113 protein-coding genes (2 of these 113 only partly in view) are annotated in these 114,117 nt (G+C 59.6%); 52 read left to right on the top strand and 61 right to left on the bottom strand.

The window, feature by feature from the left end:
* A protein-coding gene (locus AN476_RS05345) for a DUF6505 family protein (protein WP_054459945.1) crosses the window boundary here: on the top strand, window positions 1–358 show its 3' portion. Its footprint begins 122 nt before the window's first position; only the last 358 of its 480 coding nucleotides appear in the window; the start codon falls outside the window, past its left edge; its stop codon occupies window positions 356–358.
* A 361-nt stretch (window positions 359–719) separates the two neighbouring features.
* Here AN476_RS05345 and AN476_RS05340 read toward each other — a convergent pair whose 3' ends face one another.
* The 5 genes from AN476_RS05340 to phnC all read right to left on the bottom strand — a co-directional run bounded on the left by AN476_RS05340 (window position 720) and on the right by phnC (window position 5,584).
* Window positions 720–1,358 (bottom strand): chloramphenicol acetyltransferase, encoded by a 639-nt coding sequence (locus tag AN476_RS05340; protein ID WP_054459944.1) that lies wholly within the window; start codon window positions 1,356–1,358, stop codon window positions 720–722.
* Window positions 1,359–1,437: 79 nt separating this feature from the next.
* A complete protein-coding gene (gene phnE / locus AN476_RS05335) occupies window positions 1,438–2,817 on the bottom strand; it encodes a phosphonate ABC transporter, permease protein PhnE (protein WP_054459943.1) in 1,380 nt (459 codons plus the stop codon).
* On the bottom strand, window positions 2,814–3,683 hold the full coding sequence (gene phnE / locus AN476_RS05330) for a phosphonate ABC transporter, permease protein PhnE (protein WP_054459942.1): 870 nt from the start codon (window positions 3,681–3,683) through the stop codon (window positions 2,814–2,816). Before phnE (AN476_RS05330) ends, phnE (AN476_RS05335) begins: the two co-directional genes overlap by 4 nt.
* A gap of 115 nt (window positions 3,684–3,798) precedes the next feature.
* Entirely contained in the window at window positions 3,799–4,701 is a 903-nt protein-coding gene (phnD, locus tag AN476_RS05325; RefSeq protein WP_054459941.1) for a phosphonate ABC transporter substrate-binding protein, read from the bottom strand.
* A gap of 70 nt (window positions 4,702–4,771) precedes the next feature.
* Window positions 4,772–5,584, bottom strand: coding sequence for a phosphonate ABC transporter ATP-binding protein (gene phnC / locus AN476_RS05320; protein ID WP_054459940.1), 813 nt, complete (start codon window positions 5,582–5,584; stop codon window positions 4,772–4,774).
* 182 nt (window positions 5,585–5,766) lie between these two features.
* Here phnC and rpe point away from each other — a divergent pair, with 182 nt between their 5' ends.
* Together rpe and AN476_RS05310 are read left to right on the top strand one after the other, a co-directional pair.
* Window positions 5,767–6,456 (top strand): ribulose-phosphate 3-epimerase, encoded by a 690-nt coding sequence (rpe, locus tag AN476_RS05315; RefSeq protein ID WP_054459939.1) that lies wholly within the window; start codon window positions 5,767–5,769, stop codon window positions 6,454–6,456.
* 303 nt (window positions 6,457–6,759) lie between these two features.
* Window positions 6,760–8,700: a methyl-accepting chemotaxis protein gene (locus AN476_RS05310; protein WP_253279834.1), complete on the top strand. Its 1,941-nt coding sequence runs from the start codon at window positions 6,760–6,762 to the stop codon at window positions 8,698–8,700.
* Window positions 8,701–8,811: 111 nt separating this feature from the next.
* On the opposite strand, the gene AN476_RS05305 is transcribed toward AN476_RS05310, so the two are convergent.
* The 12 genes from AN476_RS05305 to AN476_RS05255 all read right to left on the bottom strand — a co-directional run bounded on the left by AN476_RS05305 (window position 8,812) and on the right by AN476_RS05255 (window position 23,614).
* Window positions 8,812–10,305, bottom strand: a complete 1,494-nt coding sequence (locus tag AN476_RS05305; protein ID WP_054459937.1) for a class I adenylate-forming enzyme family protein — start codon at window positions 10,303–10,305, stop codon at window positions 8,812–8,814.
* Between the two features lie 53 nt (window positions 10,306–10,358).
* Window positions 10,359–11,141 carry an oxepin-CoA hydrolase, alternative type gene (locus AN476_RS05300; RefSeq protein WP_054459936.1) on the bottom strand — a complete coding sequence of 261 codons (783 nt, stop codon included), beginning with the start codon at window positions 11,139–11,141 and terminating at the stop codon, window positions 10,359–10,361.
* Window positions 11,138–11,605: a PaaI family thioesterase gene (locus tag AN476_RS05295; RefSeq protein ID WP_083464246.1), complete on the bottom strand. Its 468-nt coding sequence runs from the start codon at window positions 11,603–11,605 to the stop codon at window positions 11,138–11,140. Before AN476_RS05295 ends, AN476_RS05300 begins: the two co-directional genes overlap by 4 nt.
* A complete protein-coding gene (locus AN476_RS05290) occupies window positions 11,586–12,728 on the bottom strand; it encodes an acyl-CoA dehydrogenase family protein (protein ID WP_054459935.1) in 1,143 nt (380 codons plus the stop codon). The genes AN476_RS05295 and AN476_RS05290 overlap by 20 nt, the downstream gene beginning before the upstream one ends.
* On the bottom strand, window positions 12,725–13,924 hold the full coding sequence (locus AN476_RS05285) for an acyl-CoA dehydrogenase family protein (protein WP_054459934.1): 1,200 nt from the start codon (window positions 13,922–13,924) through the stop codon (window positions 12,725–12,727). The genes AN476_RS05290 and AN476_RS05285 overlap by 4 nt, the downstream gene beginning before the upstream one ends.
* Window positions 13,925–14,030: 106 nt before the next feature.
* Window positions 14,031–15,206 carry an acetyl-CoA C-acyltransferase gene (locus tag AN476_RS05280; RefSeq protein WP_054459933.1) on the bottom strand — a complete coding sequence of 392 codons (1,176 nt, stop codon included), beginning with the start codon at window positions 15,204–15,206 and terminating at the stop codon, window positions 14,031–14,033.
* The gene (locus AN476_RS05275) at window positions 15,206–17,299 is read right to left on the bottom strand and encodes a 3-hydroxyacyl-CoA dehydrogenase NAD-binding domain-containing protein (RefSeq protein WP_054459932.1); all 2,094 of its coding nucleotides are present in this window, start codon (window positions 17,297–17,299) and stop codon (window positions 15,206–15,208) included. Before AN476_RS05275 ends, AN476_RS05280 begins: the two co-directional genes overlap by 1 nt.
* Window positions 17,300–17,752: 453 nt before the next feature.
* The gene (locus AN476_RS05270; protein WP_054459983.1) at window positions 17,753–18,988 is read right to left on the bottom strand and encodes a Tm-1-like ATP-binding domain-containing protein; all 1,236 of its coding nucleotides are present in this window, start codon (window positions 18,986–18,988) and stop codon (window positions 17,753–17,755) included.
* Between the two features lie 97 nt (window positions 18,989–19,085).
* A complete protein-coding gene (locus AN476_RS22345) occupies window positions 19,086–20,453 on the bottom strand; it encodes an aldehyde dehydrogenase family protein (RefSeq protein WP_083464249.1) in 1,368 nt (455 codons plus the stop codon).
* Entirely contained in the window at window positions 20,435–22,054 is a 1,620-nt protein-coding gene (locus AN476_RS05265; RefSeq protein WP_054459931.1) for a tripartite tricarboxylate transporter permease, read from the bottom strand. Before AN476_RS05265 ends, AN476_RS22345 begins: the two co-directional genes overlap by 19 nt.
* Window positions 22,055–22,069: 15 nt before the next feature.
* The gene (locus AN476_RS05260; protein WP_054459930.1) at window positions 22,070–22,600 is read right to left on the bottom strand and encodes a tripartite tricarboxylate transporter TctB family protein; all 531 of its coding nucleotides are present in this window, start codon (window positions 22,598–22,600) and stop codon (window positions 22,070–22,072) included.
* A 69-nt stretch (window positions 22,601–22,669) separates the two neighbouring features.
* A complete protein-coding gene (locus tag AN476_RS05255) occupies window positions 22,670–23,614 on the bottom strand; it encodes a tripartite tricarboxylate transporter substrate-binding protein (protein ID WP_054459929.1) in 945 nt (314 codons plus the stop codon).
* Between the two features lie 171 nt (window positions 23,615–23,785).
* On the opposite strand from AN476_RS05255, the gene AN476_RS05250 reads away from it, so the two are divergent.
* Window positions 23,786–24,565: an IclR family transcriptional regulator gene (locus AN476_RS05250; protein WP_054459928.1), complete on the top strand. Its 780-nt coding sequence runs from the start codon at window positions 23,786–23,788 to the stop codon at window positions 24,563–24,565.
* A 61-nt stretch (window positions 24,566–24,626) separates the two neighbouring features.
* On the top strand, window positions 24,627–25,982 hold the full coding sequence (locus AN476_RS05245) for an aspartate aminotransferase family protein (RefSeq protein ID WP_054459927.1): 1,356 nt from the start codon (window positions 24,627–24,629) through the stop codon (window positions 25,980–25,982).
* Between the two features lie 198 nt (window positions 25,983–26,180).
* Here the strand turns inward: AN476_RS05245 and AN476_RS05240 are convergent, their stop codons facing one another.
* Both AN476_RS05240 and AN476_RS05235 read right to left on the bottom strand, forming a co-directional pair.
* Window positions 26,181–27,470 (bottom strand): glutamine synthetase family protein, encoded by a 1,290-nt coding sequence (locus AN476_RS05240; RefSeq protein WP_054459926.1) that lies wholly within the window; start codon window positions 27,468–27,470, stop codon window positions 26,181–26,183.
* A gap of 137 nt (window positions 27,471–27,607) precedes the next feature.
* Window positions 27,608–28,867 (bottom strand): cytochrome P450, encoded by a 1,260-nt coding sequence (locus tag AN476_RS05235; RefSeq protein ID WP_054459925.1) that lies wholly within the window; start codon window positions 28,865–28,867, stop codon window positions 27,608–27,610.
* 79 nt (window positions 28,868–28,946) lie between these two features.
* On the opposite strand from AN476_RS05235, the gene AN476_RS05230 reads away from it, so the two are divergent.
* Complete coding sequence (locus tag AN476_RS05230; RefSeq protein WP_054459924.1) at window positions 28,947–29,663, top strand: type 1 glutamine amidotransferase; 717 nt, start codon at window positions 28,947–28,949, stop codon at window positions 29,661–29,663.
* A gap of 57 nt (window positions 29,664–29,720) precedes the next feature.
* Here AN476_RS05230 and AN476_RS05225 read toward each other — a convergent pair whose 3' ends face one another.
* From AN476_RS05225 to AN476_RS05205, 5 genes are all read right to left on the bottom strand, one after another.
* Entirely contained in the window at window positions 29,721–30,371 is a 651-nt protein-coding gene (locus AN476_RS05225) for a GntR family transcriptional regulator (protein WP_054459923.1), read from the bottom strand.
* A gap of 80 nt (window positions 30,372–30,451) precedes the next feature.
* Complete coding sequence (locus AN476_RS05220; protein WP_054459922.1) at window positions 30,452–31,588, bottom strand: nitronate monooxygenase; 1,137 nt, start codon at window positions 31,586–31,588, stop codon at window positions 30,452–30,454.
* On the bottom strand, window positions 31,585–33,567 hold the full coding sequence (locus AN476_RS05215; protein ID WP_054459982.1) for an acetyl-CoA carboxylase biotin carboxylase subunit: 1,983 nt from the start codon (window positions 33,565–33,567) through the stop codon (window positions 31,585–31,587). The genes AN476_RS05220 and AN476_RS05215 overlap by 4 nt, the downstream gene beginning before the upstream one ends.
* Before the next feature lie 17 nt (window positions 33,568–33,584).
* Complete coding sequence (locus AN476_RS05210; RefSeq protein ID WP_172684793.1) at window positions 33,585–35,201, bottom strand: acyl-CoA carboxylase subunit beta; 1,617 nt, start codon at window positions 35,199–35,201, stop codon at window positions 33,585–33,587.
* A gap of 97 nt (window positions 35,202–35,298) precedes the next feature.
* Complete coding sequence (locus AN476_RS05205; RefSeq protein ID WP_054459920.1) at window positions 35,299–37,095, bottom strand: acyclic terpene utilization AtuA family protein; 1,797 nt, start codon at window positions 37,093–37,095, stop codon at window positions 35,299–35,301.
* 280 nt (window positions 37,096–37,375) lie between these two features.
* Between AN476_RS05205 and pcaF the strand changes: the two genes are divergently transcribed.
* The 20 genes from pcaF (at window position 37,376) to AN476_RS05105 (ending at window position 54,470) form a co-directional block, all read left to right on the top strand.
* Window positions 37,376–38,578 (top strand): 3-oxoadipyl-CoA thiolase, encoded by a 1,203-nt coding sequence (gene pcaF / locus AN476_RS05200; protein WP_054459919.1) that lies wholly within the window; start codon window positions 37,376–37,378, stop codon window positions 38,576–38,578.
* 30 nt (window positions 38,579–38,608) lie between these two features.
* The gene (gene paaA, locus AN476_RS05195; RefSeq protein ID WP_054459918.1) at window positions 38,609–39,586 is read left to right on the top strand and encodes a 1,2-phenylacetyl-CoA epoxidase subunit PaaA; all 978 of its coding nucleotides are present in this window, start codon (window positions 38,609–38,611) and stop codon (window positions 39,584–39,586) included.
* A gap of 72 nt (window positions 39,587–39,658) precedes the next feature.
* Window positions 39,659–39,943, top strand: a complete 285-nt coding sequence (gene paaB / locus AN476_RS05190; RefSeq protein WP_054459917.1) for a 1,2-phenylacetyl-CoA epoxidase subunit PaaB — start codon at window positions 39,659–39,661, stop codon at window positions 39,941–39,943.
* Window positions 39,943–40,716: a 1,2-phenylacetyl-CoA epoxidase subunit PaaC gene (paaC, locus tag AN476_RS05185; RefSeq protein WP_054459916.1), complete on the top strand. Its 774-nt coding sequence runs from the start codon at window positions 39,943–39,945 to the stop codon at window positions 40,714–40,716. Before paaB ends, paaC begins: the two co-directional genes overlap by 1 nt.
* Before the next feature lie 130 nt (window positions 40,717–40,846).
* Window positions 40,847–41,320 carry a 1,2-phenylacetyl-CoA epoxidase subunit PaaD gene (gene paaD / locus AN476_RS05180; protein WP_054459915.1) on the top strand — a complete coding sequence of 158 codons (474 nt, stop codon included), beginning with the start codon at window positions 40,847–40,849 and terminating at the stop codon, window positions 41,318–41,320.
* Window positions 41,321–41,330: 10 nt separating this feature from the next.
* Entirely contained in the window at window positions 41,331–42,404 is a 1,074-nt protein-coding gene (locus tag AN476_RS05175) for a 2Fe-2S iron-sulfur cluster-binding protein (protein WP_054459914.1), read from the top strand.
* Between the two features lie 24 nt (window positions 42,405–42,428).
* Window positions 42,429–43,190 (top strand): Phenylacetic acid catabolic protein, encoded by a 762-nt coding sequence (locus AN476_RS05170; protein ID WP_054459913.1) that lies wholly within the window; start codon window positions 42,429–42,431, stop codon window positions 43,188–43,190.
* Window positions 43,191–43,420: 230 nt separating this feature from the next.
* Entirely contained in the window at window positions 43,421–44,281 is an 861-nt protein-coding gene (locus tag AN476_RS05165) for a branched-chain amino acid aminotransferase (protein ID WP_054459981.1), read from the top strand.
* Between the two features lie 451 nt (window positions 44,282–44,732).
* Window positions 44,733–45,188: a universal stress protein gene (locus AN476_RS05160; RefSeq protein WP_054459912.1), complete on the top strand. Its 456-nt coding sequence runs from the start codon at window positions 44,733–44,735 to the stop codon at window positions 45,186–45,188.
* Between the two features lie 200 nt (window positions 45,189–45,388).
* Window positions 45,389–45,952: a NifU family protein gene (locus AN476_RS05155; RefSeq protein ID WP_054459911.1), complete on the top strand. Its 564-nt coding sequence runs from the start codon at window positions 45,389–45,391 to the stop codon at window positions 45,950–45,952.
* Window positions 45,942–46,388 (top strand): GFA family protein, encoded by a 447-nt coding sequence (locus AN476_RS05150; protein WP_054459910.1) that lies wholly within the window; start codon window positions 45,942–45,944, stop codon window positions 46,386–46,388. Before AN476_RS05155 ends, AN476_RS05150 begins: the two co-directional genes overlap by 11 nt.
* A gap of 1 nt (window position 46,389) precedes the next feature.
* Entirely contained in the window at window positions 46,390–46,995 is a 606-nt protein-coding gene (tsaB, locus tag AN476_RS05145; RefSeq protein ID WP_054459909.1) for a tRNA (adenosine(37)-N6)-threonylcarbamoyltransferase complex dimerization subunit type 1 TsaB, read from the top strand.
* Window positions 46,988–47,413 (top strand): ribosomal protein S18-alanine N-acetyltransferase, encoded by a 426-nt coding sequence (rimI, locus tag AN476_RS05140; RefSeq protein WP_253279833.1) that lies wholly within the window; start codon window positions 46,988–46,990, stop codon window positions 47,411–47,413. The genes tsaB and rimI overlap by 8 nt, the downstream gene beginning before the upstream one ends.
* A gap of 168 nt (window positions 47,414–47,581) precedes the next feature.
* Window positions 47,582–48,580, top strand: coding sequence for a BMP family protein (locus AN476_RS05135; RefSeq protein ID WP_054459908.1), 999 nt, complete (start codon window positions 47,582–47,584; stop codon window positions 48,578–48,580).
* A gap of 17 nt (window positions 48,581–48,597) precedes the next feature.
* Window positions 48,598–48,951, top strand: a complete 354-nt coding sequence (locus tag AN476_RS05130) for a nuclear transport factor 2 family protein (RefSeq protein WP_054459907.1) — start codon at window positions 48,598–48,600, stop codon at window positions 48,949–48,951.
* Complete coding sequence (locus tag AN476_RS05125; protein ID WP_054459906.1) at window positions 48,948–50,477, top strand: ABC transporter ATP-binding protein; 1,530 nt, start codon at window positions 48,948–48,950, stop codon at window positions 50,475–50,477. The genes AN476_RS05130 and AN476_RS05125 overlap by 4 nt, the downstream gene beginning before the upstream one ends.
* Window positions 50,478–51,572 carry an ABC transporter permease gene (locus tag AN476_RS05120; protein WP_054459905.1) on the top strand — a complete coding sequence of 365 codons (1,095 nt, stop codon included), beginning with the start codon at window positions 50,478–50,480 and terminating at the stop codon, window positions 51,570–51,572.
* Complete coding sequence (locus tag AN476_RS05115) at window positions 51,572–52,579, top strand: ABC transporter permease (RefSeq protein WP_054459904.1); 1,008 nt, start codon at window positions 51,572–51,574, stop codon at window positions 52,577–52,579. Before AN476_RS05120 ends, AN476_RS05115 begins: the two co-directional genes overlap by 1 nt.
* 179 nt (window positions 52,580–52,758) lie before the next feature.
* Complete coding sequence (locus AN476_RS05110; protein WP_054459903.1) at window positions 52,759–53,679, top strand: sulfite exporter TauE/SafE family protein; 921 nt, start codon at window positions 52,759–52,761, stop codon at window positions 53,677–53,679.
* Window positions 53,680–53,681: 2 nt separating this feature from the next.
* A complete protein-coding gene (locus AN476_RS05105) occupies window positions 53,682–54,470 on the top strand; it encodes a TIGR02186 family protein (protein ID WP_054459902.1) in 789 nt (262 codons plus the stop codon).
* Window positions 54,471–54,726: 256 nt separating this feature from the next.
* On the opposite strand, the gene AN476_RS05100 is transcribed toward AN476_RS05105, so the two are convergent.
* From AN476_RS05100 to AN476_RS05075, 6 genes are all read right to left on the bottom strand, one after another.
* Window positions 54,727–55,479 (bottom strand): SDR family oxidoreductase, encoded by a 753-nt coding sequence (locus AN476_RS05100; protein WP_054459901.1) that lies wholly within the window; start codon window positions 55,477–55,479, stop codon window positions 54,727–54,729.
* The gene (locus AN476_RS05095) at window positions 55,476–57,014 is read right to left on the bottom strand and encodes an ATP-dependent RecD-like DNA helicase (protein ID WP_054459900.1); all 1,539 of its coding nucleotides are present in this window, start codon (window positions 57,012–57,014) and stop codon (window positions 55,476–55,478) included. Before AN476_RS05095 ends, AN476_RS05100 begins: the two co-directional genes overlap by 4 nt.
* An 84-nt stretch (window positions 57,015–57,098) precedes the next feature.
* The gene (locus AN476_RS05090; protein WP_054459899.1) at window positions 57,099–57,740 is read right to left on the bottom strand and encodes an acyl-homoserine-lactone synthase; all 642 of its coding nucleotides are present in this window, start codon (window positions 57,738–57,740) and stop codon (window positions 57,099–57,101) included.
* A 128-nt stretch (window positions 57,741–57,868) separates the two neighbouring features.
* Window positions 57,869–58,588: a LuxR family transcriptional regulator gene (locus AN476_RS05085; protein WP_054459898.1), complete on the bottom strand. Its 720-nt coding sequence runs from the start codon at window positions 58,586–58,588 to the stop codon at window positions 57,869–57,871.
* A gap of 327 nt (window positions 58,589–58,915) precedes the next feature.
* Entirely contained in the window at window positions 58,916–60,202 is a 1,287-nt protein-coding gene (gene ccrA, locus AN476_RS05080) for a crotonyl-CoA carboxylase/reductase (protein WP_054459897.1), read from the bottom strand.
* Window positions 60,203–60,314: 112 nt separating this feature from the next.
* Complete coding sequence (locus AN476_RS05075; RefSeq protein ID WP_054459979.1) at window positions 60,315–61,811, bottom strand: 1-acyl-sn-glycerol-3-phosphate acyltransferase; 1,497 nt, start codon at window positions 61,809–61,811, stop codon at window positions 60,315–60,317.
* 182 nt (window positions 61,812–61,993) lie between these two features.
* On the opposite strand from AN476_RS05075, the gene AN476_RS05070 reads away from it, so the two are divergent.
* The 4 genes from AN476_RS05070 to deoD all read left to right on the top strand — a co-directional run bounded on the left by AN476_RS05070 (window position 61,994) and on the right by deoD (window position 65,675).
* The gene (locus tag AN476_RS05070; protein ID WP_054459896.1) at window positions 61,994–62,326 is read left to right on the top strand and encodes a hypothetical protein; all 333 of its coding nucleotides are present in this window, start codon (window positions 61,994–61,996) and stop codon (window positions 62,324–62,326) included.
* Window positions 62,327–62,536: 210 nt separating this feature from the next.
* Window positions 62,537–64,501, top strand: coding sequence for a protein meaA (locus AN476_RS05065; RefSeq protein ID WP_054459895.1), 1,965 nt, complete (start codon window positions 62,537–62,539; stop codon window positions 64,499–64,501).
* 132 nt (window positions 64,502–64,633) lie between these two features.
* A complete protein-coding gene (locus AN476_RS05060) occupies window positions 64,634–64,951 on the top strand; it encodes an H-NS family nucleoid-associated regulatory protein (protein WP_054459894.1) in 318 nt (105 codons plus the stop codon).
* Between the two features lie 19 nt (window positions 64,952–64,970).
* Window positions 64,971–65,675 (top strand): purine-nucleoside phosphorylase, encoded by a 705-nt coding sequence (gene deoD, locus AN476_RS05055; protein WP_054459893.1) that lies wholly within the window; start codon window positions 64,971–64,973, stop codon window positions 65,673–65,675.
* Between the two features lie 208 nt (window positions 65,676–65,883).
* On the opposite strand, the gene AN476_RS05050 is transcribed toward deoD, so the two are convergent.
* The 14 genes from AN476_RS05050 to AN476_RS04990 form a co-directional block, all read right to left on the bottom strand.
* On the bottom strand, window positions 65,884–66,741 hold the full coding sequence (locus tag AN476_RS05050) for a DUF1989 domain-containing protein (protein ID WP_054459892.1): 858 nt from the start codon (window positions 66,739–66,741) through the stop codon (window positions 65,884–65,886).
* Window positions 66,742–66,887: 146 nt separating this feature from the next.
* Window positions 66,888–67,076 (bottom strand): hypothetical protein, encoded by a 189-nt coding sequence (locus tag AN476_RS23050; RefSeq protein WP_054459891.1) that lies wholly within the window; start codon window positions 67,074–67,076, stop codon window positions 66,888–66,890.
* A 90-nt stretch (window positions 67,077–67,166) separates the two neighbouring features.
* The gene (locus tag AN476_RS22810) at window positions 67,167–67,331 is read right to left on the bottom strand and encodes a hypothetical protein (protein ID WP_157063679.1); all 165 of its coding nucleotides are present in this window, start codon (window positions 67,329–67,331) and stop codon (window positions 67,167–67,169) included.
* A gap of 210 nt (window positions 67,332–67,541) precedes the next feature.
* Window positions 67,542–68,321: a succinate dehydrogenase iron-sulfur subunit gene (locus AN476_RS05040; protein ID WP_054459890.1), complete on the bottom strand. Its 780-nt coding sequence runs from the start codon at window positions 68,319–68,321 to the stop codon at window positions 67,542–67,544.
* Between the two features lie 153 nt (window positions 68,322–68,474).
* Entirely contained in the window at window positions 68,475–69,362 is an 888-nt protein-coding gene (locus AN476_RS05035) for a hypothetical protein (RefSeq protein WP_054459889.1), read from the bottom strand.
* Between the two features lie 124 nt (window positions 69,363–69,486).
* Complete coding sequence (locus AN476_RS05030; protein ID WP_054459888.1) at window positions 69,487–69,813, bottom strand: hypothetical protein; 327 nt, start codon at window positions 69,811–69,813, stop codon at window positions 69,487–69,489.
* Window positions 69,813–71,624: a succinate dehydrogenase flavoprotein subunit gene (gene sdhA / locus AN476_RS05025; protein WP_054459887.1), complete on the bottom strand. Its 1,812-nt coding sequence runs from the start codon at window positions 71,622–71,624 to the stop codon at window positions 69,813–69,815. The genes AN476_RS05030 and sdhA overlap by 1 nt, the downstream gene beginning before the upstream one ends.
* 12 nt (window positions 71,625–71,636) lie before the next feature.
* Window positions 71,637–72,008: a succinate dehydrogenase, hydrophobic membrane anchor protein gene (gene sdhD / locus AN476_RS05020; protein WP_054459886.1), complete on the bottom strand. Its 372-nt coding sequence runs from the start codon at window positions 72,006–72,008 to the stop codon at window positions 71,637–71,639.
* A 10-nt stretch (window positions 72,009–72,018) separates the two neighbouring features.
* Complete coding sequence (gene sdhC, locus AN476_RS05015; RefSeq protein WP_054459885.1) at window positions 72,019–72,402, bottom strand: succinate dehydrogenase, cytochrome b556 subunit; 384 nt, start codon at window positions 72,400–72,402, stop codon at window positions 72,019–72,021.
* 153 nt (window positions 72,403–72,555) lie between these two features.
* Window positions 72,556–73,299, bottom strand: coding sequence for a DUF1194 domain-containing protein (locus AN476_RS05010; RefSeq protein WP_054459884.1), 744 nt, complete (start codon window positions 73,297–73,299; stop codon window positions 72,556–72,558).
* A gap of 142 nt (window positions 73,300–73,441) precedes the next feature.
* Complete coding sequence (locus AN476_RS05005) at window positions 73,442–74,488, bottom strand: MaoC family dehydratase (protein ID WP_054459883.1); 1,047 nt, start codon at window positions 74,486–74,488, stop codon at window positions 73,442–73,444.
* On the bottom strand, window positions 74,488–74,691 hold the full coding sequence (locus AN476_RS05000; protein ID WP_054459882.1) for a DUF1737 domain-containing protein: 204 nt from the start codon (window positions 74,689–74,691) through the stop codon (window positions 74,488–74,490). Before AN476_RS05000 ends, AN476_RS05005 begins: the two co-directional genes overlap by 1 nt.
* 3 nt (window positions 74,692–74,694) lie before the next feature.
* Window positions 74,695–75,246 carry an NnrU family protein gene (locus tag AN476_RS04995; RefSeq protein WP_054459881.1) on the bottom strand — a complete coding sequence of 184 codons (552 nt, stop codon included), beginning with the start codon at window positions 75,244–75,246 and terminating at the stop codon, window positions 74,695–74,697.
* Window positions 75,247–75,280: 34 nt separating this feature from the next.
* Window positions 75,281–76,135 (bottom strand): CoA ester lyase, encoded by an 855-nt coding sequence (locus tag AN476_RS04990; RefSeq protein WP_054459880.1) that lies wholly within the window; start codon window positions 76,133–76,135, stop codon window positions 75,281–75,283.
* Window positions 76,136–76,599: 464 nt separating this feature from the next.
* Between AN476_RS04990 and AN476_RS04985 the strand changes: the two genes are divergently transcribed.
* Window positions 76,600–76,917 carry a hypothetical protein gene (locus AN476_RS04985; protein ID WP_054459879.1) on the top strand — a complete coding sequence of 106 codons (318 nt, stop codon included), beginning with the start codon at window positions 76,600–76,602 and terminating at the stop codon, window positions 76,915–76,917.
* A gap of 571 nt (window positions 76,918–77,488) precedes the next feature.
* Window positions 77,489–78,451 (top strand): malate dehydrogenase, encoded by a 963-nt coding sequence (gene mdh, locus AN476_RS04980; RefSeq protein WP_054459878.1) that lies wholly within the window; start codon window positions 77,489–77,491, stop codon window positions 78,449–78,451.
* Between the two features lie 159 nt (window positions 78,452–78,610).
* On the opposite strand, the gene AN476_RS04975 is transcribed toward mdh, so the two are convergent.
* Window positions 78,611–79,645 (bottom strand): glycosyltransferase family 2 protein, encoded by a 1,035-nt coding sequence (locus AN476_RS04975; RefSeq protein WP_054459877.1) that lies wholly within the window; start codon window positions 79,643–79,645, stop codon window positions 78,611–78,613.
* A gap of 219 nt (window positions 79,646–79,864) precedes the next feature.
* Here AN476_RS04975 and sucC point away from each other — a divergent pair, with 219 nt between their 5' ends.
* From sucC to AN476_RS04930, 9 genes are all read left to right on the top strand, one after another.
* Window positions 79,865–81,058, top strand: a complete 1,194-nt coding sequence (gene sucC / locus AN476_RS04970) for an ADP-forming succinate--CoA ligase subunit beta (protein WP_054459876.1) — start codon at window positions 79,865–79,867, stop codon at window positions 81,056–81,058.
* Between the two features lie 61 nt (window positions 81,059–81,119).
* Window positions 81,120–82,004 carry a succinate--CoA ligase subunit alpha gene (gene sucD / locus AN476_RS04965; RefSeq protein ID WP_054459875.1) on the top strand — a complete coding sequence of 295 codons (885 nt, stop codon included), beginning with the start codon at window positions 81,120–81,122 and terminating at the stop codon, window positions 82,002–82,004.
* A gap of 274 nt (window positions 82,005–82,278) precedes the next feature.
* Window positions 82,279–85,230: a 2-oxoglutarate dehydrogenase E1 component gene (locus tag AN476_RS04960; RefSeq protein WP_054459874.1), complete on the top strand. Its 2,952-nt coding sequence runs from the start codon at window positions 82,279–82,281 to the stop codon at window positions 85,228–85,230.
* A gap of 11 nt (window positions 85,231–85,241) precedes the next feature.
* The gene (odhB, locus tag AN476_RS04955) at window positions 85,242–86,735 is read left to right on the top strand and encodes a 2-oxoglutarate dehydrogenase complex dihydrolipoyllysine-residue succinyltransferase (protein ID WP_054459873.1); all 1,494 of its coding nucleotides are present in this window, start codon (window positions 85,242–85,244) and stop codon (window positions 86,733–86,735) included.
* A gap of 157 nt (window positions 86,736–86,892) precedes the next feature.
* The gene (locus tag AN476_RS04950) at window positions 86,893–87,192 is read left to right on the top strand and encodes a hypothetical protein (protein WP_054459872.1); all 300 of its coding nucleotides are present in this window, start codon (window positions 86,893–86,895) and stop codon (window positions 87,190–87,192) included.
* A 103-nt stretch (window positions 87,193–87,295) separates the two neighbouring features.
* Window positions 87,296–87,685, top strand: coding sequence for an MAPEG family protein (locus AN476_RS04945; protein ID WP_054459871.1), 390 nt, complete (start codon window positions 87,296–87,298; stop codon window positions 87,683–87,685).
* Between the two features lie 90 nt (window positions 87,686–87,775).
* Entirely contained in the window at window positions 87,776–89,170 is a 1,395-nt protein-coding gene (gene lpdA / locus AN476_RS04940; protein ID WP_054459870.1) for a dihydrolipoyl dehydrogenase, read from the top strand.
* Window positions 89,171–89,325: 155 nt separating this feature from the next.
* A complete protein-coding gene (locus AN476_RS04935; protein ID WP_253279832.1) occupies window positions 89,326–89,769 on the top strand; it encodes a hypothetical protein in 444 nt (147 codons plus the stop codon).
* A 20-nt stretch (window positions 89,770–89,789) separates the two neighbouring features.
* Window positions 89,790–90,104, top strand: a complete 315-nt coding sequence (locus AN476_RS04930) for an EthD family reductase (RefSeq protein WP_054459868.1) — start codon at window positions 89,790–89,792, stop codon at window positions 90,102–90,104.
* 67 nt (window positions 90,105–90,171) lie between these two features.
* Here the strand turns inward: AN476_RS04930 and AN476_RS04925 are convergent, their stop codons facing one another.
* Genes AN476_RS04925 through AN476_RS04905 form a run of 5 tightly spaced genes read right to left on the bottom strand, consistent with a single transcriptional unit; the run spans window position 90,172 to window position 93,308 of the window.
* Window positions 90,172–90,402 carry a hypothetical protein gene (locus AN476_RS04925; RefSeq protein ID WP_054459867.1) on the bottom strand — a complete coding sequence of 77 codons (231 nt, stop codon included), beginning with the start codon at window positions 90,400–90,402 and terminating at the stop codon, window positions 90,172–90,174.
* A gap of 3 nt (window positions 90,403–90,405) precedes the next feature.
* Entirely contained in the window at window positions 90,406–91,011 is a 606-nt protein-coding gene (locus tag AN476_RS04920) for a pyridoxamine 5'-phosphate oxidase family protein (protein WP_054459978.1), read from the bottom strand.
* Window positions 90,998–91,738 carry a 1-acyl-sn-glycerol-3-phosphate acyltransferase gene (locus tag AN476_RS04915; protein ID WP_054459866.1) on the bottom strand — a complete coding sequence of 247 codons (741 nt, stop codon included), beginning with the start codon at window positions 91,736–91,738 and terminating at the stop codon, window positions 90,998–91,000. The genes AN476_RS04920 and AN476_RS04915 overlap by 14 nt, the downstream gene beginning before the upstream one ends.
* A complete protein-coding gene (locus AN476_RS04910; RefSeq protein WP_054459865.1) occupies window positions 91,735–92,634 on the bottom strand; it encodes an ABC transporter permease in 900 nt (299 codons plus the stop codon). The genes AN476_RS04915 and AN476_RS04910 overlap by 4 nt, the downstream gene beginning before the upstream one ends.
* A complete protein-coding gene (locus AN476_RS04905; protein WP_054459977.1) occupies window positions 92,631–93,308 on the bottom strand; it encodes a cell division ATP-binding protein FtsE in 678 nt (225 codons plus the stop codon). Before AN476_RS04905 ends, AN476_RS04910 begins: the two co-directional genes overlap by 4 nt.
* A 203-nt stretch (window positions 93,309–93,511) precedes the next feature.
* On the opposite strand from AN476_RS04905, the gene AN476_RS04900 reads away from it, so the two are divergent.
* Window positions 93,512–94,495 carry a zinc-ribbon domain-containing protein gene (locus AN476_RS04900; protein ID WP_054459976.1) on the top strand — a complete coding sequence of 328 codons (984 nt, stop codon included), beginning with the start codon at window positions 93,512–93,514 and terminating at the stop codon, window positions 94,493–94,495.
* A 106-nt stretch (window positions 94,496–94,601) separates the two neighbouring features.
* Here the strand turns inward: AN476_RS04900 and AN476_RS04895 are convergent, their stop codons facing one another.
* The 5 genes from AN476_RS04895 to argH all read right to left on the bottom strand — a co-directional run bounded on the left by AN476_RS04895 (window position 94,602) and on the right by argH (window position 100,592).
* On the bottom strand, window positions 94,602–97,235 hold the full coding sequence (locus tag AN476_RS04895) for a DUF4175 domain-containing protein (RefSeq protein ID WP_054459864.1): 2,634 nt from the start codon (window positions 97,233–97,235) through the stop codon (window positions 94,602–94,604).
* A gap of 63 nt (window positions 97,236–97,298) precedes the next feature.
* The gene (gene lysA, locus AN476_RS04890; protein ID WP_054459863.1) at window positions 97,299–98,564 is read right to left on the bottom strand and encodes a diaminopimelate decarboxylase; all 1,266 of its coding nucleotides are present in this window, start codon (window positions 98,562–98,564) and stop codon (window positions 97,299–97,301) included.
* Window positions 98,565–98,660: 96 nt separating this feature from the next.
* Complete coding sequence (locus tag AN476_RS22805) at window positions 98,661–98,822, bottom strand: hypothetical protein (protein WP_253279831.1); 162 nt, start codon at window positions 98,820–98,822, stop codon at window positions 98,661–98,663.
* 80 nt (window positions 98,823–98,902) lie between these two features.
* The gene (locus AN476_RS04885; protein ID WP_054459862.1) at window positions 98,903–99,091 is read right to left on the bottom strand and encodes a hypothetical protein; all 189 of its coding nucleotides are present in this window, start codon (window positions 99,089–99,091) and stop codon (window positions 98,903–98,905) included.
* Between the two features lie 106 nt (window positions 99,092–99,197).
* The gene (argH, locus tag AN476_RS04880; RefSeq protein ID WP_054459861.1) at window positions 99,198–100,592 is read right to left on the bottom strand and encodes an argininosuccinate lyase; all 1,395 of its coding nucleotides are present in this window, start codon (window positions 100,590–100,592) and stop codon (window positions 99,198–99,200) included.
* Between the two features lie 20 nt (window positions 100,593–100,612).
* Between argH and AN476_RS04875 the strand changes: the two genes are divergently transcribed.
* The 6 genes from AN476_RS04875 to phbB all read left to right on the top strand — a co-directional run bounded on the left by AN476_RS04875 (window position 100,613) and on the right by phbB (window position 106,220).
* The gene (locus AN476_RS04875) at window positions 100,613–101,176 is read left to right on the top strand and encodes a TlpA disulfide reductase family protein (RefSeq protein WP_054459860.1); all 564 of its coding nucleotides are present in this window, start codon (window positions 100,613–100,615) and stop codon (window positions 101,174–101,176) included.
* Window positions 101,177–101,460: 284 nt separating this feature from the next.
* Complete coding sequence (locus AN476_RS04870; protein ID WP_054459859.1) at window positions 101,461–101,904, top strand: hypothetical protein; 444 nt, start codon at window positions 101,461–101,463, stop codon at window positions 101,902–101,904.
* 3 nt (window positions 101,905–101,907) lie between these two features.
* Window positions 101,908–102,831, top strand: a complete 924-nt coding sequence (locus AN476_RS04865) for a sterol desaturase family protein (RefSeq protein ID WP_054459858.1) — start codon at window positions 101,908–101,910, stop codon at window positions 102,829–102,831.
* Between the two features lie 182 nt (window positions 102,832–103,013).
* Window positions 103,014–103,823, top strand: coding sequence for an EAL domain-containing protein (locus AN476_RS04860; protein WP_054459857.1), 810 nt, complete (start codon window positions 103,014–103,016; stop codon window positions 103,821–103,823).
* A gap of 309 nt (window positions 103,824–104,132) precedes the next feature.
* Window positions 104,133–105,308 carry an acetyl-CoA C-acetyltransferase gene (locus tag AN476_RS04855; RefSeq protein WP_054459856.1) on the top strand — a complete coding sequence of 392 codons (1,176 nt, stop codon included), beginning with the start codon at window positions 104,133–104,135 and terminating at the stop codon, window positions 105,306–105,308.
* Window positions 105,309–105,497: 189 nt separating this feature from the next.
* Window positions 105,498–106,220: an acetoacetyl-CoA reductase gene (gene phbB / locus AN476_RS04850; RefSeq protein WP_054459855.1), complete on the top strand. Its 723-nt coding sequence runs from the start codon at window positions 105,498–105,500 to the stop codon at window positions 106,218–106,220.
* A gap of 74 nt (window positions 106,221–106,294) precedes the next feature.
* On the opposite strand, the gene AN476_RS23045 is transcribed toward phbB, so the two are convergent.
* Window positions 106,295–106,450, bottom strand: a complete 156-nt coding sequence (locus tag AN476_RS23045) for a hypothetical protein (RefSeq protein ID WP_172684792.1) — start codon at window positions 106,448–106,450, stop codon at window positions 106,295–106,297.
* Window positions 106,451–106,563: 113 nt separating this feature from the next.
* Here AN476_RS23045 and AN476_RS04845 point away from each other — a divergent pair, with 113 nt between their 5' ends.
* Both AN476_RS04845 and AN476_RS04840 read left to right on the top strand, forming a co-directional pair.
* A complete protein-coding gene (locus AN476_RS04845; RefSeq protein ID WP_054459854.1) occupies window positions 106,564–107,511 on the top strand; it encodes a transcriptional regulator GcvA in 948 nt (315 codons plus the stop codon).
* Window positions 107,508–108,362 carry a DMT family transporter gene (locus tag AN476_RS04840; RefSeq protein ID WP_054459853.1) on the top strand — a complete coding sequence of 285 codons (855 nt, stop codon included), beginning with the start codon at window positions 107,508–107,510 and terminating at the stop codon, window positions 108,360–108,362. Before AN476_RS04845 ends, AN476_RS04840 begins: the two co-directional genes overlap by 4 nt.
* A 98-nt stretch (window positions 108,363–108,460) precedes the next feature.
* Here the strand turns inward: AN476_RS04840 and AN476_RS04835 are convergent, their stop codons facing one another.
* The 3 genes from AN476_RS04835 to AN476_RS04825 form a co-directional block, all read right to left on the bottom strand.
* The gene (locus AN476_RS04835; RefSeq protein ID WP_054459852.1) at window positions 108,461–108,640 is read right to left on the bottom strand and encodes a YdcH family protein; all 180 of its coding nucleotides are present in this window, start codon (window positions 108,638–108,640) and stop codon (window positions 108,461–108,463) included.
* A gap of 219 nt (window positions 108,641–108,859) precedes the next feature.
* On the bottom strand, window positions 108,860–109,666 hold the full coding sequence (locus AN476_RS04830; protein ID WP_054459851.1) for a tRNA1(Val) (adenine(37)-N6)-methyltransferase: 807 nt from the start codon (window positions 109,664–109,666) through the stop codon (window positions 108,860–108,862).
* On the bottom strand, window positions 109,663–109,884 hold the full coding sequence (locus AN476_RS04825; RefSeq protein WP_054459850.1) for a DUF2007 domain-containing protein: 222 nt from the start codon (window positions 109,882–109,884) through the stop codon (window positions 109,663–109,665). Before AN476_RS04825 ends, AN476_RS04830 begins: the two co-directional genes overlap by 4 nt.
* Before the next feature lie 57 nt (window positions 109,885–109,941).
* Between AN476_RS04825 and AN476_RS04820 the strand changes: the two genes are divergently transcribed.
* Window positions 109,942–110,940, top strand: coding sequence for a polyprenyl synthetase family protein (locus AN476_RS04820; protein ID WP_054459849.1), 999 nt, complete (start codon window positions 109,942–109,944; stop codon window positions 110,938–110,940).
* A 116-nt stretch (window positions 110,941–111,056) separates the two neighbouring features.
* The gene (locus tag AN476_RS04815) at window positions 111,057–111,803 is read left to right on the top strand and encodes a hypothetical protein (protein WP_054459848.1); all 747 of its coding nucleotides are present in this window, start codon (window positions 111,057–111,059) and stop codon (window positions 111,801–111,803) included.
* Here AN476_RS04815 and AN476_RS04810 read toward each other — a convergent pair.
* Window positions 111,800–112,621, bottom strand: a complete 822-nt coding sequence (locus AN476_RS04810; protein ID WP_054459847.1) for a 4-(cytidine 5'-diphospho)-2-C-methyl-D-erythritol kinase — start codon at window positions 112,619–112,621, stop codon at window positions 111,800–111,802. The genes AN476_RS04815 and AN476_RS04810 overlap by 4 nt on opposite strands.
* Window positions 112,611–114,117, bottom strand: the 3' portion of a protein-coding gene (locus tag AN476_RS04805; RefSeq protein WP_054459846.1) for a tetratricopeptide repeat protein. It continues 236 nt past the right edge of the window; only the last 1,507 of its 1,743 coding nucleotides appear in the window; its start codon lies off the right edge, out of view; its stop codon occupies window positions 112,611–112,613. Before AN476_RS04805 ends, AN476_RS04810 begins: the two co-directional genes overlap by 11 nt.

Here is a 114,117-nt window from a genome sequence, read left to right as displayed (position 1 = left end):
CCTCACCGGCAAACAACGTCAGGCTTTTGCCAATGGCTGGTTGGGGTTAGAGACATCAGGCCGGGTAACCTTTGTTGCCGTCACGCAGATTGAGCAGGGAGAGTTGGACCAACTGGGGGAGCTATTGGCGCAGCATTTTGTCGATTATTACGGGGCTCCAGATCTCGCCAGTGCCCGACCCGTGGCCCTAGGAGAGTTGCAACAAATGCAGGATCTCTGCGCTGAGAACCCAACGAACACCCTGCTCACCGTATCACGTGAGCTGAGCGACGCCGGGGTAAAGGAAAGCTACCGCAGCATTGAGCCGCAATCTGCCGGGCTCGAACAGTTTGCTCTCCACGCCACCCCGGAAGACTGACCTTTACCGGCAAGGGGGCTCTCCCGCCCGTCGATAGATCCCTCCAGGATCTTCTCCCGTTGGGCCCGGCGCCGCTCACGCGGCGCGGGGCTTTTTTCAGAAGAGACAGGTCAAGGGCCGCAACGCGGCCCTGCCGGTAGGCAGGGTTTACCCTTGAGGTGTCTCTGACCAAATAAAATGGATAGGGTCCTTGTGGGGCAAACCTGCCCCTCAAGGACCTCTCAGCAGACCCTTTTGCGCCGCGCAGCGGCGCCGGGCCCAAGGCCGCCAAGGTGCAGCTGGCAAAGCCAGATGCACCTGCGGGGGCGGGAGCCCCCCCTTGGGGTCTATCACCGGGCCGTTGCTGCGCGAAACAGTGGTGCTACAAAGTACCTCGGCGCGGTCCTGAGGCATATTTCTCCAGAAAAGCTTCGGCGGTGAGCTTGCGGAAGTCTGGCAGGCAGCTGCGCAGCCGGGCGTGGTCCCAGTCCCACCAGGCCAGCTCCATCATTTGCTCAGCCACCAGGGCGGTATAGCGACGCCGGATCAGCTGCGCCGTGTTGCCACCAACAATTGTATAGGGCGCCACATCCTTGGTCACCACCGAGCCCGAAGCAACAACGGACCCATGGCCTATGGTCACTTCGGGCTTGATCAGGGCGCCATGGCCAATCCAGGTATCATGCCCAATATGGGCCCGCCGGCTGGCGCGGTGCGCGAACCAATCCGCATCATCCGGAACATCATCCCAATAGAGCGCTGAACGATAGTGGAAGTGATGCAGAGAGGCCTTTTCCATCGGGTGATCCGTCGCCCCGATGCGCGTGGCACTGGCAATGTTGGAGAACTTGCCAATTTGCGCATTGGCAATGTCGCAGTTGCGGTCACAATAAGAGTAGTCGCCAAAATGGCTGTTCGCCACGCGACTGCCTGCACCAATTTCAACATAGGCACCAAAGCTGCTGTCGCTAACCTGGCAATCGGGATGAAAAAACGGGGTCTCTGGGGAGAGTTTCGCCAAGGGGAGAGTTCCAATATCTGCCCTAGCCACTCAGTTGGAGCCGCTAGGGGGTTGCTGTATCAACTTAGGGTCTCGGGCGTCAGGGCAATAGAAAGGCCTTGCCATCGGCGCGGGCCTTGCGCTTGGATTTGCCGGTTTCACCTTTGATCAGGCGACGTCGCAGCCAGCCAGAGAGCCAATCCATCATCATCACCATCAGGATGATCAGCACGATGTAATAGGCCACTTCTTCCCAGTCCTTTTGTGTGATGATCGCCTGGGTCAACAGCAAGCCAATACCGCCGCCAGTGATTGCGCCAATGATGGTGGCCGAACGGGTGTTGGATTCCAGGAAATAGAGCAGCTGGCTCAGCAACACCGGTGTGATCTGCGGGATCACCCCAAAACGATAGCGCTGCGCCGGTTTGGCCCCCGTCGAAGACACCCCTTCGATCTGCTTCTCATCCACATTTTCCAAAGCTTCCGAGAAGATTTTGCCGAAGGTCCCGGTATCGGTCACCAGAATGGCCAGGGCTCCTGTCAAAGGACCAGGGCCAAAGGCCCGCGCCAGCACCACGGTCCAGATCAGCGAGTCCACACCACGCAGGAAGTCAAAGAAACGGCGGACCACAAACCGCAGGGGCCCAAAGGGAGAGAAGTTTCGCGCAGCGATAAAGGCCAGTGGCAGGGCAAAGATACCCGCACCAATGGTGCCGAGGAAGGCCATCAAAAGGGTTTCCGCAATCGCCCAGGCCACATCCTGATGCCGCCACATTTTGTTGTTCCAGAAGTCATGGAAAATTGCCCCCGCCTCGCCAGTTGCAGCGCGGGTCATCACTTCGCCGAGCCCCATCCCGTGATAGGGGCTGTCCAGGGTAAAGAAGAACAGCTCCCAACCGGTAAAGTAGCGGAAGACCTCGGCGCGGTTGCGGGTCACCGTCAGACGACCGGCATCGGTGGTAATGGCCAGACGGTTCTTGGAGACGCTGATCCACTCTGGCACATCGCCTGCGGGCAGCTCTGCCTGAACGCCTTTGGCGCGCGTTGGGGTGGCCCGGACCAACCCATAACCCGGAATGTCATATTCGATGCTGTCCGAGCCAAAGCGCACCAGATGACCATTCTCGAGATCGATCACGGTCTCGCCTTCGGCACCGGCAGCCAGCGTCACCCAGTCAGGGCTTTGTCCCTCAGGATAGGCGCCCTTGCGTTCGCCCTCAATGGCAACCGAAACCGAGGCATCGCGATTGTCGCGGGTCACATGGGTCTTGTAGCTATAGGTGTCGCTCACCAGGGTCTGGGCGTTTTGCCAGCTGACCCGCTGCCACAACCCGGGCATGTCAAAGGCAAAGAAGACATAGGTCATATAGGCCAGGATCAGAGCCGGCAGGGCAAAGCCCATCAGCTTCTTTTTCAAAAACAGGCGTTCCATATCCTGCTTGAGGCTGGCGGGGGTCAATTCGGCCTCGAGAATGGTCATGCTTTGGCTCCATTGATCAAACGGTCACGCATTCCGCTCGAGATCTGATCGACCACGACGATGGTGATAAATAGCAAAAGGAAGATGGCGGCGGCTTCATCATAACGCCCCTGCCCCCAGGACATGGCGTTTTTCAGCTCGTAGCCAATGCCGCCTGCGCCCACAAAGCCAAGGATGGCGGAGGCACGAATGTTGATTTCAAACCGCAACAGGGCGTAGCTCACATAGTTGGGGCCGACCTGAGGGATCACCCCCAGCCACATGCGCTGTCCCCAGCTACCGCCAACGGATTCGAGCCCCTCAACGGGTTTCAGCGAGGCATTTTCATTCACTTCAGAAAACAGTTTGCCCAGCGCGCCTGCCGTGTGGATGGCAATGGCGATCATCGCTGGAACCGGCCCGCCGCCCAGCAGAAAGATCAGCACCAGGGCGATAACGATTTCAGGGATCGCCCGGCTGATGTCCATGATCCGGCGAAACAACGGGATGAGACGCGGCCAGGGGGCCATGCCCCGGGTTGAAAGCAGCGACAACAGAGTGCCAAAAACCACCCCGACCAGTGTCGAGGCCGCAGCGATGTTCAGTGTTTCAATCAAAGCCGGGAAGAAATTGACCAGATGTCCAGGCAGCTCGGCTGCTTTCTCGCTGGCCTCGGCCAGAACCTCGCTTGGGTAGTCAAAGACATGGGTAATGCCATCATAAAAAGAGCCGGCATTGCGGCCGTCGGCGGTCCGAAAGCCCGCCATCATCAAGGCGACAAACACCACCAAAATTATGCCGCCATAAAGACGCTTGCGTCGGGTCATCTCGCTGTATTGCGCGCGAATATCCGCCGTCGTGAGGGGCGCTGCGGTCAGATCTGCCATCTTTGCCGTCCTGAATTGGGTATCTGTGATCGCGCGCCTCAGGGCGCGTTGATCTTTGGAAAACGGGGCCCGGACACTGCTGCCCGGACCCCGAAGAAAGAGCCGTATAGAGGTCTTAGTTAGACTTCAGCTTGCGGGCTTCGATGATCGCCTCATAGGCATCGTGACCGATTGGCATAACGCCTTTGGCCTCACCGGAGAGCACACCATAGGCGCATTCTGGGTCCATCGCAGGCAGCGAAGCCATCAGAGCGGTGAACTTGACCTTGACGTCTTCTGGCAGGTCTTTGCGCAGAACGATGGGACCTTCTGGGATCGGGTTGGACTGCCAGATCTGAACCAGGTCGTTCATGTCAACCAGGCCGGCATCCACAGCGCGACGCAGGGCGCCGGAGTTATAGCCGTCTTCCCAGTTGCCCAGACCGTCGGCCCAGGTCACACCGCCGTCGAAGTCACCGTTGTTGACGCCAACGATGGTCTGCTCGTGACCGCCGGAGAATTTGACTTCGCCAAAGTAGTCACCCGAGGTCATGGTGGCGCCGGTGATTTCGGGGATCTCGATCGAAGGGATCAGGAAGCCGGAAGTCGAGTTAGGATCGCCAAAGCCAAAGACTTTGCCCTGCATCTCTTCGAGCGAGGTGATGCCGCTGTCGGCACGGGCAAACCCAACCGAATAGTAGCCGTAGCCGCCGTCAACGTTTACTTTAACCAGGATAGGCTCAACCGCTTCGGGGTCGGACAGGTAGGTTTTTGCGTAACCGGAGGCACCCAACCATGCCATGTCCAGCGTGCCGCCCAGCAGACCCTGGATAACGCCGTTGTAGTCGGCAGGGGCAAACAGCTTGGTTTCAACACCCAGCAGCTCTTCGGTTTTGGCGCGCAGGCATTCGTTGTTGTTCAGACGGTCCTGAGCGTTTTCACCGCCCAAGAGGCCGATGCGGAACTGGGTGATTTCTTCGGCCATGACGGGTGTTGTCAGAGCGGTCGAGGCCAGAGCGGCCAGCAGCAGTTTTTTCATCTTATTTCTCCGGTTAAGTTTTCCCGCCCCCCCATCGGGTACGGGTGATGAAATTGGATTGTTCAGGTGGTCAGGCTTCTGCCATCTCGGCCCGGATGGTGGCATCCAGGGTTTCGATCTCGGTGGATGTTGCCGCTTCCGAGAAGCTGGCATCGGCGCCGTAGATCTCGCGGGCGACGCCGGTGGTCAGCTGCTCGGGCAGCCCATCAAAGACGATGCGCCCATCACGCATGCCCACCACCCGGTCGCAATAGCGCCGCGCAGTATCCAGCGTGTGCAGGTTGGCAATGACGGTGCGCCCGTCTTCTTCATAGATGCGGCGCAGGGCCTCCATCACGGTCTGAGCGTTCATCGGATCCAGCGAAGCAATCGGCTCATCCGCCAGAATGATCTTGGGATCCTGCATCAGGGCGCGGGCAATGGCGACACGCTGCTGCTGGCCACCCGACAGGGCCTCGGCCCGTTTGGCGGCATGTTCGGCAATACCAAGGCGATCCAGAATATCGATAGCCTTGTGGATGTCATCCATCGGGAACAGGTTGAACATGGTGGCAAAGGTCGAGCGCCGATTCAACGTGCCGTGCAGTACATTTGAGACCACATCCATACGTGGCACCAGGTTGAACTGCTGAAAGATCATCGCGCATTCGGACTGCCAGGCCCGTTTGTCACCGCCGCGCAGGCCGGTGATTTCGCGGTCTTCAAACAGGATACGGCCTTCGCTGGCGTCGGACAGGCGGTTGATCATCCGCAACAGAGTCGATTTGCCTGCACCCGACCGACCGATCACCCCGATCATGCAGGGTTTGTCGATCTCCAATGTCGCGGTATCTACCGCAATCTTGTCGCCAAAGCGTTTAGTCAATTTATCGATGCGCAGCACAGTCGGTCCCTTTCGTTTCGGGCACTGACTAAGGCGGACAGTCAAACGATTTGTGTCGATGAAATGAAGCTTTTGTAAATGTCGATATTTTGACGGGGCAATCTGCCCCTGTGCAGATTGCCCCCAAACGTCTATATGGCGGCTGAACACTCCTCTTTTGTCCTCCTAAAGGAAACCGCCCGATGTCCTTAGACCGTAAGATCAAGATCGCCCCGTCGATCCTCTCCGCTGATTTTGCCAATTTTGGCCAGGAAATTCAGGCCATCGAGGCCCAGGGCGCGGACTGGGTGCATGTAGATGTGATGGACGGCCATTTTGTGCCCAACCTCACCTTTGGCCCCCAGGCCGTCAAAGCCTTTCGCCCGCATGTCAAAACGGTCATGGACGTGCATCTGATGATCTCGCCTGTCGACAGCTATATCGACGCTTACGGTGATGCCGGCGCAGATGTGCTGACGGCGCATATCGAAGCAGGTCCTCATATCCACCGCACCCTGCAGGCCATCCGCGCCGCGGGTATGAAAGCTGGCGTGGCACTGAACCCCGGCACCCCAGCCGAATCCGTGGCGCATCTCCTGGATCTGACCGACCTGATCTGCGTGATGACCGTGAACCCCGGCTTTGGGGGGCAGAAATTCATCGACATGACGGGAAAGGTCCGCCAGCTGCGCCAGATGATCGGCGACCGCCCCGTACATATCGAGATCGACGGCGGCGTAGACCCCAAAACAGCCCCCCTAGTCGCGGAAGCTGGCGCTGACGTTCTGGTTGCAGGCTCTGCCGTGTTCAAAGGCGGCTCAGTCACCACCCCAGAGGTCTATGGAGAAAACATCCGCCTGATCCGCGATGCCGCCCAGGGGCACTGGGCCTGAAACCACTGATCTGACGGGAAAACAGCCCCAGTCTTTGGCGGCGACCTGACCCGCTGCGCCCAGATCCCTAACTCTCAATCAGAGCGGTCCCCCGGGGCCGCTCTTTTTTGTTTTGTAAAGAGTTGCACCCGCCCTCCCTGCTGTCGCTCAGGTGAATGCGAGCCAGTTTTCAGAAAAATTAACCGAATCGCGCGAGTTTGAACCTGTCCCGTTTTGGTTTGGCAGTGTTTGGCCGTCTAGTTTGCAAGCGCCGCCTTCAAGTTACCCACTAGCAACGCCCTAGAGAATAGAAGGTTCGTTTAGGTGAATAAAGACTCACTCCTGCTCAAACTGGCTGTGCCAATCCCGCTTTGCCTTTGCTTGGGCCTCCTTGTCGCAGGGCTGTTCCTGCCCTCTACCATGCAAAACAATGCCATTTCGGCAGCCACAGATAGCGCGCGACAAACCGCGAACCAGATCAAGGCTATCCGAAGCTATTACACCAAATATGTGATTGGTGACGCCAAGGCCTCTGGAACGCTGTCCCCTGGCATTGACCATAAAGGCGACCCAGCAACCATCCCGCTCCCTGCAACATTGGTGCATGATGTCAGCAATCTGGTTGCACAGGAGCAGGTCAGTTTCTCCCTCTATAGCCCCTACCCCTTTGAAAATCGCGCCGACCGTCCAACGGATAACTTCATGGAGCTGGCCTGGGAGACTCTGAGTGAGAACCCAGAGGCGAGTTTTCAACAAACCGAAACAATCAATGGCAGCACTTTCCTGCGCGTGGCGGTCGCGGATCAGATGAGTTCAGAGGTCTGTGTCGCTTGTCACAATACCGTTGCGGGCTCTCCCAAGACCGATTGGCAGCTGGGAGATCTGCGTGGCGTGATCGAAGTGCGCCGCAATCTTGATACCGTCTTGGGCACGACACAGGCGCTTTCGCGCAATCTGCTCATCGGCTTTGCCGTGATGGGAGCTTTTCTAATTGCCGTTTGCATTATGGTGGCCCGTTCGGTGATCCGCCCGATCGAGCGCGTTTGTACCGACATCGCAGCGGTTTCCTCCGGCAACCTGGAGACCGAGGTGACTTCGGCCAGCCGCAAGGACGAGATTGGCAAAATCGGCAAAGCGCTGGTGGAGTTGCAAACGGATCTGCAAAACGCCCGCATTGGCGAAGACCGTCGTGCAGCCCTGCAACAAGAACAGCATGATGTGGTCCAGCATCTCAGCTCAGGACTGGTCCGGCTGTCGCGCGGCGATTTCTCACAGCCTATCGATGTCGAATTCTCCGGTGCCCATGAAAAGCTGCGCCTGAACTTCAATCAGACCATTGATACGCTCTCTGGCACGGTCGCTCAGGTGGTCGAAGCCTCGCAGTCGATCGGCAATGGCGCCACCGAAATCAGCCAGGCGTCGGATGATCTGTCTCACCGCACTGAAAGCCAGGCTGCCACCCTAGAGCAGACCGCCGCCGCGCTGGATCAAATGACCGCTTCGGTCAAGGCCGCCGCCGAAGGTGCCCGCAGCGTCGAAGCGACGATGGAAGAGGCCCAGCAAGAGGCCAAGAGCAGTGGCGAAGTGGTTGCAAATGCAGTGGCCGCCATGACCGAGATTTCAGGCTCTTCCAGCCATATTGGCCAGATCGTCACAGTTATTGACGACATCGCCTTCCAGACCAACCTCTTGGCGCTGAATGCCGGCGTCGAAGCCGCACGCGCCGGCGAGGCAGGCAGGGGCTTTGCCGTCGTTGCTGCCGAGGTGCGCGGTCTGGCCGCCCGTTCCTCCGAGGCCGCAATGGAGATCAAGGCGCTGATCAGCGGCAGTGCGGAGCAGGTGGGTCGCGGCGTTGATCTGGTTGGCAAGGCAGGTGACGCGCTCAACTCCATCGTGGGTCGCGTGAACCAGATTTCCGAACTGGTCTCAGATATTACCGAAGGTGCGGTTGAACAATCCACGGGTCTCGCCGAGATCAATATCGGTGTTACCCAGCTGGATCAGGTCACCCAGCAAAATGCCGCCATGGTGGAACAGTCCACGGCTGCGGGCCATTTGCTGAAAGCCGATGCGCTCAAGCTCACCCAGGTGGTTGCAGGTTTCAAGATCCAGCACGGCTTGAGCAGCCCCACTCCACAGGAAACAACCGCTGCCACCTCCGAACCCAGCGTCGCCCACGACTATCTGGATTGGGAAGATGAGGCCGTCCCGCAGGCTGGGCTTGCCGCAACCGGGAGCGGCGACAGCAAATGGCAGGATTTTTAAGGCACCCTCTGTCCCGTCAAAAGCGGCACCACCCGCCGCAGGATCTGGATTGATTTGGACAGTGTCTTCTCAGCCGGGCTTATGCGAACAGAGAGCCCCGGCTGGTCTCGCTTAGAGCAACTGCTGCGCGAATTGATCTAATAGCTTATGTTTGAGGATCTTCCCCGTTGGAGCTGCTGGCAGGATTTCGGTCAGGACAATCTGCGAGGGGCATTTATATCCAGCCAACGCAGCGCGCACGAATTGCATCAACTCCGCCACCTCGGGCTGATCGCCTTTGGCAAACTGCACAAAGGCCAGAACCTCCTCATCCCCCTTGGTCCTCCGGCCAACCACAGCGGATTGCACCACCTGCGGATGGGCGTTGAGCGCCGCTTCGACTTCGGGGGGAAAGACATTGAAACCGCCATGGATGATCAGCTCTTTTGATCTCCCCTCGATATGCAGCAGTCCCTGAGCGTCCAACCGGCCCAGATCACCACTGCGCAGCCAACCCTCGCCGTCCAGGACCTTTTGCGTCTCTTCGGGATTGCGATAGTAGCCCAGCATCACATTGCCGCCACGGATCAAAACCTCGCCCAGGCCCCCGCCGCCACCCGCGACACCTTCATCAATCCGCACCTCTACGCCGGGCAAGGGTGGCCCGACGGATACATCCGGGTCGCCTGGGCTGCTGTTTTTGGTGGCGCAGACGCCTGCTGTGGCCTCTGTCATGCCATAGCCATTTTGCAGCGCCACCCCGTAAAAAGCCTCGGCCCGCCGCTTCCAGTCGGGATCCAGTGGTGCCGCCCCAGAGGAGACATATTGCAGAACTGAACTGTCGAGCCGTTCCAGCCCCTGTTCCTTGGCAAACTGCATCACCACGGCATGCATCTGCGGCACCGCAGCCAGCCGAGTGACCCCACGGCGCAGGGCCTCGTAGAGGTTTTGAGCAGAAAACCGAGCCTCCAGCCAGACTTCGGCCCCGGCATAGAGCGCAGCTGTCATCACCGAGGCCAGGCCAAAGACATGTGTCATGGGCAGCACCCCGTAGATCACATCCCCTGGCACCATATCGCGCAGTTCGGCAGAGGTCTTGCCGCCAAACAGCAGATTAGCATGGGTCAGCATCACCCCCTTGGGCGCGCCGGTGGTGCCGGTGGTATAGAGCAGAACCGCAACCTGATCGGGGGCGGCGGCTGAGCTGGGATAGGGGGCAGCCATGTGCATCGCCCCATAGCTGCCAGAGATTTCCTTGGCCCCCAACCGCGGGGCATGGGCGCGGGTCTGACCTTCGACCTGAGTCGAGATCAGCACCAGAGCCGGGCGTGCATGCTCCAGGATCCGGTCGATTTCCTTGGGGCTCATGCGGGCATTCACCGGCACAGCAACCGCGCCGGTTTGGGATGCCGCCATCAGCGCGGCAACAACCGCGCAGCAGTTTTCAGCCAGCACCATCACCCGATCACCGCTCTTGACGCCGGTCTCTAGCATCACCTGCGACAGCTCAGCCGCCGCCTGCGCCAAATCGCCATAGGTCCAGCGGTTTCCCAGACTGTCGGAAAACCCCGCAGCTTCAGGGCGCGCGCTGGCCTGCGCTGCCAATAGATCATGCCATAGCTTCATCACCGCACCTCCCGTTTCCACCTGTCTCCCCCCAAGGCTGGTTCAGCCGGGAGCTATTTTGCGCCGAACTCCGGCGGCCGTTTTTCCAAAAATGCCGCAATGCCCTCGCCCGCCTCCGGTCCTCCGGCGGCACGGGCCATTGCGTTGCGTTCGCGGTCCAACTGCGCGGCCTCGCTGGTTTCATAGGCCTCCGCCATCATCTGGCGGATCTCCCGCTGCGCCTCAGGCGGGCCCTCGGCCAAGCGCGTCGCAAGCGACTGCGCGGTGCTCAGCACCTGATCGCAGGGCACCACCATGTTCACAGCCCCCAGGGCCTCCATGCGCTCGGCCGTGACCGGGCGTGCCAGCAGGCACATCTCCATCGCCAAGGGCCGTGGGAGCACACGCGCCAGCGATGCGGTCAGCCCGCCATCCGGCACCAGCCCCGCCTTCACATAGGCGGCGGTAAATTTGATACCAGCCTCGGCCACGATGAGATCTGCCGCCAAGGCTAGCGACAAACCGGCCCCAGCTGCCCCGCCTTCGACTGCTGCAATCACCGGCACCGGTGCTGCGCGTAGCCCCCGGATGATCCCATGCAGCTCATCCACCTTGTCGCGCCGCTGGGCGTCGGTCAGGTTGCGCCGTTCTATCAAGACATTCAGATCACCGCCCGCGCAGAAAAAACCGCCCTCAGATGTGAGCAAAATAGCGCGAATGCGTGGCTCCTGTGCCAGGGCGATGGCATCCTTGATCGCCTGATAAAGATCCGGCGAAAGGGCACCGCGCCTTGCTGCATTCATGTTTACGACAACAGCACGATCACCTTGGTCTTCCAGTCGAGCCAAAACCGTCATTTTCTGATCCTTTTGAAGACACCCGTGGCCGTCGCCAAAAGCCGCCCCTCATCGTCGTGCAATTCTCCGAAGAGATGCGCGATAGAGGCACCACCCCCGGTCACTCGCGCTGTAGCGGTGATCCGCCCCCCGCGCACCGCTGCCACATAGGACAGCGTCAAAGACACCGTGACCAAGGCTGCATGGTTTTCACGATCAAAGAACTGCGATGCCGTATTGCCACAAACCACGTCCAGCAGCGTCGCAACGATTCCTCCATGCAGTATGCCGTGGCGGTTCAAATGGGGCGGCTGCAGATCGAGTATGACCACACAAGAGCCATCCCGCCGGTCAATCGTTGTCTTGTAACCAACCAGTTGCTGCACCCCCGGATCTTCGATCTGAAAGGTCTGGTCTGACTGCGACGGGCCAGTCTCATTCTGGCCCGTCACCTGTTGATCTGCCTCAGGCAGCGCTTTGGTCAATGAACCGCTCCAGCTGCGTATCCGTGTCGCCAAAGCGGTGCTCCGCCATCACGATCCGCTTCGCGATATGAGCCAGCTCATATTCTTCGGTCATGGCAATACCGCCATGAAGCTGAATGCTTTCCTCAGCGACCAAACGTCCTGCCCGGCCAACCAGATTGCGCGCCGCCGCGACATGTAGCGCCTGTTCCGCTGCGGTGGCCTCAAGATGACCGGCAGCATTGATCACCGCCGAACGCGCCTGCTCGAGCTCAATCAACAGGGTGGCCATCCGGTGTTGCAGCGCCTGGAAGCTGCCGATGGGACGGCCAAACTGTTGCCGTGTCAGCAGGTATTCCCGCGTCAGGTCGGTGGCGACCTCCATGGCCCCCAGAGTTTCGGCGACCAGAGCAACCTCCGCCCGATTGCTGGCCCGCTTCAGTGCAGCAAAGCCCGCCCCGGCAGCACCCAGTCGCGCCGCCGCAGAAAGCCGCAGCCCATCCAGGTCGACCTCCGCCGCACGCCCTCCAGCCATCAGGGGATAGCCGCGCAGGCTCAGCCCCGCGCTGTCACGCGGCACCAGGAACAGGGAAATACCTTCTTCATCGTTTGCCACGCCAGTTTCACGTGCCGACACGATCAGATAGTCCGCCGCTTCAGCATTGACCACCACAGCCTTGCGGCCGGTCAAAACCAATTCGTCGCCCTCGTGTATTACTGTGGTCTCCACCTGCGCCAGATCATAGCGGCTGTTGGGTTCCCCATGGGCAAGGGCCAGGTGCACTTCACCACCGATAACCTGCTCGACAAGCTCTTTTTGCACTTCAGTTCCCAAAGCAGCAATCAGGCCACCGCCCAGAATAGCGGTATCCAGCAGGGGCTCGACCGCGCCTGCCCGGCCCAGCTCCTCAAACACGGTGGTAAGATCAAAACCTGCACCGCCAAAGCCGCCATCCTCTTCGCTGAACAGGGCACCGATGACGCCCAGCTCGGCCAATTTGGCCCAGATCTCAGCATCAAAGCCTAGGGTATTGTCGCTGTTACCCAAACGAGTGCTGGCGCTCAGTGCTTCCTGATTATCCCGCAGGAACCGACGCAGGCTGTCCTGTAGCATCTGGCGTTCGTCTGTCAGATCGAAGTTCATGCCCCACCTCCCAGTTTGACCTTGGCAATGATGTTTTTCTGGATCTCGTTGGAGCCTCCAAAAATCGAAAGTTTGCGGTTGTTGAAGTATTGCGGAGCCGTCGCTGCGCTGCCTTCCGGCCCCATGGCCGGCTCATTGCCGCCTTCCAGGGCTTCTGACACAAATGGCATCGCATAGGCACCGGCAGCACGACGGGCCAGATCATTGATTTCCTGTCGAATTTCCGTACCCTTCACCTTGAGCATCGAGCTTTCGACCCCCGGCGCCTGGCCCGAGGCCGCCCGCGAAATGATCCGCAAATTGGTAGTGGACATGGCCATCAGATCGATCTCCGCTCGCGCCACACGGGCGGCAAAATGCGGGTTCTCGCTCAAAGGTTTGCCTCGGTGCATCTGGCTGCCTGCCATACGTTTCACCGCGTCCAGTCCGGCGCGACTAAAACCAACGCCGGCGATATTGGTCCGCTCATGAGTCAGCAGATATTTGGCATAGGTCCAGCCTTTGTTTTCCTCACCCACCAGATTTTCGACCGGCACTTTGACATCTGTGAACCAGACCTCGTTTACCTCATGGGTGCCGTCCAGCAAGATGATCGGGCGGACTTCGATACCCGGCGTGTCCATGTCGATCAACAGAAAGGAAATACCCGACTGTTGCTTGGCGTCTGGGTCGGTGCGCACCAGGCAGAAGATCCAGTTGGCGTGCTGGCCCAGGGTGGTCCAGGTTTTCTGTCCGTTGACCACATAGTGGTCGCCCTCCCGCACTGCGCGGGTTTTCAGGCTGGCCAGATCCGACCCGGCGCCCGGTTCGGAATAACCCTGACACCACCAGTCTTCACCAGACAGGATGCGGGGCAGATAGTGGTCCTGTTGCTCTTTTGAGCCAAATTTTTGCAACACGGGCGCCAGCATCGCCAGGCCAAAGGGCACGATGCGGGGCGCATGTGCACGACAGCATTCTTCTTCAAAGATATGACGTTGCACTGCGTTCCATTCGCAGCCGCCAAATTCCTTTGGCCAGTTTGGGGCCAGCCAGCCCTGCTCATTGAGAATGGCGTGCCATTTCTCATGGCCCTCTTTGCCAAGTTCACGACCAACGCGAATGGCGTCGGACATTTCCTTTGGTAGTTTTTGTGACAGAAATTCTTGCACTTCGGCGCGAAACGCCTGCTCTTCAACAGAGTAGTTCAGATCCATTTGGTGCTTCCTCCCCGAAAGCCGCCCCCCGGCCTTTGGCCGGGGCGCGCCCATGCGACCCTCGATGGGTCGTTTGGGCGCTCCCTTGTTAGTTTAACGCTTTAGATCAGTAGATCTCGAACAGGCCTGCGGCGCCCATGCCGCCACCGACGCACATGGTGACAACGCCCAGCTTGGCGCCACGCCGTTTGCCTTCCCGCAGGATATGGCCGGTCATCCGTGCACCGGTCATGCCAAAGGGGTGGCCGATGGCAATGGAGCCACCGTTGACGTTGCACTTCTCGTCGTCGATCACCAGCCGGTCGCGGCAGTACAGCGCCTGGCTGGCGAAGGCCTCGTTCAGCTCCCAGATATCGATGTCATCCACGGTCAGACCATGGCGTTCCAGCAAGCGTGGCACCGCAAAGACCGGACCAATGCCCATCTCATCGGGTTCGCAGCCTGCAACGGCAAAACCTTTGAAGGCACCCATCGCCTCTATCCCGCGTTGTTCGGCCTCTTTGCTGTCCATCAGCACCACCGCTGCGGCACCGTCTGACAGTTGGCTGGCGTTGCCCGCGGTGATGAAGTTGCCTTCACCACGCACTGGCGCCAGGCCACTCAACCCGTCCAACGTCGTTGTGGGACGGTTGCATTCATCCCGGTCCACCAGTGCTTCCTTCATCGAGATTTCACCGGTTTCCTTGTCTTTAACCGCCATTGTGGTGTGCATCGGGACGATCTCATCTGCGAACAGCCCGGCCTCTTGCGCCGCCGCAATGCGCTGCTGGCTGCGCAGCCCGTAGGCGTCCTGATCTTCACGGCTGATGCCGTAGCGCTGTGCCACAATGTCAGCGGTTTCGATCATGGTCATGTAGGTTGCCGGCTTGTGTTCCGCCAACCAGGCCTCTTTGACCGAGCGCGCCTTGGGCTGCACCATCGAGATGCTCTCCACCCCACCGGCAACCATGGGCCCTGCCCCCTCGCAGATGATCTGCTGCGCAGCCAGGGCGATGGACTGCAAACCGGACGAGCAGAACCGGTTCACGGTCAGGCCCGATGTGGTCACTGGCATGCCTGCACGCAGGGCAATCTGGCGCGCGATATTGGCGCCAGTCTCGCCTTCCGGCGTGCCGCATCCAAAGATGCAGTCCTCGATCTCAGCGGCCTCGATCCCGGCTCGGGCAACGGCGGCTTCTACAGCCGCGCCGCCCATGGTGGCCCCATGCGTCATGTTGAAAGAGCCACGGAAGGACTTAGCCAGACCAGTTCGGGCAGCGGAGACAATAACGACTTGTTTCATCAGCTGTTTTCCTTGTTGAGATCGTCAAATGTGCGGCCCTCGGCCACCAGTTTTTCCAAGAGCGGCGCGGGATCCCAGAAATAAGAGTCTTCCTCGGCGCCTGCTTTGATTGTCGCCAACACCTTGTCCAGGCCTTCGATATCCGCCCATTTCAGCGGCCCACCGCGATAGCGTGGGAAGCCATAACCAAAGAGCAGCGTCATATCGACATCGAGCGGACGCCGGGCGATGCCCTCGCCCACCACTTTGGCAGCCTCATTGACCATTGCGGCCATATAGCGGGTGACGATTTCCTCATCGGTAAAGCTGCGCGGGGTGATCCCCTTGTCAGCACGCTCGGCCGCAATCAGATCCGACACTTCCGGATTTGGCGTCCCGCCACGCTTGCCCGCCTCGTAGACATAATAGCCCTTGCCGGTCTTCTGACCAAAGTTGCCGGCCTCACACATCTTGTCGACATAGGAGCTGTCGCGTTCGCGCGGGTCCATGCCCTCGGCCCGCTTGCGTTTGCGCATGGCCCAACCGATGTCGAGCCCTGCCAAATCGGCCACCGCAAAGGGGCCCATGGCAAAACCAAAATCCGTCAGCGCCTTGTCGATCTGATAGGGCGAGGCCCCATCCAGGATCATGTGATCTGCAGCCCTGCGATAAGTCGACAGAATGCGGTTGCCGATAAAGCCATCGCAAACCCCGGCGCGCACCGAGATCTTTTTCAGCCGCTGCCCCAGCGCAAAACCCGTTGCAACCACATCCAGCGCGGTTTTGTCAGCAACAACAATCTCCAACAGCTTCATCACATGAGCAGGCGAGAAGAAATGCAGCCCGATCACATCTTCGGGGCGCGAGGTGCAGGCGGCAATTTCGTTCACATCCAGGTAGGAGGTGTTCGAAGCCAGGATCGCGCCCTTCTTGCAAACCTCGTCGAGTTTTCCAAAGACCACCTTCTTGACGCTCATCTCTTCAAAGACAGCCTCAATCACTAGATCCACATCGCTGAGAGCCGCGTAATCCGTGGACAGGGTCAGGATTTCTTCGGTGAGCTGGGTGAACTGCGCCTCAGAGATCTTGCCCCGCTTCAAAGCGCCTTGCAGGTTGCCAGTGATCCGCCCCTTGGCAGCCTCTGCCGCCGCCTCGGTCATCTCCAACATCACAACGGGCAGACCCGACAGCAGCGCCGCCGTGGCAATGCCCGCCCCCATGGTGCCGCCACCGATGACACCAATTGAGCCCAGTTCGCGCGGCGCAACACACTTCAGCTCGGGCAGCTTGCTGACCGCACGCTCGGAGAAAAAGGCATGGATCATGCCCTGACGCTGGTCTGTGTTCATCAGTTCCATGAACAGTTCGCGTTCGCGCTTCATGCCCTCATCAAAGGGCAGCTCACAGCAGGCCTGAATTCCGCGCACCGCTACGGCGGGTGCCAGTAGGCCCCGGCCCTTTTTCAGAACCTTTTCATAGAGCGCGTCAAAGTCAACCGCCTCTGGCGCGGACATCTCGCTGACGGGACGACGCGTGGCGCCACTCTCCAACAGTTCCTGCGTATAGGCCAAACCGATCTCTCGCGGCTCTCCTTCTTCGATACGATCCAGAATGCCCAGCTCCAGGGCTTCCTTGGCGCCGACCTGGCGGCCCGAAGTGATGACATCGACAGAGGCCTCTACACCAATCAAGCGTGGCAGGCGCTGCGTCCCACCGGCACCAGGCATCACACCGATCAGGACTTCCGGCAGTCCAACACGGGCTGAGGGCACCGCAATTCGGTAATGCGAAGCCAGAGCAACCTCCAACCCGCCGCCGAGCGCCGTGCCATGCAGGGCAGAGACCACAATCAAAGGAGAGGCTTCAATGCGGGCACAAAGGTCAGGCAGAAAGATACCCCGTGGCGGCTTGCCAAATTCTGTGATGTCTGCCCCGGCAAAATAGGTGCGCCCCTCGCCATAGATCAGAACTGCCTTGGCACCATCCTTTTCGGCCCGCTCAATCCCGGCCAGCAGGCCTTCGCGAATATCAAAACCCAGCGCATTCACCGGCGGGTTCTGTGCTTTCAGAACCGCGATATCTCCGATGCGCTCAAATCCAATGGCATCCGTCATCCGAATTTCCTCTCTTCGGTCGGCCAGGCCAGGCTGTCTCCCCGTCCGGCTCTCATTGTTTTTTCAATCTCAACACAGGCAATGTCTCAGCGCCAAGCCCCTGTGCGATCCGGCGATACAGAACCCTGCGTCACAGGCCCCTCTCTCCAATTCACTTTGATAGAGAGGGGAGGCGCTCCACAAAATTCCATTATGCAGAACTGCATTCCACAAGATTGCAGGCACACTAGGCAAGAGTCCCGCAGTGATCAAGCAACAAACTTGCGCAACGCTGGGTAAATGCCGCACTGCGGAAAGCACCAGACAGAGACGATGTCTGCCGGGCAAAGAAAAAGGACAGCGGCGCTCGGCCCCTGTCCCCTCCTTCCTTTTTCCGGCGCTTTGCCTGCGTCAGCGTCACAGCCCCTAGGGCAATGGGCCAACAGGCACCTGGCCCGCCGGAAAATGCGTGCCTTAACCCTTGGCTTTGACGATGCCACTGGCGATCCAGCTGTCAAAAACCTCTAGCACCCTATCACAAAAGGCCGCGTCATTGATGTGACAGTCCAACTCGGTCAGCTCAGCAGTCTCGGGGCAACACTTGCGCATTTCGTCACAAAAGGCCTGCAACCCTTCGGCATCATGCAGCTCGCCGCCTGGACGGTCCCACTCATTGCAGCCCTGGTTCGGCAGGAACAGGGCCACCGGCGCCTGGGCCTGGGCCAGTTTCGTGCAGATTTCCCGCGCCACGATGCGACGCTCATCTGCCTCCAGAACCGCCGAAGACAGCAAGCGATTGTGCGCATGGATCGGACGCCCCTGCAGCTGCGCAGGCACCCCCTGCCAGCCCACAAAATCCACCAGATCATAGCAGCCCGGTGCCACCAGCTGCGGAATTGCCGCCCGCCCCGCATGGGTCAATCGCCCCATCCCGGCCGAAAGACCGCCAAACAGATAATTGGAAACCTCTTGCGGGGCAAAATCCATCACCGCAGCAAAGGCCCCCTCACGGGCCAGGCTCTCAAAGGCGCGCCCGCCCATGCCGGTGGCATGAAAGACGGCAACTTCAAATCCACGCGCTTCCAGCGCAGGCTTCAGCGTCACCATATATCGTAGCACCGTCTTGCCAAAGGAGGTCATGCCGATCAAAGGCCGCTCTCGGCGCGGTGCCTCAACCGCACGCGCAGCGCCCAAGACCGCCCCTGCCGCCTGGCTTAGCGCGGCCTTACAGATGGAATTCAACCCATACAACCCGCCGGACCACAGGATCATCTGCACATCCGCTGGGATGCGCTCGGGCGGCATCAGCGGCGAAAAAGCCACAGTGGAGACCACATATTTTGGCACCCCAACCGGCAAGGCCGCGCAGAGATCCAGCGCCAGATCGGTGCCCATGGTGCCGCCCAGCACAATCACCCCATCAATACGCCCCGCGCGGTACAGATCCATCGCTTTGGCGGCGGCCCCGGCCCCCATGATCTGCATCGCTGTGTTTTCATCGCCCGATGCAATGGCCGCATTAATCGAGCTGCCCCCGGCTTCTGCCACCTGATGTTTGCTGACATCCGCAGGCTGACTTGGATCCCCCAGGACGCTCACATCCATCGACAGTATGTTACCGCCCTGCGCCCGGATCACCTCTTCCAGATAGTGCAACTCATCGTCTTTGGTATCATAGGTCCCCGCAACCAATATCGTTTTTGCCTGCATCAATTCACCCTCCCGCAACGACACACATAGGCCCCGTCATCATCTTTCTCCAAATATTCCCGCCGGAGGCCACAGGTTTTGCCCCGCAAAACCTGTTTCACAGCTGGATCCAAGCGGTTTTTAAGTCCACATATTTGTCCAAGGCATGCAGGGATTTGTCGTGCCCATTGCCAGACTGCCCGACGCCGCCCAGAGGCACCGTATTGTCAGCGCCGCCATAGGTATTCACATGCACGACCCCGGCCCGGATACCCGCAACCATGCGATGGGCCCGCGACAAATCAGCGGTCCAGACCCCGGCGGCCAAACCAAAATCCGTGCCATTCGCCAGGCTCAAAGCCTCGGCCTCACTCTCAAATGTGGTGACGGATAAAACCGGCCCAAAGACCTCGCGCTGGAACAATGCGTGATCACGCGCCACATGGGTGACAATAGTGGGCGCCATATAGCTTCCGCCGGTCTCTTCCAAAATACGTGACCCGCCAGTCACCACCTGGCCGCCCTCTGCACGGGCCATATCTATAAAGGAGAGATTGCGCCGCAGCTGATCCTCGGAGTTCACTGCGCCTATCTGGCTGCCCAGATCCAAAGGGTCCCCCACGATCAGCGCCTCGGCTTCAGCTTTCACTAGCCCCACAAATTCATCATGAATCGAAGCCTCAACCAGCAAGCGCGACCCGGCGACGCAGACCTGGCCTGAATTGCGAAAGATCCCCATGGCCGAGACCTTGGCGGCCTTGGCCAAATCCGGCGCATCGGCAAAGACGATATTGGGGGATTTCCCCCCCAGTTCCAGATAGCAACGCTTGAGGTTAGAGCGCGCTGAGGCCTCCAACAATTTGCGCCCAGTGCCACCCGAGCCGGTAAAGGTCAAAACATCAACCCCCATGGACATCGCCAAGGCCGCGCCGGTCTCTGCACCAGAGCCGGTCACCACATTGAACACCCCGTCTGGCAAGCCGCATTCGACGCAGATCTCCGCCAGACGCAGCAGAGTCAGGGACGCCGTCTCCGCCGGTTTCAACACCACGGAATTGCCCATGGCCAGGGCCGGTGCCAATTTCCAGGCGCCGATCATCAGCGGAAAGTTCCAGGGGACAATGGCCCCAACCACCCCAACAGGCGCGCGATGCACCAGACCCAGGACATCGGCCTGGGTTGGCGCTACCTCGCCTGCCACCTTGTCCAGCGCCTCAGCGTAGTAGCGAAAGGTCCCGGCGGCCGATCCTGGCTCGGCTTTCAAGGCCATATTGAATTCGGTGCCATTGTCCCGCACGCCCAGCACCGCAAGTTCCACCGCCTCGGCCTCGATCCGATCGGCAATCCGGTGCAGCACCTTTTTACGTGCGGCGGGGGACTGCCCCGCCCAGCGGCCATCCTCAAATGCCCGCCGCGCCGAGGCGACAGCGCGTTCAACATCTGTTGCAGAGGCGCCCTCAATTGAGGTCAGAACAGCCCCTTCAATCGGCGAAGTAACTTCGAGTGGCGTCCCCGAACCTCCTTGCCACGATCCTTCAAGAAAGAGTTTTTGCGGCGCGACATCAGCTTTCCGAAGCTGGTTGATGCGGTTTTGGTCTGCCATTCGGCCTCCTTCAGTTCTTTGCGATCGCGCCAGACACGCAGGATATGACTCGCAAGAACCAAGATGATGATAGTGAAAAGAATGAACGATATCGGTCGGTTGATGAAGTCCAGCGGCTCTTTGACCCGAGCCATGCCCGAACGCAGCTTGACCTCCATGATGCCGCCCAGAACCATCCCGAGGATGATCGGCACTGCCGGCAAAGACAGGCGTTTAAGAATAAAGCCAAAGAGACCAAAGCCCGCGGCAATCAAGCAATCCGTAGCGGAGTTGCGCAGGGAGTAGACGCCGACAAAGCTCAGCGTCAGGATACAGACCCCCAGGAAGCGATTGGGAATCTTCACCACCTGAACCAAGGCCCGGGTGGCAAAGAGCAGAAAACCCAGCACCAGAACATTGAGGATCAGCAGCGCCAGGTAGAGCGCGACAACAAAATCCATATCGTTCTGGAACAGGCCCGGCCCCGGCACCACATTATGCACGTAGAACACGCTCAGCATCATGGCCGTCAGCGCCTCGCCGGGGATGCCCAATGCCAATAGTGGCACCATCGCGGCGGCGGGCACGGCGTTATTGGCGGTCTCGGCAGCAATCAGCCCTTCGGAGGAGCCTTTGCCAAAGTCCTGTGGCCGTTTTGAGGTCTTCTGTGCGTAGGTATAGGACATGAACTGGGCGGTGAACTCGCCAACGCCGGGGATCATCCCCATCAGGGCACCAAAGCTGGCTGATACGGCAGTGACGCGTGGATGGCGTGTCAGCTCGCGCAGGCCCTGGAACATGCCGCCGCGCAGCTTGGTCACATGCACCTTTTCGTCCTCATCCATCAGCAGCACAAAGGCCTGGCTGAGCGCAAACAGACCCAGAACCACCACGATCAGGTTCACGCCGCCGCCCAGAAAGTCCTGATTGAAGGTGTAGCGCTGGGTGTATTTCACCGGCTCCATGCCGATGGTGTTGAGAAAGATCCCCAGACAGGCCAGCGCGCCGGCAATCAAGGCCTGGCCACGATGGGCAACCACAACCAGGATCAGCCCTAAGAGCGCGGCAAGGAAGATCTCACGGCTGCCAAACATCGGCGCCACCTTGGCCAGAACCGGTGCAAAGAGGATCAGGCAGACGACGGAAAACACCCCGCCAAAGAAGCTGGCGGAATAGGCGAGGCTCAGCGCGCGGCGCGGCTCGCCCCGAGCGGTCATCGGATAGCCATCATAGGTGGTCAACGCATTGACGGCGGTGCCCGGCGTGTTGATGAGGATCGCGGGGATGGCACCGCCATACATCGACGATCCATAGATCCCCAACAGCACCGTCAGGCCCACAATTGGGTCCATGGAAAAGGTCGCAGGGAGCAGAATGGCAATCGCCACCGCCGGGCCAACGCCGGGGATCGCGCCAATCAGAACACCGCCAACTGAACCTGCAAGCAGTGCCAGCGCCACGTCCCAGCGCATCAGGATGTCGATTGCAGAGAGGATAAGATCCATCAGAAACCCCGAGGCCTAGAGATACAGGATAAAGAAATTGCGCAAAGCGCCCGGCAGATCCTCATAGAGCAGCGCACCAGGGATTTTGACCGCCAGGATGCCTTTGAACAGCACCACAACCATCAAGGCAAAACCGAGGCTGATGCCCATCATGAATTTCCCGCGATAGCCCATGCGCCGCGCCAGCAGCGGCACAAAGACCAGGGTCACAGGCAGATAGCCAATAAGGGGCACCAAAAACACATAGCCCATGAACCAGAGCGCATATTCAGCGCTGCGCCCCCACTGCCGGGCTTCCCAGAGGTCATAGCGCGAGGCCCGTCGCCAGGGCAGCTGGTAAAAATGCAAAGCCCCAAGCAGCACCATGCCGCCCAGACTGACGGCCGGCCAGAACCGGGGCTGGGCAAAGAGCTTGGCCTTTTTGACCCAGGTGGTCTGCTCGCCGATCAGCGCCAGAAGCAGCACCGACAGGGTCAGGAACACGAGGGCAAAAACCAGCTGTCCGCGCCGGGGGCCAACAAAGCGGCGTTCTCGTTCGGTGGTCATGTGAAGGATCTTTTTCGCGCTGGAACGGGAGCCGGGGCCACAACGGGCCCCGGCAAGAGGAGTGGAGGCTTACTCCAGGATCGAACCGATTTTGGCCATGGTGGCAATATCCGTCGCCACACGGGCGGCACTGTCATCGGCGCTCTGCCAATACACCAGCGCCCCGGTTTCCGCGGCTACGGCCTGCGCGCGTTCGCTCATCATGGTTTTCTGCGCCACGGCGATGATTTTCTCGCGCACATCCTGTGGCGTGTCCTTGGCCACAAACAACCCATTCCACAGGGCGATATTGAGGCTCGCGTCCAGCTCACCAATGGCGGGGGCATCCGGGACCAGCGGGATACGCTCATCCGTGATCGACACCAGCACCTTGACCTGATCCAGGCAGGGCAGGATCAGCTGCAGGGTGGTGTTGATCACATCCGCATCGCCCGAGGCCAGTGTGTTGCAATCCAGCGCATCAAAAGCCGCATCAGACCCCCACTCAAAACCGGCGTTCTTTGCAAAGGCCTTGGTCACCTGGGTTGGTGTCAGAACATCCCCAAAATGGCCCAGCGCCACGTCGTTTTCCTTGGCGTGCGCCGCCAGCTCTTCCATTGTGGAATAGGGGGCATCTGCTGCAGTTGCGATGACAAAGGGGTAGGTAAGGAAGATCCCAAGCGGGTCGAACTTTTCGGGTGTCAGCGGCGGAATGTCGATCTGGTGACCCATGACAGGCACCCCGATCACAAAGGAGCCCACTGTGTAGCCATCGGCGGGCGCATTGGCCACCTCAATGGCGCCAGGGAAGGGCCCGCCACCACCGCCGGGCTTATTCACCACAGCCGCAGCTACGCCGTATTCGGCCTGGAAGTCATCCGCGATCATCCGCGTCAGCACATCCTCCAGATCACCGGGAGGCCAGGGCACGATAAAGCTCACGGGCTTTTCTGGGTATTCCGCCTGCGCGGCCGCGGCGCTGAGGCCAAGAGCCACCGCTGCTGCGGTGCCTTTCACGAGATGGGTCAGTTTCATTTCAGTCTCCCGGTTGGTGCTGTGGTTTCAGCAAGTGGTTCATTATTTGAACCGTTGGTTTGAATTTAGATTGACAGCCCACCCGCTTATCTGTCAACAAAATATCAACTCGGGCGTTTGTTTTTCCAAACGCGCATCCAACAAATGGTCAAACGGAGATCAAAGCGGCAGATGGGAACCGTCAGTAAAGCCCTTAAATTGTTAAGCTATTTCGCACCTGATCGGACCGAAGTCGGGCTGAGTGACCTCACTCGCCTTTCGGGCATGAACAAGGCCACGGTCTATCGCCTCATGGGCGAGTTGCAAGAATCAGGCTTTGTTGAGCAGAGCGAAAATGACCGGGCCTACCGGCTGGGGCCGCAGGTTCTGCATCTGGCAGCCCTGCGCGAAGCCTCTACGCCGATCCTCTCAGTCTCGCGTCGGGTTCTGCGCGAACTCAGCGATGAAACCGGCGAAACCACCCATGTCTCGCTGGGGCATGAGACTCATGTGCAGACCCTCAGCCATGCCTATTCCCCCAGTCACGCCACCAAGGTCACCATGGAGGACGCCCAGACCGTGACCTACCACGCCACAAGCTCCGGCCTGGCGATTCTGGCCTATGCCGATCCCGAATTTGTTGAACAGGTTTTAGCCCAGCCCCTGAAGGCCCATACCAGCATGACCTTGGTGGACCCGGATGAGATCCGCGCCAAGCTTGCTGCGATCCGCGAGACTGGATTATCGGATACCCTGGGCAGCTTTGAACTGGAGGTGCACTCCCACGCAGTGCCCATTTTTGGGGCAGATCGCAGGGCCATCGGGGCGCTGGCTGTTGCCGCGCCTGCCTCACGGATGTCACCGGAACAGCAAGAGACCATTCGCGCTGCCCTGCGTCGCGCCGGAGCCGCGCTGACCCACCGTATCGGCGGCAGCCCGCCCGCCGATTATCCGCAGAATATCCCCGCGTGATCCAGCGCCCCTCTCTTCAAGATACCCCGGCCCCCGTAGGGCCTGATCAGGAGTTTCCTCAATGAAAGATTCCAACTTCCTAAAGGAACATAATGCCAAATCGCTTTGGCACCCTATGGCACATCCTGCCGACAGCCAGGCCAACCCGCCTGCCATTATCACCGCAGCATCAGGCGTGCGGATCAAGGATCTGGATGGGCATGAGGTGATTGATGCGGTTGGCGGCCTCTGGAACGTCAATCTTGGGTTCTCTTGCCAGCCCGTCAAAGACGCTATTGCCGCCCAGCTGGACGTGCTGCCCTATTATTCCACTTTTCGCGGCACCAGCAATGATCAGGTGATCCAGCTGGCCGAGATGCTGCGTGATTTCTTTGCCCCCGACGGGTTAACCCGGGCCTTTTTCACCTCTGGCGGTTCGGATTCGGTGGAAACTGCCCTGCGCCTGGCCCGGCAATACCACAAGGTGCGCGGCGAAGCGGGTCGCACCAAGTTCCTCAGCCTGAAAAAGGGCTATCACGGCACCCATATGGGCGGGGCTTCGGTCAACGGCAATGCCAATTTCCGCACCCAGTATGAGCCGCTCTTGCCCGGCTGCCACCATATTCCGGCGCCCTACACCTATCGCAATCCTTTTAACGAAAGCGACCCGGAACGGCTGGCGCAGCTCTGCCTACAGGCCCTAGAAGATGAGATTGCCTTTCAGGGCGCGGGCACCATTGCGGCCTTTATCATGGAGCCGATCCTTGGCGCTGGAGGTGTCATCCCGCCGCATGAAAGCTTTATGCCCGGCGTGCGGGAGATCTGTAGCAAACATGGCATCTTGTTGATTGCTGATGAGGTTATCACCGCCTTTGGGCGTACTGGGTCCTGGAGCGGCTCGCGGCATTGGGGGGTGCAGCCTGATTTCATGTGCACTGCCAAGGCCATCACCAATGGCTATTTCCCCTTTGGCGCAGTGATGATCGCGGATGCGGTGGCAGAGGTATTTGAGCAGGATGAAACCGGGCGGGCTGCCATTGGTCACGGCTATACCTATTCCGGCCATCCGGTTGGCGCCGCGGCCGCTCTGGCCTGTTTGGAAGAAACCCTGCGCCTGGATGTGCCGACAAACGCGGCGGCCAGGGGAAAAGAGCTGCATCAGGGGTTGCTGGCGCTACAGGACAAATACACGTTGATTGGCGATGTGCGCGGTGGCCATGGGTTGATGTGCGCTATGGAGCTGGTTGCAGATCGCGACAGCAAGGCAGCCGCAGACAAAAAGACCACGGCTGTTCTGCAAGAGGTCACCTATCAAAACGGCGCCATGGTGCGCGTCTCCGGCCCCAATATCATTCTGTCGCCGCCGCTGGTTCTCAGCTCGCAGGACGTTCAGGGCATCCTCTCTGCCCTGGACGCCGGTTTCTCGGCTGCAAGCTAGGCCTGCCACAGGCGCCACCGCAGCCGACCATGGGTCGGCTGCCACCAGATACCATGGCGGGCCCGAAGCATTTGCTTCAGGCCCGCTGCTTCTCGTAGCGCCGCTTCCGCGGCGCTGCAGTTCTATATGGTAAGATCGGCGGCTATCGCAGAGCCCGCCCACCTCACCAAGCCCAACCGAGTCACCTCCTAACCTACGTCAGACAAAATGAACGTAGAAATCCCGCATGCCGTCCCCTTCCAGATCTCGGGTCTTGCGCACTTCCTTGCGCTTCATAAACACATGGTTGGCAACCAACTCGGCTCCCACTGCCTCTGACAAAACGGTATCGCGCTCCAAATCCGCAACCGCGCCCTTGAGATCAATCGCCGTTCCCTCCCGCGCATCTGTGCGGTCAAATCCGTCGCCGGTCTCCATGGGAGGCAATTCATAGCCCTTCTCCACGCCCAGCAATGACGCCTGCAGAACGGCCGCCACAGCGGTATAGGGATTAGAGGAGGCATCCGCCATCCTATGCTCCAGCCGCGCTTTGGCCCCACCTTCAGAGCTGATCCGCGTGGTCACATTGCGATGATCCCCGCCCCAATTCTGCCAATAGCCCGACAAAGACCCCGGCTGCAGCCGCATATAGCTGTTCGCGGTGGGCGCGATCAGCCCGGCAAGGCCTTTGTGATGCTGCAACACGCCAGCCAGACAGCCCCGTGCCAGATCATTCATATGTTCAGGTCCGCCGCGCGGCCCCGAGGAAAGCGCATTGCCCCCAGCCTCATCCACAAAAGAGAAGTTGATGTGCATGCCAGAACCACCGGCCTCGGCCACGGGTTTTGGCATGAAGGTCAGAACAATTCCGTATTCCAACGCAATCTCACGCGCCATCAGGCGGAACAACACAATGTCGTCCACTGCCTTTACCGCATCATCAAAGGTCAGCGTGTATTCAAACTGCGGTGAATCAAACTCAGCCGTGATCATATCGAGCGAGAATCCCATCTCATCCGCCATGGCCCAGATCCGGTCATTGAACCTCAAAGGATCGGCGAAAGGCCCAGTGCCATAGACCACGCCACCGGGCGCATCATAGGGCATCAGCCGCCCTCGATCATCCGCTTGAAGCGCATAGGCCTCCAACTCAATCCCAACCTTTGGACTCAGCCCCTTTGCTTGCCAGCCTGCAACTGCACGTTTCAGCGCGCCCCGCGGGCAAAGCGACAGTGGCGCACCCTCAACATCATAAAGATCGCCCAGAACAACCTTGGTCGAGGCATGCCAGCTGTCGCGGATATCATCATGCTGCCAGCGCAACTCCATATCCGGCATCCCCTGCTTGACCAAAGACCCCGGCGCATCCAGCAGATCGCGGTCATAATGGGTGCCAAAAACGGAGCGGCAAAACCGCGTATCCCCATCGCCTATCTTGGAGTTCGGCAGGTATTTCCCCCGCATGATGCTGAGGTGGTCACAAAACATCGCGCGCAGGCGGGTCTTCATGGCAAAAATCCTTCCGGCTGGAGAAATCGAATTGGCACGGCTGCAATAAAGAGATCACAGCTTCTGCTGCACATTACTTAACATATTTAGCGCCTATGCGGCACAGGTTTTTCCCTGCGGCAAGCGCCGTTCGACACTCAGCGCGGTGTGACCCGCACTGGCAATGACTTTATGCCCCCAACAAAATTGGAGCGCAGGAATTTCTGCTCTCCGGCAGCTTCGATATGGCTGATCCGTTTCGCCAGTTCCTGAAACAGAACCGTGACTTCCAGCCGGGCCAACCACATGCCTAGGCAAACATGCGGACCAAACTGACCAAACGACAGATGGCGATTGGGGCTGCGCATCAGATTGACCCAGAAAGGATCTTGAAAATAGCTGTCATCCCGATTGGCCGAGATGAACCAATACAAAACCTTGTCCCCCGCCCGGATCAGTTTGTCATGCATTTCAACATCCCGCGTCGCTGTGCGGCGAAAATAGAGCGCAGGCGTAGCCCAGCGGATAATCTCATCCGCCGCTGTCTCCCAAACCGCCCCCCCGGCCTGCATCTGCGCCAGAAGCTCGGGCTGATGGCACAGGGCCTGAATGCCCGCAGCAATCGAATAGCGCGTGGTGTCATTGCCCGCCGCCACCAAGAGGCAAAAGAAATTGCGAAACTCTGTTTCAGTGATGGTAGAGCCATCCTTGGCAGGCTCCAAAATCATGTTGAGCACCCCAGAGGTATCCCCCGCCTTTGCCTTATCCGCCATCAACTCCTTGGCGTAAACATAGAGCTCCGCCCCGGCAGGTGAGTTAAACGGCATCATCCGGTATTCATCCGTCTGCAGCTTATCCATGACATGGGCGGTGAAATCCGGGTCGGTATTGGCAATCAGCGCATCGCCTTTCTCGACCAACCAAGGCAGATCCGCTTCTGGCAGCCCGACCACGCGCCCCAGCATCCGCATCGGCAATTGTCGAGCAATCTCCTTAGTGGCATCAAAACTGCCCCTTTCCAGCACCGGATCCAATATCTCAGCGCAGATATCACGAATTTCCTGCTCATACTGCGCCATTGAGGTCTTGGAGAAAGCCTTCATCAGCTTCATTCGCACCTTGGAATGCTCCGGCGGGTCGGTCTCTTGAAAGGTCCGGCGCGCCAGGTATTCCTCATAGCTCTGATCCTCCATGCGGATTCCGCGTGCCGAGGAAAACAGCTCTGTGTTCTTGTTCATCTGGGTGATGTCGTCATAGCGGGTCACCGACCAGAAATTTTCGCCCCCCTCATATTCCGTCCAATGCAGGGGATCGTCACGGCGCAGCCGGGCAAAGGTGTTGTGCGGCGCGCCAGAGGCAAAGGTGTCGTGACTGCTGAGATCGGCAAAGCCGTCGTCCTGCGGTGTCCAGATCGTCATGAGGGGCTTCCCGAATGGTTGCTTTGTGTATATTATTAGACCCCATAAATATGTAAATATAAAACTTCAGAGCCCAAACATGCACTTAGCAATTCTGGTCACCAATACAGACACAAGCCCCTTTGCCGCCCAGCACCCTTTGGATGGTGAAAAATTCACGCGGCTGATCCATTTGGTCCGACCAGATTGGTTGACGACGGTATTTCAAACACACCAAGGGCAGTTCCCATCAGACATAACCGCCTTTGACGGCGCCATGATCACCGGCAGTCCGGCATCCACCCGAAGCGGCCTGCCCTGGATTGCGCCGCTGCTGACCCTCATCCAGCAGATGCACGAAATCCGGTTTCCGCTCTTTGGCGCCTGCTTTGGACACCAGGCCATTGCTCTCGCTTTGGGGGGGGCTGTGGCGAAAAACCCAAATGGCTGGGTGCACGGCCTTATCCCCAATCAATCATGTGCAACCTTGCCCTGGGCGCAGCAGCTTGAGACAGAATTCAGCCTCTATGGCTCACATAGCGAATATGTCAGCAAACTGCCTCAACAGGCCCAGGAATGGGCGACCAGTACCGGGCTCAACGCCGGCTTTTGCATTGGACGTCAAATCTGGACCAGCCAGCATCACCCGGAAATGAGCCCAGACTTCATCGCGGCCCTTACTGAGGAGATGCGCACCGAGTTGGGTCCAGATCTCTACTCCCAGGCCAAAGCCAGCCTTGCCATATTGGCAGATCAAACCGCCTTTGCAGAATGCCTCGCCTGCTTCTTTGAACAAACATCCAGAGCGCCACTCTAGCAAAGTCAGCCCCCTTCATTTGGCCAAAAATATGCCCGCCGGAGGCAAAAGCCCGCTTCAACCCAGCGCCGCGAGCAGATCCATCACGGTCACCTGATCAAATTGCACATGCTGGATCATACGCCGCTCCGCCTCTGGCTCGTTATGGGCATAGATCAACTCGGCTATCTCGCGGTGCTCCTTTGCGGATTGCGCAATTGATCCCGGATATTGATAGCGCGCCCGGTAATAGGCCATCAGCTTACGTGCATTGGTCTTGATCATCTCGACCAAGAACGGGTTCCCGGCCCCAAAGGCAACGCCCGCATGAAACTGCAGGTTCAGCTGATAGTAGCCATTGGGATCTCCATCGCCTTTCTTCGCGGCATGAGCTTCACAGGCCTGCACCACCCGCTCCAATTCCTGTCTTTGCCCCTGGGTCATCCGCCGGGCGGCCAAGCCAGCCGCCTGACCTTCCAGGTTTGCATGCACCTCCAGAATAGCCAGAAACTCTTCCAGGCTCGGCTTGAACAGCACCGCCCCTTTGCGGGGCAGGCGCCGGATCAGGCCGGCAGCCTCCAGCTGAATAAGGACCTCACGGATTGGCGTGCGCGACACCGAATGCCGCTGCGCCAGTCCGATCTCGTCCAGCACATCTCCCGGGTTCAACTGTCCCGCATCGATATCGGCAAGAATCGCATTCAATAGCCCTTCGCTCTGCCCTGCCACTGGTGTTGCCTCTTTCCGCTACAAGTCCCGGATTGACCATAGGTGGCAGGCCGGGACAAGGCAACAAAGCGACCGCTGAGCTAGTCCTCCAACAGCGCCCCAAGCCGCTCAAATGCGGTCAGAAAATCCTCTTTGAAATCCTGCACCACAGCACCTGCCGACATGGCCTGGTTCATCAAACCAACCCCCTGGCCAACCCAATAGGTGGCCAGATCCTGCGCGCCGACATGGCCCTTCTGGGACATCAGATCAATCCGGTGCAGCGCGGGCTCTGACACTAGGGTCTGCAATGGCATCGGCAGCGGTGTGGGCGCGCCCTTACCTTCCCAGGCCTCGGTCCAGGCGCTGACCAGCTGGCGCGAGGGCTTGCCGGTGCGCGAGCGTGAGCGCACGGTGTCGCGACTGCTGGCCGCCAGCATCTTTTCCTTCACCACTGGATTGGTTTCCGCCTCTGCCGTGGTCAGCCAAACCGAACCACACCAGGCCCCTGCTGCCCCCATGGCCATGGCTGCGGCCATCTGACTGCCGGTGGCAATACCGCCTGCGGCCAAGACCGGAATGCCGGAGCCTGCAATGGCCTGCACCACCTCCGGCACCAGTACCATGGTAGAAATCTCTCCGGTATGCCCCCCGGCCTCACCGCCGGCGGCAATGATCACATCCACACCCGCCGCAACCTGGGCGCGGGCATGTTCTGCCGTGCCCACTAGCGCGCCGACCGCGACCCCCTGCGCCTTGCCGCGCTCCAGCATCTCCTGCGGCGGCAGGCCCAGCGCATTGGCGATCAGAGCAATTGGATGAGAAAAGGCCACATCCAGACTGCGCCGCGCCCCCTCGGCGCTGATGTTTTCACGAAACACCAGCTGCTCGGCCCGCACCGGATCGAGGTCTCCGGGTTCAACCCCGTGTTTCTGCATCACGTCATCTGCAAAATCCTTATGCCCCTCAGGCACCATGGCCAGGATGGCGGCGTCGGGAATGTCTTCCCCCTTGGCCTCAAACTTATTGGGCACGATAAGGTCAACACCATAGGGTTTCCCATTCACATGTGCATCAATCCAACTCAGCTCTTCTTCCAGCTCCTCTGGCGACATCATGGCGGCGCCAAAGACCCCCATACCACCGGCATTGGTGACCGCTGCCACCACATCGCGGCAATGAGAAAAAGCAAAAAGCGGAAACGCAATTCCAAGCCGTTTACAAAGTTCCGAGTTCATCCCTTGTTCTCCTGTGTCGGCTTTGCCTGTTCAATCTGCACCAAAAGATCGCCCGCCTTCACCTGGCTTGGCGCCGTGACAGCCACCTCGCGCACGGTTCCTGCCACCTCGGCCAGAATCTCATGCTGCATCTTCATCGCCTCCAACACCGCCAGTCGGGTGCCCATCTCAACCGGGTCCCCAGCGCGGACGCAGAGCTCCAGCAGATTGCCGTGCATCGGGGCGCGCGTTTCACCACCACCAGCCGCAGTAGCAGCTCTGGCCCCAGCCCGCTGTCGGGTCACTTTCATCAGCCGCCTGCCGGTGGCGAGAAACAGATCATCCCCGACCATCAGATGGCTGCGCAGATCCATACGCAGCCCATCCAGCCGCAGGCAATCGCCCTGCTGTTGCAGAAGATGTTCCACTTCACCAACCTGTACCTGAATGCCATCGCGGCTCTCGCGCAGCAGCACTGTCGCCCGCTCGCCAGCTTCCTCCAGCACCATCCGCGCCTGCAAAGCGCCTTGACTGGACCACCCCATCAGCTCTGCCGGGGTCTCTGCCTGCTTGGCCAATGCTGCCTGATCTGCGCGATAAATCAATGTCGCCGCCAGTGCCAAATCAGCGCTGGTGATTTTGGACGGAACCAGTGGATCAAAGTGATCGCCAATAAAGCTGGTCGTCGCCGCCCCTTGGGCAAACTCGGCATGGCCCAGGACATCCATCAGGAAATCGCGGTTGCAGGCCGGTCCAAAAATTACGGTGTCACCCAACGCCGTAATCAGCCGCTCCAGCGCCTCTGAACGGGACGCCCCATGGGCGATGAGTTTGGCCAGCATCGGATCATAAAAGGCCGAAACCTCCTGCCCCGAAACAATGCCCGCATCCACCCGGATGCCCGCCCCTGTGGCAGGCTGCCAATGGTGAATCTGCCCGGATTGAGGCAAGAACCCCTGGCCGGGATCCTCGGCATAAAGCCGCACCTCGATGGCATGGCCCTTCAGGGTCACATCATCCTGTGCCACGCCCAGCGCCTGACCGCGCGCCGTGCGAATTTGCAGCGCCACCAGATCAAGCCCAGTGACCATCTCCGTGACGGGGTGTTCCACCTGCAGGCGGGTGTTCATCTCCAGGAAATAGAAAGCGCCGCTTTCGTCCAGCAGGAACTCCACCGTTCCGGCGCCCAGATAGTTGATCGCGCGGGCGGCTTCCACGGCGGCAGCCCCCATCTCAGCGCGCAGATCTGGCGTCATCACCGGACAGGGGGCTTCCTCCACCACTTTTTGGTGGCGGCGCTGCACCGAACAGTCGCGCTCCCCCAGGTGGATGGTATGGCCCGATGCATCGGCAAAGACCTGGATCTCTACGTGACGCGGGCGCATCACCGCCTTTTCCAGGATCATCTCCTCCGAGCCAAAGGCCGACAGCGCTTCGCTTTTGGCCAGCTCCAGCGCCACTGCAAAATCGACCTCCGAAGTGACCAGCCGCATGCCACGGCCACCGCCGCCCGCTGCGGCCTTGATCATCACCGGATAGCCTATCTTTGCCGCCTCGGCCTGCAACACCACAGGAGATTGATCCGCTCCTTCATAGCCGGGGACGCAGGGCACCCCGGCTTCGATCATCCGGCGTTTCGCGGCTGCCTTGTTCCCCATCAGGGCAATGGCCTCGGCGCTGGGGCCAATAAAGGTAAGGCCTGCCTCGGTGCAGGCCGCGGCGAATTCGGCGCTCTCCGACAGGAAGCCATAGCCGGGATGCACCGCCTGCGCCCCTGTTTCCTTGGCCGCCGCCAGGACCTTGGCCGCATTGAGATAGCTATCCCCCACAGGGCCTGCGCCAATGCAAACGGCTTGATCGGCAAAGACGACATGGGGGCTTTGGGCATCGGCCTCGGTGTAGACCGCGATACATTTGATCCCCATCGCACGCGCTGTGCGCATGACACGCAGGGCGATCTCGCCGCGATTGGCCACCAGGATTGAGTTAAACTGTGCCATTGTCTGGTCCTCTCCCATCAGGCCCGCCCCACGCCAAAGGCATTGGGGTTGAGGTCACGACGACGTGCCTCGATGCAGGTGGCCAGGCAAAAGCCAATCACCATGCGGCTGTCGCGCGGGTCGATCATCCCCATGTCAAGCATGCGCCCGGAGGTGAAAAACGCATCAGACTGGTTGTCAAAATGCGCCGCGATCCCGGCGCTCTGCTTGGCCAAGCGGGCTTCATCCACTTCAACACCCTTACGCTCCGCCGTGCGCCGCGCCACCTGTTCCATGGTCAGGGCCGCCTGTTCGCCGCCCATCACACCCGTCATGGCATTGGGCCAGGTGAACAGGAAATCGGCGCCAAAAGCATGGCCACACATGCCGTAGTTGCCCGCGCCAAAACTGGCCCCGGTATAGAGCGAGATCTTGGGCACCCGCAGATTGGTCACCGCCTGGATCATCTTGGAGCCATGTTTGATCATGCCTGCGCGCTCATAGGCGGTGCCAACCATATAGCCCGTGGTATTGCCCAGAAAGATCACCGGGGTGCCCGCCTGATCCATCGCCTGCAGGAAATGGGTCGCCTTGGTTGCGCCATCGGGATCAATCGGGCCGTTGTTGCCCAGGATACCAACGGGCTGCCCCATGATATGGGCCTGCAAACAGACCAGGGCGGGGCCGTAATGCGGTTTGAAATCGCGCAAACGCGAGCCATCCACCAGCCGCGCGGCCAGCTCGCGCATGTCGTAGGGTTTGCGATAATCGGCGGGAATGGCCCCGGCCAGTTGCTCGGGCTCATACTTGGGCGCGTCGTAGGCCATCGGCGCGTTGGCGCAGCTCTGCCAGCCAAGCCCCGCAACCACATCACGGGCGATTTCCAGCCCATGGGCATCATCCTCGGCCAGATACTCCACCAGGCCGGTGATCTCGGCGTGCATCTCCGCGCCCCCCAGATCCGCGTCCTTGGCTATCTCGCCCGTGGCCGCCTGCACCAGCGCGGCCCCGGCCAGCATCGCCATACCGTTGCCTTTGACCCCGATCACATAGTCCGACAGACCCGGCTGATAGGCGCCGCCCGCGGTCGAGGCCCCGTGCAGCACGGTGATCACCGGATTGCCCGCCGCCGAGAGCCGCGCCAAACCGGCGAACATGCCGCCGCCATGAGCCCAAAGCTCAACCGTGTAGCGTGTGAGATCAGCCCCGGCGCTTTCGACCAGATGCACAAAGGGCAGTTTCTGCTTTAGGGCGATGTCGATCGCGCCCAGCGCCTTATCCACCGATTTCCCCGTCATCGCGCCAGCATTGATGCCCGCATCATCAACAAAGACCATGCAGCGCACCCCCGAAACATAGCCGATCCCCAAGAGGATCGAAGCTCCCGGAATAGACGTCTCAGGGTTTGGATCATCCACCAGATAGGAGGCCATGTTGTAGAGCTCGACAAAGGGCATGCCGGGATCCAGCAGCGCCGCCAGCCTCTCACGCGGCGACAGCTGGCCGCGCTTGTCAAAGACCGGGCGGCGCTGTTCCGATTTGGCTGCGGCGCGGGCTTCCAAGGTGCGCATCCGCTCGACCTGCGCCAGCATATCAGCCCGGTTCTGGGCAAAGCTGTCACTGGATGTATTGATCCTGCTTTCAAAAGCCTTCATCGGCATGTCCTACTCATCGGATAGATTTTGCGAAGCCCAGGCACGGCGGCATTGCCTGCCTGCCCAGTGGCCCGTGGTCTTGTTTTTTTGTGATACATCATTCCTGCCCCTGCAGCCGCGCCAACAGATCTGCATCCACCGCAATCGGCACGGCCAAAAGCAACTGACCATACCCCTTTGCCTGCGGATCATTGCGCAGTGATGAAGTACCACCACCGCCCAAAGCACCATGCAGCAGAATGTTCATCGAGGCCGACCCCGGCAGATAGAAACGCTCAATCTCGCCATCACAGAAATGGCCATAGACTTTCTGCAGATGCGCGGGCGTCAGCCCCGCCCAAATCCAGGGCATACACGCCGGATCACGGGCCATGACGCCGATATTGGCGATATCTCCCTTGTCGCCGCTTCGGGCCCAGGCCAGATCGACCAAGGGCACTTCGACAATCCGCGCAGGTTTGGGAGCGTCTGGCACCTGAACCAAATCCGCGGCAACGGCTGCGGGTCCCGGCGCCGGAGACCAGTCCAGAACTCCTGCCTCATCCGTTATTTGCACCCGGACCTGATCCTTGGGTGTCAGATAGGAGAATAGCGCCAAAACAGGCGAAGGCTTGGGCCGCGCCCCGGCAAAACCACTTAGCCCCGGAGGTGTGGCCAACCCCAGCCCTGTGGCCTCTTTCAGAAACAGCCCGACTGCCCGGGCATCCGGGTGGCGCAGCGCGATCTTCACCGCCACCTCCCGCGCTGGTTCTGAGCTGCGCAGGACGCCAAACTGGCTCTCGGCGCCCAGTAATTCAATGCTGACATCCGTGTAATCCGGGGCCTGCAGCCGCGTCAGGGTCGCGCGACAACGTTTGAGTACCGTATCGGCAAAATGCTGCGCCTTGGCCTCGGCCTCCAGCCCATAGAAGGTAAAGATATGCCCAGAGCGATAGCCATCGGCCCAGGTCAGGCAGGTCTTGTAACTGTCTGGCACCCCCAGCCCGCGCGCGCCCGACACCCGCACCCGGTCAGGGCCTGTCTCCTCGAGGGTCACCTGAGAGAAATCACAGGCGACATCAGGCAGCAGATAGGCTTGCGGATCGCCAATCTCGTAGAGCATCTGCTCGCCCACGGTGCCGCGCGAGACCTTGCCGCCTGAACCCTCGGGCTTGCTCACCTCAAAAGAGCCATCCTCAAACACTTCAGCAATCGGGTAGCCGATCTCGACCAGCCGATCCGCCACCTCGCGCCAATCGGTGAAGTTTCCCCCGGTGGCCTGCGGGCCGCATTCCAAAATATGCCCTGCGAGGCTGCCGCCTGCCAGCGCGTCCAGATCATCGGGCCCCCAGCCAAAGTGGTGAATCGCCGCGCCTAGGGTGACGGCACTGTCGACACAGCGCCCGGTAAGGACAATATCTGCGGCACGGTCCAGCGCCGCCGCCACGGGAAAGGCGCCCAGATAGGCATTGATACTGGATATCTTGTTCGCCGGCGGCAGCGAGGTTCCGCGAAACATGTCTTGTGGCGCCTGCCTTGCAATCGCGTCGCGCTGCGCCAACAGGTCATCTCCGGTGATCACCGCCACTTTGAGCGCGAGCCCCTGTTTTTCAACCTCGCCTCTCAGCGCTTTGGCACAGGCTTCCGGGTTCATGCCCCCGGCATTGGAGATGATCCGCACCCCTTGCCGTGCAATCTCAGCCAGATTTGGCGCCATGGCTGTGGTCACAAAGTCGGTTGCATAGCCGGCTTCGGGGTCTTTGGCGCGCGCCCGCGCCAGGATCGCCATGGTGATTTCAGCCAGGTAGTCATAGACAATAAAATCCAGCCCCCCCGCCGCCAAGAGCTGCGGCGTGGCCTGACTGGCATCTCCCCAAAAACCGCTGGCGCCACCAATGCGCAACCCCTGTGACATGTCTTCCTCCTGCCTGCCCAACTCGAGATCGTCGGACGGCTTGGCAGTGCCACAACAGACCGATCGTTCTGTTTTAATCTGAACAAGCCCTACCCGTGCCGCAAGCAAAAACAACACCGCTCGAGAAACGACGTGAAGTAACAAGGCGAGAGAAACACGTTACACGATTCTCAATTCATGAATAATTCTGTTACGTTTTACTTGCCTCGAATCATCAAGATGCTTAACACCGACCCAACGGTCGGCTTATTTTGCCGCCAAATCAGGAGACGCGAACACCATGGATGCATTCATCTGCGATGCCACCCGAACCCCGATTGGCCGCTACGGCGGCGCTCTGAGCCAGGTGCGCACCGACGACCTCGCAGCCGAACCTCTTGCTGCGCTGGTTGCCCGCAACCCGCAGGTGGACTGGGCCAGCATTGATGATGTGATCTTTGGCGACGCCAACCAGGCAGGCGAAAGCAACCGCAACGTCGCCCGTATGGCCGCGCTGCTGGCAGGCCTGCCGGTGGATGTGCCCGGCACCACCATCAACCGGCTCTGCGCCTCTGGCATGGACGCCGTGGGCATGGCCTCGCGGGGGATCCGTTCTGGCGACTATGATATGGCCATCGCCGGCGGTGTCGAAAGCATGAGCCGCGCGCCCTTTGTGATGCCCAAGGCAACATCGGCCTTTACCCGCGCCAATGCGGTTTATGACACCACCATCGGCTGGCGCTTTATCAACAAGAAGATGCAGGCGATGTATGGCACTGATTCAATGCCACAGACCGCCGACAATGTTGCCGAGGACTATGGCATCAACCGCGCGGACCAAGACGCCTTTGCCGCCCGCAGCCAAGCCCGCTGGGCAGCGGCACATGAAGCAGGTATCTTTGGGGATGAAATCACCCCGGTCTCGGTCCCCCAGCGCAAAGGCGATCCGGTTGTTGTCGACACCGACGAGCACCCCCGCCCCGGCACAGGTGCCGACAAGCTGGCCAAGCTCAAAGGCGTCAACGGCCCCGACCTGAGTGTCACCGCCGGCAATGCCTCTGGTGTCAACGATGGGGCCGCCGCTATCCTGATGGCCAACGAGGCCGCCGCCGCCAAAAACGGTCTCAAACCCATGGCCCGCATCGTCGGCATGGCCGCCGCCGGGGTCGAGCCCCGCGTCATGGGCATTGGCCCGGTGCCTGCCACTCGCAAGGTTCTGGCCCGCACCGGCCTGACGATCGAGCAGATGGATGTGATCGAGCTGAACGAAGCCTTTGCAAGCCAGGGTCTTGCCACCCTGCGCGAATTGGGCGTCGCTGATGATGCGCCCCATGTGAATCCTAACGGTGGCGCCATCGCCATCGGTCACCCTCTTGGCATGTCCGGCGCTCGTTTGGTGCTGACAGCCGCCTATCAATTGCAACGCACCGGTGGGCGCTATGCGCTGTGCACCATGTGTGTCGGCGTCGGTCAGGGCACCGCCCTGATCCTCGAACGCGTTTAAGCCAGCAACCCTATACGGGAGGAGCAAGTCATGTATGCACAGATGGTACAATCCGAAGCGAGCACCGATGATCCGGAAAAGCTGGCCGCCTTTCAGGCCCGCATTGATGCCGGAGAAAAGATCGAACCCAAGGACTGGATGCCTGCGGGCTATCGCAAGACCTTGATCCGCCAGATCGGTCAGCACGCGCACTCGGAAATCGTCGGCCAGCTGCCCGAAGGCAACTGGATCACCCGCGCGCCCACGCTGGAGCGCAAGGCGATCCTGTTGGCCAAGGTCCAGGATGAGGCCGGTCATGGGCTGTATCTATATTGCGCCGCCGAAACGCTGGGTGTCAGCCGCGATGAGCTGACCGAAATGCTGCTGGACGGGCGGATGAAATACTCCTCCATCTTCAACTATCCAACGCTGAACTGGGCCGATATGGGCGCGGTCGGCTGGCTGGTAGATGGCGCGGCAATCATGAACCAGGTGCCGCTGCAGCGGACTTCCTTTGGGCCCTATTCGCGCGCCATGATCCGGGTCTGCAAAGAAGAGAGCTTCCATGCCCGCCAAGGCTTTGACGCCATCCGCAAGATGGCGACAGGCACGCCCGCGCAGAAGAAAATGGCCCAGGACGCGGTCAACCGCCTCTGGTTCCCGGCCCTGATGATGTTTGGGCCCTCGGATGCGGATTCCGTGCATTCGACCCAGTCGATGGCCTGGAAGATCAAGATGAACACCAATGACGAGCTGCGTCAGAAATTCGTCGACCAGACCGTGCCACAGATTGAATTCCTCGGGCTCGACCTGCCGGACGAAGGCATCACATGGAACGAAGAGCGTGGTCACTATGACTATTCCGACCCCGACTGGTCCGAGTTCTTTGACGTGATCAAGGGAAACGGCCCCTGCAATACCGACCGTCTCGCGGCCCGCAACAAGGCCTGGAAAGACGGGGAATGGGTGCGTGACGGATTGCTGGCCCATGCCCGCAAGAAAGCCGCCCGCAAACACGCCGCCGAATAAGCAGCCAAGTAACCTAACGATTATGCGCCCTGCCCGATCTCGCAGGGCCGCCACAGCCAGGAGAACTGAGCTATGAAAAACGAATGGCCCCTCTGGGAAATCTTCATCCGCGGTCAACATGGCATGAGCCACCGTCACGTTGGTTCGCTGCATGCGCCCGACGCCGAAATGGCGATCAAGAACGCCCGCGATGTCTATACCCGCCGCAACGAAGGCGTGTCGATCTGGGTGGTTGAGGCCAACAATATCGCAGCCTCTTCGCCCAGCGACAAAGGCCCGCTGTATGAGCCATCTGAGAGCAAGGTCTACCGTCATCCGACCTTCTTTGACATTCCTGACGAAGTGGGAGCGATGTAATGGCGGCGCCGCTCACAGATAATGAGGCCCTGTTTCAGTTCCTGCTGCGCATGGGCGACAACACCCTGATCCTGGGGCACCGGGTCAGCGAATGGTGTGGCCATTCTCCGGTTCTGGAAGAGGACATTGCCCTGGCAAATACCGCGCTGGATCTGATTGGTCAGACCCAGATGTGGCTGGGCCTGGCGGGTGAAGTTCAGGGCGAAGAGAAATCGGCTGACGATCTGGCGTTTTTGCGCGACGTCTGGGATTTTCGCAATGTGCTGCTGGTTGAGGTTCCAAATGAAGATTTTGGCCGCACCCTGATGCGCCAGTTCCTGTTTGACGCCTGGCATTCGATCCAGCTGGGGCATCTGATGAAGTCCTCAGATGAGCGCGTCGCGGCCATCGCGGCCAAGACCAGCAAAGAGGTTGCCTATCACCTGGAACGCTCTGCCGACACGGTTGTGGGTCTGGGCGACGGCACCGAGGAAAGCCACGGCTACATGCAGGCGGCGCTGGACTATCTGTGGCCCTATGTGGGTGAGATGTTTGTCTCAGATGAGGTCGATGCCGCCATGGCCAAAGCGGGCATTGCGCCTGACCCGGCATCACTGCGCGCCGATTATGACGCGCTGATCGGGCGGGTGCTGGCAGAGGCCACGCTGAACATTCCCGACAGCGGCTTTGCCCATAAGGGCGGGCGCAATGGCAAGATGCACACCGAGCATCTGGGCCATCTGTTGACCCAAATGCAGTGGCTGCAGCGCGCCTATCCCGGCGCCAGCTGGTAAAACAGGACTGGCAATAAACGAAATGAAGGCAACGCCTGCCCCTGGGTGGGTGCGAAAGCGCCCTCCCGAGGGGCGGGTCGGGCGCTGCCCGGCCTCACGGCCGGGAAAAACACCGCAACGAGGACCGCACATGAGCCAATTACATGAACAGCCAAGTGTAGACCAGATCTGGGAATGGCTTGACGCCGTGCCCGATCCTGAAATTCCGGTGATCAGCCTTGTGGATCTGGGCATCATTCGTGGCGTGGACTGGCAAGAGGATACGCTCGTCGTCGCTGTCACGCCGACCTATTCCGGCTGCCCGGCAACCGCGATCATCAACCTCGATATTGAGACCGCTCTACGCGAGCACGGCCTGGACAAGATCCAGCTGAAGACGCAGATCTCACCACCCTGGACCACCGATTGGATGTCTGAGAAGGGCCGCGCCAAACTGGAAGAGTTTGGCATTGCCCCACCGCAGGCGGCAGGTGGGCCGGAACGCTGCCCCAATTGCAAAAGCACCAACGTCACCCGTGTGAGCCAGTTTGGCTCCACCCCCTGCAAGGCTCACTGGCGCTGCCAGGACTGTCTTGAACCCTTTGATTATTTCAAGTGCATCTGAGGAGAGCTCCATGGCGCGCTTCCACCAACTCGAAGTTACCGATGTCCGCAAAACCATCCGCGATGCGGTTGTGGTTTCCCTAAAACCCGTCAATGGCGCGGCTGCGGAATTTGATTTCACCCAAGGCCAGTACCTGACCTTCCGTCGCGACTTTGATGGCGAAGAGCTGCGCCGCAGCTATTCGATCTGCGCCGGCAAGGGCGATGGCCTCCTGCAGGTTGGCATCAAACGGGTCGATGGCGGGGCTTTCTCCACCTGGGCCAACACGGAATTGCAGACCGGCGACATGCTGGAGGCAATGCCGCCCATGGGCAGCTTCTTTACCCCTCTGGATGCGCGCACGGCCAAGAACTATCTTGGCTTTGCCGGCGGTTCCGGTGTTACCCCGGTCCTGTCGATCCTAAAGACGACCCTGGAAGCCGAGCCGGAGTCCAGCTTTACGCTGGTCTATGCCAACAAGGGTGTGAACACGATCATGTTCCGCGAGGAGCTGGAAGATCTGAAGAACATCTACATGGGTCGCTTCAACGTGATCCATATCCTGGAATCCGATGCCCAAGAGATTGACCTGTTCACCGGACTGGTGACTGAGGAGAAATGCGCCCAGTTGTTCGCGCACTGGATCGACATCAAATCCGTCGACACCGCCTTTATCTGCGGGCCAGAACCCATGATGCTGGGCATTGCCTCTGCCCTTCGCACGGCAGGTCTGGACGACAGCCAGATCAAGTTTGAGCTCTTTGCCAGCGCCCAGCCCGGCCGCGCCAAGCGCAAAGAAGGCGCGACCGATGCTGCTAGTGCCGGCAATCAGGCCACCGCAGCGATCACCCTGGATGGCTCGACCCAGACGGTGCAGATGGGCAAGGATATGACCATTCTGGACGCCGCTTTGGAAAACGCCATGGACGCGCCCTATGCCTGCAAGGCCGGGGTCTGCTCGACCTGCCGCTGCAAGGTGATCGAGGGCGAAGTGGATATGGTCGCCAACCATGCGCTGGAAGATTACGAGGTCGAAAAGGGCTATGTGCTCTCCTGTCAGGCCTTCCCGGTCACCGACAGGGTTGTTGTCGATTACGATCAGTAACGCGTTTAAGAGGAAGGATATTTCATGCCTGAAGACATGAGCATCGAGAGCTATCTCGCCCAGGGTGGCATGTTGAGCAATCCTGCCAATGTGCCGCCGCGCTACCGTGCCGCGCTGCTGAAGTTGATGGCCACCTTTGTTGACAGTGAACTGGCAGGTGCCGCCGGTTTTGCCGAAATCATCAACGAGGGTCCCGGCATCAAAGCCCGGATTGCCGCTGCCAAGATCGTGCTGGAGAAGAGCGACAACGCCGACCGCGTCCTGCGCATCATGGGAGAGTTTGGCGCCGATACCGAACGCTACGCCGATCACCACCCCTGGACTGCACGGCTTGAGCGCGGCGCCGATATCGGACAGCAACGCTCGGACCACGACATGCGGCTGGCCGTGTTTAACTATCCGCTGGAAGGCTGGGCCGATGCGGTGGTGATGAACCTGCTGATGGGACGCGCCGTTGCCGTGCAGCTGGCCGAGTTCTCTCTGGTCTCCTACCAGCCTCTCGCCGAAGTCTTCCGCGCCCTGGCACCGATTGAGGCCCGCCACGCTGAGCTGGCCGAAGAAGGCCTGGAGCGCTTGATCCAAGAAGCCGGCAAAGGCGATCTGCAGGCTTCGATTGACTATTGGTGGCCGCGGGTCGCCGCGAGCTTTGGCAGTGAGGCCTCAGAGAAGTTCGACGGTCTGAAAGCCATGGGGCTGCGCCGCACTCCCAATGCCGAGCTGAAGACCCGCTGGCAGGCAGAGGCCGGTGCAAGACTGGCAAAGCTGGGCCTGACCCAGCCCGCCTAAAACTTTGACAGATTGCGCTTGGCCCAGCAAAAACGGGATGAGCCTCGATCAAAACACAGGCCAACTCTGCGCGCTCCAACAGGAGCGCGCAGCTATTTCTGCTGCTTGCGCTGGTGCTCTGCCGCCAAAGATCAAATGCCCGCCAAAGGCAGGACACCCTGTCAAAAAAGGTCTGGCCCTATGACCTTTTCCCTCCTAGATTTGCCGCAAACAAAGCGATGGGGGATATGATGGCCGTAGGCAGAAACATTCGCACCTATTTTCAGGGCACATGGCACGATGGCGATGTCGCCCTTATGAAGGGGGCAGATCACGCCATGTGGCTGGGCTCTTCGGTCTTTGACGGGGCGCGGTTCTTTGATGGGATGACCCCGGATCTGGATCTGCACTGCGCTCGCACCAATGCCTCGGCCAGGGCCCTGTTGATGTCCCCCACCCTCGAAACCAGCGCGATGGTCGAGATCGCTTTGGAAGGGCTGCAGGGCTTTGCGCCGGGCGCCGCCGTCTACATCCGGCCGATGTATTGGGCCACGAGCGGGGATGCAACAACCATTGCTCCGGCCCCCGAAAGCACAGAGTTTGCGCTCTGCCTGGAGGAAATCACCATGGCGTCCGCCGAAGCCAGCGCAACCCTGACCCGCACGCAGTTTCGCCGCCCCGTACTGGAGAATGCGGTCGTCAATGCCAAGGCCGGCTGTCTCTATCCCAACAATGCGCGGATGCTGCGCGAGGCCCAGAGCCGGGGCTTCAGCAATGCACTGGCCTTGGATGCCATGGGCAATGTGGCAGAAACCGCAACCGCCAATATCTTTATGGTGCGTGACGGGGAGGTCTTTACCCCGATTCCAAATGGCACCTTTCTGGCCGGAATCACCCGGGCCCGTCATATCGCCAACCTGCGCGCTGATGGGGTCACCGTGCATGAGACCGTTCTGGGACTAGGGGATTTTGAGGAGGCCGATGAAATTTTCATGTCGGGCAATATGAGCAAGGTCACCCCGGTCACCACGTTTGATGAGCGCAGCTACCAGATCGGCCCCGTCGCAAAGCGGGTGCGGGAACTCTATTGGGACTGGGCTGCAAGCCAGTAAGACCATCACTTTCATTTGCTTGGTGCTGTGCACAGGGAAGCAAATGCTCCCGCCCGTCCCCAATGCCTCTTTGAGGCACAGGGATCCCGTTGGGGGTGGCGCCGTGCAAGGCACGGCGCGGCAGCGCCCTTTTCTGCGGTTGAGTGCAGAAAAGCTGACGTCCCTCTTCCTACTGTCGCGAAGGGCCTCTGGCTCCCTCCTCGGCTCTGAAACCGAGCTGAAACAAAGGCAGCGACATCACAGCAGGGACCGCGCCGCGCCAGCGGCGCCGGGCCCAACTGTGAATGGGATCGCAGATCCCATGGAGCAGGCGGGAGCTCCCCCCTCTGCAGCCAAGCGGCACTGCAAGCCTTCGGATCTGCCAGCGGTGTCGCAGCGATAGTGAAACAGGGCTATTGTTGCGCGGAGACTAATGCGTCATGATCCTCGATGGAGCAACCAGAGGCCAAAAATGCGCAAATTCCTTGTTGTACTGGATGACAGCCGTGAATGTCTGAACGCAATGCGTTTTGCCGCGATGCGTGCGGCAAAAACAGGAGGCGGCGTCGCTATTCTTTCCGTCATCCCTCCGGATGATTTTAATCACTGGATTGGCGTCGGTGAAGTGATGCGGGAAGAAGCCCGCGAACGTATCCATGCCCATTTTGAAGTCTTTGCAAAATGGATGCGGGACCGCCAGGGCGTTGACCCAGAGCTGATCATACGTGAAGGGGACGCTGTTCCTGAAATCATGAGCCAGATCGAAGCCGATTCCGAAATTGGCGTCTTGGTCTTGGGTGCAGGAGACGACCGAAAGGGCCCTGGTCCTCTGGTCAGTCAACTCAGCAAATCCTCTGGCAGCCTGCCAGTTCCAATCACAATTGTGCCCGGGGACCTGTCGAAAGACCGCCTGGAGGCCATCACCTGACAACTCGCCAGTTCCGCCCCTCTAGCGAGCGATCTTGAGCCGCGACCTCGGCGGGCAGATCCACCAGAGATCCACAATCGCCGGGCTCAGGCGCGCAAAGGGGATTGCGCGAAATGGGGCTTTAGTTTAGAATCATTCTAAACCTTGACTTGATGCCCCTGCGGGCGCATATCCCCTGAGACGCTTTATGGAGGCCCGAGATGTTCATTCAGACCGAATCCACCCCAAACCCGGCGACATTGAAATTCCTTCCTGGCCAGACTGTTCTGGACGCGGGAACCGCAGATTTCCCCAGTGCTGACTCGGCTGACGGCTCGCCTCTGGCCACCCGCATCTTTGCCGTCTCCGGCGTCGCGGGTGTGTTTTTTGGCAATGACTTTGTCACCGTGACCAAGACAGAGTCCGTAGAATGGGACCATATCAAACCCGCCATCCTCGGCGCCATTATGGAGCATTACCAATCTGGTCAGCCCATTATGGCTGCAGGGGGTGAACAATCCTCTGGGCACGCAGAACATACCGGCGAAAACAGCGAGATCGTGGATCAGATCAAGGACCTTCTGGACAGCCGCGTGCGGCCCGCTGTGGCGCAGGATGGTGGCGACATTACCTTCCATGGTTTTGATCGCGGCGTTGTCTATCTGCATATGCAGGGCGCCTGTGCCGGCTGCCCCTCTTCGACCCTGACCCTGAAGATGGGTATCGAAAACCTGCTGCGCCACTATATCCCCGAGGTGACCGAGGTCCGCCCGGTTGCCGTCTGAGGCAAGCCAGCCCCCCTTTACCGCGCGCTGCTACTGTGGCGCCTCCCGCCTCAGCTTGAGCCAGGCACCGCTGACGGCCGCCTATTGCCATTGCAGGGATTGCAGACGTTGGACAGGGGCGCCCCTGGGCGCCTTTGCCGCCTTTGCTGCCGCCGCCCTAACGGTAGATCCGCCGCTGGCCGCCGGAATTTCACTGGCGCCCGGCGTGCGGCGCTGGAACTGCCCGGCCTGTGGTTCGCCGCTGGCCGCCCGCTTCGACTACCTGCCCGGTCAGGTCTATATCCCCCTTGGCATCCTCGACCAGGCCGATCAGGTCGCGCCGCAAAGCCACAGCCATGCTGCGGCAGCGCTGCCCTGGTTACATCTCAGCGATGACTTGCCACGAGAGGCCAGCTCTGCCAGAGAGCGGCTGAACGCGTCACGCAAGGATTTCTAAAATGGTTCAGAGGGCTGATCCCCCCCTTGTTCTGGGCTTCGACACCTCGGCGCCCCATTGTACGGCTGCATTGCTGCGCGGAGATCAAATCCTCGCCCAGAGCTTTGAAGCGCACACCCGCGGCCAGGCCGAACGGCTGATGCCAATGCTGCAAGAAGTGCTGGCAGAGGCAGGCCAAACCTGGAGCGCGCTCACCGCCATCGGCGTTGGAATTGGTCCTGGCAATTTCACCGGCATCCGCATTGCCGTCTCCGCGGCCCGCGGACTTGCGCTGGGGCTCAAGATTCCCGCTGTGGGCGTCGATGGGTTTGACGCCCGTGAACAACAGGGCCATCTGGCGGCAATTCCAGCGCCACGGGCTCAGGTCTATTGCCGCCTCTTGGGGCAGGCGCCGCGTCTGATGCCGGAGTCCGAGGCCAGTGATGCCGCGCGCAGCGCCGGGCTGGTGTTTGCGCCTGAGGCCTCGCCGGCGACTTTGGCACAGCGAATCGCAGAACTGGCGGCCACGCGTTACCCGACCTGCACGACCTCACCCGCACCACTGTATCTACGCGCTGCTGATGCGGCCCCCGCGCGCGACCTGCCGCCACAGCTGATTGATGGATAAGGCGCCCTGCCCCCAGCAGATGGCGCAGATCCATGCCTCGGCCTTTACCCAGTCCCGCCCCTGGTCAGCTGCTGAGTTCTCGGCCCTCTTGAACAGCCCATTGTGCTTTGCCAGTGGTGACGCACATTGTTTTGCATTGGTGCGGATCATCGCTGATGAAGCTGAGTTGCTAACAATAGCGACCGCCCCTGGATTTCAACGCCAGGGGCGTGCCCGCGCCGTCATGCACAATTGGCAGTGCCAGGCCCGGGCGCGCGGGGCCACCACCTGCTTTCTGGAAGTTGCCGCAGACAATACCGCCGCTCAGCACCTGTACCGGGCCGAGGGATTCGCCCCCTGCGGTCGTCGCAAGGCCTACTATCCCCGGCCAGATGCCGTTGCGACCGATGCAATTGTCATGCAAAAAGAGTTCCCTTAGGCAACCTGCGCGGATTTCGCACCACTTGGTCAAAAAGCGGTTGACCCCCAGCCCGACCAAAGGGCTAAATTGCCGCACCTATTGATAACAATCCCCGCGGGGCCCAGGCGACCCCCTATCCGGTCACCCGATCACCACTGCGCGGAATAACAAACCGGGAGTACCCTAATGACGCTGATGAAATCCTTGATGGGCGCTGCGGCCACGCTGGCTCTTTCTGCTGGTGCGGCCCTGGCCGAACCCGCCCTGATCTTTGACCTGGGTGGCAAATTCGACAAGAGCTTTAATGAGGCCGCCTTTGGTGGTGCCCAGCGTTGGGCCGAAGAAACGGGCGGAACCTTCCGCGAGATCGAACTGCAATCCGAAGCCCAGCGCGAGCAGGCCCTGCGCCGCTTTGCCGAAGCAGGTGCCAACCCCATCGTTACCATGGGCTTTGGTATGGCAGATCCGCTCAGCTCGGTTGCCCCCGACTATCCCGACACCAAATTTGTCGTGATTGACGTCACCTGGCTGGATGCGCCAAATATCCGTCAGGTCGGCTTTGCCGAGCACGAAGGCTCTTACCTCGTTGGCATGATGGCGGCGATGGCGTCCAAATCCAATACCGTTGGCTTTGTGGGTGGCATGGATGTGCCGCTGATCCGTCACTTTGGCTGCGGCTATGCCCAGGGCGTCAAAGCGGTGAATCCAGATGCCACAGTGATTGCCAATATGACCGGCACCACCCCTGCGGCCTGGAACGATCCCGTCAAAGGCTCCGAGCTGACCAAAGCGCAGATCAGCCAGGGTGCTGATGTTGTCTATGCCGCAGCAGGCGGCACTGGTGTCGGCGTTCTGCAAACCGCCGCAGATGAAGGCATCCTATCCATCGGCGTGGACAGCAACCAGAACCACTTGCACCCCGGCAAGGTCCTGACCTCGATGCTGAAACGCGTCGACGTCGCCGTCTATGAAGCTATGTCGGCGGGCGAAGCGGTTGAAACCGGCACCTACTCCATGGGTCTGGCACAAGAGGGCGTCGGCTATGCGCTGGACGACAACAACGCCGCTTTGGTCAGTGATGAAATGAAGGCCGCTGTTGACGAAGCACGCCAGAAAATCATCGACGGCGAGATCGAAGTTGTCTCTTACTATGCGGACAACAGCTGCCCTGCGCTGAAGTTCTAATCAGAAAGCCCCAGGCCATGACAACGTGTATTCATACCCTGTTCTCGGCCTGGGGCGACCCATCGCCCGAGAGTCGCGCTGCAAAAACAGATGCAGCCATCGGGCCCGATTTTTATTATTCCGATCCAAATGTTCCGACTCCGATCCGGGGTCGTGACGCCTATCTGGACTATATCGCCCAGTTTGGCGCGATGATGCCCGGTGCTACGGCTGAGGTGATCGCGGTAAGCGAACACCATGGACATCTGCGCGCCACTGTTGATTTTGCCAAAGAGGGTCAAACCATGATGCGTGGCCAGTACTTTGCAGATCTCTCAAACAGCAGGCTCCAACGTGTGATTGGATTTACAGGCATGGGAGAGCCCGATTGACCGCCCCCGCCATTGAACTCAAAGGCATTTCCAAATCCTTTGGCCCTGTTCAAGCTAACAAAGACATCTCGATCAGCGTCGCCCCCGGAACCATCCATGGTATCATCGGTGAAAATGGCGCTGGAAAATCCACCCTGATGAGCATCCTCTACGGCTTTTACAAAGCCGATAAAGGGGAAGTCTGGATCAACGGCAAACTGACCGAGATCCCCGACAGCCAGGCCGCCATCGCGGCCGGAATCGGCATGGTGTTTCAGCATTTCAAACTGGTGGAGAATTTCACCGTGCTGGAAAACATCATTCTGGGCGCCGAAGATGGCGGGCTGCTAAAACCCTCGCTGTCAAAGGCGCGCAAGATCCTGAAAGAGCTTGCTGCGGAGTATGAGCTCAACGTCGATCCGGACAAACGCATTGACGAGATCGGCGTCGGCATGCAGCAGCGGGTTGAAATCCTCAAGGCGCTGTACCGTCAGGCCGATATCCTGATCTTGGATGAACCTACAGGGGTGCTGACCCCGGCCGAGGCGGATCAGCTGTTTCGCATTCTGGACCGGCTGCGCGCCGAGGGCAAAACCATCATCCTGATCACCCATAAACTGCGCGAGATCATGGAGGCCACCGATACGGTCTCGGTGATGCGCCGCGGCCAAATGACCGCCACGGTGAAGACCGCCGAGACCAGCCCTGAACATCTGGCGGAGCTGATGGTGGGGCGCAAGGTCCTGCTACAAGTGGATAAAGTCCCTGCCAAACCGGGCAAGCCGGTTTTGGAAATCGAAAAACTGCGTGTCGTGGATGAGGCCGGCGTCGAGCGGGTCAAGGGCATTGACCTCACGGTTCGTGCCGGAGAGATCCTCGGCATCGCGGGGGTTGCGGGCAATGGCCAGTCAGAATTGCTGGAGGTGCTGGGCGGCATGCGCAGCGGCGAGGGTGTGATCCGTCTCAATGGCTCTGATCTGCCGCTGCGCGGGGCGGGAGCGGATGCGCGTGCGCGGCGGGCAGCCCATGTGGCGCATGTGCCCGAAGATCGCCAGCGTGAAGGACTGATCATGGATTTCCACGCCTGGGAGAACACCGCCTTTGGCTATCACCACGCGCCCGAATACCAACGCGGGCTGTTGATGGACAACGCAGCCATCCGCGCCGATACCGAAGCCAAGATGGCAAAATTTGATGTCCGTCCGCCAGATCCCTGGCTGGCTGCCAAAAACTTCTCTGGGGGCAACCAACAAAAGATCGTGGTGGCCCGTGAAATCGAGCGTAACCCGGAGCTGCTGTTGATCGGCCAACCCACCCGTGGCGTGGATATTGGCGCGATCGAATTCATCCACAAACAAATTGTTGATCTGCGTGATCAGGGCAAAGCCATCCTGCTGGTCTCGGTCGAGCTGGAAGAGATCCTGTCGCTGGCAGACCGCGTAGCGGTGATGTTTGACGGCATGATCATGGGCGAACGCAGCGTGGATCAAACAGATGAAAAAGAGCTGGGCCTATTGATGGCCGGTGTCGCGGGGGAGGCCGCGTAGATGGAAAAAATGCCAAAATGGGCCGATGTTGTCCTGATCCCCCTGATCAGCCTGGCACTGGCCGCAGGCCTCTCAGCGCTGGTGATACTTGCCATTGGCGAAGATCCGATTGCCGCTGTGAAACTCATGGTGGATGGCGCGCTCGGCTCCAGCTATGGCTGGGGCTATACGCTCTATTATGCCACCAATTTCATGTTCACCGGGCTCGCAGTGGCGGTTGCCGCCCATGCCGGGCTGTTCAACATTGGTGGTGAAGGTCAGGCCATGCTGGGCGGCCTGGGTGTCGCGGTGATCTGCCTGTTCATTCCCTGGCCCCATTGGACGCTGGCGCTGCTCTTTGCCACGCTGGGTGCCGGCCTGTTTGGCGCCGCCTGGGCTGCCATTCCGGCCTATCTGCAGGCCAAACGCGGCAGCCATATCGTCATCACCACCATCATGTTCAACTTTATCGCCGCTGCGGTGCTGAACTATGTGCTGGTCAATGTGCTCAAACCCGCCAGCTCGATGGATCCGGCCTCGGCCCGGTTCAGTGAGACGGTGCATCTGCCCTCGTTGCATGAGTTGCTCGCCCCCTTGGGCATCGCCTTTTCCAAATCAGCCCCTGCCAATGTCAGCCTGCTGGTGGCAATTCTCGCCTGTCTGGCGGTCTGGTTGCTGATCTGGCGCACCTCTCTGGGATTCGAAATCCGCAGCCTTGGCAAATCAGAAGCCGGCGCCCGCTATGCCGGGATCTCGCCGGTCAAGATCACCATCATCGCCATGATGATTTCCGGCGCCCTGGCCGGGATGATGGCCATCAACAACGTGATGGGCGAGGCAGAGCGTCTGGTCCTGAATGCGACCGAAGGCGCGGGCTTTATCGGCATCGCGGTGGCCCTCATGGGGCGCAACCACCCCTTTGGCGTCTTTCTCGCGGCAATCCTGTTTGGCTTCCTGTATCAGGGCGGCGCCGAACTGGCGCTCTGGACCAAGATCCCGCGCGAGCTCATCGTGGTGATTCAGGCCCTGGTGATCCTCTTTACCGGAGCGCTGGACAATATGGTGCGCATCCCGCTTGAAAAGATCTTCCTGGCCTTCCGCAAGGAGGCAAACTGATGGATTTTCTCACTCTGATCCAAGTACTCGACAGCACCGTGCGTCTTGCCACGCCGCTGCTTCTGGCCTGTCTTGCCGGGCTCTATTCCGAACGGGCGGGCATCTTTGACATCGGGCTTGAAGGCAAGATGCTGATGGCGGCCTTTTTCTCGGCGGCCATTGCAGCCAGTACGGGCAATGTCTGGCTGGGGCTACTGGCCGGGATAGGTTCCTCCCTTATGCTCGCGGCACTCCACGGGGTGGCCTCGATCACCTTTAGGGGCAATCAGCTGATTTCGGGTGTGGCGATCAACTTTCTGGCCGCCGGGTTGACCGTGTTGATCGCGCAGGATTGGTTCAAACAGGGCGGGCGTACGCCCTCACTACTCAGCGGTGGACGGTTTGAAGGTCTGGAATGGCCCTTTGCCATTGGCCCGCAGGATGCCGAGGCCACTGGCCAGCCTGTCTCGCAGCTGATGAAAGATGCAAACCCGGTGCAACAGGTCTACTCCGAGCTGCTCTCGGGCCATTCCATTCTGGTCTATCTCGCCTTTCTGGCGGTGCCTGCCACCTGGTGGCTGCTCTATCGCACCCGATTTGGCCTGCGCCTGCGCGCTGTGGGGGAAAACCCAGCTGCTGTGGATACGGCCGGCGTCTCAGTTGTGGGGCTGCGTTTTGCCGCCGTTGCCATCTGCGGTCTGCTCTGTGGCATCGCAGGCGCCTATCTGGCGACAGCGCTTCAGGCGGGCTTTGTCAAGGATATGACCGCCGGGCGTGGCTTTATTGCGCTTGCGGCGCTGATCTTTGCCAAATGGCGCCCCTGGCAAGCCATGTGGGCCTGCCTTCTCTTTGGTCTTTTGCAGGCGATCTCGTTGCGGTTCCAGAACATCGAGCTGGGCCCCATCGTGGTGCCGGTGCAGGCCATGGACGCCCTGCCCTATATCCTGACCGTGGTGATCCTTGCGGGTTTTGTCGGCAAGGCCATTCCGCCGCGTGCCGGTGGCGAACCCTATGTGAAAGAGCGTTAATCCGCCCATCATCGACCTATCAGGCCCGGACCTCGTGGAGGTGTGGGCCTGTTTCCTATGGCGTGCACCTCCCTTTCAGGACGGCAGGATAAGTCCAGTTTCCTCTAGAAATCAGTCCTGCCTGCTGCAGAGCGGCATAGTGAGTTGATTTTCTTGCGATGCTGCGCTCTAACGGAACTATGCAAGTCTATCTCCCCATCGCCGAAGTCTCGGTCAATGCCTTCCTGCTGCTGGGCCTCGGAGGAATTGTCGGAATTTTGTCCGGCATGTTCGGGGTTGGCGGCGGGTTTCTGATGACCCCCTTGTTGTTCTTCATCGGTATTCCGCCTGTGGTGGCGGTCGCAACCGAAGCCAACCAGATCGTCGCCTCCTCGTTCTCGGGCGTTCTGGCGCATTTCCGAAGGCGTACAGTCGACATCAAGATGGGCATGGTGCTGCAGGTCGGTGGTTTGATCGGCGCAGCCCTTGGGGTGGTGGTCTTCAACTACCTCAAAAGCCTGGGCCAAGTCGATCTGCTGGTGACCCTGTGCTATGTTGTGTTTCTGGGGGTTGTCGGCTCGCTGATGTTCATCGAGAGCCTGAACGCCATCTTCAAATCCAAACGCCAAGGCTCGGCACCTGCCCCCCGGCGTCAGCGCGGCTGGGTACATGCGCTGCCCTTCAAGATGCGCTTTCGCACCTCCGGGCTCTATATCTCAGTGATCCCGCCAATCATGGTGGGCGTCTGTGTTGGCATTTTGGCCGCCATCATGGGGGTCGGCGGCGGCTTCATCATGGTGCCCGCAATGATCTATATCCTCGGCATGCCCACAAAGGTTGTTGTAGGCACCTCGCTGTTTCAGATCATTCTGGTCACTGCCTTTACCACCATGCTGCATGCCACCACCAACTACACCGTGGATATCGTACTCGCCGTGCTCTTGCTGGTTGGGGGCGTCATTGGCGCCCAGATCGGCACCCGCATCGGCGTCTATCTCAAGGCCGAGCAGCTGCGCATCCTGCTGTCCCTGATGGTCATCCTGGTCTGTGTGAAACTGGGACTTGATCTCTTGTTGATGCCAGACGAGCTTTACTCGCTCGGCGCAGCAGGAGGGCATTGAGCATGATCCGTTCCACCATTCTTGCCGCCACCCTGATGCTCCTGCCCCTTGCCAGCCTCATCGCGCCAGCCCAGGCTGGTGAAGAAGAGGTCGTCCTGGGGCTCAGCCAGGACCGCGTTGCCATTACCGCAGATTTTGACGGCTCCGAGATTTTGATCTTTGGTGCAGTGAAACGAGAAACCCCGATCCCAGAGGGCCCTCCTTTGGAGGTCATCGTCGCGGTCTCTGGCCCGAATTCTTCGGTGACGGTGCGCCGCAAGGCCAAGCGCATGGGCATCTGGGTCAATACCGACAGCGTCATCGTCGATTCCGCTCCAAGCTTCTATGCAATCGCCACCAGCGCCCCCTTTCAGGATGTGATCACGGACACAGAGGACCTACGGTACCGCGTCTCCATCGCCCGTGCCATCCGTTCGGTTGGAGCGGCGATGAATATCCAGGACGCTCAGAACTTTGCCGATGCCGTGGTGCGTGTCCGCGAAAACGAGGGGCTGTACTCGCTGCGCGAAAACACCGTGGCCGTGGACCAGCAAACCCTGTTTCGCAGTGCCATCGACATGCCTGCGGATCTTACCGAAGGCAAATATAGCGCCCGCATCTTCCTCACCCGCGCGGGTCAGGTGGTCTCCAGCTTTGAAACCGATATCGATGTCCGCAAAGTCGGGTTGGAGCGCTTTTTGTACAGTCTGTCGCGTGAACAGCCCTTCCTCTACGGCTTGATGTCCCTTGCCATTGCCATCGCGGCCGGCTGGGGAGCCTCCACCGCCTTCAGCCTGCTGCGCAACAACTGACGGGGCATCTGTCGTTTGAACTGGGGTCAAGGGCCGCGCAGCGGTCGCGCCACAGGCGCGGTTCACCCTTGAGGCCAGAGCAAACCAAACACAATGGAGAAGGCCCTGATCGGGCAGAGTGCCAGATCAGGGACCCTCAGCAGATCTTTCTGTTGCGCCGCGCCACAGCGCGGCGCCCGGCCCAACGAGATTTGCGGAGCGCCAGCGCAGCCCATCCGGGCGGGAGCCGCTCCTTTGGCAAAGCCAGAAAGCCCCTTCAGCCGCGACCAATATAGGGCATCTTGGTGGCCATCACCGTCATGAACTGAACATTGGCTTCTGGCGGAAGTTCCGCCATATGCAACACCGATCTCGCTGCATCTTCCACCGCAAAGCTGGGCATCGGGGCCATCCCAGGCGATGTCTCCGCCTGGCGGGTCTTGAGCTCTGTCACCATCGGTGTTTCAGCATTGCCGATATCAATCTGCCCGCAGGCGATATCAAAATCCCGCCCATCCAAAGACAGGCTGCGGGTGAGCCCGGTGATGGCCGATTTGGTCGCAGCATAGGGCGCGGATCCCGGCCTTGGCACATGGGCGGCAATAGATCCGTTGTTGATGATCCGGCCGCCCTTAGGGCTCTGTCGGCGCATCTGGCGAAAACTCGCCCGCGCCGCCAGGAACATACCGTTGAGATTCACATTCACCGACTGATACCAATCCTCAAGCGAGATTTCATCAATGGTGCCCGCCGGGGTAAAGATCCCGGCATTGTTGAACAGCACATCCAGGCGGCCTGTCGCCATGACGAACTGATTCACTGCGTGATCCACAGCGCTGGCATCAGTGACATCTGCGGGCAGAACGGTTGCATTTGCATGACCTAGTGCCACCCCTTCCAGCGCATCCCGCCGACGCGCCAAAAGACCAACCTGCCAACCCTCGGCGAGGCAGAGTTCAGCCACAGCCCCGCCGATGCCCGAGCTTGCTCCCGTGATCAGAATGGATTTTACGTGTCCCGAACGCGTCATAGCAGCGGTGCCTCCTCTTGCATTTCCAGTGTCAATGCCGCCGCTGGGGCCGCTTTCAGATCATCCACCCGCAAAGGCCCGGTGGGTTTGGCCAGGCGGTTGCGCACCACCCAGATTAGCCGCTCCTGGGCGCGGGTGATGGCCACATAGGCCAGCCGCTTCCACAATGGCTGCCCGGCTTCTACCCGCCCCATGCGGGCCGCTGCATAGATATCAGGGGCAAAGACCTGGGTGGTATCCCACTGCGAGCCCTGAGCCTTGTGGATCGTCACCGCTGCCCCGTGCAAAAAGGTCGCCCCCATGCGGGCGGCATAGGGAATAAAGGGCTCTTCCTCATCCGGCTTTTCGATCTTCACGATAGAGGCTGCCGAAACCTGCGGATCTTCGGCCCCCATGACATGCAGGCGCGAGAACCCCGGCTTGCGCCCTGGCCCCAGATAGACCACCTGGGCGCCCTTGATCAGCCCGCGCGCTTCCAGGTCGAGGCGCTTCTTGCGATGTTTCAGGGGCAGCTCCAACCCATCACAGATCAAAGGCTCCCCCTCGACCAAGGCATCCTCGGGCGCGCCATGTACCATGCGAAAGGCATTGATCAGCCGGATACGGGTGGCATTGCGCCAGACCAGAACCGGGCTGCGCGCCATCAGGTCAACCTCAACCCGTTGCCCCCAGACCACCCGTTCATCGCGCCGCGCGGTCTCTTCGATCATCCGTTCAAAATCTTCGAACCCCAGAGCCGGGTCTGCCAGCGCATGGGCCAGATCCAGGATAGGATTATCCGCCTCCTGGCGATGAACCCGGTGGAGCACCAATTGGCGCGGCTCTGGCAGGGTTTCAAACACCATCGAGCCCGATTGATTGACCGGCGCCAACTGCGCTGGATCGCCAAAGAGCACCAGATTGGGGAAGATCTCCTTGAGATCCTCGAACTGCCGGTCATCCAGCATCGAGGCCTCATCGACAAAACCGATGTCCAATGGGTCTTCGCGCCGTTTCCAGCCGGTAATGAAATCCGACCCCCGCAGACCCGCCGCCGCCAGAGCCCCTGGGATAGATTTGTTTTTCTCGTAGAAAGCGGCAGCCCGCGCCAGAGCCTCTTCGGTCAGGCCTTCAATCTCGGGCTGTTCGCCATTTCCGGCCAGCCATTCGGCAATGCGCTCATATTCCGGGTCATAAACCGGCGTATAAAGAATGCGGTGAATGGTGGTTGCCGGAACACCCCGCAGCCGCAGAACACTGGCTGCCTTATTGGTTGGGGCCAGGATTGCGAGGCTCCGCCGCCCGGTCTTTTTGCGGCTCTCATAGTCGCCCGAGACCACCTCGACCCCGGCTTTCTCCAGGGTTTTGTAAAGCTCCGCCAACAACAGGGTCTTGCCAGATCCCGCTTTTCCAATCACCGCCATGACCCCGGCCTCCCCCATTGGGGGCTGGAGCAGACCATCTTCCATGTCGACACCTGCCTGGCGCAGCAAAGCGGAGACACTGTCAAAGGCAACGGCCTGATCGTCGGAGAATTTAATGGTCAGATCTGTCATGGCCGGACCCTATCTTGGTGAGGTCGGCGACGCCAGCGCTACCGACCCCAAAGGCCCATCTTCCTGGGCTGGTCACCGCCCGGTTCAACCGGTCATGCGCATAGGCACCTTTGCAGAGGTACTGCCAAAGGAGATGTCAAACCAGCGTTGCGACATTTCTGGCGAAATTCCTGCGCGTTGCGCCACCCGGTGATAGGCCTGCACGTCATATTCCCACAGTCCCAAGCTGATCCGATCGCGGCCAGATCCGGCAGAGCTGACGATCTCGGGGCTAAAACCAAGGCTGCGGTAAATCCGAACCATGCGGCGATCAAACACGCCAGCAAAATGCGGAATCGAGAGATTTCGCATGATCTCCAATCCTGCCAGCGTCAAGGCTCCCGCCTCATTTCCCGAGGCGCTGCGCGACAGGCAGAAGCGGGTACATTCCCAGATCAATGGGCTGGAAATCGGGTTGCCGCCGGTCAGATTATCAAACACGTCATTAACCATCACCGGACCAGTGGTGGGCAGGAACCGCATCGAGCCGCCATGGCTGCCATCCGGCATTTCCCAGATGACATAGAGCGGGTTCAAGGCGTCATATTGATCCCGCTCCTCTCCCCTGTGATCGACCTGCACATCCCAGCCGAGCCGGGTCTGGAACTGATCCGCACGATCCACAAACATTGAATGAGCCAGATCCGCATGGGCGTTCAGGTCTTGAGCATAGATATAACGTAGCATTTCATTCGTCCCCTTTTGCTAGAAACACAGGGGAAGCCTACGCTCTGAAAGCGTGCCCCCCCAAGGCTCAAGGGACCGTTAAGAGGGAATAGTTAACGCCGCTCAGTTTAACTCTTTGAAATCGGAGACTAGATTATGACCATGCCACAGCTCACTGCACGGGCAATGGCATGGGTGGTATTGAGCGCCCCCAGCTTGAAGCGGGCGCTTTCGATATAAACACGCAAAGTATGCTCGGAAATCGACAGTGTTTTGGCCACCTGGGCCCGGCTGTACCCGATTCCCAAAAGCGTCAGCGCATCCAACTCACGGGGCGACAGAGGCTGCGCCTGCTCTGGCGCGCGATCCGGTTCAAACTCGAGCGCCTTACGGTTCAGATAATGCCCAATCAGGATCAGATCCCGGCTGTTTTGATCGGTAAACTTGTCCCAGGTTGCATCGTCACAATGATGGCTCACGGAGAACAGGGCAAACTGACCATTGGGACCACGGATAGGGATCGAATACCCCTGATTTCCAACCCCATGTCCCATCGCTGCATCAAAGAACTCGCGGGCGGCCTTGGTCGTCCAATCAAGACGGCGCCAGTCCACCGGGTGAAAGCGCTGATAACACCCCAGAACAACAGGATCGATCCGTGTGTAGTTCCGCTCCTGATACTGCTGGGTCCAGGCATCGGAATAGGTGCCAAAGTAGTAGTGGTCTCCAGCGCTATCAACCCAATGGTACATGGCATGATCAATGGCAAATACATTGCAGATACTGTCAATGATATCCTGCAGACCCTCTAGGGTCTGTGTGGCATCAAGCGCCGTCAGTATCTTGTCGAGTTGAGACTTGCTCGCCATAGTTCCAAAAATCACCCCACGTCTTACGCTATACGCGCAAGGTTGGGCCCCCTCCCAATTTCAGCCCCTTTTTCGGCACTTATGCACCGTAGGTCAACGAAATCGTTCGTAGAAAATAGCATTTTGCGCGCATTGCGACCAGTATCACATTGAAGTTGTATTTCAAAATTATGATTTCCCCATGGGAGGATCAAACAGTGGTTTTCTGCCCCTCTCGCCGCAACCGAACCTGTGGCCTGGCGCAAAAACGGGCACCGCTTTCCTTCAATAGAAGACCGCGATACCCGGGTTATGTTATGTCTGGGCTATTCGCCCGGAGGCTGTGGCTTACGCGCCGCCTTCAAGCACCTCTTCCAGAGTGCGCAGGCCGGTTTTTGGCGCCTGAACCAGCACCGACATATTGCCTGGCTTGTGTTCGTTGCGCAGCATTTTCATATGCGCATCCGGCAGGTCCGCCCAGGAGAAGACTTCCGACATGCAGGGGTCGAGACGACGCTCGACCATCAGCTTGTTGGCGGCAGCCGCTTGCTTCAGGTGAGCAAAATGCGAACCCTGCAGTCGCTTTTGGTGCATCCACATGTAGCGCACATCAAAGGTCAGATTGAAACCGGAAGTGCCTGCGCAGATCACAACCATGCCGCCCTTTTTACAGACAAAGGTTGAAACCGGGAAAGTCGCCTCGCCGGGGTGTTCAAACACCATGTCAACGTTGTTGCCTTTGCCGGTGATGTCCCAGATTGCCTTGCCAAACTTGCGGGCCTCTTTGAACCATTCGGCATATTCCGGCGTGTTAACCGTGGGCAGCTGACCCCAGCAGTTGAAGTCCTTGCGATTCAACACGCCCTTAGCGCCCAGTCCCATCACAAAGTCACGCTTGCTTTCGTCCGAGATGACCCCGATGGCATTGGCGCCGGCGGTGTTGATCAGCTGGATCGCATAGGACCCCAGACCACCAGAAGCGCCCCAAACCAGGACATTCTGACCAGGTTTCAGATCATGGGGCTCATGGCCAAACAGCATCCGGTAAGCAGTCGCCAGAGTCAGCGTATAGCAGGCGGCCTCTTCCCAGGTCAGATGCTTGGGGCGTGGCATCAGCTGCTGCGCCTGAACATTGGTGAACTGTGCAAAGGAGCCATCGGGGGTTTCATAGCCCCAGATCCGCTGGCTAGGGGAATACATCGGATCGCCACCGTTGCACTCCTCGTCGTCGCCATCATCCTGGTTGCAGTGGATGACAACCTCGTCTCCAACTTTCCAGCGCTTGACCTTGTCACCAACGGCCCAAACGATACCCGAGGCATCAGAGCCGGCGATGTGATAGGGGGCTTTGTGGCCATCAAAAGGCGAGATCGGCTTGCCCAGGGAAGCCCAGACGCCATTGTAGTTGACGCCGGCTGCCATCACCAGAACCAGTACATCGTGGCTGTCCAGCTCAGGAACGTCGACAACTTCCTGCAGCATGGCGCTGTCCGGATCACCATGGCGTTCCTTGCGGATGGTCCAGGCATACATTTTCTTGGGAACATAGCCCATTGGGGGCATTTCACCGACTTCATAAAGGTCCTTTTCGGGAGCTTCGTAAGACAGCGGTCCGTTTTGTGTGTCCAAAGCCATGGTGGCCTCCTCTTTCAAAGGTCGTTGCTGCAATGCAGAATCGCAGCTGCTCCCTGATGGATAAAAATAGCTGAGTAACATTGCAACCCCTTCACGGGGGCATTTTGTAATTTTATGACCTTGCGGCTGCAGAATTCTTCAATGCACCTGCAGCATTCTCGGCCTGACCCAGGCCCAAAGGCCCCTGTGGAATCAGGTGAGCTATGGAGTTTGCATAGAACTGCAGCAGATCCTGTTTACTGCGTTGCGGGACCAGCAGGTCGTTGTGACGTTGCACCATACCGCGCTTCAGCAGAATCCGTTCAGCCTCTTCTGCAGCCGTGCGCAGGCTGGCACTGTGATGATGCACCACAACTGGCGTCACCTGCTTTTGCATCTCCATCATGTGATGCTCCAGCGTCTCAATCCGCATGGCGCCGTGGCGTAACAACAGCCAGGCCGCCAGCGGCACCGGCAGCACCGGCACAGCCGCCCCAATCCGCTGCAGCAGATCTGCGGCCAGATCGGTTGTCAGATCGGTCAAAACCTCCGCCGCTGGCGGCCCCTCTCCCGGCAACGGCGGCTTGCCACTTCTTTCGTGCTCAGCCGCAAAACGGCGCAGGCTCAAGGGTTGTCCAAAATTCACCGCGGCATAGCCAAACCTGTGATAGCGGCGCGTAAGCCACAGCCAGAACTGGCGTAAAATCCGTGCCATGATCACACCGATTCGGGCTTTGAAGCGACGTTCGCCAGCGCGGGCTGCAGAGGTCAGAATCCTGTCTTCCAGAACCCAGTCATAATTCAGGGCCACCGGAACAAAAACGACATCACGCCCCTGCGGTTCTGCAGCATCGGCCTTCCAAGCCTCGACGATGTATTTCAACAGCCCCAGTTTCGGCTCTGCCAGGGCCCCGTCCAGACTCAGCCCGCCTTCGGGGAACATGGCTTGTGTTGCCCCACCCTGGGTCGCCAGCCGCATATAGGCGGCAAGCACCCGACGATAGAGATCATTGCGGGATTTGCGCCGGATAAAATAGGCACCCATGGCGCGGATCAGCCGAGACAGCGGCCAAACCCGGGCCCATTCCCCCACTGCATAGGACAGCGCAGAACGGCGCGCCGCCAGATAAGTCACCAGTACATAGTCCATATTGGAGCGGTGATTCATTACAAAGACCAACGTCGCATTGGGATCTAGCTGGCGCAGCGCGGCCTCGTCCTGATAGCCAAGGCGCACACGATAGATGGCATTTGACAGCCAGCGCGCCGCACGAATGGCAAAGCCAAAATAGGCAAAGGCCGAGAAGCTCGGCACGATTTCGCGGGCATAGCGCCGGGCCTGTTCAAAGGCGACGTTGTCCGGAATGCCCTCATCCGCGGCATGGCGCGCGATCGCCCGCGCCACCTCTGGATCATAAATCAGGCGCTGAATCATGTCGTAGCGTCTGGTCAATTTGAAGGGCTCAATAGGGCGCTCCAACCGCAGGTTCAGCCGCGCCACCGCGCGCTCAAATCTGCGACGGAAAAACCAGCGCACAGATGGGAACAGAAAATGCGAGGCAAAGGTGACCGCTGCAAAAAGCAGGATCAGCACCAACAGCCAAAGCGGAAGCTCCACACTACGTGTCATTGCCATTACCTACAGCAATCCCGGCGGCGAGAAAAGAAATCGACACCTAAACCTAGAGCAGTCTTGAAAAATCTCCGAATTTCATGCTGAAAAGTCACTATATTGTGATAGGCTTCCCCTAGTTCCGGACCATTGAGAACCGCTGGGAGCCCTCTTCTAGGACAATAAAGGGAAGTTACGTTATGAAACGAAGAACCATTTTCAAGACCGCATTGGCTGCAATTGTAGCCTCTACCATGGCCATGCCCGCCGCAGCCCTGGACCGCCGGGTCACAATTATTAACGATACAAATTTCACAATCGTGCGGTTTTATGGCTCTAACAAAGGCACGGATTCTTGGGAAGAAGATATTCTGGGCCGTGATGTTCTGCGTCCAGGCCAGCGTGTCCGCATCGATTTTGATGATGGCACAGGTTATTGTAAATTCGATTTCAAAGCGGTGTTTGACGACGATGACGTGCTGGTGGCAAACGATATCAACGTCTGCAAGATCGGCACCTATACCTATCACTAACCAGGCAACCGACCTGATTGACAATCTTGCAGTCCCGGCTGATCGGGTTTGACTCATAGAGTTTCATAGGCACGTCTTTGCTACGCAAAGGCGTGCTTTTTCCGTTTTTGAGCGAATTGCCGCAACGCAGCGAATTGACAAGGGTCGAAAATTTCGGTCTAGATCTCTTCGACGAAATATAATTACCGACCCCACAACGCGAGGCTCACCATGTCGCAGATGCAGAATGACCGCAAAACTGATCGTCCCTGGCTGATACGGACCTATGCCGGCCACTCCACTGCTGAAGCCTCCAATGCCCTGTACCGCTCCAATCTTGCCAAGGGACAGACCGGTCTGTCGGTGGCTTTTGATCTGCCCACCCAAACTGGCTATGACAGCGACCATGTGCTGGCCCGCGGTGAAGTCGGCAAGGTTGGTGTGCCCGTCTGTCATCTGGGCGATATGCGCAGCCTGTTCGATCAGATCCCGCTGGAGCAGATGAACACCTCGATGACCATCAACGCCACGGCGCCCTGGTTGTTGTCGCTGTACATTGCTGCCGCCGAAGAGCAAGGCGCCGATGTCTCCAAGCTGCAGGGCACTGTGCAGAACGATCTGATCAAGGAATATCTGAGCCGCGGCACCTATATTTGCCCGCCCAAGCCCAGCCTCAAGATGATCGCCGACGTGGCCGAGTTCTGCTATACTAATGTGCCGAAGTGGAACCCGATGAATGTCTGCTCCTACCACCTGCAAGAGGCCGGCGCGACACCGGAGCAGGAGCTGGCCTTTGCTCTGGCCACGGCCCAGGCGGTTCTGGATGAGTTGCAACCCCGCATCGCGCCCGAGGATTTCCCTGCTCTGGTTGGCCGGATTTCCTTCTTTGTGAATGCCGGCATCCGATTTGTGACTGAGATGTGCAAGATGCGCGCCTTTGTTGATCTCTGGGACGAGATCTGCCGCGACCGCTACGGCGTCGAGGACCCCAAGTTCCGCCGTTTCCGCTATGGCGTGCAGGTCAACTCGCTGGGGCTGACCGAGCAGCAGCCGGAAAACAATGTCTACCGTATCCTGATCGAAATGCTGGCCGTGACCCTGTCGAAAAAGGCCCGCGCCCGCGCGGTGCAGCTGCCCGCCTGGAACGAAGCCCTCGGCCTGCCCCGGCCCTGGGACCAGCAGTGGTCGATGCGGATGCAACAGATCCTCGCCTATGAAACGGATCTGTTGGAATATGAAGACCTGTTTGAGGGCAACCCGGCTGTCGACAAAAAGGTTGAAGCTCTGAAACAGGGCGCCCGCGCCGAGCTGGCCAACCTGCAATCCATGGGCGGCGCTGTTGCCTCCATTGAATACATGAAATCCCGCCTTGTGGATTCCAATGCCGACCGTTTGAACCGGATCGAACGCAATGAGACCGTAGTGGTGGGTGTGAACCGTTGGACCGAAGGCGAAGCCTCGCCGCTGCAGACCGAAGACGGCGGCATCATGGTGGTTGACCCGGCTGTCGAGCAGGAACAGATCTCCCGCCTCAATGCCTGGCGTGCAGCGCGTGACGCTGACGCCGTGACCACGGCTCTGGCCGAGCTGCGCGCTGCCGCCCGCGATGGCAGCAATATCATGGTGCCATCGATCAAGGCTGCCAAGGCTGGGGTCACCACCGGCGAATGGGCCGAAGAAATGCGGAAGGTGCATGGCACCTATCGCGGCCCAACCGGGGTTTCCGAATCTCCGTCAAACAAGACCGAAGGCCTGGACGACCTGCGCGAAGCCGTCAATGCGGTCTCAGATCAACTCGGCCGTCGGTTGAAATTTGTGGTCGGCAAACCAGGTCTTGATGGCCATTCAAACGGCGCAGAACAAATTGCCTTTCGGGCCCGTGATTGCGGCATGGACATCACCTATGATGGCATCCGCATGACCCCCGAGGAGCTGGTCAGCCAGGCACAGGACGATGGCGCACATGTTGTTGGACTGTCCATTCTTTCGGGCAGCCACCTCCCCCTGGTCGAGGATTTGATGCAACGTATGCAGCAGGCCGACCTGGGTCATATTCCCGTTGTGGTTGGCGGCATCATCCCGGATGAAGACGCCGAGAAACTGACCCAAATGGGCGTCGCCCGCGTCTATACCCCCAAAGACTTTGAACTAAACGCAATCATGGCGGACATTATTCAGCTCTCACACCCATCCTAGATTGTTCAAAGGTTTCTTTTTGCCAAAATCTTCCAATATTTCCTAATATTGGGCTGGAATTTATAATTCATTTTGGCATTAAGACCCATAACGCAACAATTGGTGTGCAATATCTCAACTCGGAGTATCAATATGAGCTTTAATCTTTCAGAAATGTCCCGCAAAGAGCTTTTGGAACTAAAAGCCGGGATTGACGACGCCCTGAAAGAAGCTGAACAGCGCGAACGCAGAGAAGCCATTAAAGCTGCCGAAGAAGCCGCAGCTAAATTTGGTTTCTCTCTGGATGAAATCGCAGGCCCGGCAAAGGCCGGGAGTAAGAAGCAAAAAGCCGCCGCAAAGTACCGCAACCCACACAACCCAGAGGAAACTTGGAGCGGTCGCGGCCGCAAGCCGCATTGGGTGCATTCTGCGATCACCTCTGGTATGGATATCTCTGACCTGGAAATCTGATTCCGGAATTGGAGAAAAAATGACCATTCATATCGGCGCTGAAAAAGGCGATATTGCAGAAACTGTTCTAATGCCAGGGGATCCCTATCGGGCCAAATGGGCGGCGGAAAACTTTCTTCAGGATGCCCGGCTGGTAAATGAAGTGCGTGGAATGCTGGGCTATACCGGCAACTGGAATGGTCATCGGGTGACAATTCAGGGGAGCGGCATGGGAATGCCCTCCCTTTCCATTTATGCCAATGAACTAATCCGTGATTTTGGCGCAAAAACACTGATCCGAATTGGGTCTTGTGGCGGCATGCAGCCGCAGGTCAAACTGCGGGATGTCATTCTGGCTATGACGGCAACCACTGTTGGCTCTCCGTCCCATAGCATTTTCAAAGAGCTGAATTTTGCCCCCTCAGCGGATTGGTCACTTTTGCAGGCGGCGGCCCAGGCGGCGGAAACACGGGATGTCGGCCTCCATGTGGGTGGCATCTACTCCTCCGACACCTTTTATGACGAACGTCCCGATCTGAATGAGCAGATGGTGCGCCACGGCATTCTTGGCGTCGAAATGGAGGCCGCTGAACTCTATACCCTGGCGGCGCGCTATCAGTGCCGGGCTCTTGCCGTTCTCACGGTCTCAGATCATCTGGTCACTGGCGAAGCCTTGCCCTCAGAGCAGCGCGAGCGCAGCTTTGGTGATATGGTCGAAATCGCTCTGGAAGCGGCCTTTGCCTAACTCCGTCAAGCCCCGATCCAGCAGAAACTGAGACTACAAGAGCGGCCAAGGGGCCGCTCTTTTTTGTGGGGCCCGTCGGTTATCGCTGCCCCCTGCGTTTGGCACAACCGCAGCGCGCCGCCTTGGCGGCGCGCTGCGGGGCCCAAGGGGGGCTGGCGCATCTGTGATGCGACTGCCCCGCGCGGGAGCCCTCCCCCTCTTTTTCAGGTTAGCGCCCGTGACTTTGATCATAGCCATTGAGCTGCGGGCTTTGCCATGCCTCCAGCGCCGCCTCAGAAGGGGCAAAGGTCTCCACCAGCAGCGGATAACAGGCCGCAGTATCGCTGGAGTGTTCAGATGAGCAATCCCCCCCCGGACAGGCGCTCAGAGCCCCAAGCAGGGAGATTTCAGCAAAGAACTCAAGATAGTCCCCGGGGCGTACCGGGCTTTGCTTCATAAAATACTGCCCGGTGTCGCGGGTAAACCCGGTGCACATAAAGACGTTGAGCACGTCATGCACATGGGGTTCCGCCTCTGCCAGGCTGATGCCCAGATGGTCAGCCAAGGCGCGTGTCAGATTTGAGTGGCAGCAGTGATGGTATTGGCTGCCCGCCAGTAGATTGCCCGTATAGGGGTCACAACGGGTGCCAATGACATCATGTACCGAGCCGCCAAACTCATCCATCCCGTACCAAGCCAGACTGTCCTCAATGATCGTCGCCATAGGGCGCATCGCCGGAAAGCTGGTCCACATCCGCTCGCCGGTGGTGATATGGGTGCCATGCAGGGCGCGGGTCTTACCTGAATAAAACCGCTCGGACAGGTCATCCCGGTTCCACAGATTCAAATCCCCCACCTGCGGCCCCTCAACCGAGGTGATGCGAAAGAAATGCCCGGCGGGCACCTCAAAGCAAGCAGCATCCCGCGCCGCGGCCAAGACCTCACCTGTCTTTGTCGCCCCTTCCCGCGCCGCGCGGTACAGGGCAAGATCCGGCACCGGCAGGGTCGAGTTGGGATAGCAGATCACTGGCCTGACAGCGCGGCGTGCCGCCGCATCGGCTGGCACCTGATGGGATGAGTGAGCCATGAATGAACCTTCCATTGTTTGGCCCATCTAGGCCTTTTTCCCGGAACCAAGGCAAGCCCGATATGCCCCAGCTTCGCCCCTACCGGCTCACGTCCTTGTCAGTGGCCCGCAGTGACCCGGCGCGGGCTTGGCTGCGGGTCTGCTGGCTAGTTCCCGCGCAGACAATGGCGCGGCTCGGGGCTGCCTGTCTGCATGGCATCGCAACTGCTGCAGCGCCAACGGTTCTGACTCCGCTCCTGTCGCCAGCGACAGTCCCGCGTCAGGGTCGTCGTTTTGCGACGGTAGATGAAATAGGCAAAAACGCCGGTGAGCAGCAGCAACAAGAGAATAGGCATGCCTGCCCTGTAGCGCCTGACATGCCACAGCTCAAACAAAAACCTCCGAACCGAGGGAGGTCGGAGGTCTCTGAGCGGCGCAGCCTCTCATCAGGCGGCGTCGTAATAGGGCACAAAACCCTCTGTCGGACGATTGTCATTGCTCTGGGTCAGTGCCTCTGGGCTGTAATAGGCCCAGGCCTGGTCCAGATCCTGCAGCGCCTGTTTGGCTTTGGCTTCAGCGGCTGTGTTGGGCAGAAATTCTACGGTCTTCATTGTCGCATGTCCTGATCGGTTTGAAACCTCTCCCTGATCCGGAACATAGGAGTTTCCGTATCTATGGACACCGCCTAAAAACGCAGTCTCGACATGCATTTAACGCAGATCACAGGCCAGTCCTGTCCCTCAGGTGCAAACAAAAACACCCGGACAGTCTCCTGTCCGGGGGCGATATAGCTTGTCCTCTACCAGAGGAGGCTGACCAGATCAGACGGCGCGATCAACCATCATATGTTTGATATGGGCGATCGCTTCGGCTGGGTTCAGACCCTTGGGGCAGGTCTTGGTGCAGTTCATGATGGTGTGGCAGCGGTACAGCTTGAAGGGGTCTTCCAGCTGGTCCAGACGCTCTGGCGTTGCCTCATCACGGCTGTCGATGATCCAGCGGTAGGCGTGCAGCAAGGCAGCTGGCCCAAGATACTTGTCGCCATTCCACCAGTAGCTCGGGCACGAGGTCGAGCAGCTGGCGCACATTACGCATTCATAGAGACCGTCGAGCTTTTTGCGGTCCTCAATGGACTGACGCCACTCTTTTGCGGGAGCGTTGGTCTTGGTCTCCAGCCAGGGCATGATCGACGCATGCTGGGCGTAGAAATGTGTGAGGTCAGGAATGAGATCCTTGACCACTGGCATATGTGGCAGCGGGTAGATCTTCACGTCGCCCTTGATCTCATCCAACCCGTAGATACAGGCCAGAGTGTTGATCCCGTCGACATTCATCGCACAGGAACCACAGATCCCTTCGCGGCAGGATCGGCGGAAGGTCAGTGTCGGGTCGATCTCGTTTTTGATCTTGATCAGCGCGTCCAGGATCATCGGACCACATTTGTCCATATCCAGGAAATAGGTGTCCACCTGCGGGTTCTTGCCGTCGTCCGGGTTCCAGCGATAGATCTTGAACTTGCGCACATTGGTTGCGCCTTCGGGCTTGGGCCACGTCTTTCCCGTGGTGATCTTGGAATTTTTCGGAAGTGCGAATTCGACCATAGATCGTTCTCCTTGCTTAACTACCTGACGGACCAAGGGCCAAAGCCCCGGCACGACAAGAGATCGAGTGGAACGGCAGGGCGACATAGCCCGTCCGAACATGAGGGTTGGCCTCAAATGAGGTAGAGTTTTGACGAGGGAGGCAGAGCAGGATCATGAAGCCCCCCCTTGAGATGGCATAGGGACCTGGGTCGCGACAGAGCGCAGGTAGGCCGCATCTTTTGGAAACAGCGCGTCAAGCGCGGCCATCAGGGTCTGATCGCGCGCCGCCAGATGCAAAACCGCCTGATATTCAGGATCCCCCAACATCTGTTGGCCGCGCTGATCGGTCTGCAACTCCTCGACCGAGGTGGCCTGTTTCTGAAACGATGAGCCACCGCCATAGCGCTGCACCTCGCCCAGAGTATTGTCGCGCAGCGGCAGACCCAGCTCTGCCAGTATGGACGCCCGGTACTCAGCATCCGTGACCCAGCGATCATAGAGAATGCAGGTCAGACCCAGCTCTTGTGCCCGCGTCACCAGCGCCAGGATCCGGGTATAGGTATCAAAAGCCCGCAACAGGATCGACGTACGGCGCGACAGGCTGTAGCCCTCGTTCGGCTGCATCTTCTTCAACAAAGACGCCGACCAGTTGAGAAAACTGCGATAGGCGACCAGGTTGGCGGTCAACAGGGTATCATCAAAGGGGCCAGAGAGGCGTTTATCGCCGCTGAACTCCGCAGGCGAGCTGTCCTCATAAGAGATCAACAGCATCGCGCCGTCACCTGCAGGCCCGGCAACACCCGCCAGATCCTTTTGCGCCTTGCGGTGCGGGCCCTGAACGGCGTCAAGCTCCAGCGATTTGAAGGTCTTGAACGGATGCGTCTTAGGAGTGCAATTGTTCAGAAACACCGACCGGCCAGTGGGCGCATTGCGCTGCAGCCAATTGGTGATCGCATGATTTCCGGAACGGCGCATGCCAAAGAGACGCAGCGCCGGGCCGGGTTCAAAGCCAAGTGCCTGCCATTCGGCAGCACAAAGAGCAGGAGCGGCAGCGCTCACGCAGCACCTCCGCCGCACAGGCTACAGGCCCGCCTGCGGGTCATCGCCCCGCACAGCGTTCTACCTGTTTCTGTCTGCGTCATTGCGGCCACGGCCTGCCCTTTCATCATGTTTCTTTTCCGCCTTACCCGCCGAACATCGCCCGCAATGCAGCGCGCTCTAGGCAGTCCTGCAATTTCGGACGGCGTGCCGATGCCCTCTTCATCAAGGCCAAAAAAGCCTCTTTGTCATCGGCACCCGCGAATTTCACCAGCCGCCGCACCTGGCCGCCGCCAGCATGTTCGGACAGGCAGGATGCCATGGCATGGTCGACCTTCCTTGGCTCACTGTCATCGGCCGCCGCAAAGAAGGCCGTCAAGGCGGCCTGCGCATCCGAAGACGCAGTCGAGCTTGCTACGGCCGCCGAAGCAGCCGCAGCCATGGTGCCAGCAATCAGCAGCCCTCGCAGCATCAGAAGGTCCGGGCCTTTGGCGCGATCTTCTTGAGACTGATGCCGCCCTCTTCTTCGGTGGTCAGCGGGTCAACAACAACAGGGCGATAGCTCAGATCCACCTTGGTACCGCTCTCATTGATGCGGCTGACGGTGTGCACACGCCAGTTCTCATCGTCGCGCGCGGTAAAGTCCTCATGCGCATGGGCGCCGCGGCTTTCCTTACGCGCTTCGGCCCCAACAATCGTCGACAGGGCCGAAGGCATCAGGTTGGTGAGTTCCAGGGTCTCCATCAGATCCGAGTTCCAGACCAGCGACTGATCCGTCACTTTCAGGTCGCCCATCTTGCCGGCGATTTCGGTCATGGCCTCGACACCTTCGGCCATTGTCTTGGCGGTGCGGAACACAGCAGCGTCACGCTGCATGGTCTTTTGCATCTCCAGACGCAGATCCGCTGTCGGGATCGCCCCCTTGGCGTAGCGCAGCCCGTCAAAGCGTTCAAAGGCCTTGTCGATCTTGCCCGCATCGGCCTGTGGGATGGCCGCCTCGCGGTCCACCACCTTGCCGGCGCGGATGGCCGAGGCACGACCAAAGACCACCAAGTCAATCAGCGAGTTGGAGCCCAGACGGTTGGCCCCATGCACCGAAGCACAGCCCGCTTCGCCCACGGCCATCAGACCGGGTACGGTTGCAGTTGGGTTCTCTTCGGTGGGGTTCAGCACTTCGCCCCAATAGTTGGTCGGGATACCGCCCATGTTGTAGTGCACGGTGGGCAGAACCGGGATCGGCTCTTTGGTGACATCCACGCCTGCAAAGATCTTGGCGCTTTCGGAAATGCCGGGCAGACGCTCGGCCAGGGCCTCGGGTGGCAGATGGCTGAGGTTCAAGTGGATATGGTCGCCTTCGTCGCCAACACCACGGCCTTCGCGGATCTCCATGGTCATTGAGCGCGAAACATAGTCGCGTGGCGCCAGATCCTTATACTGGGGCGCATAGCGCTCCATGAAGCGTTCGCCTTCAGAGTTGGTCAGATAGCCGCCTTCGCCGCGCGCGCCTTCGGTGATCAGACAGCCGGAGCCATAGATGCCGGTGGGGTGGAACTGGACGAACTCAAGATCCTGCATCGGCAGGCCTGCGCGCATCACCATGCCACCGCCGTCGCCAGTGCAGGTATGGGCCGAGGTGGCCGAGAAATAGGCGCGACCATAACCGCCGGTCGCCAGCACCACCATCTTGGCGTTGAAGACATGCATGGTGCCGTCGTCGAGCTTCCAGCAGACAACGCCCTGGCACTGGCCATCATCGGACATCAACAGGTCGATGGCGAAATATTCGATATAGAACTCAGCGTTGTTCTTCAGCGACTGACCATAAAGCGTGTGCAGAATGGCGTGGCCGGTCCGGTCGGCAGCCGCACAGGTGCGCTGCACCGCGGGGCCTTCGCCAAATTCGGTGGTGTGGCCGCCAAAGGGACGCTGATAGATCTTGCCCTCTTCGGTGCGCGAAAACGGCACGCCATAGTGGTCCAGCTCGTAAACCGCCTTGGGGGCTTCGCGGGCGAGATATTCCATCGCATCCGTATCGCCCAGCCAGTCAGACCCCTTGACGGTGTCATACATATGCCACTGCCAGTTATCGGGGCCCATGTTGCTCAGCGAGGCGGCGATACCGCCCTGCGCCGCAACCGTGTGGGAGCGGGTCGGGAAAACCTTGGTGACGCAGGCCGTACGCAGGCCCTGTTCGGCCATGCCCAGGGTTGCGCGCAGCCCGGCGCCGCCGGCACCCACGACCACGACGTCATAGTCATGCGTCTCGTATTCGTATGCAGCCATATTTCTTGTCCCTTACAGCGCGATCTTGGCCAGGGCAAAAACCCCGGTGGCGATTGTCGCATAGCTGAGGCCGATCACAAACATGATCAGCGCCTTGCGCATCGAGCCACGCGCATAGTCTTCGATCATCATCTGCGCGCCCTTGTTGAAATGCATCACGCCGGCAAACAGCGTGAGACCCGTCAGGATTGCCGGGAGGGGGCGTGCAAAAGTGGCCAGAACCTCTTCCTGCGTGCCGCCAATGGCGGATCCAACGATATAGATGAAGGCCGGAACCAGAAAGGCCAGCGCCACGGCGCTTACCTGCATGTACCAGTGATGTTCGGTGCCGGTGCCTGCGGCGCCTTTCCCGACGGCGCGTTTACGAGCGGTCAAATAACGCATGTTGTGCTCCTTAAACCACGATCACGGTGATAACGGTGAGGACGACCGAACCGATCATCATACCCCAGCCCAGTTTCTCGGCGGTTTCGATGTCCAGCCCGTGGCCCGCATCGAAATAGAGGTGCCGCAACCCGGCAAGGAAGTGATACCAAATGCCAAGCGTCGACAGCGTCAGCACGATATCGCCAAACCAGGAGGTCATCACCCCATTGGCGGTGGCAAAATAGGCGGGCGAAGTCGCCGCCGCGAGGAGCCACCAAACGACCAGCATCACCGAAATGATCAGCGCATTGCCTGTGATCCGGGTGAGGATCGAAGACAGCGAAGTCATCTGGGGGCGATAGATCGACAAATGTGGCGAAAGCGGGCGATTGCCCCGATTTACATCGGCCATGTTGGCTCCTTTCCAGTTAGCTATTGGTGTTTTATCCGATTTTTCATCGCTGTCACCCAAACGAGAGGTAAATTTCTGCGGTTATTTGACCTGTTTTTAAAAAAACCATGACATCGTGATCACAGGCTACAGTCAAGTGATCACAAATTCACCCTATTGGAAATTTTTTGCAGAATCAGCGCTCCCCTGTGCAAATTTTTGCAAATCCGCCGCTTTGTTCTCTGGAGGCGACAGCGCGCCTGCGGTTTTCTGCGCCACTTCCCGGACCAGTTTCCGGCGGATCTTTTCGGGATAGTCGCGAAAGCTGTGCGCGGTTTCAACAAAGGCGCCCTCACCCCGGATCACATGTTCATAGAAATAGGCTGTCAGCTCTGGCTCGCTTTGCTCGATGGCGATGGCATTGACGGTAACATCGGCCTGGCGCATCAGAGGCTTCAGCGTGGCGGGCTCAACGCCCTCATTTGAGGGCCCGTCGCCAGAGAGATCAATGACCCGGCGTTTGCAATTGGGACCCGTGACAATCTGCTCCAGCCCCAGCAGCAGCGCCTCTCCCAGAGCGGTGGAGTAATTGCGCCAGGGACGCGGTGTCGCTTCGACCCTTTGCGCCAGTGCCTCGACCTCATCAAAGGTTCGGGTTGGCGTCCAGGGGATGGAAATCTCTTGCCGCGCCCGTCCGGACCATTGGATCAGAGTCACCTGCGCCTGGGCATTTACCAGGGCCTCAGACACCACCCCGTCACGCAGACCCGCTGCCAGCCCGTCCATCTGGATACGGTATTCAGTCGCATCTACCGAACCCGAAACATCCACCGCCAGCACCAGCGCCAGATCACAGGCCCAACCAGGCAAGGGCAAGGCAAGTAAAACAGCAGCAAAGAGTCGGGCTTTGAACCTCATCCAAAAACTCTAGGCAAGAAGATGCCCTGTCGTCACCCCTGATGTAGGACAAACACAGAGCTGTGATCACCTTCGAAAAAACCACAGACCAGGCAGCTGTCTGCCTGGCCTGCTTAAAGAACCTGGTTCAGCCCCATGGGCGTTACTTTGGCATCAAGGCCCAATAGTCCAGATCCAGCAGGACCTCGGGCAGGTATTTGCCATCCTCGCCTTTCAACGCAAAGGGTTCGCCACCTTTGGTGGCCACGAGACGCAGGCGGATCGCACCAACGCCGGGGGCATCGGTGTCGGCCTTGTCCAGCACCTCGGACCAGGCGCGGATGGTGGTGCCAGACAGGCAGGGGTTGGCATGGGCGCCACCGTTGAGCCCCACAATCATCTGCGCATTGGCCAACCCGTTGAAGGACAGGGCCCGCGCCATTGAGATCACATGGCCACCATAAATCAGCCGCGTGCCATCCGGGCGGGCGGTATTGTCGAAATGCACTTTGGCGGTGTTCTGCCACAGACGGGTGGCGAGCATATGCTCGGCCTCTTCCACCGTGACCCCATCGACATGGTTGATGATCTCGCCAATCTCATAGTCGCCCCAACGGTGGGCCTCACCCGCCAGATCAAAATCGTAGTCAGAAAAATCCAACCCCGCAGGAACCGCCAGCTGATCGGCGGGAATGACCTTGGCCAGGTCCGGCAGCACGGTTTCGGGAGCAGGCGCGTCCAGATTACCTTTGCGCACCATGACCCAGCGAACATACTCCATCACCGTCTCGTCGCGCTGGTTCAGACCGCGAGTACGCACATAGACCACACCGGTTTTGCCGTTGGAGTTCTGTTTGAGCCCGATCACCTCGCTGGTTGAGCGCAGGGTATCTCCCTCATAGACCGGCAGGAGCCAGCGCCCCTCGGCGTAGCCAAGGTTGGCCACCGCGTTCAGCGAAACATCAGGAACGGTTTTGCCAAAGACGATGTGGAAGGCCGCCAGATCATCCAGTGGCGATTTGGGCAGACCAGAGCGGCGGGCAAATTCATCCGAAGAATAGAGCGCATGCCGCGCCGGGTAGAGCGCGTGATACAGAGCACGCTCGCCACCCGAAACAGTGCGGGGCACCGCATGGGTGATCACATCTCCCAGGGCATAGTCTTCAAAAAATCGGCCTGCATTTGTCTTTGCCGCGCTGGTCTTACTCATCAATGTGCTCCCAGTTTTGTCTCGGGTGTGTAGGTGCCATCCACCTCCTTCACCACAGATTGACCGCAGCGCATGATGCCTTTGACAGGATCAAAGGTCTGGGTAGGGCTGCCATGCAGCTCCCACCCTTTGTTCAGCGCATCGGTCACCTTGTGACAAAAGGCGGACGTGTCGTCTTCGCTCAAAAAGCGGTAAAGTTTCATGGCTCAGCCTCCAGGAAAGGGTGAGGGACCAAGCAGCCCGTGAATATAGCCAATCACGCCCATCAAGATAACAGAAGCCACCAGGAACATGGCGTCCTTGGCAATGCTGCCCTTGGGGTTCGGGGTCCAGTTGGGTTCGGATTTGTTGATCACCACTTTTTCGACAATCGACCAAATCCACAGACCGCCAAACAGCACAAAGGAGGCCGGGTCCCAGTTGACCAGCAGGTGGGCAATCGCCCAAAGGCCAAAGCCGGTCAGCATCGGGTGGCGCATCTTGTAAAAGATCGCCCCCTTGGCGGGGCCTGGGCTCATGAAATAGATCGCAATCAGCACCAGCAGGTTGTTGATATGCTGGAAAAAGGGCGGGTAGAGCCCCAGTTCAAAACTTTCGGCCGAGCGATAGCCCAGCACCATCAGCACAATACTGGCAACGAGGGCAATGGCGACGAGTCCCTTGCCCTTGTCGCCCAGGGGTTCACGGATGCCGGGGGCGACGCGCTTGAACAGATGCGCGCCCCACCACAGCAGGATGCCTAGGACCAGAAGTGTCATGTCAGTCTCCCATAGATGTTAACTTGGTTAACACCTAGGCCGAAATCGCAGCGATTGCATCCGCTTTTGCGAGAATTTCCCGTGCGGTCACAACATGCAGGTTCTCGACAATCTTTCCGTCCACCACTGCAACGCCCTGACCGGAGGCCTCGGTCTCTTCAAAGGCGGCAATCTGGCGGCCTGCGAGGTCGATTTCTTCTGCGCTGGGGGCATAGGCCTCATTGGCAACCGCGACCTGCGCTGGGTGGATCAGGGTCTTGCCATCAAAGCCCATGTCTCGGCCCTGAGTGCTTTCAATCATCAGCCCTTCGTCATCCTTGAAGGCATTGTAGACGCCATCGACGATGATCAGACCCTCGGCTTTGGCCGCCAGCAGGCACAGCCCCAGCCCCGCCATCATCGGCAGGCGGTCAGGACGGAAGCGCGTCTGCAGCTCTTTCGCCAGATCATTGGTGCCCATCACCATGCCCTGCAGTCTGGGATGCGCCGCGATTTCGGCAGCATTCAACATACCGCGCGGTGTTTCCATCATCGCCCAGAGCGGTTTGTCACCGGTGATCGCCGCCAAAGCGTCCAGATCCGCAGCGCTAGATACCTTGGGCAGCAGAATGGCGTCACAATCCATCGCAGCAGCGGCTTCGGCATCTGCCTTGCCCCAGGGGGTATCAAAACCGTTGATACGGACAATCTTGACCCGCGCACCATAGCCACCCTCTTTGAGAGCCGCTGCCAGAGTGTCGCGCGCATTGTCTTTTTCCTCAACCGATACCGCATCCTCCAGATCAAAAATCACCGCATCCACGGGCAGGGTTTTTGCCTTTTCCAGGGCGCGAGGCTTGGAACCAGGGATATAGAGTACCGAACGATAAGGGCGAGTGCGCGGATCCATCAGGAAGCCTCCAGGTTATTTTGTTGCGCAAACGGGTATAGATTCGGAGTGAAACTTTCAAGAGCATTCATGCCGCATTGCAGAATGAACCCCACGACAGGGCGCTCACCCATGGCTAACGCACCTATGAAAAACGATATTTTCCCTGCACGTTTTCTACGATTCAATTGGCCCGGCGGGTTAACCTTTTTTCAAAGTGTCCTTGGCACAATTTTTCTATCGCAGCGGCCATCTGGCCTGGGATCACGTCAGCCTCAATCGCCCAGTTTATAGGGGCCAAGGCCAAATACCGATCCTCCACCTGCGTGGGCAAAAGCCCGTTTAGGAAAGATCGGGCCAAAGGCTCGCATAACCATTACGTCAACCAAAACCGGCCCCGATCTGACGGGTTCGAAAGAGAGGTCTAGCGACCGCTCTCTCTCAGGTCAGCCGTTCCGCATAGGGTAAAACCCAAGGAGAAGACGATGTTTAGAACTGCACTTGGCCTGTCTGTACTGGGCTTTACCGCGAGCCTCATGGCTGCCTCTCCCGCATTGGCCCAGGGCCGCAACTGCGCACCACGCGACGTTGTTGTCGAGCGCCTCGCATCGAAATACGGCGAAAGCCGCCAGGCCATTGGCATTGGCCAACAGGGCATGGTGATGGAGACCTTTGCCTCGGCCGAAAGCGGCAGCTGGACCATCACAGTGACCATGCCCACCGGCATGACCTGCCTCATGGCCTCGGGCCAGTCATTTGAAGCCCTGGCCGAAGCCGTCCCCACCCAGGACAACGGCGCCTGAGAGAGGCATTGGCCGGAATGGCCAATCACAAAACGGCCCGGCGCGCAGGATGGCGCGCCCTGCCGCACACGCACCAGGCAGCTCGCTTGCAAGTCTTGCCCGGTCTGCGCCTCATAGCCCTGCCTGCCCTACGCGGGTAAAGATAGGTCTTAGAGCCCAAACTCCCCACTCCATTTTCTCGGCCATTTACCTCGCTCCGGCTCCACGAACACACTGGTCTAACCCGCCCGCCCGTGGAATAGGCTCCATGAGGGCATCCGTCCCTGGTCATCCTTCCAATTTTCGATCAGAATCGAAGCCAGCCAAGGGCCGCCGCCAGTGCTCAGCACCGGGCCAAAAGCGCAAGACAGCCCGGCAAATGCGACCTTCCCAATCACAAATGCGAAAAACATAGAAACAAGTGTAACAAGAATTGATTGCCGCACGGCCCTTATTTGCAAGCCTTTTCACAACTCCGATGACGCAAAATCCGGTAGCGCCCTGCGATATGCCGCAGTGCAGAACCCTTGCGCGGGCGCGCATGAGGGCGTAGGCATCCCCCCAATTTCAACCGGACCGGAGAGAAATCCCCATGGCCAGACCCAAGATCGCGCTTATTGGCGCAGGCAACATCGGCGGCACGCTCGCTCACCTCGCAGCAATCAAAGAACTGGGCGACGTCGTTCTGTTTGACATCGCTGACGGCCTTCCCCAGGGCAAGGCACTCGACATCGCCCAATCTGGCCCTGTTGAGAAAATCGACGCAGCCATGTCCGGCTCCAGCGATTATGCCGCCATTGCTGGCGCCGATGTTTGCATCGTCACCGCAGGTGTGGCGCGCAAACCCGGCATGAGCCGTGATGACCTGCTGGGCATCAACCTGAAAGTGATGAAATCCGTTGGTGAAGGCATTGCCGCCCACGCGCCAAACGCCTTTGTCATCTGCATCACCAACCCGCTGGACGCGATGGTCTGGGCGTTGCAGAAATTCTCTGGCCTGCCCACCAACAAGGTTTGCGGCATGGCTGGCGTGCTGGACTCGGCCCGTTTCCGCCACTTCCTGGCCGAAGAATTCAACGTCTCGATGCGCGACGTCACCGCCTTTGTTCTGGGCGGCCACGGCGACACCATGGTGCCATCCGTGCGTTATTCCACCGTTGCCGGTATCCCCCTGCCCGATCTGATCGACATGGGTTGGACCACGCAGGAGAAACTGGACGCAATGGTTCAGCGCACCCGTGATGGCGGCGCCGAAATCGTTGGCCTGCTGAAAACCGGCTCTGCCTTCTATGCACCTGCCGCCTCGGCGATCGAAATGGCCGAAGCCTATCTGAAAGACCAGAAACGCGTATTGCCATGTGCCGCCTATTGTGACGGCGACCTTGGCGTCAAAGACATGTATGTCGGCGTTCCCACCGTGATCGGCGCCGGCGGCGTTGAAAAAGTTGTCAACATCAAGCTCAACAAAGAAGAGCAGGAAATGTTCGACACCTCTGTTGCGGCGGTTCAGGGTCTGGTTGACGCCTGCAAAGGCATCGACGGTTCGCTGGCCTAGGCCACGCCCTCCACTCAAACAACAAAAGCCGCCGGACAGTCCGGCGGCTTTTTTGTGTCTGATCCAGGGGATTAACCTCATCGCTGTCCTGGCGCGAAACCTTGGCACGGCGCTCTCGCGCGCGCGGGGGCGGATCAGCCTGCGTGACAGGCGCCCCAGTCAGGCGGCGTAGCTCAGAATTCCCGGTGCCCAGTCGACCCAGCCCCGGTCGGAGCACTCAACCGACAGATCGACTTCAGCCCCCAGACCAAAGACCCGCAACCCGTAGCTGGGGTTGACCGACGATGTTTCCAGCACCCCCAGACCGCGCAGCCGTGTTTCGGTTGGCTCATCAATGACCTTCAGCAGATCATGCAGCTTGCGCAGCGCCTCAGCGCTCCAGTTGTTGCGGATCAGGTAATTCACCTGGCGTTTTTGATGCCGCCCCAAAAGATCGCCCTGGCTGTAGCGGGCCGTTTGGCTGTAGCGGGTGATTTTGGCCATCCAATGGGCCGGAGTCAGCCCTTCAAAATGCAGCAAGACTGCAGATTGGCACGCTAGGCCCATAGGGCGTTCGCGCGCCTGCGCCGAAGGAACCCGGGGACGGTGGATGCCCATCAGCAGATCGCAATCCTTGACCCGGACCAGGCTCTTCCCGGCGGTCTGACCGGCAAAACCCCCATTGGTGAAGCCGAATCCCGGACCATAGATAAGCCGCAGCACCCGCTGCTCCTGTCCAATGGGCACACGGAAGGCACCATCAAAGATCGTTTCTGGGGGCCTATTGCCAACAAAGGCACGCTCGCGCATTTCCAGGTGTAGGTATTCAATGCCGCTGGGCACCTGCGAAAGCTCCAGGCTGAGATCGCGCTGCGGCGACAGGAACTCATCCGCATCAATATGCAGCAACCAGTCCACTTCGGCGCGGCGCAGGGCATCCTGGGCATTGACGATCTGACGGCCTTCCTGGCTGCGCGGGCGTCCATTGTTGACACGGGCCCAATAGGCCTGATCACAGACGGTAACATCGACCGCCGGGATAACCGCCAACAGCTCCAGGGCCCGTGGCGATGGTTCGTCGAGATAGAGATAGACCTTGCTGGCCCCAATTGCTGCGTGATGCGCGGCAAAAGCTGCCAATAACTCTGGCGTTTCACGCGCCGTGCAGACGGTGCCCCAAGTTGCGGAGCCCGCTTCCGTATAATACATGCTCATGGCTTTTGCCTCAATTTTTATTAAAGCCATATTGCTCGAATTGATTCGCCACGGCAAGAGTCCTGTTAGGCGGCGTATGTGATCACACCCCAAAAAACCGTGATCACAAATATTGAAAATCTTCGGGAAATTTCCACTCTGCCTAAGAAAAACCTTTAAATGTTTGGCATATGACGGCGTTATGACAAAGATAATTGAAGCCAGACGGGACAGTTTCTCATGAACATCCACGAATATCAGGCCAAGGCCCTCCTTCGCAGCTACGGAGCGCCTGTTTCAGACGGCCGCGTCGTGCTAAAGGCCGACGAAGCCAAAACCGCAGCAGGCGAGCTTGACGGCCCGCTTTGGGTGGTAAAGGCGCAGATCCATGCCGGCGGTCGCGGCAAGGGCTCCTTCAAAGAAGCCGATGCCGGTGAAAAAGGCGGTGTCCGCCTGACCAAATCGGTCGAGGAAGCCTCGGAAGAAGCCAAGAAGATGCTGGGCCGCACCCTGGTCACCCATCAGACCGGCTCAGTGGGCAAGCAGGTCAACCGCATCTATATCGAAGCGGGCTCAGGCATTCAGACCGAATTGTACCTGGCGCTGCTGGTGGATCGCCAGACCTCGCGCATCTCTTTTGTCTGCTCCACCGAGGGTGGCATGGACATTGAAGAGGTTGCGGCAGCAACCCCTGAGAAAATCCTGTCCTTCTCAGTTGATCCGGCCACCGGCTATCAGGCCTTCCACGGCCGTCGCATCGCCTTCTCGCTGGGCCTGGAAGGTCAGCAGATCAAACAATGCGTCAAACTGATGGGCCAGCTGTACCAAGCCTTTACCGACAAAGACATGGAGATGCTGGAAATCAACCCGCTGATCGTCTCCGACACCGGTGATCTGAAAGTGCTCGACGCCAAGGTCAGCTTTGACGGCAACGCCATGTACCGTCACCCCGATGTAGCCGAGCTGCGCGACACCACCGAAGAAGACTCCAAAGAGCTGGAAGCTTCCAAGTATGACCTGAACTACATCGCGCTCGACGGTGAGATCGGCTGCATGGTGAACGGCGCGGGGCTGGCGATGGCCACCATGGACATCATCAAACTGTATGGTGCCGAGCCTGCAAACTTCCTCGACGTAGGTGGCGGCGCCACCAAAGAGAAAGTCACCGAGGCCTTCAAGATCATCACCTCGGACCCACAGGTCAAAGGCATCCTGGTCAACATCTTCGGCGGCATCATGCGCTGCGATGTGATTGCCGAGGGCGTGGTTGCCGCGGTGAAGGAAGTCGGCCTGCAGGTTCCGCTGGTAGTCCGCCTTGAGGGCACCAATGTGGAAGCCGGCAAAGAGATCATCAACACCTCTGGTCTTGACGTGATCGCAGCCGACAACCTGTCTGATGGTGCTGAAAAGATCGTCAAAGCAGTCAAAGGCTAATCCTTGGGGTGGGTGACAACCCACCTTTCCCCAAAGCACAGTATTCTAAGGAGAACGCCAAATGGCAGTCCTCATCGACGAAAACACCAAGGTCATCTGTCAGGGCTTCACCGGCTCGCAGGGCACCTTTCACTCTGAACAGGCCATTGCCTATGGCACCAAAATGGTCGGCGGTGTGACCCCAGGCAAAGGCGGTATAGACCACCTGGGCCTGCCGGTCTTTAACTCCGTGCACGAAGCCAAGCACGTGACCGAGGCCAATGCCTCCGTCATCTACGTGCCGCCCCCCTTTGCCGCTGACTCGATCCTCGAGGCGATCGACGCTGAGATGGAACTGATCGTCTGCATCACCGAAGGCATTCCGGTGCTGGACATGATGCGGGTTCAGCGCGCGCTGGAAGGGTCCAAATCGCGCCTGATCGGCCCCAACTGCCCCGGCGTGATCACCCCTGACGCCTGCAAGATCGGCATTATGCCCGGCCATATTCACAAACGCGGGAGCGTGGGTGTTGTATCGCGCTCCGGCACCCTAACCTATGAAGCTGTGAAACAGACTTCTGACATTGGTTTGGGCCAGTCTTCGGCCGTGGGCATTGGTGGCGACCCCATCAAAGGCACCGAGCATATCGACGTGCTGGACCTGTTCCTGGACGATGATGAAACAGAATCCATCATCATGATCGGTGAAATCGGTGGCTCCGCAGAAGAAGAAGCTGCTGAGTTCCTCGCCGAGCAGAAGAAAAAAGGCCGCTGGAAGCCGGTAGCGGGTTTCATCGCCGGCCGTACAGCCCCTCCCGGCCGCCGCATGGGCCACGCTGGCGCGATTGTTGCCGGTGGCAAAGGTGGTGCCGAGGATAAGATCGAAGCCATGCGCTCCGCTGGCATCGTTGTCGCCGAAAGCCCCGCGGGCCTGGGCGAAGCCGTGCTGAAAGCGATCAAAGGCTAAAGACTACCAGCCGGGGCGTAGAACGCGCCCCGGCCTCCCCACTCGAAACCGGCAGGCACACATGACGCAGGCACCCAAAATTCTGGGCTTTCGAAACACACAACAGGTAACTGCAGGCCTGTCGACCGGCCGTGCCATGCGCACGCCCTCTGCACAAATCTCCGTAAGCATTGCGAAACACATCTGCCTTATACCCTTCGGTCAAAGCCATTTGACCGACCAAATCTGCTCTATTTCGCAACCCAGTCTCTGATCCTCTGCAGTGAGAACACCCATGACAGACACCTCCTCCAACGACCTGTTCCACGCCTCCTCCTTTATGCAGGGGCACAATGCCGAATATCTTGAACAGCTCTACGCGCAATACGCCACCGACCCCTCAGCGGTAGATGCCGCCTGGGCCGAGTTCTTCCGCCAGATGGGCGATGCTGAGCCGGATGTGAAAGCCGAAGCCGCAGGCCCCTCCTGGGCGCGCGGCGACTGGCCCCCGGCTCCCAATGATGATCTGACAGCAGCCCTGACAGGTGAATGGCCCGCTCCGGTTGAGGCCAAATCCGCGGGCAAGAAGATTGCAGCAAAGGCCGAAAAGGCTGGTGTCGAAGTCTCGCAAGAGCAGATCCAGCGCGCCGTGCTTGATTCTATTCGCGCCCTAATGCTGATCCGCGCCTACCGTATTCGTGGCCATCTGGCCGCCGATCTTGATCCGCTGGCCATGCGCTCGGATGAGCCACATCCCGAGCTGGACCCGCAAAGCTATGGCTTTAACGAAGCGGATATGGATCGCCCGATCTTTATCGACAATGTGCTGGGCCTGCAGGTCGCCAGCATGCGCCAGATCGTCGACATCGTGAAGCGCACCTATTGCGGCACCTTTGCGCTGCAATACATGCATATCTCTGACCCGGCGCAATCGGCCTGGCTGAAAGAGCGCATCGAGGGCTACGACAAGGAAATCAAATTCACCCGCGAAGGCCGTAAGGCAATCCTCAACAAGATGGTTGAGGCCGAGGGTTTTGAGAAATTCCTGCATGTGAAATACATGGGTACCAAACGCTTTGGTCTGGATGGCGGCGAAAGCCTGATCCCGGCGATGGAGCAGATCATCAAACGTGGTGGTAATCTGGGCGTCGAAGAGATCGTCATCGGCATGCCCCACCGGGGTCGCCTGTCGGTGCTGGCCAATGTGATGCAGAAACCCTATCGCGCCATCTTCAACGAATTCCAGGGCGGCAGCTTCAAGCCTGAGGATGTCGATGGCTCCGGGGACGTCAAATACCACCTCGGCGCCTCCTCGGACCGTGAATTTGACGGCAACAACGTCCACCTCAGCCTGACCGCCAACCCCTCGCACCTGGAGGCGGTAAACCCGGTGGTTCTGGGCAAGGTCCGCGCCAAACAGGATCAGAAACACGACGATAGCCGCATGAAGGTCCTGCCAATCCTGCTGCACGGTGATGCTGCTTTCGCGGGCCAGGGTGTTGTTGCAGAGTGCTTTGCCCTGTCCGGCCTCAAAGGTCACAAGACAGGCGGCACCATGCATATCGTGGTGAACAACCAGATCGGTTTCACCACTGCGCCGCATTTCTCGCGCTCTTCGCCCTATCCCACCGACAATGCTCTGGTGGTTGAAGCGCCGATCTTCCACGTCAATGGTGATGACCCGGAAGCCGTGGTGCATGCCGCCAAAGTGGCCACCGAGTTCCGCCAGAAGTTCCACAAGGACGTGGTTCTCGACATCTTCTGCTACCGTCGCTTTGGTCACAACGAGGGCGACGAGCCCATGTTCACCAATCCGTTGATGTACAAAAAGATCAAGGGCCACAAAACCACGCTCAGCCTCTACACCGAACGTCTGGTCAAAGACGGGTTGATCCCCGAGGGCGAGATCGAGGACATGAAGGCCTCGTTCCAGGCGCATCTGAACGAAGAGTTCGAGATCGGCAAAGATTACAAACCCAACAAGGCCGACTGGCTGGATGGGCGCTGGTCGCATCTGGACAAAAAGGATGCCGATTACCAGCGTGGTGCCACCGCCATCGCACCGGAAACCATGGCGGAAATCGGCAAGAGCCTGGCCTCGGTGCCCGAGGGTTTCCCGATGCATAAGACCGTCGGCCGCTTTTTGGCGACACGCGGCAAGATGTTCGAAAGCGGGACCGGCTTTGACTGGGCAACCGGCGAAGCCCTGGCCTTTGGATCGCTTCTGACCGAAGGCTACCCGGTGCGTCTGGCTGGTCAGGATGCCACTCGTGGCACCTTCTCGCAGCGTCACTCCGGTATCATCAACCAGGAAACCGAAGAGCGGTACTTCCCGCTCAACAATATCCGCCCAGGTCAGTCACATTATGATGTGATCGATTCAGCCCTGTCGGAATATGCGGTTCTGGGTTTTGAATATGGCTACTCGCTGGCGGAACCAAACGCTCTGACCCTTTGGGAAGCGCAGTTTGGCGATTTTGCCAATGGCGCCCAGATCATGTTTGACCAGTTCATCTCCTCGGGCGAAAGCAAATGGCTGCGGATGTCCGGGCTGGTCTGTCTGATGCCCCACGGGTTTGAAGGCCAGGGGCCTGAGCACTCCTCTGCCCGTCTGGAGCGTTTCCTGCAGATGTGTGGTCAGGACAACTGGATTGTTGCCAATTGCACCACACCAGCCAACTACTTCCATATCCTGCGCCGCCAGTTGCACCGTTCCTTCCGCAAACCGCTGATGCTGGTGACCCCAAAATCGCTGCTGCGTCACAAGCTGGCAGTGAGCAAGGCCGAGGAATTCACCACCGGTTCCAGCTTCCACCGGGTGCTGTGGGACGATGCCCAGCAGGGCAATTCCGACACCAAACTGGCAGCGGATGATAAGATCAAGCGCGTCGTCATGTGCTCGGGCAAGGTCTATTATGATCTGCTGGAAGAGCGCGACGCCCGTGGCATCGACGACATCTATCTGATGCGGATCGAACAGTTCTATCCCTTCCCCGCCATCTCGATGGTGAAAGAGCTGGAGCGCTTCAAACAGGCCGAAATGGTCTGGTGTCAGGAAGAACCCAAGAACCAAGGGGCCTGGACCTTCATCGAACCCAATATCGAATGGGTGCTGAGCCGCATCAAGGCCAAGCACACCCGGCCCCAATATGTGGGCCGCGCCACCTCGGCGTCGCCGGCCACCGGTCTCGCCAGCCAACATAAAGCCCAACAAGCTGCGCTCGTGAACGACGCGCTGAGCATCTGAGGAAGACAGACATGACCACCGAAGTTCGCGTGCCCACCCTGGGCGAATCCGTAACCGAAGCCACTGTTGCCACCTGGTTCAAAAAACCCGGTGACAGTGTCGCGCAGGACGAAATGCTCTGTGAGCTGGAAACAGACAAGGTCACCGTAGAGGTGCCTGCTCCAGCCGCTGGCGTGTTGGCCGAAATCGTCGCTAACGAAGGCGACACTGTTGGCGTTGACGCCCTGCTGGCCAATATCTCCGCTGCGGGTGCCACTGCCGACCCAGCACCTGCCGCTGCATCCGCACCGGCTGCTTCTGCCCCTGCGGATGCAGGTGCTGTCACAGATGTCATGGTCCCCACTCTGGGCGAATCCGTGAGTGAGGCCACTGTCTCTGTCTGGTTCAAGAAGGTCGGCGACAGCGTCGCGCAGGACGAAATGCTCTGCGAGCTGGAAACCGACAAGGTGTCCGTCGAAGTGCCGTCGCCCGCAGCTGGTGTTCTGACAGAAATCACAGCCGCCGAAGGCGCCACGGTTGAAGCCAGCGCCAAACTCGGTGTGATCTCTGGCTCTGGCGCAGCGGCGGCGCCAACCGCAGCGCCTGCTGCGGTTGCTGCTCCTGCCGCCGCAGGCAAGGACATCGCCAATGCGCCATCGGCGGAAAAGGCCATGGCCGAGGCCGGGATCGCTGCCGCCAATGTTGCAGGCACCGGACGCGATGGCCGCATCATGAAAGACGATGTCGCCCGCGCCGTTGCCGCCGCGGCTGCAACCCCTGCCGCTGCCCCCGCAGCACCACGCGCACCAGTGGCTGCAAGTGACGCCGCCCGCGAGGAACGGGTCAAGATGACCCGCCTGCGTCAGACCATCGCCAAGCGCCTGAAGGACAGCCAGAACACCGCCGCCATGCTCACCACCTATAACGAGGTGGACATGGGCGAGGTCATGGCCCTGCGCAGCCAGTACAAGGACCAGTTTGAGAAGAAGCACGGCGTGCGTCTGGGCTTCATGTCATTCTTCACCAAGGCCTGCTGCCATGCCCTGAAAGAAGTGCCCGAGGTCAACGCCGAGATCGACGGCACCGACATCGTCTACAAAAACTACGTCAACATGGGCGTTGCCGCCGGCACCCCCACAGGTCTGGTGGTCCCGGTCATCCGTGATGCCGACGCGATGTCCTTTGCCGAAATCGAAAAAGCCATCTCTGCCAAGGGCAAACTGGCCCGCGATGGAAAGCTCTCGATGGCGGATATGCAGGGCGGCACCTTCACGCTCTCCAACGGTGGCGTCTATGGCTCGCTGATGTCCTCGCCGATCCTGAACCCGCCGCAGTCCGGTATCCTTGGCATGCACAAGATCCAGGACCGCCCGATGGCGATCAACGGTGAAGTGGTGATCCGCCCGATGATGTATCTGGCGCTGAGTTATGACCACCGCATCGTCGACGGCAAAGGCGCTGTGACCTTCCTGGTCCGCGTCAAGGAAGCCCTGGAAGATCCCCGCCGCCTGCTGATGGATCTGTAAACCTTTGCGGGGGTTTCCTAGCCAACCCTATAAAATCAGCGCGCCCAAAATTGGTGAAAGACCCAGCTATTGGGCGCGCTGGTGCGGGATAAAGTGCCCCGATTGCGGGCGCATCCAGTCAACGTTGGCTATGATGCGAACCAACCCGTGGAGAGGTGTGAACAAGACCGATTTTCACCTTTGCGGAACCTGCGGAACACACCTCTTTCTGACTGGAAAATCCCGCAATAGGCGTTTTTTCTTCCTGCTCGTGCCTGTCTTTTTTGCTGTAATGGTGCTCACATCTATCGCATTTGGCTTGTTGGGCTGGGTCATAACTGAGGACCCAAACAAAGGCGAACCAACGTTCGGTACCGGGGTTTTGATGGTGATAATGATTTTCATCGCCCTCAGTGCCATCAACGGTCGCCAGGAAGAGGTCGAGAGTGTCAAACTTGAAGGCGGTCCAACTCAATGAATTTCCAGCTCTGGGGCCTTGTCTGCCTCGTGCAGATGGCAGAGCCGATCAGCGGCCGAAACGACCTGACATTGCCCCTCAATACAGATTGTAATTGATGCCTATGACCACTGAACTCACAGTCCTCACCCTCGCCGCCCTGCTGCAGGTCCTGCAGTTTGGCGCCTATTCCTTTACCGCCAACCAACAGGTCAGCCGCCGCACCGCCCTCGGCCCGCGCGACGAACCGGTCACACTGACCGGCAAAGCAGGCCGCTTCAAACGCGCGATGGAAAATCACTTTGAAGGGCTCATTCTCTTCACCGTGGCCTGCCTGGTCGTGACCCTTGGCGCGCAATCCACCACAACCACCCAGACCTGCGCCTGGATCTACCTCGCAGCGCGTATCGCCTATGTCCCCGCCTATGCCCTGGGGCTCTCCCCCTGGCGGTCGGTGATCTGGTTTATCGGCCTTCTGGCCACCACATCCATGTTGATCGCCGCCCTCATCTAGGCTTTCATCTTTCCAACAAATATTCCGGGGGAGGCCCAATCGGGCCGGGGGCAGAGCCCCCTCCCCAGCCAAGCACAAAGGACCACAAAAATGGCAAGCTACGACGTCATCATCATCGGTGCAGGCCCCGGCGGCTATGTCAGCGCCATCCGCTGCGCCCAGCTGGGCCTCAAGACCGCCATCGTGGAGGGCCGCGAGACCCTCGGCGGCACCTGCCTTAACGTCGGCTGTATCCCTTCCAAGGCGCTGTTGCATGCCACCCATATGCTGCACGAAGCCGAGCACAACTTTGCCGGCATGGGTCTCAAAGGCAAAAGCCCTTCGGTCGATTGGAACCAGATGAAATCCTACAAGGAAGAGGTTGTCGGCCAGAACACTGGCGGCATCGAATTCCTGATGAAAAAGAACAAGATCGACTGGATCAAGGGCTGGGCCTCGATCCCTGCCGCCGGTCAAGTCAAGGTCGGTGACGAGACCCACGAGACCAAGAATATCGTCATAGCCTCCGGCTCGGTGCCCGCCGCCCTGCCCGGGGTCGAGGTGGACGAAAAGTTTGTGGTCACCTCCACCGGCGCGCTGGACCTGCCCAAGGTGCCAAAGAAAATGGTCGTCATCGGCGCTGGTGTGATCGGCCTGGAGCTGGGCTCGGTCTATGCCCGTCTTGGCGCAGAGGTCACCGTGGTCGAATACATGGATGCGGTCTGCCCCGGCATGGACAAGGACGTGCAGCGCGGCTTCAAGCGCATCCTGGAGAAACAGGGTCTGAACTTCATCATGGGCGCTGCCGTTCAGGGGGTTGAGGCCTCCAAGACCAAGGCCAAGGTCAAATATGCTCTGAAGAAGAGTCCCGAGACCGAAGAGGTGATCGACGCCGATGTGGTGCTGATGGCAACAGGGCGCAAACCCTATGCCGAGGGCCTGGGCCTTGATGCTCTGGGCGTCAAGCTGACCGAGCGCGGCCAGATCGCCACCGACGCTCAGTGGCGCACCAATGTGCCCGGCATCTATGCCATCGGCGACGTCATTGAGGGCCCAATGCTGGCCCATAAGGCCGAGGACGAGGGCATGGCGGTTGCCGATGTGATCGCGGGCAAACATGGTCATGTGAACTATGGCGTCATCCCAGGGGTGGTCTACACCACCCCCGAGGTCGCCACCGTTGGCGCCACCGAAGACGCGCTCAAAGCCGAGGGTCGCAAGATCAAGGTTGGCAAGTTCAACTTCATGGCCAATGCCCGCGCCAAGGCCGTGCATCAGGCCGAGGGTGGATTTGTCAAAATCATCGTGGACAAGGAAACCGATCGCGTCCTGGGCGCCGCCATCATTGGCCCCGCCGCCGGTGACATGATCCACGAGATCTGTGTGGCGATGGAGTTCGGCGCTTCAGCCGAGGATATCGCGCTGACCTGCCACGCCCACCCGACCTATTCCGAGGCGGTGCGTGAAGCCGCCCTCGCCTGCGGCGACGGCGCCATCCACAGCTAAACCCAACAGCGTCCCGGCTTTTTCCAAGCCGGGGCGTTTTTAAACCGAGCCCCCATTTGAAAAAACAAGTATTGATCCCGGTTGTTCTAACCGGCCTGGTAATCGGATTTCTCTCGGCTTCACAGCTTTGGCCCCGCCCCAGTCGAGCAGAGGGCATGGCCAGGCTCTTTGTTGAGTTTTGCCTGCCACATCACCGCGGTGAAAACATGCGCCCCAAGGCTTTAGCCGAATTTGTCGCAGAGAGTAGCGACCTGGCAGAGACGCGTTGGATTTTCAATGAAACCGCCAGCTATCTGTCTCTAAAAGCTAGTAAATGCAGTATCGACACCGTTCATCCATTTGCCCTGTCCCATGAAGACGCCGAAGATTTGCTCAATCTCGTGGAAACCATCGTAGCGGACGAATTCCCGGAGTTATCCTATGACCCCAAGGCCACCATGGGCCCAAATTCGATCAGTAAGGGATGGATGCAGGGCTCATCCTTTTCGCCTGACCGTTGGGGTGTCTTTTTTTGGGCCACTCCCGATTGGGGAGAGTCGTCAGGAAGTACTCTCTTTCTTGCATCCCCGCGCCATAAGGCCGATCCTGGTGACAACTGACCAAGAGAGGACACAGTCCAATGCCCACCACCCTGCAAGTGATTTACCCCGCTCGTGAAGACGCGGTTTTTGATTATGACTACTATCTCGAGACCCATCTGCCGCTGGTGCAGGAACATTGGGGCGAAGTGATCGAAGGCGTCGAAGTGACCAAAGGTCTGGCCAGCGGTCCTGATGTCCCGCCGGCCTATCTGGCCATCGCCACCATCACCTTCCCAGACATGGAAGCGCTCGACAAAGCCATGTCCGAAACCGGCGGCGTGATCGTGGATGACGTGCCCAATTTCACCAATGTCCGGCCCCAGATCCTGATTGGCGATTTGATCCACGGCTGATCAGTCGCTCAATCGCCAGCCCCCCATTTGCCGGGAGGCTCGCAAGTCCCCGGCAGCAATTATTCGTTCAGAGGCCCATAAACAACAGGCCAACGGCCAGATAGCCAAGGCTGAAGGCGGCAAACAGGATGTTTTGCCGCCAAAACCGCCAGCCAATGGGGTCTTTCAAGCGCAGCCAGTCGACAAAACCCTCGCGGAACTGAGGCGACAACCACAAGAGCAGCCCCCAGATCGCCAGGTAGCAGCCGATCCAGATCAGCGCGGCGCTGGCATTAGACCCTGTCTCTACCGGCTCCATGAATCACCACATGGTCTGGGCGGCACGCGCCCCCCAGGCTTGGTCATAGTCCTTGCCGCCTTCTTCGCCATCGGTCTGCTCGGCCAGGATCTCGCCCATGCTGGGCAGGCCCTTGCTTTCATCCAGACCGCTCCAGGTGCCTGCCCGCAGCATGGCGCGGGCGCATTGGCTGTAGATCTCGTCAATCGCAATGACGATGACCGTGGCGGGCAGTTTGCCTTTTTTCTCAAATCGGGCACGCAGATCCGCATCGGCAGTCACCTGCGCCGTGCCATTGACGCGCACAACATTGTTCGATCCGGGCACCAAAAACATCAGCGAGACCCGCCCATCGCGGATGATGTTACGCAGCGAATCCAGCCGGTTGTTGCCGCGCCAATCGGGCATGGCCAGGGTGCCTGGGTCCAACTCCTGCACCACCGGGCCATCATCACCGCGCGGGCTGTCATCGGTTCCTTCGGGGCCAACAGTGGTCAACATGCAAAGCTTGGACGCCATGATCCATTTGCGATAGAGCGGCGTCATGCGACGCGCCACTTTACGTAGCGAAGGTGCGCCGGGCTTGCCGTAGAGCGCCTCCAGGTCTTCGATCTTCTTAAGATACTGCATCAGGATCAAACCCCACTTCGCGCATCAAGGCATTGGATTTTGCTTCAACTCGGGCTTCCAAGAGCTCCATGAATTCTTTGCGCTCCAGGCCCGCGTCGATCTGGTCGAGGAATTCGACCACCGCGACCCCGGGCTTGCGCATAATCCCCGTGCGCGGCCAGAGCACGCCGACATTGGTCGCCACCGGCACGCAGGGCTGCGCCAATTGCTCATAGAGAACCCCAGTGCCCACCTTATAGTCGGCCTTGACGCCTGGAGCCACGCGGGTGCCCTGGGAATAGATGATCAGCTGGCCTGCCTCCTGGTGGCCCTCCTGGACGTCCATGACCATTTTCTCAATCGCGGCACCGCGTTTGCCGCGATCCACGGCGACACAGTCCAGCAGTTTCGCATATTGACCAATCACCGGGGTGCGCAGGATCTCTTTTTTCATGATGAACTTGGCCGTGGGCAGCGCGGTAAAGATCATCATGATATCCAAAAAGGACTGATGCTTGGCCGCGATCAGCACTTCCCCTGATGGCGGTGTGCCGCGCACCTCGCAGCGGATGCCGACCATCAAACGCGCCGTCCAGAAAACCCAGCGCGAATAGCTCTTGCAGCAGGCCCGCGCGCCACGTTTGCTAAAGATGGCCCAGGGCGCAAAGACCAGACCAAAGATCGGCATCATGAAATAGATCTGAAACACAAACAGGAATGACCGGAGCCACTGGAGTGCAAATTTCACGTTAAATCTCCCAAACGTTTATTGGCCGCGCGGGTTGTAGCAGCAAAGGCGACCAGCGCGCCCAGCGGTGGGATCAGGAGCGGTAGCAGCCAGGCCCAGCCCTGAAAGCCAAGTCCAGTCAAAAACCCGCCTTCATTTGAGGCTGCCGGCATCAGCCAGACTCCGATCATGCCCAATCCGACACCTGCAGCAGCCCCGCCAAGGGCGCGCAGCGTAAAGCGTCGCACAAAGGCATGGGCGATATAGCTGTCCAATGCCCCAACCAGTCGCAGCACTTCGATCACCTGAGCATTGGCCGCAAGGGCCGCATTGGCTGCCAGGGTAATCATGGCTGCCGTGGCCCCGGCAATCAGCAGGATGGACACCGCGCCCAGGCGGCGCAGAGCCCGGGCGGCATCCACCAGCGGGGCGCGCCAGCGGGTGTGGTCATCCAGCACCGCGCCGGGCACCTCAGCCTGCAGACGCAGCCGCAGACCAGTGCCGTCATAGCCGGGGTCGCCTTCGATCACCTCGATCAACTGCGGCACAGGCAGGCTGTCGATGGGGAGGGCTGCGCCAAACCAGGGTGCCAGCAGCTCAGCCTGTTCTTCGGCTGTAAAGGCCCGGGCAGAGGCGACGCCGGGGGTTTGGCGTAACAAAGTCAGTGCCGCTTCGGTCTGGGCCAGGCGCTGTTCAGCGGGAGCATTGATCCGCAGGGTCGCGGCCCGGGCCAGCTCATCCGCCCAGCGATTGGCCAACCGCCCCGAGGCCAGCGACAGGGCCAGGGCAAAGACCGCCAGAAAGGCCATGGCGCCCGAGACAAACAGCGTCAGCTGAGCCGTAAAGCCGCTGGGGGGGACCACCCGGTCCGCCTGGGCATCGCCCACAATGAGTTTGCGCAACCGTCCTTCGCTCATAGGTCTGCCCCCGCTTGGATCAGCTGTTTGGCCGAGATCCGCAACACCCGGGCCTGCACCTGTTTCTTGGCGGCCCGGATCAGAGCCATGTCATGGGTCGCCACCAGAATGGTCTTACCCATCCGGTTGAGTTCGACCAGGAGCTGCAACAATCGCTGAGACATTTCCCAATCAACATTGCCCGTGGGCTCATCGGCGATGATCACATCCGGTGACAGGATCACCGACCGCGCCAGCGCCGCCCGTTGCCGCTCGCCACCGGACAGTTCCGGCGGCAGCGCATCGGCGCGCTGCGACAGCCCCACCCAATTCAGCAATTCCCGTAGGTTCGCCTCTTCCTGGGCCAGGTCTTTGCCGGCAACGATCAAAGGCAGCGCGATGTTTTCGATCACCGGCAGGTGGTCCAGAAACCGGCAGTCCTGATGCACCACACCAACCCGGCGGCGCAGATGCGCCATCTGATCCCGATCCAACCCCTGCACATCCATGTTGAAGGCCCGCACCCGGCCCGAAGTCGGGGTCAGCGCGCCATAGCACAGTTTCAACAGGGTGGTCTTACCCGCGCCCGAAGGTCCGGTCAGGAAATGAAAAGACCCAGGCGCCAGCTTCACCGAGACATCGCTCAGCAGCTCCCCGCCTCCGTAGTTATAGCCAACGTTTTCCAGCTCTATCACGACTGTCCCCTGTTTGCGCTCAGCAGTTTTGCCCCAGCAGCCCGTCAGTTTCAATGGGCCATGGTTCAAAGCAGCCAATGCAGGCCTGTCACGGTGGCTGCTTTGGCATAATTCACCCTTTCGCCAAAGCGCCGAACTGCCTATTGTCATTTAAAAATACTGCCGACAGCTCCCCGGAGACCGCCGGGGTCAAGGAGATCTTTATGCGTCTGACATGCCCGAATTGTGGTGCCCAGTACGAAGTGCCGGATGACGTCATTCCAGAAGAAGGCCGTGATGTGCAGTGTTCCAATTGCGGGGATACCTGGTTTCAGCATCCCGCAGGCTATACGCCAGCGGCTGAGACCGAAGAGGCTGCGACGTCAGAGGCACCAAGCCCTGACATGACCCAGACAGAGGCAACCCCCTCCCCTTCACAACAACAGGGTGAGGCAGAATTCCCGTCTGTTTCAGGGGCCGAGGCTCCGGTGGCCAAGGTGGAAATCGCTTCAGAGTCCGCCGCAGAGATGCCGACATCTGGGGACGACACCGGTCCAGAAGAGGTCGAGAGCACCGATGCTGCGCCGCAAGCCGAAGATCCAGGCGCGCAGGACCAATACGACCAAACCGAAGCGATGCCAGCGGCAGAGGAGGCGAGCGCGCCGCAGTCCCCCCGTGGGTTGGACCCGGCCCTGAGCGATATTCTGCGCGAGGAGGCAGAGCGTGAGGCCAGCCTGCGCGCCGCCGATCAAAATCAATCGCAGTCATTGGAGATACAGCCGAACCTTGGTTTGGATGACCTGCCAGAGAATGACGAGGCGCGGCGCAACCGGCAGGCCCAGGATCGTATGGCACGCATCCGCGGCGAAGATCCCCGCCGACTGGCCGCTGAGGCCAGCGGGCTAAAGCGAGGCGTCCTGCCCGATATCGAAGAGATCAATTCGACTCTGCGCGCGGCCGATAGTACCGCCCAGCCGCCTGTCACTGACACCTTACCACCAGCGGCCCGAAAATCCGGGTTCACCCGTGGATTTGCTCTGGCAATCCTGGCGGTGCTGGCCCTGGTGATGGTCTATAGTAATGCGCCACAGATTGCAGAGATCCTGCCGCAAGCCGATCCCTATCTCAGCAGCTATGTGACCTGGGTGGATAAGATGCGCCTCTGGCTGGATCTGCAGGTCTCAGCCTTGCAAAACCCGCAGCTCTAGACTGCCCCCTCAGTCAGGCCAACCCGCCCGGCCAACCTGCCAGGCCAGCCAGGATTGGCGAGACAGTCTCAGTGCCGCGTCCTGCCCACCAGGGCGGCTGAGCGGATCAGAACTGATCCAGCAGGCGTTCGAAATAGCGCAATTCGTCCTCAGAACGGTCCTGTTCGCCCATCCGGCGACGCAGCTCTTCCAGCAGATCCCAGGCCCGACGATGTCCCCGGCCATTGCCGAACTCCGAGTTGAGCTGATCTCCCAGCCCCGCAGCATTGCGATCACGGCCCAAGGGGTCGGCCCGCCCCATGGACTGGCTGTCGCCCTGCCCCGGTTGCTGTCCTGGCTGTTGATTGTTCTGTGCCATGGCCTCCCCCAGAGCACGCAGACCTTCGCGCAGCGCCTCCATGGCTTCTGATTGACGGTCAATCGCCTCGGCCAGATCTCCCTGGCGCAGAGCCTCTTCCGCCCCCTCCATCGCCTCTCCGGCGCGGTCCAGCGCCTCTCCTGTGGCTTCGCCCTCGCCTCCCTGTCCCAGCGGCAGCCCCTCTTGCTGGCGCCGCAATGCATCGCGCAGGGCCTGCTGCTGCTCAGCCAGACTGCCAGCACCTGTGCCGCCCCCATCAGCGCCGCCCTGCGCGGATCCACCTGGCGCCTGGCCGTTTTGGCCCTCACTGCCGTTCTGACCTGACTGGCCTTCGCCGCCCGAGCCGCCCTGGTGCTGTTGCCCCCGGCCCTGGCCACCGCTGCGCCCCTCGTTGTTCTGGCTTTCACCAGCCTGCGCATTGGGATTGAACTGTTCCTGCAAATCGCGGAAGGCCTGATCCGACAGCCCCTGCTGCTGCTGCAAAGTCTCGCCCAGTTCCTCCATGGCTTGCTGGCCGTCAGAGCCGTTTTGCCCCTGCTGGTTTTGGGTCATCCGCATGTTTTCCATCATGCGTTGGAACTCTTCCAAGGCCTGTTCGGCCTCGGCCATGCGGCCCTGTTCCATCAATTCCTGGATGCGGTCCATCATCGCCTGCAGATCCTGCTGGCTCAGCGTCATGCCGTTTTCCTGTGCCTCAGAGCTCTCCCCAGAGGGATTGTCGCGCTGTGCCTGGCGTTGCAACTGGCGCATATAATCCTGAGTGGCTTCGCGCAGCTTCTGCATCAAGCGGGCAATTTCTTCATCGCTGGCCCCGTCGCGCATGGCCTGGCTCAGGCGTTCCTTGGCCCGCTGCATCCGCTCCAGCGCATCACCAATATCGCCCTCTTCCAGGCTCTGCGCCAAAGCCCAGAGCGCGGCAGCGCTTTCCTCCTGCTGGCCGTCGGTAATAGGTTGCCCCGCCGCAGCCCCCTGCTGCACCGCAGCCTCCAACCGGTGCAGAATGCCCCGCATCTGCAGATAGCTCCCAGCCTCGCGAAACAGGTCCTCGGGGCGGTGCGACAGGGCCCGCAGCACCCGGGTGATGCGCAGGCTGTTGCCCCGCGTCCAGATCAGATCCCGCCGCTGCTCCGCTACCGCCGCCGCCAGCGGATCAAAGAAACGTGGCGCAACCAGAGGCGCCCCCAACCCAGAGGAGACCGAAGACTGCCCGGCGGCATCGCGCACAGAAAAGCTGAAGATCACGGGCAAATTCGCCCAGGGGTGCGCAGCGAAATCCTCGATCAGGAACCCGTCAAAGGCCTGTCGAGACCCGCTCACCGGCAGCGGCAGGTCCAATTCGATGTCGCCGCGCGTTTCCGGCTCCAGTGCCAGCCCGTGTCGGCGCGACAGGGCCAGATAGTCCAGCGAAATCCGCACCGTTCCGCCCTCAACCCCATAGTCATCCTGCGCCAGGAAGGGCAGCGACAAGGCGCCGTCTTCGGTCAGTTCCGGCAATCCGGTAATCGAAACATGGGGCGGCTGATCCGTCAGCACTGCAATGTCCCAACGCTGCCCGCCCTGGCCCAGGATCTCAAGCGAGCCAGAGCGTTGCACCTCAACGTCATATTCAAGCCTGGGCTCCTCGCTGACCGTTTCATCCGGCACCGACAGGCTATGGGCCAGAGTCAGGGCCCCGGCTTCACCATAGAACCGCAGGGTGATACGGCTGCCCTGGGCAAGCTCTAGCGCCTCCCCCGCCTGATCATTGAGATAGAGCACGGGCAGGCCAGTATAGCGCGGCGGCTCGATCCAGCCCTCCCAGGAGGGACCGGTCAGCCCAGCCTCTGCGCCCCCCGGCGCAATGGCTGACAGAGTGCCGACACGCCAGAAGGAGCCAAAGATCAGCGCAATGAGCAGCGAGACCAGCGCCACATAACGCAGCGCATAGGGATCGGCAGCAGCAAGCCGCAGATTGGGGGCCGGTGCTTTGGCGTGGGCCGCAACGCGTGCCATACGGACCTGATGCGCCTGCCACAAAGCCGCCGTCGCGCTATCTTCGACGCCCGTTGCCTGCACATCCAACAGGGCCGTGACCGGACGCCCGGGCAGGCTGGCATCCAAACGCGCCAGAACCTCGGCCTGATTTGGGAAACGAAAGCGCCATAGCGCAAAAATCAGACCGGCAAGCATAGCCAGCAGCGCCGCACCAGCACCGCCCAGAACTACGGCACGGGGCAAAATCTCATGCAGCCCCAGCATCAGCATCGCCGTCGATGCCGCCACTACAGAGAACAGCGGCCAGAAGGCCCGCAACACGCGTTCGCAAAACAGCCCCCCCCGGGTCAGCCGCAGAGGCCAGCGCAGGGGCTGTAGTCTCGGGTCAGTCTTGCCAGCGCGCGCCATTACCGCTCTGCCTCCTTTGGGCCGTGCATGTGGCACAACACGCGACAGGATCAGCCGGTTTTGTCAGAGCCACTCCGGAATGCTATCGCGGTTTATCATTTCGTCATAGTCTGGCCGTGCACGAATAACCGCAAATTGATCCCCATGCACCAGAACTTCGGGAATGAGCGGGCGCGAATTGTATTCGCTGGCCATCACCGCACCATAGGCCCCGGCTGAGCGGAAGGCGATCAGATCCCCAGCCTTCAGCGGCGGCATATTGCGTTCCTTGGCAAAGGTATCGCCGGTTTCGCAAACCGGGCCGACGATATCATAGGGGCGGTTCTCAATCCCCGGAGCGGGCTCATTTACTGCAACGATATCGTGATGCGCTTCGTACATGGCGGGGCGGATCAGATCATTCATCGCCCCATCAACAATCAAGAACTCGCGATCTTCACCGGATTTCACATAGATCACCTTGCTGACCATCAGGCCCGCATTCCCCGCAATCAGGCGGCCCGGCTCGATCTCGATCTCGCAGCCCAGATGCCCCAGCGTCTCCTTGATCAGCTGACCATATTCCACCGGCAGCGGCGGTGCCTCGTTCGAACGGGTATAGGGAATGCCCAAACCCCCGCCCAGATCAAGGCGGTGAATGTCATGGCCATCGGCGCGCAGGCTCTCGGTCAGTTCTGCGATCTTTTCATAGGCCTTACGGAAGGGCTCCAGTTCCGTCAGCTGCGAGCCGATATGGCAATCAATGCCAATGACCTTTAACCCCGGCAGCGTGGCAGCATGGGCATAGACCTCACGGGCACGAGAAATTGGAATGCCAAATTTATTCTCGGATTTACCAGTGGCGATTTTGGCATGGGTCTTGGCATCCACATCGGGGTTGACCCGGATGGTGATGGGCGCCACCTGCCCCAGCTCCAGCGCCACCGCATTGATCACTGCCATTTCAGGTTCAGATTCCACATTGAACTGACGAATCCCGCCGCTCAGAGCACAGCGGATTTCCTCGGCCGTTTTGCCAACACCGGAGAAAACGATTCGATCCCCAGGAACCCCAGCCGACTTGGCACGCAGGTATTCGCCCTGGCTGACCACATCCATGCCCGCGCCTGCCTGGGCCAGGGTCTTGAGGATGGCCTGATTGCTGGCCGCTTTCATCGCATAGCAGACCAGATGATCCATGCCAGTCAGAGCCTCGTCAAACAGACGAAAGTGGCGCAACAGGGTTGCGGTGGAATAGACATAAAACGGAGTGCCCACAGCAGCCGCGATCTCGGCAACCGGCACGTCTTCGGCGTAGAGCGCGCCGTCGCGGTAGAGAAAGTGATCCATAAAGGGCGATTAGACCAAAACCGGCAGCACTGGCAAATGATTCCCTGCCATCGATTGCGCTTTGGTCAGCAAGAATATGGGTACAAATGCGACGGGTTAAAAATTGTGAGAAACGCCCACACGGGCATATCCCGAAACGCTGACCCCAGAAGAGGGGCCCGGATCCGCCTTTTCGGCCTTGGGAGGTTCAGCATAGGACTGCGGCAGGTCACAGGCGGACAGGCCAAAGAAGCCCAGAACCAAGAGAAATCGGATCATTTTATAAAGGCTCCTGCCCATTTGGCGTTTCGAATTGTTATGCGACGTCTCTGGCTACTCCGGATGCCAGATCGCGTGGCTCAGAAACCAAACGAGAGATTGAACGGTCCCTTTTGCACCCCAACAGATCCCCCGGCATGAACGCCATTGTTGGAAACCCCAACCCCTGCGTTCAACGAGGGGCGCACGGGTTCACCATCAACGCCACAAGCGCTTAGACCACCGGTCAAAACGGCGATCCCAATCAGTTTGAGCATCCAATTGTTCATTCTGGCATCTCCAAAAACCGGCCCGGTTCTTACTGAGCCTAGATGGGCAGCATGGGCAGCATTTCAAGGCCGCCCATGGCCAATTTTCTTCTGTGCAGTCGCCCGTTTAGGCCTCCAGAACGGCCGTCCAGCGTGCCACCTGAGCCCGCACCTGCACCGGTGCCGTGCCACCGTAGGACAGCCGCGAGTTTACCGAGTTTTCAACGCCAAGGACAGTAAAGACACCGGCGGTGATCTCAGCATGTACGCCCTGCATGTCCTCCAGCGTCAGATCCGGCAGGTCGCAGCCCCGCGCCTCCGCCATTGCCACCAGCGATCCGGTCACGTGATGGGCATCGCGGAACGGCAGCCCCAGCACCCGAACCAGCCAATCGGCCAGATCAGTCGCGGTAGAGAAACCGGTTCCGGCGGCTGCCGCCAACTCGGCGCGGTTGCCGGTCATATCCTTGACCATGCCTTCCATCGCAGCGAGCGCCAGCATCCAGCTGTCGGCGGCGTCAAAGACCTGCTCTTTGTCTTCCTGCATGTCTTTGGAATAGGCCAGCGGCAGACCCTTCATCACCATCATCAGCGCGGTGTTGGCGCCAAAAATCCGACCCACCTTGGCGCGGATCAGCTCGGCAGCATCCGGGTTTTTCTTTTGCGGCATGATCGAGGAGCCGGTGGAGAAGCGATCCGACAGGGTGACAAAGCGGAACTGCGCCGAGGACCAGATCACCAACTCTTCGGCAAAGCGCGACAGGTGCACGGCGCTGATCGAGGCGGCCGACAGGAACTCCAGCGCAAAGTCACGGTCCGAGACCGCATCCAGTGAATTGGCAGCCGGGCGGTCAAAGCCCAGCGCCGCTGCGGTCATGTCGCGGTCGATCGGAAAGGAAGTGCCTGCCAGCGCAGCCGCGCCCAGAGGCGATTCGTTCATCCGCTTGCGCGCGTCGCGCACCCGGCTCAGATCGCGGCCAAACATCTCGACATAGGCCATCATGTGATGGCCCCAGGTCACCGGCTGCGCCACCTGCAGATGGGTAAAGCCGGGCATGGCCCAATCCGCCCCCGCTTCGGCCTGGCTCAGCAGCGCACGGATCAGCGCCAGCAGGCCCGATTCTGCGGCATCCAGCTGATCGCGCACCCAGAGTTTGAAATCGGTCGCCACCTGATCGTTGCGCGACCGCCCCGTGTGCAGACGGCCTGCCGGCTCGCCGATCACCTCTTTCAGGCGGGCTTCGACATTCATGTGAATGTCTTCCAGCGCGGTGGAGAACTGGAAGGTGCCGTTCTCGATCTCTGACAAGACCGTGAGCAGCCCTTCCCGAATTGCCTCGGCGTCGTTATCGCTTATAACGCCTGTTGCGGCCAACATCGCTGCATGGGCCCTGGAGCCAGCAATGTCCTGGGCAGCCATCCGTTTGTCAAAACCGATCGAGGCGTTGATCGCCTCCATGATCGCGTCTGGGCCAGCGGCGAAACGGCCGCCCCACATCTGGTTCGAGGCTTGATCTGTCATGGTGGAATCCCGGAGATAATATGCGTCTGTTACGTCATCTTTCCCTTTATATCGCCCTGGGCCTGGGTGCAAATGCGGCGTCTGCTGCAGATGTTGCACAACTGGAAGCCCTGCGCGCCGATAGCCTGAAACGACTGGTGGTGCATGCTGAGCCCCGCGATGTCTCTGAAGCTTCGTTTTTCCTGGAGGACGACAGCGGCACGGCAACTTTGCAGGACTACAAGGGCAAGGTGGTTCTACTGAACTTCTGGGCCACCTGGTGCGCCCCCTGCCGCAAGGAAATGCCGCAGATCGCAGAACTGCAAGAAGAGTTTGGCGGCGATGACTTTGAGGTGCTGACCATTGCTGCCGGGCGCAACTCTCCGGCTGGTATTCTCAAATTTTTTGAGGAAAACAGCATCACCAACCTGCCGCGCCACCAGGATCCCAAACAGGCCCTGGCGCGTGAAATGGCGGTGATTGGCCTGCCTATCACAGTGCTGCTGGATCGCGAGGGTAAAGAGGTTGCCCGCCTGCTGGGCGACGCCGAATGGAATTCCGAGAGCGCTAAGGCCATCGTGGCCGCAATGATCGAAGCCGAGTAACCCCACCGCTTGGCGGCTCGGGCTGAGAGAACCTCTGCCTGAGCCACGACAGCCGCATGTCCTTCCCGCCTTTTGCATCCGACAATTGGATGCACGCAGGCCCCCTCCCACATTCTCCTGCCCTTGTATGCCAACCGCGAAATGCTGCCTGAATAGCCTGCCTGTTCAAGGGGGGCAAAACTTGGTCTCAGGCTTGTGAGGGCGCCTTCCCCTACGCCACCTTTGACAGCGAGGCCCTTCGGCCACCATTCTGTCCTGCGAATGGCGTGACTAGGGAGGGGACAATGCCGCTGGAGCTTTTGTTGATCCTGGTTATTGGGGGTATCGCGGCCATTGCCCTGCTCCTGCATCTGACCGGGCGGTCAGATCTGAGGGTGCTTGGCGAGGCTCAGGCGCGTGAAGCCTGGCTGCGGCAGTTTCCAGAAAGCCCCATTGCCGATCTGACCCTGGCCAAAGACGGGCACGCCGCCCTGATCCAAACTGCGGATGATAGCGCAGAGCTTGGCCTGGTGTGGTCCTTTGGGGCCGACACCGTGGCCCGCTTTCTAGCAGATGCCAAATTGAGCCCCTGCAAACAAGGGCTGCATCTTCGCCTTGCGGACTTTTCAGCTCCCAAGGTGCATCTGCACCTAAGCCAGCCCGAAGCCATGCTCTGGCAAGCAATGATCGAGGCGGCATCAGCCCCGCAGCCCCAGATGCAAAACCAGCCCCCAGCACAAGAGGTATAGGCCATGGATGCTGTCTCCTTTCCCGATGTTACCCAGTTGGCGGTGCCGATCTTCATCGCCGCCATCTTGGGTGAATTCCTCTGGATCGCGCTCAAGGGGCGCGGGGGGCGCTATGAAACCCGCGATGCGGTGACCTCGCTGATTATGGGCGCCGGCAGCGTGGCCTCGGGAATCGTCCTTGGCTTTATCGCCTGGGGATTCTTTATGGTTCTATGGGAAATCACGCCACTGGATCTGGGCACCTCGATCGGGGTGATTGTCCTGTGCTTTGTGCTGGATGACCTGCGCTACTATTGGGTGCACCGCTTTGGCCACCGCATACGCTGGGTCTGGGCCAGCCATGTCAATCACCATTCCAGCCAGCACTACAACCTGACCACCGCGCTGCGCCAGACCTGGACCGGCACCTTTACCTTTATGATGGTGGTGCGGGCGCCGCTGGTGCTGCTGGGGTTTCACCCGGCGCTGGTGCTCTTTGTCGGCGGCATCAACCTGGTCTACCAATTCTGGATCCATACCGAGGCCATCGGCAAGATGCCGCGCTGGTTTGAGGCGGTGATGAACACCCCCAGTCACCACAGGGCCCACCATGGTCGCAATCCGCGCTATCTGGACTGCAACTACGCAGGCGTTTTTATCATCTGGGACAAGATGTTCGGCACATTTGTGCCCGAACAGGAGAATGATCCGGTCGACTATGGGCTGGTCTACAATATTGCCACCTTCAACCCGCTACGGGTGGCCTTTCACGAATGGGTTGCGATCTATCACGATGTGACCCAGCCGGGGCTCAGCCTCAAAGAGCGCCTGCTCTATGCGCTGGCGCCCCCCGGCTACAGCCACGACGGCAGCCGCGACACCTCGGACACCATCAAGGCCAAGCACCTGGCCCGCCAGCCCCAGGACAGCGGCACGCCCGGGTTCTGATAAGCGGGAGAGCCCATGCCGCCTGGAATGCTGTTCCTGAAATTGGGTTTTGCTAAAATTTTAGATTTAAGCCTCAATTCACCCTTTTGCGGGAAAGTCCCTGACGACGCATAGTTTTCCCAGAAAACGGCAGAAGCAGGAGGCAAAACGTGGTCAATAAGCGAAAACTGAGACGGGCAAATATGGCCGAAGGGTCTGAAGATCCGCTTTCCGCCGCTGTGGTCTCGCGGGATCGCTCAACCCTGGACATGGTGGCCGAGGCGGTCAAACATAACCAGACCATGCTGGCCTATCAGCCCGTCATGCAGGCGATGGCGCCGCATGATATTGCCTTCTACGAGGGATACATCCGGGTTCTGGATGCCACTGACCGGGTGATTCCGGCACGCGATTTCATGCATGTGGTCTACGACAAAGAAATCGGCCGCGAGCTGGATTGCCTGGCCCTGCAGCACGGGCTGCGGGCGCTGGCGAAGTCACCACAAATCCGCCTGTCGATCAATATGTCTGCCCGCTCCATCGGCTATCGGCGCTGGTCCAAGGTGCTGGACAGTTTCCTGAAAAAGGATTCGACCATCGGCGAACGCCTGGTGCTGGAGATCACCGAGGCTTCGGCCATGGCGGCGCCCGAACTGGTGGCCGACTTTATGGACCGGATGCAGGAACACGGCATTGCCTTTGCGCTCGACAATTTTGGCGCCGGCACCACAGCCATTGGTCATTTCCGCGAGTTCTTTTTCGACGCGGTCAAGATCGACGGCCAGTTCATTCGCGGGATCTGCGGCAGCCCGGATAATCAAGCCGTGGTGCGGGCTCTGGTTGGCATCGCCAAACAATTCGACATGCTGATTGTTGCAGAATCTGTAGAAACCCAGGCCGAGGCGGAATTCCTGGTCTCAATTGGCGTCGATTGCCTGCAGGGCTTCCTCTATGGCGCCCCCACGGTCTCGCCGCCCTGGCTGGAAAACATGAAACAGCGCAATCGCGCTTGACGCAGATTTTATTTCCTTTGTCGGCTCGGGTCGCGTTCCCCTAAAGCACTGCCTTGGTGTGAAAATTTTGCTGCGATGCGGCAAAACCAGATCCGCCTCTGCTCATCCCAGAAGCGGGTTTTTTCGTTTTTTACATATGCCAGTTGACTCCGGCCCAAGCCCTGAGACACCCTGTCAATTGCTGCAACTGCAGCAAGACGCTATATCTGTCCCGGAGAGGGAGGTGAGTATTTGTCTTTTTGCGCCAGGGTCAGACCCGGCAAACTGCATTTCCTCACGAGAGAATTTGATGGCAGAGGACCAAACATAATGACCAATGTAGTAATTGCATCCGCCGCGCGTACCGCCGTCGGCAGTTTTGGCGGAGCCTTCGCCAATACGCCCGCCCATGATCTGGGCAGAGCGGTACTGGAAGCCGTGGTGGAGCGCGCAGGCGTCGACAAATCCGAAGTCTCCGAGACCATTCTGGGCCAGGTTCTGACCGCCGCACAGGGTCAGAACCCGGCCCGTCAGGCCCACGTCAATGCTGGCCTGCCACAGGAAAGCTCGGCCTGGGGAATCAACCAGGTCTGTGGCTCCGGCCTGCGTGCCGTGGCCCTCGGAGCTCAGCACATCCAGCTGGGGGACGCCTCGATTGTCTGCGCCGGTGGTCAGGAAAACATGACCCTGTCCCCCCATGCTGCCGCCCTGCGCGCTGGCCACAAGATGGGCGATATGAAATATATCGACACCATGATCCGCGATGGTCTGTGGGATGCCTTTAATGGCTACCACATGGGCCAGACCGCCGAGAATGTTGCCGATAAATGGCAGATTTCGCGCGAGATGCAGGATGAATTTGCCGTCGCCAGCCAGAACAAGGCCGAAGCCGCGCAAAAAGCCGGCAAATTCGCCGATGAGATCGCCGCCTTCACGGTGAAGACACGCAAGGGCGAGATCATTGTTGATCAGGATGAATACATCCGTCACGGCGCCACCATGGAGGCCATGCAGAAACTGCGCCCAGCCTTTGCCAAAGAAGGCTCTGTCACAGCGGCCAATGCCTCTGGCCTCAACGATGGTGCTGCCGCTACCCTGTTGATGAGCGCCGATGACGCTGAAAAGCGCGGGATCGAGCCGCTGGCCCGGATTGCTTCCTACGCCACTGCCGGCCTGGATCCGTCGATCATGGGCGTTGGCCCGATCTATGCTTCGCGCAAAGCCCTGGACAAGGCCGGCTGGTCCGTCAGCGATCTGGATCTGGTTGAGGCCAACGAAGCCTTTGCCGCGCAGGCCTGCGCCGTCAACAAGGACATGGGCTGGGATCCTTCGATCGTCAACGTCAACGGTGGCGCCATTGCCATCGGCCACCCTATCGGCGCCTCGGGCTGCCGGGTGCTGAACACGCTTTTGTTCGAGATGAAGCGGCGCGGTGCCAAAAAAGGCCTCGCCACGCTTTGCATCGGTGGCGGCATGGGCGTTGCCATGTGCCTGGAGCGCCCATAAGGCGCTGCCGCATTTGACATAGGACAGGGCGCCCTCGTGGCGCCCTTTTTATTACCCCAGAGGCCTTTGCTGCAGGTGCGACAATTTACGCGGCATCGCGGCAAAAATCCATTGCGCAATATTGTTGCGTATAGCATTATCAATGAGTAGCAAGATTACCGAGAGAATCTCGAACTGGAGGAAAACTGAATGGCACGTACTGCACTCGTCACCGGCGGCTCACGCGGCATTGGCGCAGCAATCTCAAAGGCTCTGATGGATCAGGGCTGCACCGTGGCCGCGACCTATGCGGGCAATGACGAAGCGGCGGCAAAGTTTACCGAAGAGACCGGTATCAAGACATACAAATGGAATGTCGGCTCTTATGAAGAAAGCCAGGCAGGCATCGCACAGGTTGAGGCCGATCTGGGCCCCATTGACATCGTGGTGGCCAATGCCGGCATCACCCGCGATGCCCCCTTCCACAAGATGACGCCGCAACAATGGCAAGAGGTCATCGACACCAACCTCACCGGCGTGTTCAACACCGTTCACCCGATTTGGCCCGGCATGCGCGAGCGCAAATTTGGCCGCGTCATCGTGATCTCGTCCATTAACGGTCAAAAAGGCCAGTTTGCCCAGGCAAACTATGCCGCAACCAAGGCCGGCGATTTGGGGATCGTGAAATCCCTGGCCCAGGAAGGTGCCCGCGCGGGCATCACTGCCAATGCGATCTGTCCTGGCTATATCGCCACTGAAATGGTCATGGCGGTGCCAGAAAAGGTACGCGACTCGATCATCAGCCAGATCCCAACAGGCCGCCTGGGTGAGCCCGAAGAAATCGCCCGCTGCGTGGCCTTCCTGGCTTCCGACGATTCGGGCTTTATCAACGGCTCCACCATCTCGGCCAATGGCGGTCAGTTCTTCGTCTGATTTTGCCTCTGCACAAAGAAACAAGGGCCGGTCTTTTCAGACCGGCCCTTTTTAGTCCCGTAAGAACATGTGCACTATGCCCAGCGGGAAAACCCAAAACCTGCGGTCCTGGTGACCCCGGATTTACGCGACCGGAACAGCCAGGACAGAACAGAAAACAGCGCCTGACTGCGCTCCGCATGTGCGCGTTCCATCGCCTGCTTGACGTTGCTATTTGCTGAATAACCCATCTACTTGGCCTCCGTTCGGATTAAAATTGTCTATCTGAAGCCAATATGAGGCTTTAAAACAAAAGCTACAAACGAGACTTTCCAAGCCTTCAGTTAAGTATTACTTGTGTGATATGTCAGATCGTCTCCCTCCCCTCACCGCCCTGCGGGCCTTTGATGCCGCCGCCCGGCACATGTCCTTTGCCCTGGCCGCTGCGGAATTGAACGTCACCCCTGCTGCTCTGTCTTTTCAGATCAAATCTCTGGAAGAACACCTGGGCGCGCCGCTGTTTCGCCGTCTCAATCGCGCGGTGGAGCTGACCGAGGCCGGGCGCACCCTGGCGCCGGGCGCAACAGAGGGCTTTCAGGCGCTCTCGGCGGCCTGGATGGCCACCAAACGGCTGCAGGACAACAGCAGCCTCACCGTGACCGCGGGCCCTGCCCTGACGGCAAAATGGCTGGCGCCGCGGCTTTATGAATTTGCTCGCGCCCATCCCGAAATTGACCTGCGGTTTTCGGCAACCCTGCGCAATATGGATCTGGCGCGCGATGACGTCGATGTGGCGATCCGTTTTGGCTATGGTGAGGATGACGGGCTGTATTCCGTGCCGGTGCGCAAGGAATGGCTGACACCGGTGATGACCCCGAAACTCGCCGAAGAGTTCCCAACGCACGAAAGCCTGATGCAGGCACCGCTGATTTTTGACGACTCCATCGATTTTTTGCAGCCTGCCTGCGACTGGCCCACCTGGTTTCGCGCCGCAGGCATCAGCTACAAGCCGCTGCACGGCACCCATTTTTCCAATGCTGATCACGCCATCAACGCAGCGGTCAGCGGCATGGGGGTCGCGCTGGGGAGACGCCCGATGATAATCGGCGATGTCCAAGAGGGGCGTTTGGTGACACCATTCAAGCTGGCGATCGAAACCAAGGCCCGGTTTCGCTTCCTCTGCCTGCCCGGGGCGGAAAAACGCCCCCAGATCAAAGCTTTTCGCGATTGGTTTCTGGCAGAGATCGAAAAAACCGCGCATATATCCGACGGTTTCACAGTTATCCCGGTTGAGGAGATCGCCGCATTATGACCCGTACCAAGGCCACCGCAGTTGGGTTTGTTGCCGTACTGCTCTGGGCGCTCCTGGCGCTCTTGACCGTTGGCTCTGCACCAACCCCGCCACTGCTGCTGAATGCCATCTGTTTCACCATTGGCGGCACATTAGGATTGATTTGGACCATGCGCACGGGTGGTCTGGGCCAGTTGCGAGAAGTCTCCTGGAAGGTATATGCCTTTGGCTCTGTTGGGCTGTTTGGCTATCATGCGTTGTATTTTTCGGCGCTGCGTCTCGCCCCCGCAGCCGAAGCGGGCCTAATTGCCTATCTCTGGCCGCTGCTGATCGTGCTGTTTTCCGGCCTGCTGCCTGGCGAGCGCTTGCGTCCCGGTCATATGGTGGGCGCGGTACTGGGCTTTGCCGGGGCCGCAGCCATCATCACCGGCGGATCTGGCGGCTTTCAGCTGGCGTTCCTGCCCGGATACATCCTGGCTCTCCTCTGCGCCCTGACATGGTCGGGCTATTCGGTCCTGTCCCGTCTGCTGGGCTCCGCGCCGACAAGCTCGGTCGCGGTGTTCTGCGTGATCACCGCCATTGCCTCCTGGGGGCTGCATTTTGCAGTAGAGGAAACCGTCTGGCCGCAGGGCACGCTGGGCTGGGTCTCAACCCTACTGCTGGGCTTGGGGCCTGTTGGGCTGGCCTTTTATGTCTGGGACATTGGCGTCAAACAGGGTGATATTCAGATGCTTGGCACCAGCTCCTATGCAGCCCCCCTGCTGTCCACCCTGGTGCTGGTTCTGGCCGGGGTTGCGGAGCCGAGCTGGGCACTGGCACTCTCGGCGGCATTGATCACCGCAGGCGCTGCCATCGCCGCAAAAAGTGGCTGAGCAGCCCCCAAACACGCAAAAGGGCTGCCAGATCTGGCAGCCCAATAGATCAAATCGTCCAGCCCGCCCCACCTTTGGGGCGCAGCTGGGAGGATGGCCTATGCGACAGCAACATCGCTGCTTAGGCGCTCAATCTCTTCCTTGAGTTTCAGCTTCTGTTTTTTCATCTCGGCGATCTCCAGACCATCGGTACTGGGGGATCGTTGGGCCTGCTCCACTTCCATACTAAGATGGTCGTGTTTCTTTTTCAGTTCGGTGAGATGCGAGCTGAGGCTCATGGCGATGCTCCTTTTTAAGCGAGACGTTCAACCCCAAAACTGCGGGGTCTGGTCGAGTGGAGCATAAGTTTTGCCGACTGTCACGCTGCAGACGCATAGTTTTTGTCATGAAATTGTTATATCGGCCAAAGCTCGCCAATAGCGTTATTTTTATGGCTCAAACTAACTCAAATTGAACAAATTACCCCTTTGGGTTCTTGCAAAACGCCCCGCTGGCACCTAGCTTTGCGCAGGCCAGTTCAGAGCGGCGCCGTCTCGCAGAACAGCCCTCACCTCAGCCCGGTAGCTTTCGACATCCGCTATATGGCGGGCGCCTTCATGTAGGATCAGCGGCGCGTGGAGGCGAAAATCGGCGCGCCCCCCTTTGCGGGCCCGCAGCAAGACCAGTTCGGCCGGGCGGCCCACGCGCGGGGCAAGCGGCAACACTTCGAGTGACCCAAGACGCCCCTGACAGGCGGTCAGGATTTCGGGCAACCGATCCGCCCGCTGTATCATATGCAGATAGCCCTTATGGGCCAGTCGGCGCGCGGCCGTGTCAATCCAGATCTCCAACGGCGTGTCGCCGCCCAAGGCAATCTGACGCCCCGCATCCTCCGCCGGGCTATGCGCTCCGGCGCGGTAATAGGGCGGATTGGCCAAGACGTGGTCAAAATGTCGCTGGCGCAGATCTGCGGGTAAAGCCGCGATATCCGCCTCGAACACCTCAATCTCCTGACTGTTCTGCGCGCCGTTGCGGCGGGCCAGTGCGGCATAATCCGATTGCAGCTCGACGCCCGCAAGCGCCAGCCCCGGCACCCGGGCACCCAGACACAACAACACCTGTCCTGCGCCGCAGCCCAGTTCCAGAACCCGTTGTCCTGCCCCTGCGGGCACAGCAGCGGCCAGCAGAACCGGGTCGACCCCGGCGCGATAACCTGCGCGCGGCTGCCACAGTTGCACCCGGCCACCCAGAAAATCATTCAGCGACAGGTCACCCTCGGCACGGCCACCCAAGACGTAGCTATCCGTCTTGCCTGCGCGGCTCATGTCTCGTTGCCAAGTGGAATTTCATTGTCCAGCATCGCCCGTTTCGCCTGCAGATAGTCGCCTTCGCGCACCATCAGCCGCCGCGGGAAAATCCCGATGCCACCTTCGAGGATGCTCATATTTACGTCCATCTGAAAGCAGTCTATATCCTCACCCTCAAGAAGGGCGGATGCAAAGGCCAGGACAGTCGGATCGGTGCTGCGCAAAAGTTCTTTCATGGGGATGGATCTAAGGGCAAGGTCACGGTCTTGTCGAGCCTGAAAGCCGGGAATGCAATGAACCAAGTCACAAGTCAAAAACCACACGAATTGCTCGCCGCCACTTTGAGAGATGAGATGGAGGCGGTGAATACGCTGATCCAAACCCGTATGGCCTCGGAACATGCGCCGCGCATTCCTGAAGTGACAGCCCATCTGGTCGGCGCCGGCGGCAAACGCCTGCGCCCCATGCTAACCCTCGCCGCCGCGCGGCTTTGTGGCTATGAGGGCGCGCATCACGTCAAACTGGCGGCAACGGTGGAGTTCATTCATACCGCGACGCTGCTGCATGATGATGTGGTGGATGAAAGCGGCCAGCGCCGAGGCCGTCCAACGGCCAACCTCTTGTGGGACAACAAAAGCTCGGTTCTGGTGGGCGATTACCTGTTCTCCCGTAGCTTCCAGTTGATGGTGGAAACCGGCTCTTTGCAGGTTCTGGACATTCTGGCCAATGCCTCCGCCACCATCGCCGAGGGCGAGGTTCTGCAAATGACGGCGGCCTCCAATCTGGCCACCGATGAAGCGATCTATCTGCAGGTTGTGCGCGGTAAGACGGCCGCACTGTTTTCAGCTGCCACCGAAGTGGGCGGCGTCATCGCCGAGGCGCCAGAGGCGCAGATCAAGGGGTTGTTTGACTACGGGGATGCGCTTGGCATCGCTTTCCAGATCGCAGACGACCTGCTGGATTATCAAGGTGACGCGGCCACCACAGGTAAGAACATCGGCGATGATTTCCGCGAGCGCAAGTTGACCCTGCCGGTGATCAAGGCCGTGGCCCAGGCCAGCGACGAAGAACGCGCCTTTTGGACCCGCACCATTGAGAAGGGCCAGCAGCAAGACGGTGACCTGGAACAGGCTTTGGCGCTGATGGAAAAATACGGCACACTGGAGGCCACCCGTCAGGATGCGCTGATGTGGGCAGAAAAGGCGACAGAGGCCTTGAGCGCCCTGCCAGATCATCCCATCCGCCAGATGCTGCACGATCTGGCGGAATATGTAGTCTCCCGCCTGCACTAGACCGGGGCTCAAGATATTCAATCGCCGCCACGCCCGCAGCTATGCGGGCGTTTTCATTTGTGTTTAGCTCTCCGCCGAGCCCTTACCCAGTTGACCGGAAGTTGATTTACCTGCCCATGCTGCGCCTTGTATTTCATGCCTGTATCATTGCCGTTCTCACGGCTCTGACCCAGCTGGGCGGCATTGCCTGGGCTCTGTCACGGCTGTTTCGCCGTCCTCTCCTCCCCTTTGCGCTGCTTTATACCGGGCTGAGCCTCGCAGCGATTTGGCTGGCACCGCTGACCGGTCGAACGGCGTTGTCCTGTTTTGAACGCGGCCCGCTGCAGGTACAGTCCTGGTTCTACTGCGCCACCAACCGGACCTATGTCACGCCTGAGCTCAAGACCGTGCTGGAAGAGGCGGCAGAGCGGATTGCAGAGGGCTACCCCGGCACCCAGACGCTTGTTTTAGATGCCAATTTTCCCTTTCTCACCGGCTTTCCCCTACTGCCGCACTTGTCCCATGACGATGGCGAAAAGGTCGACCTAGCTTTTTACTATGCAGATGCTGCCGGGGACCACTATTCGGGCCAAGTCCGCAGCCCGATCGGCTATTTCGCCTTTGAACAAGGGCCAACGAACTGCCCGGACGCCCTGCTTTCCCTAAGGTGGGATCTGGATTGGTTGCAGCCTCTATGGAAGACCTTTGAGCTGGAGCCTCAGCGCAATCGATTGCTCGTCAAAACCTTGGCGGGCGATCCGCGGGTGGCCAAGATTTTCATCGAGCCGCATCTCAAGCAATCCTTGGGGCTGACCAGCGACAAGATCCGCTTTCAGGGCTGCCGCGCCGCCCGCCACGATGATCACATCCACCTTCAGCTCTAACGCAGGGTGACCGCTCGGATCCACCAATCAGGGTGTTCGGTGCCGATTTCATAGGCTGCCATATGGGCCGCTTTGAGGGTCGAATAGAGCGCAAAGCAGGTGGCGCCTGAGCCCGACATTCTGGAAAGCAAAGCCCCCTTGCTGACAGCCAGATCGCCTAGAACTCGGTCAATGTCGGGTGCTGCGGCGCGCGCCGGCCCCTCAAGGTCATTGCGCTGCTCGCCCAGCCAGGCGGCACAGTCACTAATGTCGTCAAAGCGCGGAATTGCAGCAGGCATCGGCGCATTTTCACGAGACTGCAGCGCCGAAAACACCGCGCCAGTTGCGACAGGACAACCAGGATTAACCAGGAGCGCAGGCAGCTCCGGCAGCGCGACCGGGGTGATCTGTTCGCCAATGCCCTGCATCCGTGCCGCAGTTGCTGCCATGCAGACGGGCAGGTCTGCCCCCAGCGACAGGGGCAGATCCGCGGGGATCTCAAAACCGTCGCCTGCCAGAGCGTTGAGCAGGGCCGCCGCATCCGAAGAACCACCGCCAATGCCCGCCCCATGGGGCAGTTGTTTGTTCAGATGCACCGCGCCCGACCAGCCTGCGCCCTGCGCCGCCTTCCAGACCAGATTGCGCTGATCCTGCGGCACCCCTTCTGCAAAGGGGCCGCTCAATTCGATGGCCATCTCTGGCCCCGGGTCGAGCTGCAGATGATCACCAAGATCAGCAAAGGCGACCAATGAGTCCAACAGATGATAGCCGTCACTGCGCCGACCAGTCACATGCAGGGACAGGTTGATTTTGGCAGGCGCAAAGACCTCAGTCGCCATTGGCCACCTGCAAAGGCGCGGCCCCTTCCTGTTCCAAAACCGCGTCCAGACCCAGCTCCAGCTTGCTGCGGATACGGGTCGGATCGGCCTCACCGTCGCCTTCGCCGGATTTGATGAAGGAGAGCGCGCGTTTCCACTGGAACTCAGCCTCACGCAGCCGGCCCACGGCCCAATAGACATCGCCCAGATGATCATTGACCACAGGATCCACCGGCATCAATTCCACCGCGCGTTCCATCGGACCCACGGCATCGGCGTAGCGGCCCAAGCGGTAAAAGACCCAGCCCAGGCTGTCGACGATATAGCCAGAATTGGGCTGCGCTGCGACAGCGCGTTCAATCATCCCCAGGGCCTCGTCCAGTTTTTCAGGGCTGTCTTCTTTTTCAATCAGCGAATAGCCAAGATAGTTGAGCACTTGAGGGCTGTCAGGACGCAGCTCCAGCGAGGCGCGAAAATCGGCCTCGGCCTTCGGCCAGTCCTTGAGACGCTCATGGGAAATTCCACGGGCATAATGCAGGAACCAACGGCTGCCGGAGTCTTCGGACATGTGGGTCAGCGCCGAATCATAGGCGGTGACGGCGCCTGCGTAGTCTTCCTGCTGGCGCAACAGATCGCCCAGGCTGATCGAAATCTGTGGCAGGGTCGGGAAATCCCCGATCAGGCGCTCCAGAACTTCTGCGGCGGCATCCGGCTTGGCCGCCCGGCGCAGCGCCTCGGCGCGGCCCATTTCGGCGGCGTAGTATTCGGGGTGATCGCTGGGCACCTGTTTATAGGTGGCGATGGACAGCTCATAGCGCCCCAACTGATCCAAGAGTTCCGCGCTGAGCAGAACTGCATCCACATGGCTGGGGCTCAGCTCTGCGGCAACACGGGCATACATCAGCACAAAATCATTGGCCGCTTCGCCGTTCATCACCGCTGCCAAGGTAAAGAAGACCTCTGCGATGCCATCGCGGGCGGTGCTGGCAATGGAAAAGCCCAGCGGTTCCTCAGCCTCCAGGCGGGCGCGCATCTGATCCAGGGCGGGATCGCTGCCGGCGCCAAAGCTGTCGTTCAGTGTCGCGAGGGCCATATCAAATGCCCCCAATTGCGACTGAATTTCGATGCGCGCCAGGGCTGAACGCCGCGACAGGCGGGTGAGCTGCCCATTGTTTTCGGCAAACAGCGCCTCAGCACCGCCGTAGTTGCCCGCCGAGGCCAGCGCCAGAGCCTTGTGATAGGCTGCAAAGGGGCGCAGGGCCTCCTCTTCTGCGATGCGGTCAAAAACCGCGATGGCCCTGTCCACAGAACCAATACCCATCTGCGCCCAGGCCTCTATCAGACCATCCACAAGGGGATGAATAGCGCGGGTGTCCAGATCGCGATCCAGAATGGCCTGAAAATCATCCGCCAGAGCAAAGCCCCCCGCCATGACGATATTGGCCGCCTGACTGCGCAGATTGGCCTGCCAAAGCCGTTCGGCCACGGGAATCGCCTTTTGCATCTCGCCCTGCGCC

Source organism: Phaeobacter sp. 11ANDIMAR09 (assembly GCF_001294455.1).
GTDB lineage: Bacteria > Pseudomonadota > Alphaproteobacteria > Rhodobacterales > Rhodobacteraceae > Pseudophaeobacter.
This window is presented reverse-complemented; position numbering and strand designations above follow the sequence as displayed.

Coding starts and splice junctions, on each gene's coding strand:
- phnE (WP_054459943.1), bottom strand. CDS start 2,817: ATGACCATTCTCGAGGCCGAATTGACCCCCGCCAGCCTCAAGCAGGAT.
- phnE (WP_054459942.1), bottom strand. CDS start 3,683: ATGGCAGATCTGACCGCAGCGCCCCTCACGACGGCGGATATTCGCGCG.
- phnD (WP_054459941.1), bottom strand. CDS start 4,701: ATGAAAAAACTGCTGCTGGCCGCTCTGGCCTCGACCGCTCTGACAACA.
- rpe (WP_054459939.1), top strand. CDS start 5,767: ATGTCCTTAGACCGTAAGATCAAGATCGCCCCGTCGATCCTCTCCGCT.
- AN476_RS05305 (WP_054459937.1), bottom strand. CDS start 10,305: ATGAAGCTATGGCATGATCTATTGGCAGCGCAGGCCAGCGCGCGCCCT.
- AN476_RS05300 (WP_054459936.1), bottom strand. CDS start 11,141: ATGACGGTTTTGGCTCGACTGGAAGACCAAGGTGATCGTGCTGTTGTC.
- AN476_RS05290 (WP_054459935.1), bottom strand. CDS start 12,728: ATGAACTTCGATCTGACAGACGAACGCCAGATGCTACAGGACAGCCTG.
- AN476_RS05285 (WP_054459934.1), bottom strand. CDS start 13,924: ATGGATCTGAACTACTCTGTTGAAGAGCAGGCGTTTCGCGCCGAAGTG.
- AN476_RS05280 (WP_054459933.1), bottom strand. CDS start 15,206: ATGAAACAAGTCGTTATTGTCTCCGCTGCCCGAACTGGTCTGGCTAAG.
- AN476_RS05275 (WP_054459932.1), bottom strand. CDS start 17,299: ATGACGGATGCCATTGGATTTGAGCGCATCGGAGATATCGCGGTTCTG.
- AN476_RS05270 (WP_054459983.1), bottom strand. CDS start 18,988: ATGCAGGCAAAAACGATATTGGTTGCGGGGACCTATGATACCAAAGAC.
- AN476_RS05265 (WP_054459931.1), bottom strand. CDS start 22,054: ATGGATCTTATCCTCTCTGCAATCGACATCCTGATGCGCTGGGACGTG.
- AN476_RS05260 (WP_054459930.1), bottom strand. CDS start 22,600: ATGACCACCGAACGAGAACGCCGCTTTGTTGGCCCCCGGCGCGGACAG.
- AN476_RS05255 (WP_054459929.1), bottom strand. CDS start 23,614: ATGAAACTGACCCATCTCGTGAAAGGCACCGCAGCAGCGGTGGCTCTT.
- AN476_RS05250 (WP_054459928.1), top strand. CDS start 23,786: ATGGGAACCGTCAGTAAAGCCCTTAAATTGTTAAGCTATTTCGCACCT.
- AN476_RS05245 (WP_054459927.1), top strand. CDS start 24,627: ATGAAAGATTCCAACTTCCTAAAGGAACATAATGCCAAATCGCTTTGG.
- AN476_RS05240 (WP_054459926.1), bottom strand. CDS start 27,470: ATGAAGACCCGCCTGCGCGCGATGTTTTGTGACCACCTCAGCATCATG.
- AN476_RS05235 (WP_054459925.1), bottom strand. CDS start 28,867: ATGACGATCTGGACACCGCAGGACGACGGCTTTGCCGATCTCAGCAGT.
- AN476_RS05230 (WP_054459924.1), top strand. CDS start 28,947: ATGCACTTAGCAATTCTGGTCACCAATACAGACACAAGCCCCTTTGCC.
- AN476_RS05220 (WP_054459922.1), bottom strand. CDS start 31,588: ATGAACTCGGAACTTTGTAAACGGCTTGGAATTGCGTTTCCGCTTTTT.
- AN476_RS05215 (WP_054459982.1), bottom strand. CDS start 33,567: ATGGCACAGTTTAACTCAATCCTGGTGGCCAATCGCGGCGAGATCGCC.
- AN476_RS05210 (WP_172684793.1), bottom strand. CDS start 35,201: ATGAAGGCTTTTGAAAGCAGGATCAATACATCCAGTGACAGCTTTGCC.
- AN476_RS05205 (WP_054459920.1), bottom strand. CDS start 37,095: ATGTCACAGGGGTTGCGCATTGGTGGCGCCAGCGGTTTTTGGGGAGAT.
- pcaF (WP_054459919.1), top strand. CDS start 37,376: ATGGATGCATTCATCTGCGATGCCACCCGAACCCCGATTGGCCGCTAC.
- paaA (WP_054459918.1), top strand. CDS start 38,609: ATGTATGCACAGATGGTACAATCCGAAGCGAGCACCGATGATCCGGAA.
- paaB (WP_054459917.1), top strand. CDS start 39,659: ATGAAAAACGAATGGCCCCTCTGGGAAATCTTCATCCGCGGTCAACAT.
- paaC (WP_054459916.1), top strand. CDS start 39,943: ATGGCGGCGCCGCTCACAGATAATGAGGCCCTGTTTCAGTTCCTGCTG.
- paaD (WP_054459915.1), top strand. CDS start 40,847: ATGAGCCAATTACATGAACAGCCAAGTGTAGACCAGATCTGGGAATGG.
- AN476_RS05175 (WP_054459914.1), top strand. CDS start 41,331: ATGGCGCGCTTCCACCAACTCGAAGTTACCGATGTCCGCAAAACCATC.
- AN476_RS05170 (WP_054459913.1), top strand. CDS start 42,429: ATGCCTGAAGACATGAGCATCGAGAGCTATCTCGCCCAGGGTGGCATG.
- AN476_RS05165 (WP_054459981.1), top strand. CDS start 43,421: ATGGCCGTAGGCAGAAACATTCGCACCTATTTTCAGGGCACATGGCAC.
- AN476_RS05160 (WP_054459912.1), top strand. CDS start 44,733: ATGCGCAAATTCCTTGTTGTACTGGATGACAGCCGTGAATGTCTGAAC.
- AN476_RS05155 (WP_054459911.1), top strand. CDS start 45,389: ATGTTCATTCAGACCGAATCCACCCCAAACCCGGCGACATTGAAATTC.
- tsaB (WP_054459909.1), top strand. CDS start 46,390: ATGGTTCAGAGGGCTGATCCCCCCCTTGTTCTGGGCTTCGACACCTCG.
- rimI (WP_253279833.1), top strand. CDS start 46,988: ATGGATAAGGCGCCCTGCCCCCAGCAGATGGCGCAGATCCATGCCTCG.
- AN476_RS05135 (WP_054459908.1), top strand. CDS start 47,582: ATGACGCTGATGAAATCCTTGATGGGCGCTGCGGCCACGCTGGCTCTT.
- AN476_RS05130 (WP_054459907.1), top strand. CDS start 48,598: ATGACAACGTGTATTCATACCCTGTTCTCGGCCTGGGGCGACCCATCG.
- AN476_RS05120 (WP_054459905.1), top strand. CDS start 50,478: ATGGAAAAAATGCCAAAATGGGCCGATGTTGTCCTGATCCCCCTGATC.
- AN476_RS05115 (WP_054459904.1), top strand. CDS start 51,572: ATGGATTTTCTCACTCTGATCCAAGTACTCGACAGCACCGTGCGTCTT.
- AN476_RS05110 (WP_054459903.1), top strand. CDS start 52,759: ATGCAAGTCTATCTCCCCATCGCCGAAGTCTCGGTCAATGCCTTCCTG.
- AN476_RS05105 (WP_054459902.1), top strand. CDS start 53,682: ATGATCCGTTCCACCATTCTTGCCGCCACCCTGATGCTCCTGCCCCTT.
- AN476_RS05100 (WP_054459901.1), bottom strand. CDS start 55,479: ATGACGCGTTCGGGACACGTAAAATCCATTCTGATCACGGGAGCAAGC.
- AN476_RS05095 (WP_054459900.1), bottom strand. CDS start 57,014: ATGACAGATCTGACCATTAAATTCTCCGACGATCAGGCCGTTGCCTTT.
- AN476_RS05090 (WP_054459899.1), bottom strand. CDS start 57,740: ATGCTACGTTATATCTATGCTCAAGACCTGAACGCCCATGCGGATCTG.
- AN476_RS05085 (WP_054459898.1), bottom strand. CDS start 58,588: ATGGCGAGCAAGTCTCAACTCGACAAGATACTGACGGCGCTTGATGCC.
- ccrA (WP_054459897.1), bottom strand. CDS start 60,202: ATGGCTTTGGACACACAAAACGGACCGCTGTCTTACGAAGCTCCCGAA.
- AN476_RS05075 (WP_054459979.1), bottom strand. CDS start 61,811: ATGACACGTAGTGTGGAGCTTCCGCTTTGGCTGTTGGTGCTGATCCTG.
- AN476_RS05070 (WP_054459896.1), top strand. CDS start 61,994: ATGAAACGAAGAACCATTTTCAAGACCGCATTGGCTGCAATTGTAGCC.
- AN476_RS05065 (WP_054459895.1), top strand. CDS start 62,537: ATGTCGCAGATGCAGAATGACCGCAAAACTGATCGTCCCTGGCTGATA.
- AN476_RS05060 (WP_054459894.1), top strand. CDS start 64,634: ATGAGCTTTAATCTTTCAGAAATGTCCCGCAAAGAGCTTTTGGAACTA.
- deoD (WP_054459893.1), top strand. CDS start 64,971: ATGACCATTCATATCGGCGCTGAAAAAGGCGATATTGCAGAAACTGTT.
- AN476_RS05050 (WP_054459892.1), bottom strand. CDS start 66,741: ATGGCTCACTCATCCCATCAGGTGCCAGCCGATGCGGCGGCACGCCGC.
- AN476_RS23050 (WP_054459891.1), bottom strand. CDS start 67,076: ATGCCTATTCTCTTGTTGCTGCTGCTCACCGGCGTTTTTGCCTATTTC.
- AN476_RS22810 (WP_157063679.1), bottom strand. CDS start 67,331: ATGAAGACCGTAGAATTTCTGCCCAACACAGCCGCTGAAGCCAAAGCC.
- AN476_RS05040 (WP_054459890.1), bottom strand. CDS start 68,321: ATGGTCGAATTCGCACTTCCGAAAAATTCCAAGATCACCACGGGAAAG.
- AN476_RS05030 (WP_054459888.1), bottom strand. CDS start 69,813: ATGCTGCGAGGGCTGCTGATTGCTGGCACCATGGCTGCGGCTGCTTCG.
- sdhA (WP_054459887.1), bottom strand. CDS start 71,624: ATGGCTGCATACGAATACGAGACGCATGACTATGACGTCGTGGTCGTG.
- sdhD (WP_054459886.1), bottom strand. CDS start 72,008: ATGCGTTATTTGACCGCTCGTAAACGCGCCGTCGGGAAAGGCGCCGCA.
- sdhC (WP_054459885.1), bottom strand. CDS start 72,402: ATGGCCGATGTAAATCGGGGCAATCGCCCGCTTTCGCCACATTTGTCG.
- AN476_RS05010 (WP_054459884.1), bottom strand. CDS start 73,299: ATGAGGTTCAAAGCCCGACTCTTTGCTGCTGTTTTACTTGCCTTGCCC.
- AN476_RS05005 (WP_054459883.1), bottom strand. CDS start 74,488: ATGAGTAAGACCAGCGCGGCAAAGACAAATGCAGGCCGATTTTTTGAA.
- AN476_RS05000 (WP_054459882.1), bottom strand. CDS start 74,691: ATGAAACTTTACCGCTTTTTGAGCGAAGACGACACGTCCGCCTTTTGT.
- AN476_RS04995 (WP_054459881.1), bottom strand. CDS start 75,246: ATGACACTTCTGGTCCTAGGCATCCTGCTGTGGTGGGGCGCGCATCTG.
- AN476_RS04990 (WP_054459880.1), bottom strand. CDS start 76,135: ATGGATCCGCGCACTCGCCCTTATCGTTCGGTACTCTATATCCCTGGT.
- AN476_RS04985 (WP_054459879.1), top strand. CDS start 76,600: ATGTTTAGAACTGCACTTGGCCTGTCTGTACTGGGCTTTACCGCGAGC.
- mdh (WP_054459878.1), top strand. CDS start 77,489: ATGGCCAGACCCAAGATCGCGCTTATTGGCGCAGGCAACATCGGCGGC.
- AN476_RS04975 (WP_054459877.1), bottom strand. CDS start 79,645: ATGAGCATGTATTATACGGAAGCGGGCTCCGCAACTTGGGGCACCGTC.
- sucC (WP_054459876.1), top strand. CDS start 79,865: ATGAACATCCACGAATATCAGGCCAAGGCCCTCCTTCGCAGCTACGGA.
- sucD (WP_054459875.1), top strand. CDS start 81,120: ATGGCAGTCCTCATCGACGAAAACACCAAGGTCATCTGTCAGGGCTTC.
- AN476_RS04960 (WP_054459874.1), top strand. CDS start 82,279: ATGACAGACACCTCCTCCAACGACCTGTTCCACGCCTCCTCCTTTATG.
- odhB (WP_054459873.1), top strand. CDS start 85,242: ATGACCACCGAAGTTCGCGTGCCCACCCTGGGCGAATCCGTAACCGAA.
- AN476_RS04945 (WP_054459871.1), top strand. CDS start 87,296: ATGACCACTGAACTCACAGTCCTCACCCTCGCCGCCCTGCTGCAGGTC.
- lpdA (WP_054459870.1), top strand. CDS start 87,776: ATGGCAAGCTACGACGTCATCATCATCGGTGCAGGCCCCGGCGGCTAT.
- AN476_RS04935 (WP_253279832.1), top strand. CDS start 89,326: ATGGCCAGGCTCTTTGTTGAGTTTTGCCTGCCACATCACCGCGGTGAA.
- AN476_RS04930 (WP_054459868.1), top strand. CDS start 89,790: ATGCCCACCACCCTGCAAGTGATTTACCCCGCTCGTGAAGACGCGGTT.
- AN476_RS04925 (WP_054459867.1), bottom strand. CDS start 90,402: ATGGAGCCGGTAGAGACAGGGTCTAATGCCAGCGCCGCGCTGATCTGG.
- AN476_RS04920 (WP_054459978.1), bottom strand. CDS start 91,011: ATGCAGTATCTTAAGAAGATCGAAGACCTGGAGGCGCTCTACGGCAAG.
- AN476_RS04910 (WP_054459865.1), bottom strand. CDS start 92,634: ATGAGCGAAGGACGGTTGCGCAAACTCATTGTGGGCGATGCCCAGGCG.
- AN476_RS04900 (WP_054459976.1), top strand. CDS start 93,512: ATGCGTCTGACATGCCCGAATTGTGGTGCCCAGTACGAAGTGCCGGAT.
- AN476_RS04895 (WP_054459864.1), bottom strand. CDS start 97,235: ATGGCGCGCGCTGGCAAGACTGACCCGAGACTACAGCCCCTGCGCTGG.
- lysA (WP_054459863.1), bottom strand. CDS start 98,564: ATGGATCACTTTCTCTACCGCGACGGCGCGCTCTACGCCGAAGACGTG.
- AN476_RS22805 (WP_253279831.1), bottom strand. CDS start 98,822: ATGATCCGATTTCTCTTGGTTCTGGGCTTCTTTGGCCTGTCCGCCTGT.
- AN476_RS04885 (WP_054459862.1), bottom strand. CDS start 99,091: ATGAACAATTGGATGCTCAAACTGATTGGGATCGCCGTTTTGACCGGT.
- argH (WP_054459861.1), bottom strand. CDS start 100,592: ATGACAGATCAAGCCTCGAACCAGATGTGGGGCGGCCGTTTCGCCGCT.
- AN476_RS04875 (WP_054459860.1), top strand. CDS start 100,613: ATGCGTCTGTTACGTCATCTTTCCCTTTATATCGCCCTGGGCCTGGGT.
- AN476_RS04870 (WP_054459859.1), top strand. CDS start 101,461: ATGCCGCTGGAGCTTTTGTTGATCCTGGTTATTGGGGGTATCGCGGCC.
- AN476_RS04865 (WP_054459858.1), top strand. CDS start 101,908: ATGGATGCTGTCTCCTTTCCCGATGTTACCCAGTTGGCGGTGCCGATC.
- AN476_RS04860 (WP_054459857.1), top strand. CDS start 103,014: ATGGCCGAAGGGTCTGAAGATCCGCTTTCCGCCGCTGTGGTCTCGCGG.
- AN476_RS04855 (WP_054459856.1), top strand. CDS start 104,133: ATGACCAATGTAGTAATTGCATCCGCCGCGCGTACCGCCGTCGGCAGT.
- phbB (WP_054459855.1), top strand. CDS start 105,498: ATGGCACGTACTGCACTCGTCACCGGCGGCTCACGCGGCATTGGCGCA.
- AN476_RS23045 (WP_172684792.1), bottom strand. CDS start 106,450: ATGGGTTATTCAGCAAATAGCAACGTCAAGCAGGCGATGGAACGCGCA.
- AN476_RS04845 (WP_054459854.1), top strand. CDS start 106,564: ATGTCAGATCGTCTCCCTCCCCTCACCGCCCTGCGGGCCTTTGATGCC.
- AN476_RS04840 (WP_054459853.1), top strand. CDS start 107,508: ATGACCCGTACCAAGGCCACCGCAGTTGGGTTTGTTGCCGTACTGCTC.
- AN476_RS04835 (WP_054459852.1), bottom strand. CDS start 108,640: ATGAGCCTCAGCTCGCATCTCACCGAACTGAAAAAGAAACACGACCAT.
- AN476_RS04830 (WP_054459851.1), bottom strand. CDS start 109,666: ATGAGCCGCGCAGGCAAGACGGATAGCTACGTCTTGGGTGGCCGTGCC.
- AN476_RS04825 (WP_054459850.1), bottom strand. CDS start 109,884: ATGAAAGAACTTTTGCGCAGCACCGATCCGACTGTCCTGGCCTTTGCA.
- AN476_RS04820 (WP_054459849.1), top strand. CDS start 109,942: ATGAACCAAGTCACAAGTCAAAAACCACACGAATTGCTCGCCGCCACT.
- AN476_RS04815 (WP_054459848.1), top strand. CDS start 111,057: ATGCTGCGCCTTGTATTTCATGCCTGTATCATTGCCGTTCTCACGGCT.
- AN476_RS04810 (WP_054459847.1), bottom strand. CDS start 112,621: ATGGCGACTGAGGTCTTTGCGCCTGCCAAAATCAACCTGTCCCTGCAT.